116 protein-coding genes, 2 tRNA genes and 2 pseudogenes (1 of these 120 cut by a window edge) are annotated in these 113,122 nt (G+C 60.2%); 62 read left to right on the top strand and 58 right to left on the bottom strand.

All coding sequences use genetic code 11. The features are described from left to right. A protein-coding gene (locus SA339_02045; protein ID MDW5561979.1) for an NADH-quinone oxidoreductase subunit N crosses the window boundary here: on the top strand, window positions 1-458 show its final stretch. Its footprint begins 1,009 nt before the window's first position; 458 of the gene's 1,467 nt are visible here — the last part of the coding sequence; the start codon falls outside the window, past its left edge; its stop codon occupies window positions 456-458. Between the two features lie 4 nt (window positions 459-462). Here SA339_02045 and SA339_02040 read toward each other — a convergent pair whose 3' ends face one another. Further along, on the bottom strand, window positions 463-891 hold the full coding sequence (locus tag SA339_02040; protein ID MDW5561978.1) for a CBS domain-containing protein: 429 nt from the start codon (window positions 889-891) through the stop codon (window positions 463-465). Window positions 892-1,054: 163 nt separating this feature from the next. Between SA339_02040 and SA339_02035 the strand changes: the two genes are divergently transcribed. Next, window positions 1,055-2,026 carry a polyprenyl synthetase family protein gene (locus SA339_02035; GenBank protein ID MDW5561977.1) on the top strand — a complete coding sequence of 324 codons (972 nt, stop codon included), beginning with the start codon at window positions 1,055-1,057 and terminating at the stop codon, window positions 2,024-2,026. Beyond that, a complete protein-coding gene (locus tag SA339_02030; GenBank protein ID MDW5561976.1) occupies window positions 2,026-3,111 on the top strand; it encodes an NAD(P)/FAD-dependent oxidoreductase in 1,086 nt (361 codons plus the stop codon). The genes SA339_02035 and SA339_02030 overlap by 1 nt, the downstream gene beginning before the upstream one ends. Here SA339_02030 and SA339_02025 read toward each other — a convergent pair. Continuing rightward, window positions 3,100-3,564, bottom strand: a complete 465-nt coding sequence (locus SA339_02025) for a nucleic acid-binding protein (GenBank protein MDW5561975.1) — start codon at window positions 3,562-3,564, stop codon at window positions 3,100-3,102. The genes SA339_02030 and SA339_02025 overlap by 12 nt on opposite strands. A gap of 70 nt (window positions 3,565-3,634) precedes the next feature. On the opposite strand from SA339_02025, the gene SA339_02020 reads away from it, so the two are divergent. After that, on the top strand, window positions 3,635-3,886 hold the full coding sequence (locus SA339_02020) for a hypothetical protein (protein MDW5561974.1): 252 nt from the start codon (window positions 3,635-3,637) through the stop codon (window positions 3,884-3,886). Here SA339_02020 and SA339_02015 read toward each other — a convergent pair. The 5 genes from SA339_02015 to SA339_01995 form a co-directional block, all read right to left on the bottom strand. Next, a complete protein-coding gene (locus SA339_02015; protein ID MDW5561973.1) occupies window positions 3,858-4,505 on the bottom strand; it encodes a tRNA 4-thiouridine(8) synthase ThiI in 648 nt (215 codons plus the stop codon). The genes SA339_02020 and SA339_02015 overlap by 29 nt on opposite strands. 41 nt (window positions 4,506-4,546) lie before the next feature. Beyond that, window positions 4,547-4,723, bottom strand: coding sequence for a hypothetical protein (locus SA339_02010; GenBank protein MDW5561972.1), 177 nt, complete (start codon window positions 4,721-4,723; stop codon window positions 4,547-4,549). Window positions 4,724-4,927: 204 nt separating this feature from the next. Beyond that, complete coding sequence (locus SA339_02005; protein ID MDW5561971.1) at window positions 4,928-5,395, bottom strand: hypothetical protein; 468 nt, start codon at window positions 5,393-5,395, stop codon at window positions 4,928-4,930. A 110-nt stretch (window positions 5,396-5,505) separates the two neighbouring features. Beyond that, window positions 5,506-6,813 carry a PocR ligand-binding domain-containing protein gene (locus SA339_02000; GenBank protein MDW5561970.1) on the bottom strand — a complete coding sequence of 436 codons (1,308 nt, stop codon included), beginning with the start codon at window positions 6,811-6,813 and terminating at the stop codon, window positions 5,506-5,508. A 154-nt stretch (window positions 6,814-6,967) separates the two neighbouring features. Further along, window positions 6,968-9,565, bottom strand: coding sequence for a CHASE4 domain-containing protein (locus SA339_01995; protein MDW5561969.1), 2,598 nt, complete (start codon window positions 9,563-9,565; stop codon window positions 6,968-6,970). 358 nt (window positions 9,566-9,923) lie between these two features. Between SA339_01995 and SA339_01990 the strand changes: the two genes are divergently transcribed. Next, window positions 9,924-10,088, top strand: a complete 165-nt coding sequence (locus SA339_01990) for a hypothetical protein (GenBank protein MDW5561968.1) — start codon at window positions 9,924-9,926, stop codon at window positions 10,086-10,088. A 208-nt stretch (window positions 10,089-10,296) separates the two neighbouring features. Here SA339_01990 and SA339_01985 read toward each other — a convergent pair whose 3' ends face one another. The 3 genes from SA339_01985 to SA339_01975 are packed head-to-tail and all read right to left on the bottom strand — an operon-like array spanning window position 10,297 to window position 12,099. Beyond that, the gene (locus SA339_01985) at window positions 10,297-10,854 is read right to left on the bottom strand and encodes an exosome complex RNA-binding protein Csl4 (protein ID MDW5561967.1); all 558 of its coding nucleotides are present in this window, start codon (window positions 10,852-10,854) and stop codon (window positions 10,297-10,299) included. Beyond that, window positions 10,851-11,462: an METTL5 family protein gene (locus tag SA339_01980; GenBank protein ID MDW5561966.1), complete on the bottom strand. Its 612-nt coding sequence runs from the start codon at window positions 11,460-11,462 to the stop codon at window positions 10,851-10,853. Before SA339_01980 ends, SA339_01985 begins: the two co-directional genes overlap by 4 nt. Before the next feature lie 4 nt (window positions 11,463-11,466). Then, a complete protein-coding gene (locus SA339_01975) occupies window positions 11,467-12,099 on the bottom strand; it encodes a helix-turn-helix domain-containing protein (GenBank protein MDW5561965.1) in 633 nt (210 codons plus the stop codon). A gap of 480 nt (window positions 12,100-12,579) precedes the next feature. On the opposite strand from SA339_01975, the gene SA339_01970 reads away from it, so the two are divergent. The 3 genes from SA339_01970 to SA339_01960 are packed head-to-tail and all read left to right on the top strand — an operon-like array spanning window position 12,580 to window position 16,179. After that, window positions 12,580-13,800 carry a hypothetical protein gene (locus SA339_01970; GenBank protein MDW5561964.1) on the top strand — a complete coding sequence of 407 codons (1,221 nt, stop codon included), beginning with the start codon at window positions 12,580-12,582 and terminating at the stop codon, window positions 13,798-13,800. Then, on the top strand, window positions 13,800-15,353 hold the full coding sequence (locus SA339_01965) for a glutamate synthase-related protein (protein ID MDW5561963.1): 1,554 nt from the start codon (window positions 13,800-13,802) through the stop codon (window positions 15,351-15,353). The genes SA339_01970 and SA339_01965 overlap by 1 nt, the downstream gene beginning before the upstream one ends. Before the next feature lie 4 nt (window positions 15,354-15,357). Further along, on the top strand, window positions 15,358-16,179 hold the full coding sequence (locus SA339_01960; GenBank protein MDW5561962.1) for a hypothetical protein: 822 nt from the start codon (window positions 15,358-15,360) through the stop codon (window positions 16,177-16,179). On the opposite strand, the gene SA339_01955 is transcribed toward SA339_01960, so the two are convergent. The 5 genes from SA339_01955 to SA339_01935 all read right to left on the bottom strand — a co-directional run bounded on the left by SA339_01955 (window position 16,176) and on the right by SA339_01935 (window position 20,086). Next, a complete protein-coding gene (locus SA339_01955) occupies window positions 16,176-16,619 on the bottom strand; it encodes an Lrp/AsnC family transcriptional regulator (protein ID MDW5561961.1) in 444 nt (147 codons plus the stop codon). The two genes, SA339_01960 and SA339_01955, sit on opposite strands and share 4 nt — an antisense overlap. A gap of 176 nt (window positions 16,620-16,795) precedes the next feature. Continuing rightward, the gene (locus SA339_01950; protein MDW5561960.1) at window positions 16,796-17,866 is read right to left on the bottom strand and encodes a GTP-binding protein; all 1,071 of its coding nucleotides are present in this window, start codon (window positions 17,864-17,866) and stop codon (window positions 16,796-16,798) included. Between the two features lie 36 nt (window positions 17,867-17,902). Next, window positions 17,903-18,535 (bottom strand): hypothetical protein, encoded by a 633-nt coding sequence (locus SA339_01945; GenBank protein MDW5561959.1) that lies wholly within the window; start codon window positions 18,533-18,535, stop codon window positions 17,903-17,905. Window positions 18,536-18,595: 60 nt separating this feature from the next. Next, entirely contained in the window at window positions 18,596-19,669 is a 1,074-nt protein-coding gene (locus tag SA339_01940; GenBank protein MDW5561958.1) for a GTP-binding protein, read from the bottom strand. Between the two features lie 108 nt (window positions 19,670-19,777). After that, window positions 19,778-20,086: a hypothetical protein gene (locus SA339_01935; GenBank protein ID MDW5561957.1), complete on the bottom strand. Its 309-nt coding sequence runs from the start codon at window positions 20,084-20,086 to the stop codon at window positions 19,778-19,780. A gap of 204 nt (window positions 20,087-20,290) precedes the next feature. Between SA339_01935 and SA339_01930 the strand changes: the two genes are divergently transcribed. Further along, on the top strand, window positions 20,291-21,211 hold the full coding sequence (locus SA339_01930; GenBank protein ID MDW5561956.1) for an ABC transporter ATP-binding protein: 921 nt from the start codon (window positions 20,291-20,293) through the stop codon (window positions 21,209-21,211). Beyond that, window positions 21,208-21,948 (top strand): ABC transporter permease, encoded by a 741-nt coding sequence (locus SA339_01925; GenBank protein ID MDW5561955.1) that lies wholly within the window; start codon window positions 21,208-21,210, stop codon window positions 21,946-21,948. Before SA339_01930 ends, SA339_01925 begins: the two co-directional genes overlap by 4 nt. A gap of 15 nt (window positions 21,949-21,963) precedes the next feature. Here the strand turns inward: SA339_01925 and SA339_01920 are convergent, their stop codons facing one another. Continuing rightward, window positions 21,964-22,761, bottom strand: coding sequence for a 2-amino-3,7-dideoxy-D-threo-hept-6-ulosonate synthase (locus SA339_01920; protein ID MDW5561954.1), 798 nt, complete (start codon window positions 22,759-22,761; stop codon window positions 21,964-21,966). 586 nt (window positions 22,762-23,347) lie between these two features. On the opposite strand from SA339_01920, the pseudogene SA339_01915 reads away from it, so the two are divergent. Beyond that, window positions 23,348-23,620, top strand: a pseudogene (locus tag SA339_01915) (LLM class flavin-dependent oxidoreductase). A 46-nt stretch (window positions 23,621-23,666) separates the two neighbouring features. Continuing rightward, entirely contained in the window at window positions 23,667-24,413 is a 747-nt protein-coding gene (locus tag SA339_01910; protein MDW5561953.1) for a hypothetical protein, read from the top strand. A gap of 110 nt (window positions 24,414-24,523) precedes the next feature. Here SA339_01910 and SA339_01905 read toward each other — a convergent pair whose 3' ends face one another. From SA339_01905 to SA339_01895, 3 genes are read right to left on the bottom strand one after another with little or no spacing between them, the layout of a single operon-like run. Next, window positions 24,524-25,297 carry a cyclase family protein gene (locus SA339_01905; GenBank protein MDW5561952.1) on the bottom strand — a complete coding sequence of 258 codons (774 nt, stop codon included), beginning with the start codon at window positions 25,295-25,297 and terminating at the stop codon, window positions 24,524-24,526. 49 nt (window positions 25,298-25,346) lie between these two features. Beyond that, on the bottom strand, window positions 25,347-26,804 hold the full coding sequence (locus SA339_01900; protein MDW5561951.1) for a VWA domain-containing protein: 1,458 nt from the start codon (window positions 26,802-26,804) through the stop codon (window positions 25,347-25,349). 8 nt (window positions 26,805-26,812) lie between these two features. Then, window positions 26,813-28,231: an AAA family ATPase gene (locus tag SA339_01895; protein MDW5561950.1), complete on the bottom strand. Its 1,419-nt coding sequence runs from the start codon at window positions 28,229-28,231 to the stop codon at window positions 26,813-26,815. A 231-nt stretch (window positions 28,232-28,462) separates the two neighbouring features. Between SA339_01895 and SA339_01890 the strand changes: the two genes are divergently transcribed. Both SA339_01890 and SA339_01885 read left to right on the top strand, forming a co-directional pair. Next, a complete protein-coding gene (locus tag SA339_01890; protein MDW5561949.1) occupies window positions 28,463-29,020 on the top strand; it encodes a TATA-box-binding protein in 558 nt (185 codons plus the stop codon). Between the two features lie 162 nt (window positions 29,021-29,182). After that, complete coding sequence (locus SA339_01885) at window positions 29,183-29,311, top strand: hypothetical protein (protein ID MDW5561948.1); 129 nt, start codon at window positions 29,183-29,185, stop codon at window positions 29,309-29,311. 144 nt (window positions 29,312-29,455) lie between these two features. On the opposite strand, the gene SA339_01880 is transcribed toward SA339_01885, so the two are convergent. Further along, on the bottom strand, window positions 29,456-29,629 hold the full coding sequence (locus SA339_01880; protein MDW5561947.1) for a hypothetical protein: 174 nt from the start codon (window positions 29,627-29,629) through the stop codon (window positions 29,456-29,458). A 165-nt stretch (window positions 29,630-29,794) separates the two neighbouring features. On the opposite strand from SA339_01880, the gene SA339_01875 reads away from it, so the two are divergent. Next, entirely contained in the window at window positions 29,795-30,010 is a 216-nt protein-coding gene (locus tag SA339_01875) for a hypothetical protein (protein MDW5561946.1), read from the top strand. A 163-nt stretch (window positions 30,011-30,173) separates the two neighbouring features. Here the strand turns inward: SA339_01875 and SA339_01870 are convergent, their stop codons facing one another. Continuing rightward, complete coding sequence (locus tag SA339_01870; protein ID MDW5561945.1) at window positions 30,174-31,310, bottom strand: hypothetical protein; 1,137 nt, start codon at window positions 31,308-31,310, stop codon at window positions 30,174-30,176. Between the two features lie 347 nt (window positions 31,311-31,657). On the opposite strand from SA339_01870, the gene SA339_01865 reads away from it, so the two are divergent. After that, complete coding sequence (locus SA339_01865; protein MDW5561944.1) at window positions 31,658-32,650, top strand: Ldh family oxidoreductase; 993 nt, start codon at window positions 31,658-31,660, stop codon at window positions 32,648-32,650. A 729-nt stretch (window positions 32,651-33,379) separates the two neighbouring features. Then, window positions 33,380-34,222, top strand: a complete 843-nt coding sequence (locus tag SA339_01860; GenBank protein MDW5561943.1) for a class I SAM-dependent methyltransferase — start codon at window positions 33,380-33,382, stop codon at window positions 34,220-34,222. A 211-nt stretch (window positions 34,223-34,433) separates the two neighbouring features. Here the strand turns inward: SA339_01860 and SA339_01855 are convergent. Further along, window positions 34,434-34,506, bottom strand: a tRNA-Val gene (locus SA339_01855). Window positions 34,507-34,683: 177 nt separating this feature from the next. After that, the gene (locus SA339_01850) at window positions 34,684-35,016 is read right to left on the bottom strand and encodes a hypothetical protein (protein ID MDW5561942.1); all 333 of its coding nucleotides are present in this window, start codon (window positions 35,014-35,016) and stop codon (window positions 34,684-34,686) included. Window positions 35,017-35,346: 330 nt separating this feature from the next. Between SA339_01850 and SA339_01845 the strand changes: the two genes are divergently transcribed. Both SA339_01845 and SA339_01840 read left to right on the top strand, forming a co-directional pair. After that, a complete protein-coding gene (locus tag SA339_01845; protein ID MDW5561941.1) occupies window positions 35,347-37,203 on the top strand; it encodes a KamA family radical SAM protein in 1,857 nt (618 codons plus the stop codon). 101 nt (window positions 37,204-37,304) lie between these two features. Continuing rightward, window positions 37,305-37,772 carry an Hsp20/alpha crystallin family protein gene (locus SA339_01840; GenBank protein ID MDW5561940.1) on the top strand — a complete coding sequence of 156 codons (468 nt, stop codon included), beginning with the start codon at window positions 37,305-37,307 and terminating at the stop codon, window positions 37,770-37,772. Between the two features lie 94 nt (window positions 37,773-37,866). Here the strand turns inward: SA339_01840 and SA339_01835 are convergent. The 4 genes and pseudogenes from SA339_01835 to SA339_01820 all read right to left on the bottom strand — a co-directional run bounded on the left by SA339_01835 (window position 37,867) and on the right by SA339_01820 (window position 41,640). Then, window positions 37,867-38,583, bottom strand: a pseudogene (locus tag SA339_01835) (RAD55 family ATPase). 66 nt (window positions 38,584-38,649) lie between these two features. Further along, complete coding sequence (locus tag SA339_01830) at window positions 38,650-40,104, bottom strand: ATPase domain-containing protein (GenBank protein MDW5561939.1); 1,455 nt, start codon at window positions 40,102-40,104, stop codon at window positions 38,650-38,652. A 10-nt stretch (window positions 40,105-40,114) separates the two neighbouring features. Further along, a complete protein-coding gene (locus tag SA339_01825; GenBank protein MDW5561938.1) occupies window positions 40,115-40,828 on the bottom strand; it encodes an ATPase domain-containing protein in 714 nt (237 codons plus the stop codon). A gap of 110 nt (window positions 40,829-40,938) precedes the next feature. Further along, the gene (locus SA339_01820) at window positions 40,939-41,640 is read right to left on the bottom strand and encodes an anaerobic ribonucleoside-triphosphate reductase activating protein (GenBank protein ID MDW5561937.1); all 702 of its coding nucleotides are present in this window, start codon (window positions 41,638-41,640) and stop codon (window positions 40,939-40,941) included. Window positions 41,641-41,757: 117 nt separating this feature from the next. Here SA339_01820 and SA339_01815 point away from each other — a divergent pair, with 117 nt between their 5' ends. Genes SA339_01815 through SA339_01805 form a run of 3 tightly spaced genes read left to right on the top strand, consistent with a single transcriptional unit; the run spans window position 41,758 to window position 43,751 of the window. Further along, window positions 41,758-42,177, top strand: coding sequence for a hydrogenase iron-sulfur subunit (locus SA339_01815; GenBank protein ID MDW5561936.1), 420 nt, complete (start codon window positions 41,758-41,760; stop codon window positions 42,175-42,177). Further along, window positions 42,174-43,292, top strand: coding sequence for a (Fe-S)-binding protein (locus tag SA339_01810; GenBank protein MDW5561935.1), 1,119 nt, complete (start codon window positions 42,174-42,176; stop codon window positions 43,290-43,292). The genes SA339_01815 and SA339_01810 overlap by 4 nt, the downstream gene beginning before the upstream one ends. Window positions 43,293-43,322: 30 nt before the next feature. Then, on the top strand, window positions 43,323-43,751 hold the full coding sequence (locus tag SA339_01805; protein ID MDW5561934.1) for a DUF488 family protein: 429 nt from the start codon (window positions 43,323-43,325) through the stop codon (window positions 43,749-43,751). Here SA339_01805 and SA339_01800 read toward each other — a convergent pair whose 3' ends face one another. Then, window positions 43,752-43,928, bottom strand: coding sequence for a hypothetical protein (locus SA339_01800; protein MDW5561933.1), 177 nt, complete (start codon window positions 43,926-43,928; stop codon window positions 43,752-43,754). 101 nt (window positions 43,929-44,029) lie between these two features. Between SA339_01800 and SA339_01795 the strand changes: the two genes are divergently transcribed. Together SA339_01795 and SA339_01790 are read left to right on the top strand one after the other, a co-directional pair. Further along, complete coding sequence (locus SA339_01795) at window positions 44,030-44,512, top strand: 4Fe-4S dicluster domain-containing protein (protein MDW5561932.1); 483 nt, start codon at window positions 44,030-44,032, stop codon at window positions 44,510-44,512. Further along, on the top strand, window positions 44,505-45,329 hold the full coding sequence (locus SA339_01790; GenBank protein MDW5561931.1) for a CoB--CoM heterodisulfide reductase iron-sulfur subunit B family protein: 825 nt from the start codon (window positions 44,505-44,507) through the stop codon (window positions 45,327-45,329). The genes SA339_01795 and SA339_01790 overlap by 8 nt, the downstream gene beginning before the upstream one ends. Here the strand turns inward: SA339_01790 and nadC are convergent. From nadC to SA339_01775, 3 genes are read right to left on the bottom strand one after another with little or no spacing between them, the layout of a single operon-like run. Beyond that, window positions 45,319-46,143 carry a carboxylating nicotinate-nucleotide diphosphorylase gene (nadC, locus tag SA339_01785; protein ID MDW5561930.1) on the bottom strand — a complete coding sequence of 275 codons (825 nt, stop codon included), beginning with the start codon at window positions 46,141-46,143 and terminating at the stop codon, window positions 45,319-45,321. The genes SA339_01790 and nadC overlap by 11 nt on opposite strands. Before the next feature lie 39 nt (window positions 46,144-46,182). After that, window positions 46,183-47,433: an MBL fold metallo-hydrolase gene (locus SA339_01780; GenBank protein ID MDW5561929.1), complete on the bottom strand. Its 1,251-nt coding sequence runs from the start codon at window positions 47,431-47,433 to the stop codon at window positions 46,183-46,185. A 15-nt stretch (window positions 47,434-47,448) separates the two neighbouring features. Then, window positions 47,449-47,895, bottom strand: coding sequence for a secondary thiamine-phosphate synthase enzyme YjbQ (locus SA339_01775; protein ID MDW5561928.1), 447 nt, complete (start codon window positions 47,893-47,895; stop codon window positions 47,449-47,451). 163 nt (window positions 47,896-48,058) lie between these two features. Here SA339_01775 and SA339_01770 point away from each other — a divergent pair, with 163 nt between their 5' ends. From SA339_01770 to SA339_01730, 9 genes are all read left to right on the top strand, one after another. After that, the gene (locus tag SA339_01770) at window positions 48,059-48,418 is read left to right on the top strand and encodes a hypothetical protein (GenBank protein MDW5561927.1); all 360 of its coding nucleotides are present in this window, start codon (window positions 48,059-48,061) and stop codon (window positions 48,416-48,418) included. A 98-nt stretch (window positions 48,419-48,516) separates the two neighbouring features. Continuing rightward, entirely contained in the window at window positions 48,517-49,434 is a 918-nt protein-coding gene (locus SA339_01765; protein MDW5561926.1) for a hypothetical protein, read from the top strand. A gap of 78 nt (window positions 49,435-49,512) precedes the next feature. Then, window positions 49,513-49,851, top strand: coding sequence for a transcription factor S (locus tag SA339_01760; protein MDW5561925.1), 339 nt, complete (start codon window positions 49,513-49,515; stop codon window positions 49,849-49,851). An 81-nt stretch (window positions 49,852-49,932) separates the two neighbouring features. Then, window positions 49,933-50,670, top strand: a complete 738-nt coding sequence (gene pcn / locus SA339_01755) for a proliferating cell nuclear antigen (pcna) (GenBank protein MDW5561924.1) — start codon at window positions 49,933-49,935, stop codon at window positions 50,668-50,670. A gap of 156 nt (window positions 50,671-50,826) precedes the next feature. Continuing rightward, window positions 50,827-51,663 (top strand): transketolase, encoded by an 837-nt coding sequence (locus tag SA339_01750; GenBank protein ID MDW5561923.1) that lies wholly within the window; start codon window positions 50,827-50,829, stop codon window positions 51,661-51,663. Further along, on the top strand, window positions 51,660-52,607 hold the full coding sequence (locus SA339_01745; GenBank protein ID MDW5561922.1) for a transketolase family protein: 948 nt from the start codon (window positions 51,660-51,662) through the stop codon (window positions 52,605-52,607). The genes SA339_01750 and SA339_01745 overlap by 4 nt, the downstream gene beginning before the upstream one ends. Next, the gene (gene fsa, locus SA339_01740; protein ID MDW5561921.1) at window positions 52,604-53,251 is read left to right on the top strand and encodes a fructose-6-phosphate aldolase; all 648 of its coding nucleotides are present in this window, start codon (window positions 52,604-52,606) and stop codon (window positions 53,249-53,251) included. The genes SA339_01745 and fsa overlap by 4 nt, the downstream gene beginning before the upstream one ends. A 66-nt stretch (window positions 53,252-53,317) precedes the next feature. Then, window positions 53,318-54,493 carry an NAD(P)/FAD-dependent oxidoreductase gene (locus SA339_01735; protein MDW5561920.1) on the top strand — a complete coding sequence of 392 codons (1,176 nt, stop codon included), beginning with the start codon at window positions 53,318-53,320 and terminating at the stop codon, window positions 54,491-54,493. Between the two features lie 26 nt (window positions 54,494-54,519). Then, entirely contained in the window at window positions 54,520-55,542 is a 1,023-nt protein-coding gene (locus tag SA339_01730; protein ID MDW5561919.1) for a class I SAM-dependent methyltransferase family protein, read from the top strand. Here the strand turns inward: SA339_01730 and SA339_01725 are convergent. Beyond that, window positions 55,539-57,065, bottom strand: coding sequence for a hypothetical protein (locus tag SA339_01725; GenBank protein ID MDW5561918.1), 1,527 nt, complete (start codon window positions 57,063-57,065; stop codon window positions 55,539-55,541). The genes SA339_01730 and SA339_01725 overlap by 4 nt on opposite strands. Before the next feature lie 49 nt (window positions 57,066-57,114). Here SA339_01725 and SA339_01720 point away from each other — a divergent pair, with 49 nt between their 5' ends. Continuing rightward, on the top strand, window positions 57,115-57,939 hold the full coding sequence (locus tag SA339_01720; GenBank protein ID MDW5561917.1) for a DUF835 domain-containing protein: 825 nt from the start codon (window positions 57,115-57,117) through the stop codon (window positions 57,937-57,939). Window positions 57,940-57,945: 6 nt separating this feature from the next. Here the strand turns inward: SA339_01720 and albA are convergent, their stop codons facing one another. From albA to SA339_01705, 3 genes are read right to left on the bottom strand one after another with little or no spacing between them, the layout of a single operon-like run. Beyond that, the gene (gene albA, locus SA339_01715) at window positions 57,946-58,215 is read right to left on the bottom strand and encodes a DNA-binding protein Alba (GenBank protein MDW5561916.1); all 270 of its coding nucleotides are present in this window, start codon (window positions 58,213-58,215) and stop codon (window positions 57,946-57,948) included. Between the two features lie 24 nt (window positions 58,216-58,239). Beyond that, the gene (locus tag SA339_01710; GenBank protein ID MDW5561915.1) at window positions 58,240-58,875 is read right to left on the bottom strand and encodes a helix-turn-helix domain-containing protein; all 636 of its coding nucleotides are present in this window, start codon (window positions 58,873-58,875) and stop codon (window positions 58,240-58,242) included. A gap of 27 nt (window positions 58,876-58,902) precedes the next feature. Next, on the bottom strand, window positions 58,903-60,153 hold the full coding sequence (locus SA339_01705) for a Glu/Leu/Phe/Val dehydrogenase (GenBank protein ID MDW5561914.1): 1,251 nt from the start codon (window positions 60,151-60,153) through the stop codon (window positions 58,903-58,905). Between the two features lie 96 nt (window positions 60,154-60,249). Between SA339_01705 and polX the strand changes: the two genes are divergently transcribed. Genes polX through SA339_01685 form a run of 4 tightly spaced genes read left to right on the top strand, consistent with a single transcriptional unit; the run spans window position 60,250 to window position 65,752 of the window. Continuing rightward, the gene (gene polX / locus SA339_01700) at window positions 60,250-61,968 is read left to right on the top strand and encodes a DNA polymerase/3'-5' exonuclease PolX (protein MDW5561913.1); all 1,719 of its coding nucleotides are present in this window, start codon (window positions 60,250-60,252) and stop codon (window positions 61,966-61,968) included. Between the two features lie 42 nt (window positions 61,969-62,010). Continuing rightward, entirely contained in the window at window positions 62,011-62,943 is a 933-nt protein-coding gene (locus SA339_01695; protein MDW5561912.1) for a ribose 1,5-bisphosphate isomerase, read from the top strand. A gap of 2 nt (window positions 62,944-62,945) precedes the next feature. After that, on the top strand, window positions 62,946-64,184 hold the full coding sequence (locus SA339_01690; protein ID MDW5561911.1) for a RuBisCO large subunit C-terminal-like domain-containing protein: 1,239 nt from the start codon (window positions 62,946-62,948) through the stop codon (window positions 64,182-64,184). Then, entirely contained in the window at window positions 64,175-65,752 is a 1,578-nt protein-coding gene (locus tag SA339_01685) for an AMP phosphorylase (GenBank protein ID MDW5561910.1), read from the top strand. Before SA339_01690 ends, SA339_01685 begins: the two co-directional genes overlap by 10 nt. Here SA339_01685 and SA339_01680 read toward each other — a convergent pair. The 6 genes from SA339_01680 to thsB form a co-directional block, all read right to left on the bottom strand. Next, the gene (locus SA339_01680) at window positions 65,703-66,449 is read right to left on the bottom strand and encodes a hypothetical protein (GenBank protein ID MDW5561909.1); all 747 of its coding nucleotides are present in this window, start codon (window positions 66,447-66,449) and stop codon (window positions 65,703-65,705) included. The genes SA339_01685 and SA339_01680 overlap by 50 nt on opposite strands. Before the next feature lie 27 nt (window positions 66,450-66,476). Next, window positions 66,477-67,715: an MFS transporter gene (locus SA339_01675; protein ID MDW5561908.1), complete on the bottom strand. Its 1,239-nt coding sequence runs from the start codon at window positions 67,713-67,715 to the stop codon at window positions 66,477-66,479. A gap of 50 nt (window positions 67,716-67,765) precedes the next feature. Then, window positions 67,766-68,884 carry a molecular chaperone DnaJ gene (gene dnaJ / locus SA339_01670; GenBank protein MDW5561907.1) on the bottom strand — a complete coding sequence of 373 codons (1,119 nt, stop codon included), beginning with the start codon at window positions 68,882-68,884 and terminating at the stop codon, window positions 67,766-67,768. Between the two features lie 12 nt (window positions 68,885-68,896). Beyond that, window positions 68,897-70,771: a molecular chaperone DnaK gene (dnaK, locus tag SA339_01665; protein MDW5561906.1), complete on the bottom strand. Its 1,875-nt coding sequence runs from the start codon at window positions 70,769-70,771 to the stop codon at window positions 68,897-68,899. Then, window positions 70,764-71,306, bottom strand: coding sequence for a nucleotide exchange factor GrpE (locus SA339_01660; protein MDW5561905.1), 543 nt, complete (start codon window positions 71,304-71,306; stop codon window positions 70,764-70,766). Before SA339_01660 ends, dnaK begins: the two co-directional genes overlap by 8 nt. Before the next feature lie 84 nt (window positions 71,307-71,390). Continuing rightward, window positions 71,391-73,025 carry a thermosome subunit beta gene (gene thsB / locus SA339_01655; GenBank protein MDW5561904.1) on the bottom strand — a complete coding sequence of 545 codons (1,635 nt, stop codon included), beginning with the start codon at window positions 73,023-73,025 and terminating at the stop codon, window positions 71,391-71,393. Window positions 73,026-73,399: 374 nt separating this feature from the next. Here thsB and SA339_01650 point away from each other — a divergent pair, with 374 nt between their 5' ends. Then, on the top strand, window positions 73,400-75,157 hold the full coding sequence (locus tag SA339_01650) for a cation:proton antiporter (protein MDW5561903.1): 1,758 nt from the start codon (window positions 73,400-73,402) through the stop codon (window positions 75,155-75,157). Between the two features lie 65 nt (window positions 75,158-75,222). After that, window positions 75,223-75,690, top strand: coding sequence for a DUF2240 family protein (locus tag SA339_01645; GenBank protein ID MDW5561902.1), 468 nt, complete (start codon window positions 75,223-75,225; stop codon window positions 75,688-75,690). Between the two features lie 3 nt (window positions 75,691-75,693). On the opposite strand, the gene SA339_01640 is transcribed toward SA339_01645, so the two are convergent. Next, window positions 75,694-76,200, bottom strand: a complete 507-nt coding sequence (locus tag SA339_01640) for a multiprotein bridging factor aMBF1 (GenBank protein ID MDW5561901.1) — start codon at window positions 76,198-76,200, stop codon at window positions 75,694-75,696. Window positions 76,201-76,540: 340 nt separating this feature from the next. On the opposite strand from SA339_01640, the gene SA339_01635 reads away from it, so the two are divergent. Next, entirely contained in the window at window positions 76,541-77,749 is a 1,209-nt protein-coding gene (locus SA339_01635) for a proteasome-activating nucleotidase (GenBank protein MDW5561900.1), read from the top strand. Between the two features lie 116 nt (window positions 77,750-77,865). Next, the gene (locus tag SA339_01630; protein ID MDW5561899.1) at window positions 77,866-78,201 is read left to right on the top strand and encodes a helix-turn-helix domain-containing protein; all 336 of its coding nucleotides are present in this window, start codon (window positions 77,866-77,868) and stop codon (window positions 78,199-78,201) included. Here the strand turns inward: SA339_01630 and SA339_01625 are convergent. After that, window positions 78,193-79,065 (bottom strand): ATP/GTP-binding protein, encoded by an 873-nt coding sequence (locus tag SA339_01625; GenBank protein ID MDW5561898.1) that lies wholly within the window; start codon window positions 79,063-79,065, stop codon window positions 78,193-78,195. The genes SA339_01630 and SA339_01625 overlap by 9 nt on opposite strands. 221 nt (window positions 79,066-79,286) lie before the next feature. Between SA339_01625 and SA339_01620 the strand changes: the two genes are divergently transcribed. After that, on the top strand, window positions 79,287-80,540 hold the full coding sequence (locus SA339_01620) for a hypothetical protein (GenBank protein ID MDW5561897.1): 1,254 nt from the start codon (window positions 79,287-79,289) through the stop codon (window positions 80,538-80,540). Window positions 80,541-80,580: 40 nt separating this feature from the next. Here SA339_01620 and SA339_01615 read toward each other — a convergent pair. Next, window positions 80,581-80,654 (bottom strand) — tRNA-Lys (locus tag SA339_01615). Window positions 80,655-80,781: 127 nt separating this feature from the next. On the opposite strand from SA339_01615, the gene SA339_01610 reads away from it, so the two are divergent. Next, window positions 80,782-81,291 (top strand): CBS domain-containing protein, encoded by a 510-nt coding sequence (locus SA339_01610; protein ID MDW5561896.1) that lies wholly within the window; start codon window positions 80,782-80,784, stop codon window positions 81,289-81,291. A 20-nt stretch (window positions 81,292-81,311) separates the two neighbouring features. Continuing rightward, window positions 81,312-82,097, top strand: a complete 786-nt coding sequence (locus SA339_01605) for an MBL fold metallo-hydrolase (protein ID MDW5561895.1) — start codon at window positions 81,312-81,314, stop codon at window positions 82,095-82,097. Here SA339_01605 and SA339_01600 read toward each other — a convergent pair whose 3' ends face one another. After that, on the bottom strand, window positions 82,098-82,874 hold the full coding sequence (locus SA339_01600) for a hypothetical protein (protein ID MDW5561894.1): 777 nt from the start codon (window positions 82,872-82,874) through the stop codon (window positions 82,098-82,100). Between the two features lie 132 nt (window positions 82,875-83,006). Here SA339_01600 and SA339_01595 point away from each other — a divergent pair, with 132 nt between their 5' ends. Both SA339_01595 and SA339_01590 read left to right on the top strand, forming a co-directional pair. Further along, complete coding sequence (locus tag SA339_01595) at window positions 83,007-83,300, top strand: DUF167 domain-containing protein (GenBank protein MDW5561893.1); 294 nt, start codon at window positions 83,007-83,009, stop codon at window positions 83,298-83,300. Then, window positions 83,297-83,704, top strand: a complete 408-nt coding sequence (locus SA339_01590; GenBank protein MDW5561892.1) for a Toprim subdomain protein — start codon at window positions 83,297-83,299, stop codon at window positions 83,702-83,704. Before SA339_01595 ends, SA339_01590 begins: the two co-directional genes overlap by 4 nt. Window positions 83,705-83,709: 5 nt before the next feature. Here the strand turns inward: SA339_01590 and SA339_01585 are convergent, their stop codons facing one another. Further along, window positions 83,710-85,269 carry a fibronectin type III domain-containing protein gene (locus SA339_01585; protein MDW5561891.1) on the bottom strand — a complete coding sequence of 520 codons (1,560 nt, stop codon included), beginning with the start codon at window positions 85,267-85,269 and terminating at the stop codon, window positions 83,710-83,712. 223 nt (window positions 85,270-85,492) lie between these two features. Between SA339_01585 and SA339_01580 the strand changes: the two genes are divergently transcribed. The 6 genes from SA339_01580 to SA339_01555 all read left to right on the top strand — a co-directional run bounded on the left by SA339_01580 (window position 85,493) and on the right by SA339_01555 (window position 91,693). Continuing rightward, the gene (locus tag SA339_01580; GenBank protein MDW5561890.1) at window positions 85,493-85,921 is read left to right on the top strand and encodes a VOC family protein; all 429 of its coding nucleotides are present in this window, start codon (window positions 85,493-85,495) and stop codon (window positions 85,919-85,921) included. A gap of 90 nt (window positions 85,922-86,011) precedes the next feature. Further along, complete coding sequence (gene gcvPA / locus SA339_01575) at window positions 86,012-87,334, top strand: aminomethyl-transferring glycine dehydrogenase subunit GcvPA (GenBank protein ID MDW5561889.1); 1,323 nt, start codon at window positions 86,012-86,014, stop codon at window positions 87,332-87,334. Further along, window positions 87,331-88,860: an aminomethyl-transferring glycine dehydrogenase subunit GcvPB gene (gene gcvPB / locus SA339_01570; protein MDW5561888.1), complete on the top strand. Its 1,530-nt coding sequence runs from the start codon at window positions 87,331-87,333 to the stop codon at window positions 88,858-88,860. The genes gcvPA and gcvPB overlap by 4 nt, the downstream gene beginning before the upstream one ends. A gap of 8 nt (window positions 88,861-88,868) precedes the next feature. Then, window positions 88,869-89,534: a dTMP kinase gene (tmk, locus tag SA339_01565; protein ID MDW5561887.1), complete on the top strand. Its 666-nt coding sequence runs from the start codon at window positions 88,869-88,871 to the stop codon at window positions 89,532-89,534. Window positions 89,535-89,630: 96 nt separating this feature from the next. Further along, window positions 89,631-90,827: a bifunctional phosphopantothenoylcysteine decarboxylase/phosphopantothenate--cysteine ligase CoaBC gene (gene coaBC, locus SA339_01560; protein MDW5561886.1), complete on the top strand. Its 1,197-nt coding sequence runs from the start codon at window positions 89,631-89,633 to the stop codon at window positions 90,825-90,827. After that, window positions 90,824-91,693 carry a pantoate kinase gene (locus SA339_01555; GenBank protein MDW5561885.1) on the top strand — a complete coding sequence of 290 codons (870 nt, stop codon included), beginning with the start codon at window positions 90,824-90,826 and terminating at the stop codon, window positions 91,691-91,693. Before coaBC ends, SA339_01555 begins: the two co-directional genes overlap by 4 nt. Here the strand turns inward: SA339_01555 and SA339_01550 are convergent, their stop codons facing one another. From SA339_01550 to SA339_01535, 4 genes are all read right to left on the bottom strand, one after another. Further along, window positions 91,694-91,987 carry a DUF357 domain-containing protein gene (locus SA339_01550; GenBank protein MDW5561884.1) on the bottom strand — a complete coding sequence of 98 codons (294 nt, stop codon included), beginning with the start codon at window positions 91,985-91,987 and terminating at the stop codon, window positions 91,694-91,696. It abuts the gene before it with no gap. Between the two features lie 2 nt (window positions 91,988-91,989). After that, entirely contained in the window at window positions 91,990-93,603 is a 1,614-nt protein-coding gene (locus SA339_01545; GenBank protein ID MDW5561883.1) for an ATP-binding protein, read from the bottom strand. A 120-nt stretch (window positions 93,604-93,723) separates the two neighbouring features. Beyond that, window positions 93,724-93,927, bottom strand: a complete 204-nt coding sequence (locus SA339_01540; GenBank protein ID MDW5561882.1) for a hypothetical protein — start codon at window positions 93,925-93,927, stop codon at window positions 93,724-93,726. Between the two features lie 160 nt (window positions 93,928-94,087). Further along, entirely contained in the window at window positions 94,088-94,243 is a 156-nt protein-coding gene (locus tag SA339_01535) for a hypothetical protein (protein MDW5561881.1), read from the bottom strand. A gap of 99 nt (window positions 94,244-94,342) precedes the next feature. Here SA339_01535 and SA339_01530 point away from each other — a divergent pair, with 99 nt between their 5' ends. After that, a complete protein-coding gene (locus SA339_01530; protein ID MDW5561880.1) occupies window positions 94,343-95,254 on the top strand; it encodes a ribose-phosphate diphosphokinase in 912 nt (303 codons plus the stop codon). 71 nt (window positions 95,255-95,325) lie between these two features. Further along, on the top strand, window positions 95,326-96,729 hold the full coding sequence (gene proS, locus SA339_01525; GenBank protein ID MDW5561879.1) for a proline--tRNA ligase: 1,404 nt from the start codon (window positions 95,326-95,328) through the stop codon (window positions 96,727-96,729). A 2-nt stretch (window positions 96,730-96,731) separates the two neighbouring features. Here proS and SA339_01520 read toward each other — a convergent pair whose 3' ends face one another. The 4 genes from SA339_01520 to SA339_01505 form a co-directional block, all read right to left on the bottom strand. After that, complete coding sequence (locus SA339_01520; GenBank protein ID MDW5561878.1) at window positions 96,732-97,202, bottom strand: ribonuclease III domain-containing protein; 471 nt, start codon at window positions 97,200-97,202, stop codon at window positions 96,732-96,734. Between the two features lie 47 nt (window positions 97,203-97,249). Then, window positions 97,250-97,456 (bottom strand): hypothetical protein, encoded by a 207-nt coding sequence (locus SA339_01515; protein MDW5561877.1) that lies wholly within the window; start codon window positions 97,454-97,456, stop codon window positions 97,250-97,252. 436 nt (window positions 97,457-97,892) lie between these two features. Next, window positions 97,893-99,755: a glycoside hydrolase family 15 protein gene (locus SA339_01510; GenBank protein MDW5561876.1), complete on the bottom strand. Its 1,863-nt coding sequence runs from the start codon at window positions 99,753-99,755 to the stop codon at window positions 97,893-97,895. Between the two features lie 42 nt (window positions 99,756-99,797). Then, window positions 99,798-101,231: a sugar porter family MFS transporter gene (locus tag SA339_01505; GenBank protein MDW5561875.1), complete on the bottom strand. Its 1,434-nt coding sequence runs from the start codon at window positions 101,229-101,231 to the stop codon at window positions 99,798-99,800. Window positions 101,232-101,595: 364 nt separating this feature from the next. Here SA339_01505 and SA339_01500 point away from each other — a divergent pair, with 364 nt between their 5' ends. From SA339_01500 to purQ, 5 genes are all read left to right on the top strand, one after another. After that, window positions 101,596-102,435 (top strand): tRNA (adenine-N1)-methyltransferase, encoded by an 840-nt coding sequence (locus SA339_01500; GenBank protein MDW5561874.1) that lies wholly within the window; start codon window positions 101,596-101,598, stop codon window positions 102,433-102,435. A gap of 44 nt (window positions 102,436-102,479) precedes the next feature. Further along, complete coding sequence (locus SA339_01495; protein MDW5561873.1) at window positions 102,480-103,130, top strand: MarC family protein; 651 nt, start codon at window positions 102,480-102,482, stop codon at window positions 103,128-103,130. A gap of 114 nt (window positions 103,131-103,244) precedes the next feature. Beyond that, window positions 103,245-103,481 (top strand): phosphoribosylformylglycinamidine synthase subunit PurS, encoded by a 237-nt coding sequence (gene purS, locus SA339_01490; protein MDW5561872.1) that lies wholly within the window; start codon window positions 103,245-103,247, stop codon window positions 103,479-103,481. Window positions 103,482-103,489: 8 nt separating this feature from the next. Next, window positions 103,490-105,814, top strand: coding sequence for a phosphoribosylformylglycinamidine synthase subunit PurL (gene purL, locus SA339_01485; GenBank protein ID MDW5561871.1), 2,325 nt, complete (start codon window positions 103,490-103,492; stop codon window positions 105,812-105,814). Between the two features lie 4 nt (window positions 105,815-105,818). After that, window positions 105,819-106,655, top strand: coding sequence for a phosphoribosylformylglycinamidine synthase subunit PurQ (gene purQ / locus SA339_01480; GenBank protein ID MDW5561870.1), 837 nt, complete (start codon window positions 105,819-105,821; stop codon window positions 106,653-106,655). Here the strand turns inward: purQ and SA339_01475 are convergent, their stop codons facing one another. After that, window positions 106,656-107,315, bottom strand: a complete 660-nt coding sequence (locus SA339_01475) for a DUF120 domain-containing protein (protein ID MDW5561869.1) — start codon at window positions 107,313-107,315, stop codon at window positions 106,656-106,658. Window positions 107,316-107,435: 120 nt separating this feature from the next. Here SA339_01475 and SA339_01470 point away from each other — a divergent pair, with 120 nt between their 5' ends. Beyond that, window positions 107,436-108,254: a DUF2099 family protein gene (locus SA339_01470; GenBank protein MDW5561868.1), complete on the top strand. Its 819-nt coding sequence runs from the start codon at window positions 107,436-107,438 to the stop codon at window positions 108,252-108,254. Here SA339_01470 and SA339_01465 read toward each other — a convergent pair. From SA339_01465 to SA339_01455, 3 genes are read right to left on the bottom strand one after another with little or no spacing between them, the layout of a single operon-like run. Beyond that, window positions 108,251-108,607, bottom strand: a complete 357-nt coding sequence (locus tag SA339_01465) for a twitching motility protein PilT (protein ID MDW5561867.1) — start codon at window positions 108,605-108,607, stop codon at window positions 108,251-108,253. The two genes, SA339_01470 and SA339_01465, sit on opposite strands and share 4 nt — an antisense overlap. 6 nt (window positions 108,608-108,613) lie before the next feature. Further along, window positions 108,614-109,837, bottom strand: a complete 1,224-nt coding sequence (locus SA339_01460) for a translation initiation factor IF-2 subunit gamma (GenBank protein MDW5561866.1) — start codon at window positions 109,835-109,837, stop codon at window positions 108,614-108,616. Continuing rightward, window positions 109,834-110,229 (bottom strand): 30S ribosomal protein S6e, encoded by a 396-nt coding sequence (locus tag SA339_01455; GenBank protein ID MDW5561865.1) that lies wholly within the window; start codon window positions 110,227-110,229, stop codon window positions 109,834-109,836. The genes SA339_01460 and SA339_01455 overlap by 4 nt, the downstream gene beginning before the upstream one ends. Before the next feature lie 631 nt (window positions 110,230-110,860). On the opposite strand from SA339_01455, the gene SA339_01450 reads away from it, so the two are divergent. Then, complete coding sequence (locus SA339_01450; protein MDW5561864.1) at window positions 110,861-111,472, top strand: cobalamin-dependent protein; 612 nt, start codon at window positions 110,861-110,863, stop codon at window positions 111,470-111,472. Window positions 111,473-113,122 lie beyond the last annotated feature (1,650 nt).

Here is a 113,122-nt window from a genome sequence, read left to right as displayed (position 1 = left end):
AGGGCGGGGCGTTCATGATTGTGGCCGCGCTGTCCTATGTGGCACTGGGCGAGAACATCTCGGACTACAAGGGACTGGCCCGCCGGGCTCCGCTCATCGCGCTGTCCATGGCCATCTTCCTCTTCGCCCTGGCCGGCATACCGCCGCTGTCCGGGTTCTGGTCCAAGGTCATACTGTTCTCCTCTGCCATCGACGCCGCACAGGTCGCCGGTCAGCAGTGGATGATGTGGCTGGCCGTGGCCGGTATCCTGAACAGCGCCCTGTCCCTGTACTATTACGTACGCGTGATCAAGTACATGTTCGTGGACGAAGGCGTCAGCACGGAGAAGCTGAAGATCCCAATGTCGATGAGCGTCGCGATCGCCATCTGCGTCATCGCCACCATCGCCATTGGCCTGTGGCCCAACCCGGTCATCGATATCTGCAGCCAGGCCGCTAGGACCCTGTTCCCGATCTGAGGGCTCAAACCTCTTTCTTCCAACCTTTTAGCGCGTCGAGGACGGAGATCGTCCCGACCACTTCGTCTTTTTCATTTACCACTACTATCTGATTCGCGGCCCAGGAATCCATGACTCGGAGGGCATTGGTCACGCTGTCATCCCGCCGGATCTGCACGCAAGGTTGGTTCCCGGTAAGGATGCAGGCGGTGACGAAATCTCGCACCAGGGCCCTCTTCAGGTCCACCCCCCTTACCACCAGCCGTGCGATGTCGGTGTCCCCGATGAGGCCCGCCAGCCGACCGTCGTCCATCACCAGCACGCTGCCGCTGTCCCGCTCGATCATGGCCTCCAGGGCATCGTTCAGCGTGCCCTCGTAGGGCACCGTGGCAGGATCGGGCCTCATGAGATCCATGACCCGCGCCTCAGTGACGTGCTCGGTATTCTCCATCATGCAGTTGAGTTCGGAACGCTGCGGTCATAAAGGTTGCCGCATGGCCGTTGGGGGCGTGACCGGAGGCCGGAGGCCGATTTTTATTCACTTCGGTGGAACCATTCCCGACAGGGGCTGAAGGGCCCGATAAGCGTTAAGTAATCCCTCAGTATTATCACGCCCCATGGTAGCAAGCTGGGACGCTTCTGTAGCTGAGGAACTCCGCCTGGTGGAAGCGGAGATCAGGAACAGCGTCCAATCCCGACAGCCCCTTTTGACCGAGATAGCGATGCATGTGATCAACTCGGGGGGCAAGCGGATGAGGCCGGGAATCGCCCTTCTTTCGTTCTACTGCGTGGGCGGAAAGGAACGACAGAAGATCATCCAGCTCGCCGCCGCCTTCGAACTCATCCATTCGGCCACCCTAGTGCATGACGACATCAACGATGGCGCCGACACCCGCCGGGGGAATATCGCCGCATACCGTAAGTACGGCCTGCAGAGGGCGCTGATCACCGGCGACTTTCTGTTCGTGCAGGGCTTCCGCCTGGGCGGGGCCATGGAGACCCAGGAGGTCGTGGAGATCGTCGCCGAGTCCTGCTCGGCCATGGCCGAGAGCGAGATCCTGCAGATCGAAGTCGAGCACCGCACGGAGACCCCCCTGGAGACCTACATGAGCATCATCGGGGGCAAGACCGCCCGCCCCATCGAGGCCAGCGCCAGAGTCGGCGCCTACATCGGCGAGGGATCGTCCAGCCAGATCGAGGCCCTGGGGCGCTACGGCCTCAATATCGGCTATGCCTTCCAGATCGTCGACGACATCCTGGACATCATTGGTAAGCCCAACGCCCTAGGCAAGCCACTGGGCATGGATGTACTGGACAGCAAGGCCAACCTCCCCCTGATGATAGCCATGCAGGGCCATTATCCGGGCTCGGACCGCATCGCCGAGGTATTCAAGAAGGATCACAAGACCGAAGAGGAGATCGATGAGGTTCTGGCCCTTGTGCGGGCAACCGATGCCCTGGACAGGGCCAGGGACCATGCCATCAGGCTCAGGGACGCCGCCCTCGACGCGCTCAAGGACCTGCCGCCCTCGACATACCGTGACTCGCTGGTCGCCCTCGCCGGGACGGTCCTGGAGCGGACCTACTGATGAATACCGACTTCGACGTAGTCATCGTCGGCTCCGGACCTGCCGGATCGAGCACCGCCGAGCATGCCGCCCTGGGCGGAGCACGGGTGCTGGTTCTCGAACGCAAAAAGGTCGTGGGGGAGCCGGTGGCATGCGGTGAGTTCATGCCTATGGTGGAGGAGATCAAGGACTCCTTCCCCCGGGCAGAGGACCTCGACCCGGTATTCGACATCCCCCAGGAGTACATCTCTCGGGAGATGGACCTGTTCCGCATCGTGTCCCCCACCGGGCACTTCTTCGATGTGCCCTTCCGAGGATACACCACCGATCGGGACCGCTTCGACAAGTACCTGGCATCTAAGGCGGTGAAGGCCGGGGCAGTCATCAAGACTGCCAGCCAGGTCACCTCGGTCAAGGAGGGCGAGGTCAGCACCAGAGACGAGACATACCGCGCCCGGGTGGTGGTCGGTGCCGACGGCCCGATCTCCAAGGTGGCCATGGGCCTGGGGCTCCCGAGGAACGCCGACCTGTATCCGGCGGTGACCTCTCAGGCAATCGGGGACTTCGAGCCGGTCATGGAGATGCATTTCGGCGGCCTTGCCCCCGGCGCCTACGCCTGGGTGCTTCCAAAGAAGCACGGCGCGAACGTGGGGGTGGGCGTGGCTCCGCGGTTCTCCGGCGGCCGGGTGGGCGATTATTTCCAGGAGTTCCTGGAGCAGAGGCATCTAGAGGTCAAAGGGCGGCCTTTCGGCAAGTACGTGCCGTCCAACGGGCCGCTCAGACAGACCTGCACCGCGTCCGGCCTCCTGGTCGGGGACGCCGCCGGCCATGTGATGGCGGTAAACGGTGGAGGCATCCCCATCGCCATGATATGTGGCCGCATCGCCGGCCGGAGCATCGCCGATCATCTGCGCGACGGCACGCCCCTCACACGGTACGAGGAGAGCTGGAAGCGGCAGGTGTACAAGCCCCTGCGCACCGCAGTGCACACCAAGATGCTGGCGTCCCTGTTCTTCGGCGGCCCTCGCCGTCTCGAGTTCTCCATGCGCTTCCTCGGGGAGCGGCGGATGGGCAACATCCTCCGCTGCCGGCCTTCATTTCCGTGATCGGGAGGAGCGCAGCGGGCTTCCGCAGATGGGGCAGTCGGGATGGTTCTCATCCCACTCTCTGCGACAACCGGTGCATCGGTACTTCCAGTGCACCACTTCCTTTATTTCTTTCATCCCCACGCCACGGAACCTGATGCCCATGACTCGGGCCAGGTTCTGTATCGAGTAGTCGTCGGTCAGCAGCTCGGCCTTCAAGTCCATGGCGAGGGCGAGGACCTCGAGATCGGTGGGCGACAACCTGGCGTCGTCCCCGGTGCGCACTGCTGCCTTGCGGACCGCCTCCGCCGCCTGGGGAGATGGCGACGTGACCCTCAGCATATCCTCCCAGAACGTCAATCGAGGGTCCTTGTACTTTCTCAATTCGGCGATGACCCCAGGAGTCACGTACGCCTCGCCAGGGGGGATATCCTGCATCGAGAACAACGCCGATGTGTCAAGGACAAATCTCACGAAAAGGGCATCACAGGTCAATGGGAAATAACTTCGCAACCGCTAAATATCAAGCCCTTAATGCTCACCCATGCAGAGCATATCGGTCGATCAGGAGGTTGTTGATTTTATCCAGAAGAACAAGCGGGACTATCGGGTCTCCACCTCTTGCTCAGGACCAGTCATCGTGCCCATCTCGGTCAAGGCGCCGAAGGAGACGGACCTCAAGGTGAAGGTCGGCAACAACATCCTCTACATCTCGAGGGTACAGGCACGATACATCAACCGGGTCACCCCTGATATGCTGGACCAGTCTAGGTTGGAGAGCTGCTCGGTCTTCTGACCACGAACGCTTCGTCCGCCGCGTGCAGGGCGATCCTCTCGATATCCAGCCGCTTCTCCTGCGCCACCATCAGCTCGGGCGTGGCCATGGTGGCCGGGCGGTGGGGGACGATGGTGCACGGGGAGCCCTTCTGGATCGAGATCTCGTAGGTCCCTATGCGCTTGGCAATGGCCTCGATCTCCAGCTTGTCCAGCCCGATGAGGGGACGGACCACCGGGAACTCCAGTCCGGACTGCTCCGAGACTATGTTGTACAGGGTCTGCGACGCCACCTGGCCCAGCGATTCGCCGGTCACCACCGCATCGGCTCCCAGGCGACGGGCCAGGTTCCTCGCAGTCTTGAGCATTGTGCGCTTGCACAGCACGCACTGCAGATTGTGCTGACAGCGTTCATGGATGAGCAGTTGGTTGACACCGTGGGGAGCGACATAAAGATCGATGGGTTTGCCCATCGCCTCCTCCAAACGGGACGCCAGGCTCAGAGCCTTGTTGACGGCCGAGCAGTCGGCATACGGGCGATTGTCCATATGCAGGAGGGCGATGTCCGCGCCGTTGCGTTCCATCACATATGCTGCCACTGGGGAGTCGATGCCCCCCGACAGCAGACATACTGCCTTCATCTTCCGTCACCCCTGGTCATGAGAAATGCACTCGGAGCTGCTTAGTTATTGATCCGGGGGATATCCTGGACGAAAGTGGGGTACTCGATCTCGTCATCGTCGCCTTCGTCGGCCTCGACGACCAAAGAGAACAATACGTTGAGGACCTCCTTCATCTGCTTCATCTCGTTCCGAAGCTCGTTGATCTCGCGTATGAGGTCCTCATTGCTCTTGGTCATGGTCCAACCCCGGTTTTTGCCTAAGCACAACGTGCGATATAAGGATATTCCAAGAAGGTAACGCTGGCGAAGGGTTGAGGGTAGCAAGCGGGGCGCGTGGGGTCGTCGTCTGCTTCTGACGAGCAAGTGATCCCGTGATCCCATGGCCTTTATCGAAGCTACGAACATCAGGACATTACCGGCCACTATCAGGGAACGAGGGGTTCACTGCCATTCATCAAAACGAATGCCCAATCCCAGGTATAGTTCGTGCTTGAGATCCATAGCCAACTGCTTTGCCTCGTTCATTATTGCCTCCTCATCCTCCGCATCCGGATGTGCCGAGACAATTTTTGTCATGCCGATCAGGTAATCCCTGACATAATCGTTGATGATGGTACAGACCTCCCTGTTCCTGTTGGTATTCGAATATTCTTCGAAAAAACACTCTTCAATCATATTGTACGCGTCAGGGAAGGCGTCCACTACGTCCCGGAAAGCGCCGAGCTCCTTCTTCATCCAAAACTCATCGGAGAGTGCATTGTCAAGTGTCTGAATCATCAGGCTGTACATCTTATCGATGTTCGGCCCTTTCTCGGCCAATTTTCCCTTGTTGATCTTCACTGCGATATCCACATATACTGGATTTATGAAATCGGACGCTTCAATCTTTGACAGATGCAGATTGGTCATTTTTATCCTAATTTGAAAATACAATAGTGTTCTATTTGAACTTGCACTCCTGAGGAGCAAATCTGATTATTCAGATAGATAGCGCTTGGGAAATGCAGTTGATCTGGATCTTATGATCCGACGGGATTGAACCTGAACATGCCTTTCGGCACCCTCATCTCGAATCTGGCTCCTTTGCCAGGTATCCCATTCTCCCGTAGAGAAATGCCAGTGATCGCCAGTATCTCTTTGGAGAGGAAGAGGCCAAGGCCTGTGCCTTTTCCATAACCCCGCTCGAATATACGTTCCTTCTCAGCATAAGGTACTCCTTCTCCATCATCCTCATAGGTGATGAGGAGATCGCCATTGTCACCATCAGCACAACAAAACCGGGCTGAGACGGGTTTCCCTCCATACTTGACGCTGTTCTCAAGGAGATTGTAGAACACCTTGCCCAGCATCGGGTCGGCGAAGAGTTCCAGATTGCGACCTCTCTCGCAAACTTCGATATTTTTGACATCGAGCAACTTGTTATCTCCTGCTACCAGCTCACTTACATTTTGCCAGCTTGGTGCTACGGTCCCTAGGTTTTGATAGTCTTTGGTGAAGTTTATCTGGGCCCAGATATTGTTGGCCGCCTTCTCTATCTTGTCCATTCGGGCCAGGGTCGCATTGTCCGTAACGCGGTTCTTGGTGAGGTCCAGATTGCCTTTGAGCACGATCAATTGGTTGTTTATGTCGTGCCTGGTGATGTTGCCGAGTAAATTCAGCTTCTCATTCGCGCGCCTATAGGCCTCTTCGAACCTCCTCCGTTCTGCGTTCTCTTTCATCAGGCTGAGCTTGTTCAGATAAAGCATAGAGATGAGGGCCGATAGGTTCGCACAAAAACGGGTCGCTGCCTCGACCTTTGCCCTGTTCCACCGGGGAACGGCCCCCAGAGCTGCCAGATAATCCTCCTTTCTATAGCCGAACCTTTCCGCTTGCTCGACGAAAAGACTGATGTCAGGGTCTTCGTCGTCGAAGAAAAATTGTCCTATGAAGATATTTCCAATGTGCTGTCCATCGATGAAAAGTGGCGTGACCACGTGTCGCATCAGGTTCTTGCACCTATAACAGTAATTTTCTCCCTCCTCCAGGTATAAGGTGGGACGGGTTTCGCTCTCGATGCAATTTTCCCGTGACCGAGGATCCTTCCTATGGAATTGGGTACAGATCTTGTGGCATCCTGCCTGAACTATGATCCGACCATCCATCCGTATTATGGCGATACCCATATTCGTGAGCTCATAGAAATCATCGACGACCTTCTGGAGCTTATCCACTTCCACAACGTCCCTGAACTCGAAGTAAGAGCTTAAACAATTATTCTGATCCCGGGCGTCTGTAGGTTGAGGCTCAACATCGATGATAAGACCTTTCGAGCCACTTGTCATCGCCATAGGGGTGAGCAGTCCTCTTTTAAATATATTAAATATTCTTTATAGAAATTTCTTCTGATATGATCGCGTCTCCGCTCAGCCCAAGGCTGGGCATGGGCAGCCATCGAAAATGTCCCTTCCCCCACCCCCTTGTCCACTTTTTTCGCCGCTCAGTTCAGATGGCGCTTTGTTCTGCACCATCTTCACCGGCTTGACGATACTGGCACGCCTTCTGCACTTCATTCGCCAGGTCGTTCATTTGAAATGGTTTGGGCAATACACCGACGAACCCGTAAGCCTTGTAGTTCGCCATGATGGGATCTTCAGAATACCCCGAGGATACGACCGCTTTGGCCTTGGGATCGATCTCCAAGAGCCTCTTGACCGCCTCCTTCCCTCCCATGCCCTGAGGTATCGTGAGGTCCATGATGACCAGGTCATATTTCCTTCCCTCATCCATCGATTTACGATACTGCTGCAGTGCTTCGTTACCGTCCCGAGCCATTCCTACTTCATAGCCCAGTTCGTGAAGGATGTCGCTGGTCACGTCCAGTATTGCGTCCTGATCGTCCATGATCAATACTCTGGCGCCATTCTGGCTGTGGATGCTCTTTGGTACCGGCAACCTTTCGGGGGCCTTGGCCGGAATGGTACCAGATGCTGGCAGATAAACATGGAAGGCCGTTCCCTTACCCACGGTCGATTCGACCACAATGGCTCCCCCATGCCTCTTGATGGTGGCAAAGACAACATACAGACCCATGCCCGCACCGGTCTTCTTGGTGGTGAAGTATGGTTCGAAGATCTTCGGAAGCACGTCGATTGGAATGCCCGGCCCCGAATCCTTGACCGTAATCGATACGTACTTTCCGGGAGACAAAGAATTGATGCCCGAGTGATCAAGAATAAAATTGGTGGCCGATACCTCCACGCTTCCGCCATCGGGCATGGCATCCTTGGCATTGATGAAGAGGTTGAAGAATACCCGACTTATCTGGCCCGGATCAGCATTTATTGACGATAGATCGTCGGGGAAGTGAAACTCATATTTCACCTTGGTCCCCTGAAATGAGAAATGAGCACAGGTCCGCAGTATCTCTTGGACGTTGACCGGTTGCTTTATCGGCTCTCCGCCCCTGGACAATGATAGGAGTTCCTGAGCGATCTCCCTGGCTCTGAGAGCGGCGATCTCCGTATCCTCCAGGCGGTCGCAGGCACGCGACACGGAACCCAGTTGCTCCTTCAATAAGGATATGTTGCCCATGATCCCTGTCAGCAGATTGTTAAAATCGTGAGCTATGCCTCCGGCCAATTTTCCTACCGATTCGAGCTTCTCCATGCGATCCTTGGCCGCTTCCACCTGATTCCGCTCGGTGACATCCCACCCGGTTATGCAGTAGACCTTTTTTCCCTTATATTCGATGTAGCTTCCATAGAGCTCGACATCGATGGTATTGCCGTTCTGATGCTGGAGGGACAGTTCCGCCCCGACCACGGAACCGTTCTCATTGATGCATTGTAAAATTGCCGCCATTTTTGACCTGTTGGCAGGATTTATCAGATCGAGCGTCAGCTTCGGTATATCCTCCTTGTTGTAACCGAACAGCTTGAAGAAAGCGTTGTTCGCTTCGATCAATGAGTTGGTCTCCGGATCGATGATTATTATCGCCCCAACCGACTGCTCCATCACTGACTTGTATCGCCCTTCGCTTTCCATCAGGTCCTTGGTCCTCTTTTCTATGGACCGGAGCATACCGTTGATCTCTTCTGAGAGGGAGTGGATCTCGTCATCACCTTGGACCGATATGCTTTGAGTAGAGGAGTTGCCGTTCCCGATCCGTCTGACGTCGTCTCCCAACCCGATTATCCTGGATACGACCGCCTTGTTCATGGAAATCAGGGCGATGACCACGACCACGAAACCAAAGGCGATGGTTGCCTCAGATGCCATCGTTAACGCGCTCATCCCTTGAGCGTATGCATCCCTCGGGAGTTCGGCCGATATCAGTATTCCTGTTTGGCCATGGACGTCGTTCATACTGCCGTAACAGAGCGCTATGCTGGAATTGACGTCCGCTATATACACGGACGATGACCTCATGAGGTGATCTCGGGCTGCCGCTTGCTCGGTGGTTCCGATCGAGCCGTTGATGCTGATTATAGATACCGGTGCTCCACTGGCCGAAGAAATCTTACCAAGCATCGCCGCATCGATTCTATTGCCGAAAATGATCGAACCCATGACAGGCCCAGTGGCATCAGAATTCACGATAGCGCATGATGAGATCAAATAAGGGCCGGATGGGAGATTGATTATTCCCGTGATCTTCCTCGAGATAGTATGGTCCTGAAGGACCCCGTCGTTCATCAGGAACGTAAGATCGCCAGAAGGGAACTGATCCTGGGTCCTATTATTCGTATCGTAATGAATATGTAAGACATCCGTGCCTGTTTCATTGATTATTAGGACGATGGTATGATTGATGGTCGCTAGCCCAGCGGCGTTGAAGTTGGCATCGATGTAACCCTGGTTGGGGTCCTGGACGAAGGCATACGTATCGTTCCAGGCAGCCCAGTTGAAGCAATCCACGCCCAACGAGTTCACTTCGCTGACCATCGCCGTATTCACCCGATTCAGCAGATTGCTGGCCTCTCTAGTTTCGGTCTTGCGGACATCCTCGCCGATGAAATAGTTCAAGGCCACTACATCGAGCAGGATCATCACGATGACCGATATGACGATGACAGCAATGGTCTTCTGCAATAGTTTCATGTCAAACCTACCGCGGTGCAATGTCGGGTGAAGTCTCTGGGAACGATCCCTAACGCTTTATCGGTATGTTCGTAGGGATGACCGTTTGCGAGAGCCATCTAGTTGGCTAGAAGAATGAAACCATACAATCAAGATATAAAATAATTGTCAGTATATATTTTCATTGATAATATTGCAACGGCAATCCAATCGGACAAGTGGACTGGTGGCCATGCAAGCAACTTGGGCGTCCGTTAAAACGAGACTGCCGGTGGCAATCGTGTGAATTTCTATGGAACCTACAATAATATCTATAGTAATTTATATTCAATAATCTATATACATTTTAGAAGACGCGACCATGGGGAGGTCCCATAGTATGAGATCAAAGAGCGAAGCGGACATGATCAAGCGACTGATGTTGGAAGCCTTCGAGCGTGGCCAGAGGGCCAGGCTCACAGCGGACCCCGTACCTATCTTCGAGGACTGGTACGAAGCGCGGTGCAAGGCCCTCCCGCCCGAGCTCAGAAGGGAGAGCATCTAATTGGTGTGACTGGACTGCGCCATACAGGATAGGCAACGAAGTAACGCTGGCCGTCCACAGAGCTGATCGGGCCCTAAGGGCGCCTACTTCCATTCTTCTTATACCATGCACCCGCCGTCGCCGGGACGTTCCCTTGGCGACAATGCTTTCTGACCGACCAAGAAGTAGAGAATTTTGACACGCCGGATCTCCGCCGGCGTACGGTCGTTCAGAAGTTGATATCGCCGTAATCGTCGGCGACCTTACGAGTCTCGGTGCGCTCGCAGGGCTCGCAGCGCATGTTCTTGCCCTGCCTGGTCATCGGCTGCCGGCACTTACGGCACAGCGCCTTGACCACTCCGAAGTGGGCCTCCTGAGTAGACAGCTGGACCGATGGCCTGATCTGGATGACCTTAGCCCGTACCAGATCGCCCGGACGGTACTCCTTCCCCACGTCTTGGACGTACTCAGACGAGAGCTTGGACACATGGATCGTCGCCGATGTCTCGCCGGTGATCTCCCGTTCCTTGCCTTCCGCGGCGAAGATATCGCAGATGGCCATGCTCGCCCTTACATCGGTGATGCGGCAGAACACGCTGTCCCCGTTCTTCAGGGTGACCAGGGGGTTCTTGGGCGATACCTTGGCCACCTTCTCTTCCTGGTCCAGATCCAATTCTCCGGCCAGGCTTGACAGGATCTTTCCATCCTGCTCATAAGTGCCCTCCGCGGGCATGTATTCCTCGGCAACAGCGACCTCGTCGCCGGGTAAGACCATCTTCCTGCTCATTTTGTCACATCCAATGAACTGATGCACAACAGTGCAACCTCTATCTCTTTTTTCCTCTTATCGTGGAACTCAAACATGTGAGGTATCTCGAATTTATAGCTTTTCTGGAAGAAGACCTCACAGCCCATGGCCGATATCATCTTGAGAAGGAACTCAACCGTCCTGGCGTTGTGAAGCGAGTAGACGCGGGGGGCGATGCGTACCGCTGCCTCGAGGAACGGACGATCGGCGTTGCGCCTCTGGGCCCCGAAGGGGGGATTCATTATCACCGTGTCCGCACTCAATGCCACCTCGCCCACATCCGCTAGGAGCATATCGACCTCCACGCCGGCCTGGGCCATGTTCATCCGGGCGTCGGCCACTGCAGCGGGATCGACCTCCACGCCGGTCACCGTTGACGCGCCCAGGAGTGCCGCCCCGATGGACAGTATGCCGCCTCCGCATCCTAGATCCACCACCCTCCGGCCGTCGATGTCACCGAAGGAGAATGCGGTGAATAGCATGTCCGCAGCCACCGCCGCCGGGGTGGAATACTGTTCCAGCTGGACCTTGGGATTGGTATGCGGGGAAACCATCTGAAGCTTTCGCTCCAGTTCGTTCTTCTTCATGATGTCAGTGCAGCCCCAGATCAAGGAAGTCTGCGCTGGTAAGGATGCCCACGATGGTCCCCCGCCGGGTGATGAGGACCGCCTCCTCCCTTTGCAGGTGGAGGGATGCCAGTTCGATGGGCGTGTCCTCAGAAAGTATGGGGAACGGGGCCTCCATGATCGCCTCCACTCGGGTCTGCATGACCTCGTCGTAGGACATCCGCTGGTTCCTGGTCTGCTCGATGGTATAGTCCCTGATGCGATCGTCGGTGACCCCTCCCACGATGCGGTCTCCGACCATAACCGGCAACTGGGTGAAGCGGCCTTTCATCATCTTGTCCACCGCTTCGGCCAGAGAGGCATCGGGGGAGATCGACACAACCCCACGGGTGGCAAGATCGCCCACGGTAAACCGGGCACCCATGTTCTTCCCCTCCAGCGCCCGCTTCTTCAGTATGCCCTCGAAGGCGTTGAAGATCTTGCGAACATTGTCGTAGGAGGGGTCGATGCTGCCTTTCTCGATCTTGGCGATCAGCGACTGGGATACCCCGGCCAGGGACGCCAGTTCCCTCTGGGAGAGATCGAGGCGCTTCCTCATCTGCCGGATCTCTTCCAGATCGGGGAGCTGGGGGATGAGGGTTAAACTGAGGGACGACATGGCACTAACATCCTGCGAGCGATGCTATGCTTATGACGTATATAGATTCTTATATTACAAATTTTTGCGGCCAAAATAATTATATATAAATAATCAATTTTAATACTGGCCAGTAAATACCGATTAATAGATACATTCTACAATGACTCAACATGGAACGAAGAGGGGTTCCGCTATGGAATTATCAGGCGGTCCGTTCCTCCCTCGCCATTTTAGGTGCACTTTGATCGCCCCGAAGCACCGAGGCAGATATGCTTCCGATATAACTCACCGTTATGGCGTAATAGATAAATATCTATTTTGACTAGGCATGAATAGATGTAACCTAAAAATTTGGTTACAAAAATATACGAACCGCGTAAATTTTAAGTCGCATTAGAATCTCTTAACCAACAACGGTTAAAAAGCCGTGCAAGTTGTCGCAAAATATTGGGCGTATCGATCGGGGTGCGCTAGCAAACGGGCAAAGGAGTGGAAGGAATGAGGTCCCAGGAACAGGGCAGAGGCGGCGGCAGGAACGATCTGCCATCACTACCGAGCTACGGGGCGGCGCGGCCGCCCGGTCTCGAATACATAATGGGTGGCTGCGGCATCGCCGGAACCATCGACGTGAGCGGGGGCAAGATGTCCGGGGAGGTCATCTCCAGGATGCTGACCACAATGAGGGAGAGGGAGAACGGATTGGGGTCTGGGTACTCTGCCTACGGGCTGTTCCCCGAGGACCTCAAGGATCTCTACTGCCTGCAGTTCTTCTTCGATGATGAGAACGCCATGTGCTGCGTCGAGGAATACCTTAAGGACCGGGGCGACATCGTCAAGGACGAGAGAGTTCCTACCCGGAAGGTCCCCTCCATGAGGCCTCCGTACCCCATCGTGTGGAGATATTTCTTCCAACCCGATCCGCTGTCCAGTAGCTACTTGATCAAAGGCCAGGGCCCTGACGAGTGCGTCGTTGACGTCGTCATGGGCATCAACAACGGCATACCCAACGCCATGTGCGTTTCCAGCGGCAAGGACATGGCGGTGTTCAAGGGCAATGGTTACTCCTATGAGGTGGCCGAGTTCTACGAGCTCGGTCGCTACTCGGCCCAGATGTGGCTCTCCCACTCGAGGTTTCCCACCAACACTCCCGGGTGGTGGGCCGGCGCGCACCCTATCAGCCTACTGGACTGGTCCGTCTGCCATAACGGTGAGATCACCTCATATGGGGTGAACAAGAAGCTGGTGGAGATGCATGGCTACAAGTGCTCGCTCCTGACCGACACCGAGGTCGTCACCTACCTGTGGGACCTCCTGGTGCGCCGGCACAACCTGCCCCCGCAGGTGGCAGCGTTCGCCCTGGCCCCCCGCTACCATGACGAGATTGAGCGCATGGATCCTAAGAGCAGGGCCCTGGCGGAGCAGCTGCGGATCACCTACAAGGAAGCGTTCCTCAATGGCCCCTTCTCCATCCTGGTCGGTAGGGGACAACCAGACATCACCATGATCGCCATGGCCGACCGCAAGAAGCTGCGCCCGCTGTTGTTCGGCCGCAGCGCCGACAACAAGCGCCTGTTCGCCGCCTCGGAGGAATGCGCTGTGCGCATCGTCGAGGAGGATGCGGAGACCTGGGTCGGTGACCCTGGGAGCCCGATGATTGCCTCCGTGGGTAAAGGCCTGATACGGAACGGCACCGAGGCCCCGTTCAAGGGGGTGCTGTGATGAACGCGCCCGCGCACGCTTCCCTGGACGACAAGGAGAGGGTCTTCGACCGCATCATCCCGGACAAGTTCCGACCGATCATCGACCGCAACGCCTGCCTGAACTGCAAGCGATGTGTCAAGGAGTGCAGCTTCGGGGCTCTGGAATGGAAGGACGACCGGGTGGTCTACAAGGGCGGTTGCGTGGCCTGCCAGCGTTGCTCGGCCATGTGCCCGGCCCGATGCATCGAGATCGCCACCGTGCCGTCCGGGCTTCCACCCCACGCCAGCTACACCGAGCGGGTCCGCCAGGGCATAAACGCCCAGGCGTCCTCGGGTGGGGTCCTGTTGTGCTCCTGCGGCACAGACATGCCCTATGGCATGATCTTCGACGACCTCATTCTGGATGCGGCCCAGGTCACCAATCCGTCCATCGATCCTCTCAGGGAGCAGGTGGAGACCCGTACCTACGTCGGCCGGCGGTCCTCGAGAGTCATGCTCTCCGGCGATGGGTACGTGACGGAGAGCGACGGTTCGGGGCCGGTGGTGGCCATGGACATGCCCATCATGTTCGGCCACATCTCCCTGGGTGCGGTCAGCTACAACTGCCAGCGATCACTGTTCCAAGCGGCCAAGGACCTCAACATACTGGCCGGCTCGGGGGAGGGGGGCCTGCACGCGGACTTCCTCCAGTTCGCCGACCATATTAATGGCGAGGTGGCGTCAGGCCGCTTCGGCGTGACCCCGGAATACCTGAGACGCACCGCGGCGGTGGAGATCAAGGTCGGGCAGGGCGCCAAGCCAGGCCACGGGGGGCACCTGCCGGGAGAGAAGGTCAGCGACCTCATCTCGCAGACCAGGATGATCCCTCTGGGGACCGATGCGCTGTCTCCCTACCCTCATCATGATATCTACTCGATCGAGGACCTTCAGCAGCTGATCGCCGCGCTCAAGGAGAGCGTGGAGTACCGCGTTCCGGTGGGGGTCAAGATCGCCGCCGTGCATAACGTGGCGGCGATCGCCTCGGGCGTGGTGCGGGCGGGCGCCGACTTCATCACCATCGACGGGTTCCGTGGCGGCACTGGCTCCACGCCTAGGGTTATCAGGGACCACGCCGGTCTGCCCATCGAGGTCGCCACCGCGGTCGTCGACAAACGGCTCAACGAGGAGGGGCTGAGGAACCGCGTTACCGTCTGCGCCGGCGGGTCCATCCGCAGCGCCGCGGACATGATAAAGGTCATCGCCCTGGGGGCGGACGTGGCCATGGTGTGCACCTCCGCCCTCATCGCCATGGGGTGCCAGGTCTGCCAGTCCTGCCACCGCGGGCTGTGCGCCTGGGGCATCGCCACCCAGAGACCGGAACTCACCTCCCGCCTGGACCCCGAGATCGGGGCAAGGCGGGTCACCCGTCTGTTCCACGCCTGGAACGAGGAACTGAAGGAGGTCATGGGAGCCATGGGCATCGACGCCGTCGAATCGCTGGTCGGTAACCGCGACCGGCTGAGGTACTTCGGGCCGAACCAAAAGATCGCCGAGGTCATGGGCGTGAAGCACGTCGGCGAGGGGTGGGGGTGAGCACATGGATGGCACGATACTTACCAAGACCGTCGTGCTCGACGGGGTGAAGGAGACGACCATCGACGTGTCCGGTCGGGACCAATGGGGCAGGCCCATCGACCAGCGGGAGCTGAACATCGAGGTCCGCAAGGCCATCGGCGAGGGCGCTGACCGCATCATCCTGGAAGGGGTCATGGGGCAGCGGTACATCGCCTCGGCGGCGACGAACCGATGCCTATATATCGGCATCAAGGGCACCCCAGGCAACGACCTGGGGGCGTTCATGGACGGTCCCACTCTAGAGGTGTTCGGAAATGCTCAGGACATGACCGGCAATACCATGTCCTCGGGCCGCATCGTGATCCACGGCAACGCTTGGGACGTCACCGGCCTGGCGGCCCGCGGCGGCCGCATTCTGGTCAAGGGGAGTTCCGGCTACCGCGTGGGCATCCACATGAAGGCCTTCGGCTCGTCCAAGCCATCGGTGGTCATAGGCGGGAGCACCGGCGATTACCTCGGCGAGTACATGGCCGGCGGCACGGTGCTCGTGCTCGGCCACGGCGTCCCCGAGGCCGAGTCTCCGGTCGGCACCTTCATCGGCGCCGGCATGCACGGCGGCGTGATCTATGTTCACGGCCGGGTCGACGAGCACCAGCTGGGGACAGGGGCCAAACTGTGCCCCTTGGAAGCGGAGGATCGCGAGGCGATCGAGGAACTGCTGTCCGATTTCGAGCGTTCCTTCGGGATGACCGAGGAGCGGGACTGGGAGAGATACTCCAAGATCATGCCCATGTCATCCCGACCGTTCCGGGGCCGGTTCGATCCCACCATGGTTTGGCCCTAGACGCCGGGGAACCGCATCACCGACTCGAGGACGATGCGGACCTCCACGTCCTTCAACCCCAGGGGCATGATGGACGTGGCAATGGTATTGTCAAGGGTGTGATTGTCCGGCGCGTGCAGCCGGACCATGACCCTCTTCCCGCCGCTTACCAGCAGGACCTCCATGACTCCGTCGACCTCATGGAGCTTGCGGAGGTCCTTCACCGACACCCCGTCCCCTACATTGGCCAACACGATGGCGTCCGACCGCATGCCCATGAGCTCGTTGTTCACGATGGCGGCGTAGCCTAGGACCACCTTGTAGTCCTCCATCCGCCTGATCCGGTCGCGCACCGTCGACGGCGACCTGCGAAGCTTGGAGGCTATCTCGCGGTAGGTCATCTTGCCATCCATCATCAGCAGCTTCAGGATGCGATGGTTCATATCGTCTACAGCGACCATTGCTTGCCTCATTCGTTTCATTGAACAGCCAGCGATTTATACCTTTTGACCCAGCCGTCGATTTTTGGTGAAAACTACGCCCCGGCGTCACCGGAACGCGAGAAAAGCACCAACAATGTGCGCCGGGGTCAACGACTTCCCCAGGCCCCTTGCACCAGTAAAAGATAGATGCCGGCCTAGAGGCCGGATATGAACATCGGTGTTTCGGGTCGGGGAGAGTAGCAGGACTCGGTCGTGTCGCCCACCGTCAGGGCGAACTTCGTGGGCAGGGTCTCCACCGCGCCCCGCATCACCTCGCCCAGACGCTTGGGGGTCGCCATGACCCGGGCGTTGACGACCAGCCTCGCTTCCTCTGCCAGGTAGCGGGAGCCCCGCACTCCGTCAGTCTGGACTGAATCGGCCACCAGGGACATCTTCGCTCCCACCCGGGGGGAAGTGATCATTACCTTGACGTGGGCGAGATCTTCCGCCGGGAACGAATCCGCCGCTGCCCGCAGCACCGAGGTCGCCAGGTCGTAGAGGTCAACGCGCTCCGAGGGCACCACCCTGCTGGTGGAAGAGTACCACGACATGGCGGACTTCTCCGCCGCGAACCGCTTGTGGTCCTCGCTCATTCGCACCTTGGCGCTCCGCTCCGCCGAGAGCACCAGGGATGCGATGTCCTGCATCCCCTGACCGGTCCGGGCAGAGTAGGGCATCACTTTGGCGTCGGGGGCCAGAGCCTTCACCGCCTCCATGGCTCGCTCCACCCCCTGATCATCTAAGCGGTCGGCCTTGGATAGTAGGACGACCTCGGCCTCCCTCACCTGGTGCGCGGGTATCAGGCGCTTCGAGCTCTCCATCCCGGCCGCCCGGGTGGCATCGACGACGACGAGGAACGGCGCGACGTCGAACTCCTCAGGGTACTGCGCTCGCAGGGGCTCTACCACCGAGGACAGGATGTTGGTGGAGGTGCCGATGGGTTCGGCAAGGATGACGTCCGGCCTGCTGGTTTGGACCATGGAGCGAGCGTTCTTCACGAACTCGGGGAAGGTCGAACAGAAGCAGCCGCCCATGACCTCCCGGACGTCGAAGCCGGCCTCAGAGGCGTACTGGGTGTCTACAAGTATGTGCCCCTGGTCGTTGGTGATAATGGCCACGTCCTTCCCGTGCCTCTCCTTCAAATAGCGAGCAAGGCCGACCAGGAGGGTGGTCTTCCCCGCCCCCAGGTAGCCGCCGATCACAGCGAAACGCGTCCTCGTGGTCATCCCTTCGGCCATGGCATTGTTGGATAAATGGCTTTTCTAGCTTTGATCGCTCAGGCCATCGATGCATATGGCTCGCCGCAGGAACGGGCAGCTGTCGCAGGGAATGCTGACGGTGCAAGCCTTCCGGCTGGCCACCCCTTTCAGCGCGCACAGTATGGCCATGTCCACCGGCCGTATGGTGCCCTCCCGACCGTTGGCCGCCAAGGTGGCCCTTTCCTCCGCCGAGGGCTCCGAGCTATAGCAGCATCCGTTTCGGACGAATTCCAAGCAGCGCTCCATCTCCTTAGGCGAGCACCCGTCGCATCTTGTGCCAACCTTGGCCAGCGGCCCGAAGAGGTTGGCCAGGGGATCGACCACGAAGATCCTTCCGTCCCTGCCGATAGTAATGTGAATGGTTCCAGGGGCCGCCGGGGCCAAGTATTCCTGCCTGGTGCCCCGCACCTTCTTCTCATCCACCACCGTCCAGAAGTCGCGTAGCTGGTGGCTGAGCTGATACACCAGCTGATGGTAGCCTATGTTCACCCGATCGGCCAGCTCCTGTTTGGTCACCGGATGGTCCAGCGCCATTACGTACAGGTTTCGGAGGATGGAACGCCGCATGTCGTGGTTCACGATAGAGGTGTAGACCTCCGGGTCGATGTATGCGATCTCGATCTTGCACCCGGCCATAATATTTGAATGAACACTCAAATATTTGAAAAGTTTTACTGGCCGCTCCCGGCCGTAAGATCAATCGGTCATGCGGTGGGTAGGATTGGGGCGGGACGGGGAGAAGCAGGTATCCTCGAAGCCCTCTACCTCCACCCGGGGGGCGTCTAGGGCGATCCGCACCGCTTCCCGTATGACCTCGGCGAGCTTGTCCGGCGAGGATACCACACGAGCGTTGAGGTTCAGCACCGTCGCTCCCTCACCGTACCGGGACCCCTTGACCCCGTCGACGTTGACGTTGCCGTTCACCAGGTTCATCTTCAGGGCGTTCTTCTCCGACCGGAGGATGAGCTTGACGTGCGCCAGGTCAGCATCCCCGTACTGCGAGGAAATGTAGCCGATGAGCTTGAGAGCGACGTCGTAGGAATCGGTCCTGGCTGGCAGGGTGAAGCGGAAGGTGCCGTTGTACCACCCCAGCTCCGCCTCTGCCGCCGCATAGCGGTCGTAATCGATGTCCACTGGCGAATGCTGCGACCTCCTGCCCGAGCGCACAGTCTCCAGGATGGCCTTTACCCCATCACCGCTGACCGCTGAATAATCGATGATCTCGGCCGAGGGATTGTAGTTCCTCAGCACCTCCCGCAATGCCGCCAGGTCCTTCTGCTCCACGGTATCGACCTTGGAAAGGACCACAACCTCGGCCTCCTCGATCTGGTGCTTGCGCAGGTAACCGTTCAGCGTCTCGGGGTCGGGGACCGCCTCCTTGAGCGATCCGGCATCCACCAGGACCATCAGCGGAGCGACCTCGAACTCGTCGCCATAAATCGACCGCAAGGGGGCCATCACCGTCGCCTGGAGGTCGGTGCAGCTGCCCACCGGCTCGGCGATGATGAAGTCTGGCTTATGGTCGGCGACCAGGCCGCGGGCGGACATGATCAGGTCGTTGAACTTGCAGCAAAAGCATCCCCGAAGCACCTCGGCCACGTTGAACCCCATGTCCCTCGAGTACTGGGTGTCCACCAGGGTCTCCCCCTGGTCGTTGGTGATGAGACCGACCGCGCTGCCGGACTTGGCTAGCTCGGTGGCGAGCTTGATCATAAGGGTGGTCTTCCCCGATCCGAGGAACCCTCCCAGGATAGCGATCCTTGTGGTCATGATTTCCACTTAACGCCCGTCAACGATGGGCGCTGATAAAACTTTTGCTCCCCAGCAACGAAAGTGAAGAAAAAGGGCGGCGGGGGCATCGCCGCCGGAACGAACAGCTCATTTCTTTATCATGTTCAAGGTCGTCTGGTGATCGAACACCGGGAACACCCGGCCGCTGCAGAAGGCCATGGGGCCCGACGCCACGGGGTCCATCATCATCCCCATGAGGTTGTCCATGCTGGGAGTGTCGTAGAGCACGTACACGCTATGATCGGCATGGTCGTCCCAGGACCCCAGGAACTTCACTCCGAACTTTGAGGCTATGCTCTCGATGTTCTCGTACCATTGCACGGTTATCTCCCGGAACTTATCGTGGTAGGCGGGGCAAAGATCGGCCGGGTGCCTTGTCACCTGCATCACTAGCATCCTTTTTCCTCCGGGAGAATATACTTAATCTAACGGTATAATAATCATGCGTAGAGGGTGAAAGAAAATCTCCTACGCCTATCTCGATGAAAAGGATAGGGCGAGAAGGACGGCCACCGGCGTCGATCCTCCTGGGCCGCTTGCGGCATCCTGAGAAAAATACCGGAAAGACCATCTACTCCCAGGTTCGGATGGAGGGGGGCGATGGTCAACGAGATCTCCTGCCAAGATTTAGCCAAGGTCTATGACAACGGAAAGGAAGCGCTCTCCGCGGTCAGCTTCACCATTCCGACCACGGGCATCTTCGCTCTCATCGGGCGGAACGGGGCGGGAAAGACCACGCTGACAAGGATCCTGTCAACCCTTCTGGAGCCCAGCACCGGGCGGGCGACCATCGACGGGCTGGACGTGATGGACGATGCGGCCGAGCTGAGGAACCGCATGGCGGTGGTTCCACAGGAGGGGAGGACCATCCCCTGGATGTCCCCGGTGCAGATGATCACCTCCTATCTGCTTTGGCGGGGGATGGGGTACCGGGAGGCGAAGAGCAAGGCCCGGGAAGCCGTGGCTTTGGTGGGCATTCAGGAGCACGCCGACCGTCTGAACCGCATGCTGTCCGGAGGGATGAAGCGGAAGACCCTTGTGGCCATGGTCATCGCCTCGGGTGCGGACCTCATATTCCTGGACGAGCCGAGCACCGGCCTGGACCCCATTTCCCGCAAGGAGCTGTGGGACCTGTTGATGGAGATAAGCAAGGACCGCTTCCTGTTCATGACCACCCACTATCTGGAGGAGGCCGAGGCCATCGCCGGCCGCATCGGGATCCTGGACAGCGGCCGGCTTTTGGCCTTGGGAACGATGGACGAGCTGAGAACGGGGATCGGGCACCAGTATGTGCTCCGGTTCCCGACCGGCATCGAGCTCCCCCCGTTCGAGGGCCGGGTGATGGTGGGCAGGGATGGGTTCTCTCAGGTCATGACCACCGAGGAGGGTTCCCATACTCTGTCCAAAGCCCTCATCTCCAGGGGGGTACGGTTTTCCCTGAACCCGGTCTCGCTGGAGGACATCTTCTATCAGGCGGTAGGAAGAAAGTTGGACGGCGAGAACGGGGAGGGAGGGGAATGAGCAAGCTCTCCAGCCAGCTCCTGGCCTCGATCCTGGTGAACGCTATCTACGAGATGAGAAACTATCCTGTGATCTTGATCAACACCCTCATCTCGCCGCTCTCCTTCCTCATCCTCATCTTCTTTGTGAGCCGCGGCGAGCTGCTGGGAGTGGCCATCCTGGGAGGCATGATCATGACCATGTTCCAGAGCGGAATGTTCCTGCAGGCCGACCTCTCCCACCTCAAGAACGACTTCCGGCTGCAGGAGATGGTGGTAGCGTCCCCCACCGGCGCCGGGTCGTACGTGGCGGGGATGGCGCTCTCCGAGCTTATCTATAGCTCCCCCGCCCTCGTCATCCTGATCGCGCTCTTCGCCCTGTTCGTCCCGGTGACCGCGATACAGGCCCTAGCCATCGCCGTGGTCATGCTGCTCATGTTCCTCACCTCGGTGTCCTTGGGCTTCGCCCTGGCCACGGTGTCTTCGGACATTGTGCAGAGCTTCGGGTTTTCACGGCTCATCACCACCCTGTTCTCCACCCTGGCCCCGGTGTACTACCCGCTGAACCTCATCCCCCAACCTTTCCAGTGGCTCGCCTACCTCTCGCCCACGACCTACACCGCCCGCCTTGTGCAGGCCCTGGCCGGCTTCGTGGTCGTGCCTTTGGGAACCATGGTCCTGGACGCGGCAGTGGTCCTCTCCCTGACCCTCGTGTTCCTGTACATCGGCATCCGCAAGTCGAGGTGGAGGGAGAGGTGATCGCCTACCCGACGTTCACTTGATGAGCCGCATCGCCTCCTCCACCGTGGCGTCCTCGTGGACGACCGAGGAGATTGCTTTCAGCATGCCCACCATGTCGTTCGCCTGGAACACGTTACGGCCGATGGCCACTCCCGCTCCCCCCGCCTCGATGGAGTCGCGTACCATCTCCAGGATGTGCTCGGTGGTGTCCATCCGAGGGCCTCCGGCGACAACTACCGGCACGGGGCACCCCCGCACGACCTCCCGGAAGGTCTCCACGCTACCAGTATAGCTCGTCTTCACGATGTCCGCCCCCAGCTCCGCCGCCGCCCGGGCCGCGATCTTCACGTACTCGGCGGACCTCTCTGCGGCGATCTTCCGGCCCCGGGGATACATCATGGCCACCAAGGGCATCCCCCACTCCCGGCACTTCATGGATGTTGTGCCCAGCGCCCTCAGCATCTCACCCTCGGTCTCCGCCCCGACGTTGATGTGAACCGAGACACCGTCGGCGCCCATCTTGATCGCTTCCTCCACCGTGGTCACCAGCACCTTGTCGTTGGGGTCCGGGGACAGGGAGGTAGAGGCCGACAGGTGCATGATCAGCCCGATGTCCTTGCCGTGCCGCCGATGACCATGGAGAGCCAGTCCCAGATGGCCCAGGACGGCATTGGCGCCCCCCTCGGCGGCCTTGTTGACCGTATCGCCCATGCTCTCCAGCCCGCTTATGGGGCCCAGGCTCATCCCGTGGTCCATCGGGACGATGACCGTCCTGCCGGTATCCCTGTTGATAATCCTTTCCAAACGCACTGCCTTTCCAGTATAGCTCATGCCATTTCACCTCGTGGTACATGGTGGAACGATCAGGCCTGCCGCGTGCTCACGCGCAGGCCGTCAAAAAACAAAGCTGAAGCTGCGGAAGCGGATCGATGAACAGACTGAAGCGCTTCGGCGGCCCATTTGTTCCAACCTACGTCGGGATAAGCATGTCGCCTATTTGAAAATGGTCTCGCCCCATCGCAGCGACCTCAGAAAGGGTTAGATAGCCGTGGAACCGAAGCTAATGCGAAGGGGCGAGAGTTTGAGCAAGTTGATCGTCACCGTCTTGTGCATCGCCGGAGAGATCGCCTCGGTGGCCGCCGGTTTCATCATCTACATGATGTACGCCTGACATGAGCGCCTTACCAGGCCAGTAGGCTCCCACGGAATGATGGTTTTGGCATCGGACCGTTCTCGACCGCGAGCGGATGCCGTTCCTGATCGCGTTATGGCTCGAAGGCAATGGCGCGTTCCTGCGGCCAAAGGCGCTGTTGAACGACCGGGCGACAAAACAGGGATTAATATCTCCTGTACGAAGGGACACCGGTCCGACATGACCTCAGCCATCTATGAATGATCGTCGGACCGAGGAACATCAATGATCGTCGGCTACCACGCTTCCCATGAACAGTTCCCGCCGAGCCGTCTGCTCGAATTGGTCAGAAAGGCGGAGGCGGCAGGTTTCAACGGTGCTTTGTCCTCCGACCATTTTCATCCTTGGAGCCGCGAGCAGGGCCACAGTGGGTTCGTGTGGTCTTGGCTGGGGGCGGCAATCCAGGTCACCCGCATTCCGTTCGGGGTGATTACCGCGCCGGTGCAGAGGTACAACCCGGCCATAGTGGCGCAGGCCGCGGCCACCCTTGCCGAGATGTTTCCCCGCAGGTTCTGGATGGCGGTCGGGAGCGGGCATAATATGGATGACCTCGGCGATCGCCACAGGGAAACTCCTCTTCACTCCGAGGATCGCTTCGCTGTACGATTACGCCGTCCTGTGGATCCTGGTGCTAGCCATCGCCCTGGTGATCACTGCAGGCCTTCTGTTCTCCGCACCGGCCACTCTTGTTCAGGGCCTCTACTCCAGCGTTGAGGGGCTGGACCTGAGCGAGATCCTGCCATGGATCGGGTTCATGATGTCCGGAGCGGCCGGACTTATCTGGTTCTCGTACTGGCTATCGGCGCGCGGGTTCGGGGCGGCTCTGGGTGAGCATGAAGGGAGGGAAGGTACTCCTAATGGAATGACGGCAGACAAGTATGCACCCCTGAACGAGCATGAGGTGTCGGAAGCAAAGAGATGGATTAGGTTAATGACCACATCCACCGTCGTTTCCTCGGCCCTTATCCTGGTCCTCCTCATCTCCCTCCTGGTGTTGGGGACCGAGCTGCTACGGCCGGAAGGTCTGGTGCCAGAGGGTGATGCGGTCACCGATGTGCTGAGCCGACTGCTCGGTGCAGTGTGGGGGCCGGTGGGCACATGGACGATGATCGTGGCGGCGTTCATCGCCTTCTGGAGCCCGGTCATCACCAACTTGGACGGATGGAGCCGAATGTTCACCGAGAGCCTCGGCCTCCTGTTAAAACAGCTCGCCCCACGATCGACCCCGGTCCGGCCCAGGACGTGCGGTTCATCCTCCTTTTCGGGCTCATGGGGATCGTGCCTGCAGTAGCCATCATCATCAGGCCAGAACCGGTTGAGTTCCTGATCCTGGCCGGCTCCATTGAGGCGATCCAGATTCCCTTCGTATCGATTACCGCCCTGTACCTGAACGTCCCCAGACTACCGCCCTGGGTCAGGCCGTCCAGGGCGACTATTGCCGCCATGGTCGTCGCCATCTCGTTCTTTGTCTTTTTTGCCTCCTTCTAACTGTACGACCTGCTCTTCTGACCAAGGATCAGGAAGGATGGCAAGCACGACCGCCGGAGTGCCATCGAGCCGGTCGTGCAGCACGGGGACGACGATGAGCCTGAACGACGTTCGAGCGAGGCCGTTGTATGAAAGGTCCATATCCTCCAGGATGAGAATCGGCCGATCCCTGCAGAGAAGAGCCCTGTGCACCTCGGCTCCTTCATCGACATGATCGGGGTGAGCGAGAGATACGCAGTCGATGCCCAGTATCCTCAGGCGGGGGAACCACTCTACCAGATGGCGGGTCAGAGGGGATGTGAGAAACGGGTGGTCCGCACTGTATGCCTGAGCATCTGCACGGCGCCGATGAGTGCCGGTCCGGATGAGGACGCCGTCCACCTGATGAGAGGCGGGCATGTGAGGGAGATGCCCCTCAGTCAGCGCCATAGTGCCTTCGGCCGGCACATCGAGGCACAGGACTGTGGCGTATTCGTTGATCGGCCCGATCGCCTCTTGGACTGTCAACCCTAGCGGACAGAAATGTCTGGGAGCATCGATGTGGGTGCCCGAATGGGCGTTGAAGCGGACCACGGTGGACACCGGCGTGGGACGCTCAGGACCATCATCTGTGCCTAGTTCCACCGGCGCTGTTCCGGGGAACAGCGGGGTCCGTCCGGTGATGGGATACGAAAGCAGCACGATCATAGCAAATCCGACCTGACGCCGGATTATTGATAGTCTCCTTCCAGGAGCGTCAGCCCCGGGCCACCAATTTTATGATGCTGGACGGGCTGCCCTCGACGTCCCAGGTACCAGTGGGGAGCGTCCATATCTTATCGGATACTTTCTCCAGGCCCCCCGCGTTCACGTTGTTCACTATGAGGGTGAAGATCCTGGAGCTGGTCCGCTTCTTGAAGTCGTTCCACTCCCGGACCAGCCCTTCGTCGGATACTTTGGACTCGCCGTCGGTGAAGAACAGCACGTCCGCGCCGTTCCACTTATCCCCCTTGACCGCTTCCAGCCCGAGGCGCAGCGCGGAATTGAAGTCGGTGTAACCTTCGAAACTGAGGCACATGGTGTCCAGGAGGCTCTTGGCCACCTTCATCTTGTCCGCCAGGTTGATCTCCAGCTTCCAGTCGGAGGCGGCGAAGAGGATGACCTTGATGTCTCTTCCCTCCCGCTCCATGCGCTTTGCCAGCATGAGGATGAAAGCTTTGGCGATCAGCTCCGGCTGCCCGCCCATGGAGCCTGAGGCGTCGATGAGGGCGATGATCGGCCCCTTCTTCCGCTTCTCCGGCGCGTCGTTCCAGTTGAGCCCCCGGAGTTCGTAGGTCAGCAGGTTCCCTTCCAGCAGCTGGGAGAAGAATAGGACTCTGAGGATGGGGACCTTGAGCTTGAGGAGCTCGACCGGGAGAACGTGACGGAGGTCGCTGGATAGCCCGAGATCGTACGCCTCCGAAGGGGCGAAGCTCTTGGCGCGGTCCTGGTGTGCCCCATACTCCACGTCCAACTTCCCCATGAGGTCGATCACCTGCTGGATGTCCCTGCTCCGCTTTAGTAGCGCGTTCATCCGATCGATGTTGCGCATGTACTCGAGGAATACCTCCTCGATGAAGGTCTCGTCGTCGCCGGAGGGGAGCATCTGCTTCATCATGGCCAGCATCTCCATGTAATGCTGCATTTCCTCCACCACTCCGGCCAGGCGGGCGTGGAGGGCCTGGACCAGGACGTCGCGAGCCTCTCCCCGCTCATCGGCGGCATCGAACTCCTCCACCGCCCTGGCCAAGTTATCGACGCTTACCGATGCCCCTCTCTGCCAGGCGACCTGAGTGAGGGCGATGAGACCGTTGAGGCTCTGTTCCGCCGGAGTCCCCGCCGGCAGGGGGGTGGTGCGATCCAGGATGTCCAGCACGGCGCCGATGGCGTGGCGCAGGGAGAGGGCGGCGATTATGTCGCTCCTCGCGGCCATGTCCCTGAGCCGACCCCATTCCTCGGTGGGCCTCAGCGCCCTGAGGATGACGTGGAAGGAACCGTAACGACCGGCGTGCCGGCGGACGTCGACTACCTCGCGGGTGCCTAGTAGCTCCTGGGCCAGAATGGCCGCGATCTCCTCCCGCTTCTTCCGGGGGAGGCGTCTGGGCCTTCCGGTCACCAGCCTGACCGAATCATCGTTGACCGCCTTGCGCCAGCGCACCCCGCCTGCTTCGGTCATGCGATCCCTCAGGGTTCCACCACGTCCTCTGAGAGGACGATCCTCCGGGTGTCGACGAGCAGCCTCTTCATCTCGCTCATTGCCATCGTTTTTGTGTCATACTGGGCGAGGATGTCCTCACGGTCCTTCGGGGTGAGCCAGATGTTGCTGCCCAAACGCTCCAAAAGCGCGGCCCGCTCCCTCCCGAGATCACCCTCCAGGTTCCCGAGCTCCTCCTCGAAGTCTTCCACCTCGCCGAGGTACAGCTCCCGGTCCTTGACGGTTAGACTGAGCTTGACCGTCTCCCCCCGGGAGTCGAACAGCTCCACTAGGTTGGGCAGGAGGCGCGGCGAGACGCGGTGCTTCCGCACCTGATAAAGACCATCCACGCCCGGCAGGGTGTAAGCATGGTCTGGATGTATGGACACATGGTCGACCAGTTCCTTCCAGGCAGTGAACACCTTCTCGCATGATGTGCAGGTCGCCTCCAGCGGGAGAACGAAATCCTTGGCCAGCACCGCCGAGGCATGAAGGTCCCGGAGGTCCTTCTGCTCCCGCTCGATGTTGATGCCCCCGGCCACCGCCATCTCCAGCAGCCGCTTCCTCAGGGTAACGCGCTCCTCAGGGCGGTTCCACAGCATGTGCTGCAGGATGGGCAGGAAGGTCTTGTCCACATGCTCCCGCCCGATGGCGTGGGCGGCCACCTTCATGACCCATACCATCTTCTTCCACCGCCGATCAGACACGCTGACCCCGGTGGAACGGAACTCTTTCCTCAGGGTCACCAGTGAATCGAGGACGTCGTTGTCGATGGGCACGCTGCCCGCTTCCCTCTGGATCTCCCAGATCTCGTCGAGCGCCAGCCGCACCGAGGGAGCGAAGTCCTCGGCGTGGCCCATGATCAATTCGACAAAGTTGGTCTCGTCCTGCACGTACCCGATGTAGTAGCGGAACAGGAAGCGGTCGTAGAGCGCTTCCAAGGACTCGTTCTCCTCCGGCAGCTCGTTGGACGCCCCGAACACCGAGATCAGGGGAACTTCGAGGATCTCCGAGCCGTTATGGTACCGGCGCTCGTTGAGGATGGTGAGCAGTGAGTTAAGGATCGAAGAGTTAGCCTTGAATATCTCATCCAGGAACGACACGTTGGCCGACGGCAGATAACCACCGATCTTGCGGCTGAAGATGTCTGCCTGGAGGGAGGCCAGGGACAAGGGACCGAATATCTCGTCCGGAGTGGTGAACCTGGTTAGCAGATAGTAGAAGAAGTTACCCCCCCTGATGCACCCGCACATCTCCCTGGCAAGCATGCTCTTCGCCGTGCCTGGGGGCCCGATGAACAACACGTGCTCCCCGGAGATCATGGCCAGGAGGGAACCGGCGATCTCATCGTCGCGCTCCTTGAAATTGCGGTTGAGCTCCTCGCTGAGGATCTGGATCTTCGAGGTCATCTACTCCCATTCAGCATGCTTCGTAATAAGCTTACTCCATGAACGAATGGAAGTGCTGAAGACATTGGCTGCTGGGATTTCAGGGACGGCGGCGGCCTCGCTCCCGCAGAATAACTATTGCCTCGGAATTGAAGCTATCCCTCCATGGAGAAAAGTGCTCTCTGGGACTAAAAGTACGTAACAGCGAGGCATTCCCGACTTATATAAGGAAATACCTACCCGCCACGGGGCATAGATATAACGAACTACGAGATACAGAACATTGTGGCGTCGGCGAGCCTAGGCTGTGAACTCGACCTCAGCAAGCTTGTCCAGTCCATGCCAGGATCCGAGTACAACCCCGAGTCGTTCCCCGGATTAGTCTTCCGTTTGAAGCAGCCCAAGACCGCTACCCTGCTGTTCCGCAGCGGCAAGCTGGTGTGCACCGGGGCAAAGACGCTCAAGCATGTCCAGATCGCTGTGGACAAGGTCACCGAGAGCGTGAGGGGTGCAGGCGTCAAGGTCGAGAAATCGCCGACCGTGGAGGTACAGAACATCGTGGCCTCGTCCAACCTGGAGAGTCCCATCAATCTCGCCTCGGTGGTCATCACCCTCGGCCTGGAACGGGTGGAGTACGAGCCGGAGGTGTTCCCCGGCCTCGTGTACCGCATGGACGATCCCAAGGTGGTCATCCTGCTGTTCGGCTCCGGCAGGCTGGTGTGCACCGGGGCGAGAAGACCGGAGGATGTGGGGGTCGCCGTGGAGAAGCTCGCCGAGGAGCTGCGGCAGGCTGAGCTCTTGGCACTGTAGGCCCCGCGCCGGCCGGCGGCCGTGCCGGATTGATTTCGCCGAGCGACTGCGAGACTATTTGCACAACCATTAGTCCCGCGGTAGCCCGAAACACCATAGGTCGATGTAGCGCCGCTCGAACATCTGAGCTGGCGCAGCGTCCCCTCATGCTGGAAGCCGATCTTGAGCAGGAAACCTATGGATGCCTGGTTCGTGGCCAGGGAATCGGCCTCGATCTGGTGCAGTCCGAGTTCCCCCTCGAAGTCCAGGATGGCCAACAGGGTCTCGGTCATGAGTCCTCTGCGCCACTGAACGGAGTGGAACTCGTAGCCCGGCTCAGCGCAGGTGTGACCGCCATTGAAGTTACATAGGCGGGATGCAGATCGGTCCGCCGGCCTCCCTGAGCCTCTTGCCCAGAAGATGACCGGGCTCTCCGCTGATCTTCGATGTTCCGGCTCACCCACTCCCTGGTGCGCTCCACGGTGGGTAGGGCCCATGCACGTAGCAGCTGGTTACCTGGGGGTCCGACTTGAAGGTGAACACGGCGTCGGCGTCCCGTGCCTCCAGGGGTCGAAGGCGCACCCAATTCGTCAATAGGGCCGCCGGGCCGTTCCCCGCATGCATGGCCATCAGAACCGATGGGGCATCATGCACGGATAAGCACGTTCCTTGCCGTACAATTCAGGTATGGGCGCGATCCGTCGCCCGATCTGTCATTTGATCAGTATGCGATCTGTCGATTCTCCGTAAATGTAAATATCTCAATCGCCGATTCATGGTCTTGGGAGTGAGAAGTTGTCCGATTACGCCGAGGTTTCCAACGAAGTCGACGGCAGGCCTGTGCCCATTGAGGAGATCGTAGACGCCTCGGAGGGGACGGAGAGCGAGGATGAGGAGGAGAGGACGAGCCTATGGCTGCTTGTTGGGCTGACCGTTCTCGCGATATTGCTGATATGGATCTTGCTGGGCGTGTGGCGGTACTTCCAGGTCCTAGGCCACGGGGCATTCTAATCCATTCTTGTCCTGCCGAAAGGGGCCAGAGGGCATCCCGCCGATATGAGGGCTCGAAGGCGCGATGGCTCGCAGGAACGTGACAATCTCTTCCTGAAGGCTGGAGTTGACCTTCGACCCATAAGCTCGGCCAAGACCGGATCTGGCCAAGACCATGCCGCGATCACGTAATCAGGTCGAGGGGGATCTCCTCGTCCAAGGCATCGGCGACATCCTTCTCCAGTATGGCGGAGAAGTCCACGATAATGGGGTAGGTGGGAAGTATGCCAAAGATGTCCTTGTAAGCGATCCTGTATATCCGCGATACCTCGAACCTTCTACGGAGAGCGCGGAACGAGGCCCTCCCTTCCTCGTCCATGGGTCTTCCTTCGAGGCGGTCGAGGCCGCTCCATATTTCAGATCGGAGGAAGCTCAGCTTAGTGTGGATGAATAGGCTGGTGATCCTTGCGCTGTCGAAGCCCTGAAGATAACGTATGATGATGAAATGGGAGGCGAAGATGACGACCAGTCCGAGGACGGTCAGGACGATGCTGGCGTCCAAGGAATTGACCACGGTGTCGAGGGACTTCTTGGGAAGGAAGATGGCGCTGACAAGGAAGACCGCGAATATGGCCGCCAGGACAAGGACGATGAACACCCCCTTGAAGTAGGACACCCAGCGCAACTGGGCGTTCCTGCTCCTTCTCACCCTGCCCACGGTCCTCAGGAAGTCCTTGGAGTACGGCCGATAATGGATGATGACCTGATAATAACCCATTATGGCGATTATCTGAAGTATCACCACCGTTGCAGAGAAGAGGTCCAACGTCCCCCGGACCAGGCCCAGGATGACGAAGATGAGGCTGACCGCCAGTATCAAATCGATTCCCCTGGCCAGGGTCTGAGTGCCGATAAAGAAGGAGTTCCAGAAGGCGATGGCCACGGCCTTCTTCCCTCGCACGATCACGCCCTTGAACTCCCTCCTCCGATTCGTCCGCGTTCCCGATATCCAGCTCATCCTCTTCTCTCCCGGGGACCTGATCCTTCTTGTCGTGGGGAAGAGAAGCACAATGAAGTAGTACATGTAGACGAAGAAGCTGGCCACTATCCAGTAGAGGCCATAGTTGGGAATGGTGAACAAGAAGATGAGATTGAGGATGAGCACGGCTATGAGCAACGGTATAAGACGATGGGCCCGTTGGGAGTGTCTTCCGATTAACGATAGGTTCCTCTCTTCCCTCCCTATCTCGTTCTGGACCTCCTGCCTCAGGGCTTCTATCTCATCAAAGGAGACGTGGTCCCTCTCGGTTGGCTCCTCCATACCGCACCATGGCCGGCCTCACTTGTCCACCATCCGGCCCTTACCTGCCGTCCTTGCCGACGCAATAGTGTTTGGAGCTCTCAGTATTTTACTGGTTTGAATAAAGATCGTCCGCGCCGCCATGAATGGCGGTTAGAATGAAAGGTCGGGCCGCCATGATCGCTGGTGCTTGCAGCGCTCCTCCTTCGTGAAGCTACGACTGCAACTTCCGCTGCCATGCGGTGTTTTATCCTTTCAGCGGTAGGTCGCTGCCCGCAAAATATGTAACGCAATGATGCAATAACCATGGTACTGAACCTGCCGACTGGCACTAGGCTTTTACGCCGATCGAATCCAGAGGAAGACCCATGAAAATATCCATCAATGAGCTCAAGGACCTGACCACGAAAGCCATTGCCAGCTTCGGCTACGATGAAGAGGAGACCGTGGCGATCCGCGAAATACTCCTGTATGCTCAACTGCGCGGCAACAATCAGGGAGTGGTGAAACTGATCGGCAAGGGGATTCCCAGGGATCCTGCTGCCAGAGAGATCGTCATCGAAAAGGAAACACCCCTCTCGGCGCGCATCAACGGCAACCGCAACCATGCCATGGTCGTGGTGCGCAAGGCCATGGAGATCGTCGCGGCGAAGGCCGAGACCAGCGGATTCGGGATCGCGGGGACCTTCAATACCAACACCTCCTCCGGCGCCATTGGCTATGTCGCCTCTGAACTGGCTCGGAGAGGGTTTGTAAGTTTCGTGTTCAGCAGGTCGCCGGAACGGGTGGCCATGCACGGCTCCTATGAACCGGTCTTCGGCACCAATCCGCTGGCAATCGGCATCCCGACCGGGAATGACCCAATCGTGCTGGACATGTCCACGGCGGCGACCTCCTACTTCGGACTAGTAGAGGCGGTCACTGCGGGGAGGGACATCCCCGGAGACATAGCCTACGACGCCAGCGGCCAGCCGACCACAAGCCCGGCAGAAGCGATCAAGGGAGCGATCCGTTCCTTCGACCGGGGGTACAAAGGCTCGGGCTTGGCCATGATCGGCGAGATCCTGGCCGGTCCGCTGGTGGGGGCGGCGTTCTGCGGCCTGGGGGACAGCAAGGGTAACTGGGGACATCTGATCTACGCCATCGATCCGGACCTCCTCGGCGATCGCGATGAATTTCTGGCCAATGTAAAGCAGGTCATGGGCAGGGTCAGATCGACCAGGCGTCTGCCGGGAGTGGACGAGATCATGGTGCCCGGGGAGCGCGGTTCCCGCACCGCTCGGGAATGCCTGGAGAGAGGGGAGATCGAAATTGAGGACAACCTGCTCGCGGAACTGCGCAAGGTTGCCGAGAGGGCATAATCGCCTGTCACTCAGGGACGGCCTCAGGCGCCGCCGGTTCAGACGCAAGACCGTATTCACGACGGCGGGATCACGAGGCTGGTCTCGAACTTTACCAGTCATGGCGTGAACAGCTACACATTCGGCAGGAAGTAAGGTGATCTCCAGGTGTAACTCCAGCCAATCAACAGACATCTCGTCTTGGACGATGGCGTTTTAATAGGGCAGGTTCCACAATCGAGGAGCCATGTTTCCAGATGATCATCGGACGGCACCATTGTCGCTCACGAACTACCCCTGAATTCGCCATGTCGATCATGCATACAAACGCATGTTTCTTGACGAGTCAGCTATAAAAGCGAAAAACGATTGAATTGGATTTCAATAATATTTGTCTAGATCAGAATAAGAGTGAGCTCAGCCGGGACCACTCATGACTTGAACCAGAAAAATTAATAAGAAATTTCAATGCACTCCATTAAACGCCGAGCTAGCTAACTAAACCTGATCGTTCCTTTTTCTAACTCGCATGATTCCATTTGCATTTTCATTCAGGCTCATGGACACTAAGGCTTTATGGGCCAGAATGATATTCTAGGAATGTTGAGCGCATAGTTTGTTCGATACATCGTCTAAGATTGGACTGGACCCTTTAGTGCCAGCAATCGTCGATCAGTACGACGGAGCCGTGAATATTAAGGGACCTCAAACTGCTTTGTTTTGGCCAATAACCTGAGGGTGAGAATTACTATGCGCATCAAAGAAATCATAGAAGCAACAATAATGCCGGATCTATACGAAAAGGGCACCGCCAGCATGTGGGAGGATGAATATATATCAGAGCGTCTCCTCGAGATGCACCTAAATCCCGATATCGATGTTGCCAGCAGAAAAAAGACGACGATCGAGGGAACTGTACGGTGGATCGAAGCCCGCCTTGATTGGAAAAATAAACGAATACTTGACCTGGGATGCGGCCCCGGGCTATATTGTGAACTTTTAGCGGCGGCAGGTCACCAGGTGACCGGAATGGACTATTCGAAGCGGTCCATTGAGCATGCACGACAAGAGGCCGCTCGGAAAGGTTTGGACATCAAGTATGTTCATCAGAACTATCTCGACCTTGATCTTGAGGAAGTGTTCGACGTCGTAATGATGATATATTGCGACTTTGACGTGGTGACTCCTGAAGAGCGATCGTTGCTCTTGAACAATGTTCACCGTGCTCTCAAACCGGGAGGCCAGTTCATATTTGATACCCTGAACATGAGAACGCCTTCCTTAATGAACGGTCAAGGAAGGAGCTGGGAGGTTGCCCAAGGTGGGTTCTGGAGGAACGAACCGTATCTTGCTCTGACAGAAACACATCATTACGGTGGGATGAGCGTGATTCTACAACAACACATCATATTGTCGGAATCCCGGCCGCCTGCCATTTATCGGTTCTGGAATCATTACTATGGCCCGGCAACTCTCACTCCAATATTGAATGCAGAAGGCTTCCCCACGGTGAAATACTATGGCGGCATATTGCCCGATGATGCGAAGGGAACGAGCGAGATGGTCACGTTCGTGGTTGCTCAAAAAGAGTAAGTTGCATGTCATATGCCGCCGCTAGCAACCTATCGGTGGGCGGCCACTTTTCTTTTTTCTAAGATCTCTGTGCATCGATGGTTGGGACCGAACAATCATGGACCCAGTTATTTTTCTATGGAAGGCAAACAAAATAGTATAAACGTAGCCAGACGATCGACATGATATTCAATGATTGTCCTCTTTTCAATAAATGGATGAAGAAGAAGAGTGGGCTCAGCCGGATTCGAACCGGCGGTCTCCTCCGTGTGAGGGAGACGTCATAACCGCTAGACCATGAGCCCGTAGCGCTGAACCCGCTGACCATATATGAATTTTTGGGGAGGTCGGCCGCTGGTGGGGCCTTAGTGGCGATGCCATAGTCATTTTCGATAGGCCGCCTGGATCGTTGTTGGCCTGTGTTCGATCGACCCGATCGGAAGTAGCAATTTCTTACGTAATTGCTGGGGGACTTTTTAACGCTAAGGAAGTATCCTGACCGGGCCGATCCCGCTGAGTCTGACGCGGGTCGAGCTCATCCTGCTCAATGTGACCTGCCCCGAGAAAGAGGGATCCCTGGACTTGGCCCGATCCCTCTGTTCGACGACCAAATGGTTAACGCTGGAAGCTTTATCGAACAGCTTGGACAGGGCGCTTAGCGCCGCCATGTCGATCCTGCTCAGCAGAACACGCCACGACCTGATATCCTTGTCCGAGGCAATCGCAAGTTGAACATCACCGATCATCCCTGAAAGGTCATGCTCTGCAATCTTGATACCCGGCCGACTGTAAGCATAACTGTCGATGATCTTCATCGGACCAGTACGGGTATACCGCAATATATATCCAACTTAAAAAAAATCAAAGTGAATAGTCTTTTCCCGTCAGCCCTGAGGCCCTTCAGCGCCGTGAGCAGACCGGTGAAGGCCAGGATCACATGCGTCGGTACTAAAACCAAGGTACGGCATCGCTTCCGTGGTGGTGCCGTCACGTCCGCGGATGTCCCCTTCGAACGATATCCTTATTTGTATCATAACACACTTTGATAATGTAGAGTGAAGTTGGTAATAGTATGAATGGCATCTTCTAGTTGACCCGAGAGGCCATTCTTTTATGCATCGCCCGGAGGGTCAATGAGGGATCAAATGAACGAAGAACATTTAGCGATAGATAACCAGAACCAGGAGAGGGACGAGGACATGCGTAGGGACCGAAGGGGCGTTTCAGTCTTCGAGTCCATCCATGCCGACCACCTGAGAAAGCTAAACCCGGAGCTGTTCGAGCTGTTGGCCTCGGACGACGATATCGAGGATGTAAGGATCAATATCTTCAACCTAACTTCACGCCTGGAGTTCTCATATCACTCCCTCTATTGGCAGATCGACGCTCTGGAGAGGGTCAACGCACTGTATTGCATTCAGGTGCTGCGGAACCTTATCTCCCCACGGAACGAGAAGTTAAGCGGATGCAGCACTCTGACAGATATGGTCCGCATCGCGCGCAGCGGTGAGATCGGGGACGAGGACCGGGCGCTGTTCGTCGATTTCTACCATATCGTCAAGGGGGCGATGGGCATGTCGGGTCTCACCAGCAGGGAAGGGCCCGATCTTTCCAATACCTTCGGACGAGAAGCGGCCAGGAAGCGCTCCGACTTCCTGGACGTCATGTCCGAGCGCTGCAATGAATGGATCTCCAAGTACCCCACCGGGCTGGACCCCGAGGTTGTGGCCCGCCGCAAGGTGAACCGGGAGCGCATCATGGACGCCCTGGGTGCCAGCGAAGAGGATTGGAACGACCATCACTGGCAGCTTCGACATGTGCGCAGAAAGGCGGAGGACCTGGACGGCCTGATCGAGCTGACCGATGACGAGCACGAGGCCATCGAACAGGCGACGGGGAACCGCGTGCCCTTCGGCATTACTCCATACTATCTCTCGCTGATGGACTTCGAGGCCCACCGCAAGAACGACCATGCCATCCGGGCGCAGGTCATACCGCCCCTGAGCTACGTAAAGGGTATCCTCGACACGAGGACCAGGGGCTCCCTGGACTTCATGCGGGAGGGCGACACCTCGCCCGTCGACCTGGTGACCCGCCGCTATCCCATGATCGCCATCCTGAAACCGTACAACAGTTGCGCCCAGATCTGCGTGTACTGCCAACGTAACTGGGAAATCGACGATGTGATGAGCCCCGGCGCTCTGGCCCCCGAGCAGAAGATCAGGGAGGCTCTGCAGTGGTTTGAGGACCACCCCATGGTCACCGAGATCCTAATCACCGGGGGGGATCCCCTACTCATCTCCGACAACAACCTCCGCCGCCTGCTGACGAATGTGGCAGGGATCGAGCATATCAAGAGGGTGAGGTTCGGGACCCGCCTACCTGTGGTGCTGCCCATGCGCTTCACCGACGAGATCATCAAGATGTTGGGGGAGTTCAACGACCCGGCCAAGCGGGAGCTGTGCCTGGTAACCCACTTCGAGCATCCATACGAGGTCACCCCGGAGACGATGGAGTGCATACGCCGGGTACGTCGGGATGGACTCTCGGTCTACAACCAGCAGGTTTTCACCATGGAGAACAGCCGACGGTTCGAGACGGTGGCGCTGCGCCTCCTCCTCAAGCAGATCGGCGTAGATCCCTACTACACTTTCAACACCAAGGGCAAGGAGGAGACGGAGTGGTACCGGGTGCCCATCGCCCGTATCCTGCAGGAGCGGAAGGAGGAGTCCAGGATGATCCCCGGGCTTGCTAGGACCGATGTACCGGTGTTCAACATTCCCGCCTTGGGGAAGAACAACCTGACCAACTGGCAGAACCACGATCTCATCATGATCTCGCCCCGAGGGGAACGGGTGTATGAGTTCCACCCCTGGGAGAAGAACATCGTGGCCGCACCTACCTATGTGTACCGGGACGTGCCCATCCTAAGGTACCTGGAGCGGCTGCGGGAGAGATCGGAGGACCCCATGAACTATGCCAGCATCTGGTACTACTTCTAGGTCTGCCGACCTCAAACCCCTTCCCACAATTATTATATAGAGACAAGAACACATTTGCTAATTGTAAACCTCTGGTTGTATAGATGATAGGGAGGCTCAAGATGTCGATACGGAAGAGAGTTGGGTACCTGGTCCCCATGGGATATTGGGGCGCCAACAGCATGATGAGGGAGATGGAACGGATGGCCGACGACCTCCGGGCAGGGTTCAGCGAGATCATGCCGAACGGGGGGTCCAGTGATCGCGTCGCGACGGTGGATATCCTCGACGAGGGCGACCGGTACGTCATCGAGGCCGAGCTCCCCGGGGTGAAGAAGGAGGAAGTGCGCGTCGATGTCGGAGAGGACAGCATAGCCATCGAGGCCAAGCGGGAGGCCGTGCTGGAGGAGAAGAAGGAAGGCTATGTGTGCAAAGAGAGGGAACGCATGACCTTCTACCGTGAACTGCCCATTCCCGAGGATGGGGACGGCTCCAAGGCCGTCGCCAAGTTGGAGAACGGCCTCCTGACCATCACCATGCCCAAGAGGGAGAAGGTGGCAGAGGTCAAGAGAAGGCTGGACATAGAGTGAGGAATGTGCGCCTAGCGGCGCCGGCCTCGTTCTTTTTTCTCACTGTGCCGCCACCGTGCGCGGTACCGCTCACTGTCAGTCAGAGCGGCGTCCATCACTCAGTGATGACCTGGGTGGCCCGGAACTTGCCCTCAGCAAAGAGGAGCGAGAAGTAGCCGGTTTTATGGTTGGTGCTCCTCAGCTTGATGCATCGGATACGCCTCTGGATGTCGGTCTCGCCGATCTCCTGCAGCTTCAGGGATATTACGCCGTCGGCGAGGTACCCCTCATCGAACCGGTTCTCGAACATGTTGTCCGGGGTGGTCTCGGATATGAGGAAGGATGTCACGTTGAGGTTCCTCAGCCACTCGAACAGGTAGAACAGCTCGGACCGGCGGCTATCCTCCATCTGGGCGGCCATCTCCAGGACATCCAGGGAGTCGACGACAAGGATGTCGTAATTGAAGCTCTGCTTGAGGTTGTCCGCATACATCTTGAACACCTGCAGCCAGGTGCCCTTGGCGCTGAGCTGGGTGAGGTTCTTACGTATGAGGCCGAGATCGAGGATCTGGATGTACTCATCGGCGCGCGGGTCATCCATGCCCAGGGATATCATCTGCTGCAACAGGTTCTCCCGGGATTGCTCCAGGGTCATGTACACCGACTTGATGCCCTTCTCCAGAGCGTTGTAGTAGAGGATGCTGTAGGCGACCGAGGACTTCATGGTACCCGGGGTGCCAGTGAGGAGGACCACCTGATTCTTGGGGATCCCTCCCTGAAGATTCTCGTCGAAATTCTGGATATAAGTCCTCAAGCGCTCGATCTGCAAGGTTTTAGCCTCCGCTGGCTAAATTATGGTTAATATATTTAATGTCTCGTTGGTAAATGCTCGTTGCCCTCACTCTGAGCAGTACCTGTTCATCGGAACACTGAGGATGAACGCCCCTCCAGCGTGCATCATGTTGTAGTACCGGGGATCCATGTTGGTGCCTCTCATCTTCACGCACCGCAACCACCTCTGAACATGGCTGTCGGGGGTCTCCTTGAGGGACAGTTCCAGAGCGCCGTCGGCGACATAAAGCTCCATGCGGCCATCACGCTCCAGCTTGCTCATGGGAGTCTCCGAGATAACGAAGGTGGTCAATCCGAGCGCGCGGAAGTGGTCGAAGAGGTCCTGGATGTCCGACCGGGCCAGCTCGTTCTCCGATAGGGCGGCGAACGACTCTAGGGAATCGAGGACCAGCAACCTTATCCCATGGGCGGTCACCGCGTCCTCAATGTACTGGTCGATGAGATTGCGCCAGTCGCCGATCTGCCCCTCCATGCTGCGCCGGAGGTCGACGAGGTCCACCACCATCAGGTTTTCCAGCGACTCCTCCCGCTTCATGTCCAGGCGGGCCATCTGCCTTAGGAGGGAGGCACTGTCCTGCTCTAGGGAGAGGAACATGCCCTTCATCGGCCCATTGGTCGCGGCGTTGTGCAGGATATTGAAGGCCAGCGAAGTCTTCATGCTGCCGGGGGGCCCGTTGATCAGCACCACGCTGCCCTGGGGCACACCGCCTGCCAGGATCTGGTCGAGCTTCTCCACGTAGGTGCGGACCAGGGTGTCCTCGATCCCCTCTGGCATCCCCGCCCCTATCTGGGAGCTCATCTCTGACCGGATATCAGATAGCACCTGGGATATATCGACGGGGACCACGGGATCCATTTCCCGGTTGAGATGCGATCTTGCCACCTTGAGCTCGGCCTCCAGCTGCTGGATGCGGGTGAGCTGGTCGGCCATCTCCCGCTCGACCTCCCGGCGGATGCGCTCCCGCTCCTCCCCCAGCACCGTGCAGAGCTCAGTCTGGGCTGTCTGCAGCACCTCCTTGTCGTCGGAAGATATGATCGCGGGAGAGTCGTTCTTGATGTCCTGGGTGACGGTCAGTATGTCCTCCAGGAGGATAGCCTTGGCGTCGAGCTCCTGCTCCCTCTGGGCGATCCGCTCCCTGGCCTCCTTGAGGGCCATCCGCTCCTTCTCCATCTCCCGGGCGGTAGATTCCAGCTCCCTGGATTCTGCCTCCAGGGCCGCCATGGTCTCCTTGACCTCCTTCTCCCTGTCCTTCAGCTCCTTCTCCCGTCCATTGTAGGTCTCGAGGATGGGGCGGACCGCCGGCCCGACCTTGGGGATCTCCTTATTCTTGGACGTGCGAAGGTCCCGTATACCGGGGCCCGGCGTCTTGCCCATGGAGAGGGCGTTAAGCCTGGCGCCTCCGCTGCTCTCCCCCTTCACGGGCTCGCCGCAGCGCCAGCACTGGGTGTCGTTATGACCGATGCCCGCGCCGCACCTCGCACATTCCAATATCCGTGGCATTACCATCTCCTCATTCGCTGATGGCCTTGGTCACCTGGAACTTCCCGCCGGAGAAGATCAGGGAGAAGTACGACGGGTCGTGGTTGGTCTCCCTCATCTTGACGCAGCGGATCCTCCTCTGGGTCTCGACCTCTCGAATGACCTGCATCTTGAGCGTGATTATCCCGTCGGCGAGGTATCCCTCATCATAGGAGCCGTCGAACAGCCGGTCGGGGGAAGCCTCGGAAATGAGAATGGTCGTGGCGTTGAGATCGCGCAGCCACTCGAACAGGTAGAAGAGGTCGGTGCGCCGGTTGGTCATAGAAGATATGGTCTCCAATACTCCCAGTGAATCTATCGCTAGCACGCTGAAGTTCAAATCAGTCTTGAGCGATGTCAGATAGCCCTTGAACACCTGCATCCAGGACTCCGCACCGGTGGTGTTCTTGAGGTTCTTGCGTATGATCCCCAGGTCCAGAATGTGCATGTTCTGTTTCACGTCTTCAGTGCGCATCCCCATCTTCTCCATCTGCTTCAGCAGGGAGGTGCGGGACTGCTCCAGAGTGACGTACACGCAGGTGGTGTTGTTCTCCTTCGCTTGATTGAAAAGAGTATAGTAGGTCAACGAGGACTTCATGGTGCCCGGGGTGCCGGCCATCAGAATAATGTGTCCCTGGGGGATCCCTCCCTCCAGTGCTCGGTCGAAGCCATCCACGTAGGTTCTCAGTCGCGGGGTTTGGTCCAAGATGCTATCCTCCGAACAGTGGTACTATCAGGCTAAAAACATAAAAGCCGGGTGGATAAAGCTTCTCGGCCCGGTACTGTTCTTGATAACGGTCCTGATCGGGGTCCTCTTTAGACATCTCCCCGGAGGACCACCTTGCGCACGTACTGCCTGGCGCACTCCGCCATGCTCAGCATGGCGCCCCGGGGGTAGGGTTTGACCGCCGTCAGGTTGGGGTCCAAGGTGTTCCCCGGACGGAACTGCTGGATAGCATACTTGTTAGCTCCTCCGATGTACGCCGCGATCCTCTCCACGTCTTCGGGTGAGAGCAGGATGGGCACCACGGTGGTACGGAACTCATGATCGACCCCCGAGGTGCGGATTACTTCGATCGAGCGCTTGATCCGATCCACTGGAATTGATACTCCGGCGAGGTCCTTGTACTTCTCGTCCAGTGGGGCCTTGAGGTCCATAGCCACGTAGTCCACCAGACCGGCATGAAGGATATCCTCCAGCATGTCGGGGTTCGTGCCGTTGGTGTCCAGCTTGATCTTGGTGCCCAGCGATCTCAGCCTCGCCAGGAGGTTCGGCAGGTCGGCATGGATGGTCGGTTCTCCCCCGGTGACCACGATCCCGTCCAGGAACTCGGAGTTGGCGCGCACGTACTCCTCTACCTCGCTGAACGGCACCTCCTCCATGGAGTCGGGGGAGAGGACGACTTCCTGGTTATGGCAGAACGGACAGCGGAAGTTGCAGCCCGGCAGGTAGACGACGGCCACCACATGGCCGTCCCAGTCGAGAAGGGAGGTCTTGATGAAACCGATGATCCTCATCGCATCGCACTGACGCCCTGGAGCATCTTAACCTTTACCCCGGACACCTTGAAAACCCCCGTAGCACTTCTCTCTTCCCAGGAGAGGATTTTAAGCCCTAGAGCCGTTCGGAGGACCGTGCGAACCGGAACCGACTGGCGGCCGAAGGTGGTGGCGTTCTGTTGCAACTGGTGTGCCTACGCCGGGGCAGACCTGGCCGGCGTCACCAGGAGGCAATACTCTCCCGATGTCCGCATCGTTCGGGTGATGTGCTCCAGCCGGGTGGACGCGGGCCTCATCCTGGAGTGTTTCGACCGGGGAGCCGACGGCGTGATGGTGCTGGGATGCCACCCGGGGGACTGTCATTATATCTCCGGTAACGTCCGAGAGGAGCTGAGGGTCCAGGACGCCTGGGAACTGCTCGACCTGTTGGGTATCGGGCGGGAGCGCCTTATCCTCCGGTGGATCTCGGCGGCCGAGGGAGAACTGTTCGGCCGCACCATCGACGATTTCTGCGCCCTCCTCAGGGACCTGGGGCCGCTGGAGGGAAGGCGATGAACGACCTCCTGCGACAGCATCACGCCGAGGAGTGCGTGGGGTGCGGCCGGTGCACCTACGCCTGCGTGGCCGCCCAGCGGCACGAGACCTTCTCCCCCCGCCGGGTGGTGGAGGATGCGCTGGCCGGAAAGGAAACGGCAGGGGCCGGAGGGCTGTGGGCCTGCACCGCCTGCGGGGGGTGCACGATGGTCTGCAACGCCGGGGTGGAATTCCCCTCGCTGGTCCGGGACCTCCGGAAGCGGTCGAGGATTGCATCCGTGCCTACCGCAGCCCACCACGGCATCCTCAACCGGGCGGCCAGGCTCACCGCGTCCGGCCTTCGACCCCGGTCGGCGGGGTGGGTGACCCCGGACCTGGAGATCGATCCCCGCTCCGACGTTCTGCTCTTCGTCGGTTGCACCCCTTACATCGACGCGACCCTGAGATACATCCGCGATGACCTCCTGGAGATCCCCCGGTCAGCGGTCCGCCTGCTCAACGCCATGGGCATCCGGCCGCGGGTGTTGACCTCGGAACGGTGCTGCGGCCACGATGCCTACTGGGCCGGAGACGACGAGCTGTTCGAGAAGTTGGCCAGGGCCAATCTGGAGGAGATGAAAGCCATGGGCATCAGGAGGATCGTGGCGTTCTGCCCGGAGTGCCTCTCGGCATGGAGATACCTGTACCCCCGGGCACTGGGAGAAACAGGGATCGAGGCTCGCAGCGTCATCGAGCTGGTCGCCGAGGCGGTACGGAACGGTGAGATAAGGCTACGCCCGGGGGGCGAGGTCCTGACCTACCAGGACCCCTGCCGCATGAGCAAAGGGGCCGGGCTCGTGGAGGAGCCCCGGGAGATTATCAGGGCAGTCGGTGGGCTGGTGGACATGCCGCGGTCGGGAGCGATGAGCGCGTGCTGTGGCACGGCCGGGTGGTTGAACTGCGACCACACTGCCAAGAGGGTGCAGGTGGAGCGACTGGAGGAGGCAGGGTCTACCGGGGCCGACATGTTGCTGACCGCCTGCCCAAAGTGTCTGGTCCACCTGTCGTGCGCCGACCGACACCACGGGGCGGAGCTGCCCCGCCGGGTAAGGATCGAGGATCTGCACGTACGGGCGGCCAACGCTCTGGTACGTTGATTATAAACCAGGCGCTCCAAACGGTCATCGATGACGCTGAAGCTGTGGACCGTCAGCTACGACGGGCGGTCGGCCGGGGAGATCGTTGGGAAGCTGCGGGACAACGGGATCGAGAGGGTCGTCCATATCGGGACGGTCGCCCGGGACCTTGAAGGTAGTTCGCTCGAGGGAAGGTTGTCCGAGGAGCTGAGGGCGGCGGGAATCGATTTCCAGCATGTCGAAGGCGTGGGCGAGCCTCCGGAATTTAGGGGTATCGCCGCCGATCGGGGCAGGGAGGAGCTGACCGCGGCCTTCAATGACTACCTGAGCCGGCGATCGTACGAGATGGACCGGCTTCGCCAGCTGGCGGAAGAGAGGCCGACCGCCATCCTGTGCTTCCTGCCGGGAGAGCAAGCGTGCGAGGGGTCCGTCATCATCCAGCTCCTGCAGCGCGAGGGCACACCGATCAAGAACCTATGATCACTTGCTCTGCTTGCGGGCCTCAGCCTCGCGCTTGGCCTTGATGTGCCCGGCCGGGCCTCCCCTTTCCTGCATGGCCTGCTCCACACACTCCTCCCGGTCGCATATGAAGGTGGCGAACTGGTAGTTCTTGGCTGGACGGCCGCAGATCTGACATTTCTCCTTCTCGATGTCCATGAATGGCGGACCGCGCTGCCGGGTATTAAGACCAGCGAAGTTCGGGGGTCCGCTAACGGGAGAAAGAAAACAGTATATCCGTGGGAGCGATAGCATCCGGCGTGAGGAGGACCGCTGCCGATCCGGAGATAGGGGACTGGCTGGAGCGCACCGCGCCCCTGGCGCTGCAATGCCAGCAGTGCGGCGAGTGCGCCGCAGTGTGCCCGAGCCAGCGGCATGGAGGCATCCGCCCCGCAGAGCTGATGGCCAGGGTGGCCGCCGGAGCAGGATGGCCGAACGAAGACAGCTTATGGTTGTGCGCTCGGTGCATGAGTTGCTCGGAGCGATGCCCGTCAGGGGCCGATCCTGGCGAGGTCATCGCCCTCCTCCGCGAGAGAGCAGCTGGTAGAGGACAGCTGCCCGCCTACCTGCGGGAGGAGGCTCAGCGGTTCTTCAAGACTGGGCTGTCCTTTCCCCGAACGGGCATGACCAGAAAGCTGAGGAAGGAGCTTGGTCTGCCCGTGGGAGAGATCAGCGAGAAAGCGCTGACCGAATGCTCGGAGATCGTGCGCCGAACCGGCCTGGGGAGGTTCGTCCGTGAGTGACGCGTTCTACCTTTTCTCCGGTTGCCTCATTCCCACCCGCCTCCCATTCCTGGAGGCATCCTCTCGCTTCGTCCTAGATCGGCTGGGCGTAGCATACGAGGACCTTCCCGACGCCGCCTGCTGCGTCGAACCCATCGGCCTGCGGACAATGGCCAGAGATACCTGGCTGGTCTCCGCTGCACGTATGCTGGCGATCGCTGAGGAGGGGGACCGAGACATCATCACTCTGTGCAACGGCTGCTACATGTCGCTGCGGGAGGCGGCCCACTCATTAGAGGACCGGATCGTGAGGAGACGGGTGAACGCGATCCTCGGCGCCATCGGAAGGGAGTACCGCGGCAAGACCGCGGTGCACCATCTGCCCGGGCTGCTCAGCGAGCGGGAGGAGGCGGTCCGGGCGGCGGTGGTAAGGCCCATCGCCCTGCCCCTGGTTTCCCACCCCGGTTGCCACATGCTCCGCCCCAGCGGAGTCTTGGGCCTCGATGCCTCGTTCCGCCCGGAGGTCGTGGATCGCATAGCCTCGTGGGCAGGGGCCACTACGGTGAGGGCGGAGGAGTGGCCGAGCTGCTGCGGAGGCGGGTTGTCAGGCATCCATGAGGAGCTATCCGCCAAGCTGCTGGACGGACCAGCGCGGTCGCACCTGACATCGGGGGGGAGGGCGATCCTGACCCCATGCCCGTTCTGCTTCGTGCAGTTCGACATCAAGCAGAAGGGCGGGCTTCCGGTGCTCTACCTGGCCGAGCTCATGGCCCTGGCCATGGGGGCCGCTCCCGAGCGGATCGGCCTGCAGCACCACCGCAACAAGCTCAGTCTCTGACGGCGGTGACGTCCAGCGACAGGTCCGCCGCGCGGACGGAATGGGTCAGCCAACCAAGCGATATGACGTCCACCGCCGCGGCGTAGTCGGGAGCGGTCTGCGGGGTGATCCCTCCAGATGCTTCCACCACAATGCGCCGATCGATCCTCTTGATCGCCTGGCTGCAGATCAGGGCGTCCCCCGGCGACATGTTGTCCAGAAGAATTATGTCCGCACCGGCCCGGGCGGCCTCCTCTGCCCCGTCCAGTGAGGTAACCTCGACCTCCACCTTGCGGGTGAAGGAGACCTTCCTGCCGGCGGTGACCGCGGCGGTGATGCCGCCGACCACCACCAGGTGGTTGTCCTTGATGAGGACTGCGTCGTCCAGGCCGAATCGGTGGGGGTCCCCGCCCCCCAGCACGACCGCCCTCTTCTCGTACCGACGGAAGCCGGGGGTCGTCTTCCTTGTCGCGGCGATGATTATTCCGGGATTCCTAGCCCGGCAGGCGGTGAGGACGTCATTGGTGGTGGTGGCGATGCCCGACATCCTCATCAGCAGGTTGAGAGCTACCCGCTCACCGGCGAGGATCGAGCACAGTCCACCTTCCACCGCCAGAACCGCGGTACCTGCCGACACCCGCTCGCCGTCCCGCACCAGGGGGGTGACGAGCAGCCCCAGTAGGGTGAATGCTTCCCCCGCCTCCTCCAGCCCGGCGATCACGCATTCCTGCCGGGTGACGATCCTGGCCGAGCCCCTACGGTCGCCGATCAGCGCCTGAGAGGTTATGTCGCCCTGGCCGATGTCCTCGCGGAGGAAGTCCTCGATGCCGCTCATGGCCCCGGAATCCCGGCCCGGCCTAATGAACCTTTACGCTCAGAGCTCGACCTCTTCGTCTGCCTTGGGCAGGAGGACCTTGATGCCGTCGCGCCTGACCTCTTCAGCCAGGGGCTCGCGGTCGTCGGAGTGCATGATGATTACCTTCTCCGGCTTGCACGCGCGGATGAAGTTAAGCAGCTCCGACTGGTCAGCGTGGGCGCTGAGGTCGTACTTCTTGACCTCGCACTTGATCTTGACGGGGTGGGGGATCTCCTCTTTGGTGGCCTGGACATTGATCACGCCCGAGTCCATCAGCAGACGGCCGTTCGAACCCTCCACCTGGAAGCCGCTGAGCAGCACTGCGCTCTTGGGGTCGTTCTTTACGTCGTCCAAGTAGTTGAGGACCGGCCCACCGTCAAGCATGCCGCCGGTGGTGACGATAACCTGCGCCTCCCTCCGCGCCTTCTGGCGGTCAAGGGGCGTCCGGACCTCGTTGAACTTGCGCTTGGCGGCCTTGAGCGCCTTCTCGTTGCGGATGTACTCCGGACGGTCAAGGTACAGCCTGCTGATGGTCTTTCCCATACCGTCGACCCACATGTTGTATTTCAGGTCCTTGAGTATGAGCATGACCTCCTGCGTCCGGCCGACGGCGAAGCACGGAAGGATGGCCTTCCCGCCCCGCTCCACGACCTCCTTGACCTTCTCTATTAGATCGTGCTCGGTCTTCAGCCGATCGGGGTGCAGTCGACCGGAGTATGTGCCCTCGATGATGAGGTTGTCGCACTTCACCGGATGGGCCCCCCACACCAGACGCATGTTCAGGGTGTGCATGTCCCCGGTGAATACGGTGGTCTGCTCCCCCTTCAGCTCATACATGGCGGCCCCCGGCAGATGGCCAGCGGGGTGCAGCGAGACCTCGAACCCGCCGACGTCCATGACCTCTCCATAGGTCATCGGGGTGAAGTTGCGCATCATTGCCTTTATGTCCGACTCGTCATATGGTTTGGGGTACCCTTCAATGCCGGCGATCTTCAGGGAGTCGCGCACCAGAAGCTCGGCAACGTCCACGGTGGTGGGTGTGGCCACGACCTCGGTGTCGTACTTGCCGCACAGCCAGGGCATCATCCCGCAATGGTCCAGGTGGCTGTGGGTCAGGAACGCCATGTCCACGGGGGGCGCGGCCAACGGGTAGGTTGGTGGCTTGGATGCGGTCATGCCGTACTCGAAGAGGAGGGTGGCGCCCTTATTCTGCACGAGCATACCCATGCGGCCAACGACGTCTGCCCCTCCCAGGAACTTTATCTTCATTTTCTTACCTCCTTGTCATTCTCCGATGATCTGTATGATGACTCTTCTCTCCCTGCCCCGATTGTCCAGCTCCATGAGCACGACCTGCTGCCAGGTCCCCAGCTCGGGAGCGCCGTCGTGGAAAGGGACGGTCAGTGAAGTGCCCAGGAAGGCGGAACGGATGTGAGAGTGACCGTTGCCATCGCCCCATCGTCGGTGATGCTCATAGTCGATCTCCTTGGGGAACAGGCGCTGTAGCCCGTCTCTCATGTCGGCCCGAAGGCCGTCCTCGTTCTCTATGGTGAACAGGGCGGCGGTGGAGTGGCTGATGAACACACAGGCCAGACCGTCCATGAACCCGCATGCCCGCACCGCGGACCTGAGGTCCTCGGTGAGGTCGATGATGTCACCTTCCGCTGAGGTCCTCACACCGAGGACCTTCCTAAAGCTACCCATGGCTCTCTCTTTATCAGGGCTAGCCATGGGAGAGTATATTAATTTGATGCTTGTGAATAATCCCTGCCCCGGGGGTCCCCGGAACGGACCCAGACACCACGCTGGCCATCTCTGTCAGGTAGGGGAGTTCGGGTGATATGCAACGAAACAAGGAAAGGTATTTTAATAACCGAGAATTGTGAGTTTTTTCGTGCCTGAGACAATCGACATGAACCCGATCGCCCATAAGTTGCATGAGGACGACAGAGTATGGCTGTCCTCGGCCTTCCGGGTCAAGCTCATCAAGGAGGGCATAGAGAAGGCCGGAAGCATCAACCAGCTGGGAAGAGAGCTGGGCTATCGTTCCCGGGTCCACCCCGGGTGGAGCATCCGCCAGATCCTGATAGGAAAGCAACCGTTCCCCCTCGAGCGCCTGAAGGCGTTCGCCGAGTTCCTCGAATACCCCTTGGAGGACATCATGCGCCACCGCACCCAGCACGGAGCGGTGACCTTTGACAACACCAAGCGGGCGCTCGATGCCTGCGGCATGCCATATTTCATCCCTCGGTGAGGGAGATTTCAATTTTTTCTAATATATCGCGGTAGTGATTTATAGTCTCACGGAGATGACCACCTTCGTCGGACAACCGTCCGACTTCAGGGATGGGAGTGCTCTTAAGAAAAGGGTCCAAGATCAGGGACGAGACTACCAGCTCGCTCGTTCATAGTGGCGTCTATCATCTTGCCGACACCTATGACGACGAGGAGGCCAAGCAGTTCGAGGGCCCCATCGCATATAGCTTCTGGAGCGCGGTCAAGTATACCTTCACCCTCTCCCTCATTCTATGGTGGCTGCCTATCTTCGGGCAGATGATCGCCGGGTATGTCGGCGGTCGCCGGGCGGGAGCGCCGCTGAAAGGCATGATGGCGGCCCTGGTGCCGGTCGTGTTCATCTTCACCGTCACCACCCTGGTGCGCATGGGCATCATCCCCACGGTCATCTTCGGGGTCGACCTCACCCCCGAGGCGGTGGTCGCGGTGATCACCGCCCATGTCCCGGTCATCGAGCCCTATGTGGCGTTCGTCAACATGTACCTGACCTCATTCTTCACCTCCCTGCACTCGACCGCCAGCCTGGGGCTCGACAGCTATGTGACCACAGTGGCATTCGCCTACATCGGCGGGGTGCTCTCCCAGCAGACCCACCGTGAGATGATGCTGCTGGCCAAGATGAGCAGGGGGAACCAGACCACGGTGGTCCTCGAGGGCAACACCTTCACTGCCGCGCAGAACGATCCTTTCGCCCGCCGGAAGGGGCGAAGCTTCGAGGACCTAGAGGTGCTCGACGCCGAGCACGGCAACATCGACGACGCGCCCAGGACCATGCGCTCGGCTCGGAAGGCCATCCTCGAAGAGGAGGACCCATTGACCCTTCCTCCCAAGGAGCGCAAGGCCCTGCGGGAAAGGGCGCAAAGCATGGCCAAGGAGCAGAGGGGAGTGGAGCGGAAGATCGCCAGGATAGCGGTCGAGGAGGAGCGGCCTATGCGTCGCCCCACCGCAGAGAAGAAGGACTGGGAGTTCATCTGAGAACCTTTCGATCGTCCCCGGATCCGGCCCAGAACCCTTTTATACGAGCATAATTTTTCGACATGAAGGCGAGTCATTATGTTCTGTCCTAAGTGTGGCGGCCTGCTAAGAGCCAAGGAAGGTAGCAGGACCGAGTTCGTTTGCCCCAGCCCAAAGTGCGGGTTCGAACAGAAAGCCAAGGACCTCTCCAAGGAAGGAGCGGCCACCCGGGTCAAGATCGAGAGGAACAAGAGCGAGGTCGAGGACTGCCCGGTCGTCGATTCTATCGAAGGCGTCATGCCCAGGACCGCGGTGCCTTGCCCCAAGTGCGGGCACAATGAGGCCTATTGGTACCTGAGGCAGACCAGGAAGTCGGACGAACCGGAGACCACCTTCCTCACCTGTTGCAAGTGCGGTCACAAGTGGCGCAAGTATTGACCCAGCTCGCTCCTAAGCAAGGTTTATCATGGTCCACATGTTTACCTTCAAAACTATTAGGAGCTCATTTGGAGGAAATTCATGTTTCACGCCAAGATCAAGTCCGAGACCCTCAAGGGCGTCGTTGACGTGGTCTCGACCCTCGTGGATGAGGCTAAGTTCAACATAGATGCCGACGGGATGGAACTGAAAGCGGTCGACCCGGCCCACGTGGCCATGGTCGACCTGAAGGTCCAGAAATCGGCGTTCGAGGAGTTCTCGGCTGACGAGACCGAGCTAGGCATCGACCTGGACAAGATAAAGGAGGTCCTTCGCCTGTCCCGGGCAGGTGACATCATCGAGATGGAGCAGGACGAGAGCAAGAACCGATTAGTGCTCAACGTCGGCAACATCACCAGACGAATGAACCTCGTTGATACCGCGGGCATGAACGATCCCAAGGTACCGAACCTCAATCTCCCGGCCAAGATCACGGTCACCTCCGACGAGTTGCAGAAGGGCATCCGGGCCGCTGAATCGGTCTCCGACCACATCGCGCTTAACGCTTCGCCCGATGGCTTTGAGATGTACTCCGAGGGCGACACCGATTCGGTGAGCCTCAAGCTGCCCAAGGATCTCCTGATCTCTCTGGACGTTTCAGAGAAGGTCAAGAGCCTGTTCCCACTGGACTATTTCTCCAACATGGTCCGCTCCATACCAGCCGGTTCCGTCGTCACCATCAACTTGGGGAGCGACTTCCCAGTCAAGCTGGAGTTCGAGATCGCAGACAAGCAGGGCAGCGTCGATTACCTCCTAGCTCCGAGGATCGAGAGCGACTGAACGCCCTCGTAAACCCCTTATGAATATTCCTTTTCTCCTATTCTAATTAACCTTGGAATCAAGGTCGATGATAAGTCTGGCATCAGCCTCAAAAATAATAAAAACTTATTTAGCATGGCCCCATTATTGACCATCTCCTCCCCCGAGGTGCCTAAATTGACTTTGTACGATGACCAAACCATACAGATGCTGGAATCCAAGGCCAACTTGCTCCGGCGACATATCATCAAGATGACCTTTGCCGCACAGTCCGGTCATCCTGGCGGCTCGCTTTCCTATGCCGATATCGTTTCCGCCCTGTTCTTCAAGGTGATGCGTCACCGGCCCTCCGATCCCAACTGGGAGGACCGCGACAAGTTCGTTCTGTCCAAGGGACACGCCGCCCCGGTATACTACGCGGCGCTGGCCGAGTCCGGGTACTTCCCGGTGGACGACTTGCTCACCTTGCGCAAGCTGGGCTCGCACCTGCAGGGACACCCCTGCCGGAAAAAGACCCCCGGAGTAGAGATCTCCACGGGATCTCTGGGGCAGGGGTTGAGCGTGGCCAACGGGATGGCCTTAGCCGCCAAGCTCGACCGTCGCCTGACGCGCATCTTCTGCCTCATGGGTGACGGGGAGCTGCAGGAGGGACAGAATTGGGAGGCGGCCATGCTTGCGTCCCACTATAAGCTCGACAACATCACCGCTTTCGTGGACCGCAACAAGATGCAGATCGACGGCCCCACCGAGCAGATCATGTCCCTGGAGCCGCTGGGAGACAAGTGGAGAGCCTTTGGTTGGAACGTCGTCGAGATCAACGGGCACGACATGAGGCAGATCCTTGACGCCTGCGAGGCGGCCGCCCATGTCACCGGCAAGCCGACGATGATCATCGCTCACACCATCAAGGGCAAGGGAGTATCGTTCATGGAGGGTGCCATTGCCTTCCACGGCAAGGCCCCCAACGCCGACGAGTATCGCATCGCTCTCAAGGAGCTGGGGGAGAGCATATGAAGTGGGTATACACCAGCCAGCGCAAGGAGTACGCCAACGCCTTGGTGGAGATCGGGATGGCCCGCACCGACGTGGTCGTCCTGGACGCCGACCTGTCCTCCTCCACCCGCACCGTGGAGTTCGCCAAGAAGTTCCCCGAGCGGTTCTTCAACGTGGGGATCGCAGAGCAGAACCTGATGGGCACCGCGGCCGGTCTCGCCGTGTCCGGAAAAACGGTCTTCGCCTCCACCTTCGCGGTGTTCGCCACCGGGAGGTGCTGGGATCAGATCCGGCAATCGATCGCCTACCCCAACATCAACGTCAAGATCGTCGCCACCCATGCCGGCATCACCGTCGGTGGGGACGGGGCGTCGCACCAGGCCTTGGAAGACATCGGCCTGATGAGCATCCTGCCCAACATGTGCGTCCTGGTGCCGGCCGACGGAATCGAAGCATACAAGGCGGTCAAGGCCGCGGCAGAGCATGCTGGCCCCTGCTATGTACGGCTGGGCCGGGCGGATGTGCCCATGGTCACGACCATGGACTCCCCCTTCACCATCGGTAAGGCCACCGTCCTATTGGAGGGCACCGACGTCTCCCTGGTGGGCTGCGGGCAGATGGTCGCGGTTTGCATGGACGCGGCGGAGGAGCTGAAGAAGAGGGGCATCGCGGCCGAGGTGGTCAACATGTCCACGGTCAAGCCTCTGGACGAGGCGACCCTGCTGCGCTCGGTGCGCAAGACAGGATGCGTCGTCACCGCCGAGGAGCACTCCATCAAGTCTGGGCTGGGATCCGCGGTCGCGTCCGCGCTCTCGGAGAACTACCCCGTGCCCCTGAAAAGGGTGGGGACCCCTGACTGCTTCGGTGAGTCGGGGGAGAGCAACGTATTGATGAGCCGCTACGGGCTCACCGCTGAACATATCATCGCCTCGGCCGAAGAGGTAATCAAGAGGAAGAGAAAATGAAGATCTTCATCGATACCGCGAACCTGGAAAAGATACGAGAGGTCAACAGCTGGGGGATACTGGACGGAGTAACCACCAACCCCAGCCTGGTAGCCAAAGAGAACACCAACTTTGAGGCCCTGGTCCATGAGATATGCCAGATTGTGGACGGGCCCATAAGTGCCGAGGTCATGGGCGTGAAGGCGGGAGACATGGTCGAGGAGGCCCGTAAACTGGCCAAGATCCATCCCAACGTCATCATCAAGGTACCTATGACCGAAGAGGGGCTGAAGGCCACCAAGGCCCTGGCCTCCGAGGACATAAAGGTCAACATGACCCTTGTCTTCTCCGCAGCCCAGGCCCTCCTGGCGGCCAAGGCCGGAGCGCGATACGTCTCGCCGTTCGTCGGCCGCCTGGACGACGTGGGGCAGGACGGCATGAAGCTCATCGCCGAGATCATGAATATCCTCGACAACTACGACTTCGACACCGAGGTCATCGTCGCCTCGATCCGCGACCCCATACATGTGGTGGAGGCGGCTCGACTGGGAGCGCATGTCGCCACCATCCCCTACGATGTCCTGAAGAAGATGTTCAACCACCCTCTCACTGACATCGGAATCAAGAGATTCCAGGATGACTGGGCAAAGGTTCCCAAGAAGTAGGAACCAAACCCCCTTTTTTGTTTCTCTCAAAGAGGATTTTTATAAGTTACCAGCGTTGGGAGTGACGTGGACGCCGAGGTCGTGATCATCGGAGGGGGCCCTGTGGGTAGCTCCTTCGCCGCACAGACCGCCACCTTCACCACGGTGGTGGTGGAAGAACACGCCGAGATAGGCTCGCCGGTGCAGTGCACCGGACTGGTGCACCCCCGGGTCGTGGAGATGGCGGAAGCCCAGGACACGATCATCAACGAGATCACCGGTTTCCGCCTGGTGCCTCCGGGGGGCAAGACCCTTGAGGTTCGGACCAGGGAGACCAAGGCGGTGGTCATCGATCGTGGCCTGTTCGATCGTCGATGCAGCGAAAAGGCGGTGTTGGAGGGTGCGGACATCCTCACTGGCCAAGAGTTCGTCGGCTTCGAGCGGGAGGGCAAGAAGTTGGCGGTGAAGGTGCAGGGCCCCGGAGGCCCGCAGACCATCAACGCCGACCTACTGGTGGGGGCCGACGGCTACAAGTCCCGGGTCAGCAAGCTGGCCGGGATCGGCCCGGCCAAGGAACACGTAAGGGGCATACAGGTCGACCTGGAGATGCACCTGGAGGACCAGACGATGGTCGATGTGCACATCGGTCAGAAGGTCGCCCCTGGCTTCTTCGCTTGGGTCCTGCCTTGCGGGGACTTTACCCGCATCGGCTTGGGAGTCTCGGAGGGCAACGATACTCCCAGCGCCTATCTCACCTCCCTGCTCAAGAAGCTGGGACTAGAGGAGAAGAAGCGCCTCCGCACCATGTCCGGGGTCATCCCCATCGGCCCGCCGAAAAAGACCTGTGCCGACAATATCCTTATCGTGGGCGACGCCGCGGCTCAGACCAAGCCACTGTCGGGCGGAGGCATATACACCGGCTTGAGGTCGGCTAAGTGGGGGGCCATGACCGCGGTGGACGCCCTGCGGGACGGAGACCTGGGGGCGAAGCGCCTCTCGGAGTATGACACCAAGTGGCGGGCGGACATTGGTAAGGAGGTGGATCGCGGGTTGCTCATCCGCAAGGTGTTCGTCAACCTCACCGACCGCAAGATGGACGACGTGTGCCGGATGCTGGACCGCCCGGACGCGAAGGAAGTGCTGGCGGGCGGGGACATCGACTACCCATCCAAGATCGCCTCTCCGCTCCTGAAGGCCGTCCCCTCGCTGGTCAAGTTCTCCCCGCAGCTCATCGGTTCCTTGATTCGGCGGGAGCAAAGGTGAAATAGCGGGGGCCGGCTCCGAGGATCGTGCTCCTCGCCAAGGTCCCCCGGGAACGAGCCGAGCAGGTCCGCAAGCAGCTATTCAAGCGGAAGCTGGGGGCCAAGGACCGACGCATCCTCAGGCTCGATGATCATATCCTCATACCCCTGCGGGCTTCACCCCCGCCGAGCCTGGCGGAGGAGTTGGGGATCGAGCTGACGGAGGGCGAGACCATGGTGAAGTCATGCTACCGCCCCCCGTTCGACCTGGTGCTGGAGGAGGCGGAGGTCCCCGAGGCCGTCAAGAGATCGCTTCCCCACCGCTGGGAGATGCTCGGCGATGTTCTGATCCTCCGTTTGCCGGACGACATCGCCGCCCACTACGGGGAGGTGGCCAGGGCCTACGCCGCGATCTTGGGGGCGAGGACCGTGCTGAGGGAGCGAAGCCATATCGACGGCGTCTTCCGCACCCCGGACATGCAGCTTCTTTTGGGCGATGACCCCGAGACCGTACACCTGGAGAACGGTATTCAGTACAAGCTCGACGCCTCCCGCCTGATGTTCTCCTCCGGCAACATCGATGAGAAGATGCGCATGGCCTCGCTGGACTGCCGCGGGGAAACAGTGGTGGATATGTTCGCCGGGATCGGCTATTTCACGCTGCCGCTGGCCCTGCACGCACAGGCTACCAAGGTCATCGCTTGCGAGATCAATCCCCTGGCCTTCGGCTACTTGCGGCAGAACATCACGCTGAACGGACTGGAAGGCCGGGTCGAGCCGGTGCTGGGCGACAACCGCGAACTTCCCGGCGAGGGAATCGCGGAACGGGTGGTGATGGGTTATGTGCGCACCACCGCCGAGCACCTCGGGACCGCCTTCCGTCTGGTCAGGAAGGGCGGTATCATCCATTACCAGGATACCTTTCCCCTGGAGATCTTCCCGTCAAGGGCGCTGGACAACCTGGGCGCGGCGGCCGGGGACCGGGGGTTCGAGGTCATCCTGACCCGCGAGGTGAAATCCTACTCCCCGGGGGTCTCTCACATGGTCCTCGACGTGAGGGTGCTCGACTAGATCTCGATATTCTCGATGGAACCCGACGCCTCCAGCAGGAGTTTCAGGCCTTCGGCGTAGCCGTCCCCCTGGCTCTCCAGCAGGCGCTGGGCGAAGGGGGCGAGGTAGGTGCCGAAGTCCATCTCCTCCCGGGTGAACTGCCATGCCTTGGCCTGGCCCTCTCCCAGGGCGGTGATGAAGGCAAACGATACCGAACGCAGCCGGTGGTCGCCGCCCTTGCCCTTCTCAATCTGCCTCATCGCCGCCTCCTTCCCTTCGGTCTTGGCCGTCCTCGCGATGCCGTCGGCATAGCTGCCCACCGGCCCCAGCTTCCTGAAGGCGGGCAGGGCGCTCTCGATCCCTCGATAGGCCTCCATGCGTCCCGCCTCGATCACCATCTGGGACGGGGTCAGTTCCGAGCGCTCCGCCACCACCCGCTTCACGATGTCCGGCGAGGCTACCGCGGCGAGCAGGGCGTCGCGGTGCTCCGGCCACAGATCGGAGATTAGATTGGCGGCCTGGTCGGTCCGCGACAGCACGCACATCTTCCCCGAGGAGAGGAGCGTGGATATCGCTTTCTTCTCCACCTCCGATCCCCTCAGGGCTGCGAGGAACCGCTCCTTGTCCCGCCCGTAGCACGTCCCGCCGATCATGTACACCTCGTCCTGCCGCTCCCGTACCGCGGCGGCCCGGGAACGGAAGTGCTCGTCGAGGAGTCCAGCATCGTTCAGCTCAGCCTTCAGGTATCGGCCCACCAGGTCCTTGGGGAGACGGTATGCCTCCTTCACCCGGCATCCCGGGCACTCGCTGTCGCAGCGGAGGTCGCTGATGATCTCCACCTCGAAGTCGTCGGTGGGATCCTCCGCGGCGATGCGGCCGGCGAGAAGGTGCACGGTGTTGGCATCGCCGGAGCAGGAGGGGCACACGTGGATCTCCGTCCCGGCGCCCTTCCACCGGACCCTGATCCCCCGCCCCTCCTTCACGTGCGGGCAGTCGCCGTTGTCGTCCAGGTCGTAGGGCAGGAGGGAGATGGCCTCGTCCACATACTCCTCCGGGGGACTCGGTCCGTCGGGGGAGCAGATGGCACACCTCTCCGTCGAGTAAATGTGCAGCCCTCGCTTGCGGGCGGTGTCCCACAGCGCCAGGAGGCGCAGTTCTGGGTGGTCGTAGTGCTGCACTCCGATGAGCTTGTCCCGCTCCACCTTTCCCCGCACGGCGTACGACACCTCGCCCAGGGGGGTCTTGGTGGCAGCGAGGTAGGGCACCTTGCCGGCCTCGTGCAATGAGATGGTCGCGGCGTATGCCCGTACCAGCTGGTCGCCCCAGTTCATGGCGTGGTCCAGCTTCCGGGGATCGGACCGATTCTGGGACACCTTCTCCATCTTGGCCACCGCTTTCCGGAGATCGCACCGCCGGCACTCCTTGGTGCATTGGGGCATGAGCAGCTGGGGCTTCCCGGCGAGCAGCCGGGACTTCTCCAGGAGGTCTTTCTCCAGCGTCTTCGGGGTGGCCTTGGCCCCCCGGAACCTAGCGCGGCGTCCCATGGTCCTCCCCTACGCCGCCGGCGTTCTTAAGGCTTGGGGACGTCGCCGCGTGCGCGTTCCGGTCCTCAAGATGGCTCGCTCCCTGGCCGGCGACCTCTTCACCGAAGGATATCGTCGGAATAAGATATTTATCCGCGAAGCCGCTATCGTCGGACGGGATGCATTGTCGACGCGGGAGGAATTTTACCGAGGTTACGTCAAGGGCTTCGAGGAAGGCCTCAATAAAGCCTGGGACGAGCTTATAGGCTTGACCACCAAAGGCTTCAGCCCCCGCGAGATCCAGGTCATGGCCAAGAGCAAGCGCCAGTCCATCAATGAGTCGGTCCGGGACGTCAAGACCGAGATCCGGGCGGAGACGGGGATCGACCTGCTGTCGAAGGCCCCCGCGAGGGGCCCTCGGGTCGAGGTGGAGAGGGGCAACACTTACCTCATCGAGAGCATGTACGCCACCAAGGCCCTGACCGTGGTCAACGAGCTGACCGCCGATGGGACCCAGGCGCTGTGCATCCTGAGGAGCTTCCCGGGCAATTACCAGGGAGGCCTCAACGATACCGTGACCGCCTACTGGCTGACGAAACACGAGAGCTCCCAGTACGGCCCGTACACCGTCATATCTCCCACCGATATGCCTCGCCTGATCTCCGAGACCCGGAACTTCATGAGGGCGGAGGAGGGCAGGGTGGTCCTGGTCGAAGGCGTCGAGTACCTCATCATGCAGAGCGCCGACCGAGAGGTCAGCGTGCTCAAGTTCATCTCCCTGATGTCCGATCTGGCTATCACCCTGAGGGGTGTGCTTCTCTTATCGGTCTACCCGCCGGCCCTGGACGAGAAGGTCATTAACAACCTGAAGTGCCTGGCCAGCGGGACACTGTGATACTGGTCAGAGGGTCAGAATAATCTCGATGGACGACACGTTGGTAGCGCCGTCCTCGCTCTCCACCCGTTCCGTGCCGATCCTGACCTCCTTAACCGCCGCCTCCCGGACGAAGCGGTGACGTACGATCTCCGCGACATCCACCGCCCGGCTGATGGCCTTGCCCCGAGCCTTAATGATAACCTCGTCGGATCCGCTGCGGAACTGGGTCACCACGGCCGTTACGTAGTCCATCGCTCCCTTTTTGCCGATGTAGATTATGTTGTCCTCGGGCATGCCATCGACCTTGGTGCAACGGGATCAGTACTGACGGTGCTCGCTGAAGTAGCGCATCATTATGCGCCTCTGCCCCTTGCGCAGGATCTCCGATAGTGTGGAGGTCGAGACGTCGAACATAGTGGCGAGCTCCTTCAGCCCGATGCGTCGGGGGAAGTCGAAGTAACCGCGCTCGAAGGCCATGCGGGTGACCTGCTCCTGCCTCTTGGTCAGCTCGTCGGAGTCAGTGAGCTCGGTGATCTTGACCAACTTGGGCTGGGCATGGATCTTGGTGAGGTTGTCGATCAGTTCCTGCAGCACCTTCTTCTGAGTCACCAGCATCGTCCACTTCAGGCGGCCCTCCTTGGTCGTGGTCGAACCGGTGAGGAAGCATTCCGAGCCCGCCAACAGCCGGCAGGCCACGCATTGATTGGTGGAGAAGGCAGCCAGCGCCCGGCCTTTATCGATAGCGCTGATATCCACATTGAAGATGTTGGGGTTGTTCCTGACCTGTTCGATGACCTTGGGAAGGTCCTCCTCGTTCTCCACATCGATCTGGACAAGGTCCCTGACCCCTTCCTTCATGTCCTTCGTATCGATGACCCGAATAACCGAGGGGTACATCTCGACCACGTCGGTGATCCAGTTGTCTGGCATTGCCAGTGACACGACCGCTTCCATCATTGCTATCGCGGACCATTATGCGTTCTAAGGATAAATCCCCCGCATCTCGATAGCGTTCACCACCTCGCGAACCGCCAATAGGTAGGCCCCGGTCCGCATGTCCACCTTTCTCTCCGCAGAGTGGGAGTGCACCCGATTGAACGCCGAGGTCATGATGCGGTTGAGCCGCTCGTTGACCTCCGTCACCGACCAGAATAGGAACTGGAGGTCCTGCACCCACTCGAAGTAGGACGCCGTCACCCCGCCGGCGTTGGCCAGGACGTCAGGGATGAGCATGGTGCCCCTCTCGAACAGGATCTGGTCGGCGGCGGGCAGGGTCGGGCCGTTGGCCCCCTCGGCCACTATGGAGGCCTTGATGCGGTCGGCGTTGTCCTTGTCGATCGCGCCCTCCAAGGCGGCCGGCACCAGCACCGTACAGTCCAGCTCCAGGAGTTCACGGTTGGAGATGTCGGCGGCCCCGGGGAACCCCTTGACCGATCCGGTGGCCTTCTTGTGCGCCTCCACCTTGCGTATGTCCAGCCCGGCAGGGTCGTGGATGCCTCCGGAGGAGTCGGAGACCGCCGTGACCTTTAATCCGAGCTCATCCCGCAGCAGCCGGGCGGCATTGCTTCCCACGTTGCCGAAGCCTTGCACCACCACCGTAGTCTGGGACGGTTCCAGCTTGCGGGCGTGCATGGCTTCCCGGACACAGTACATGAGTCCCCGGGAGGTGGCCTCGTCCCGCCCTTGCGAACCGCCCAAGGGGATGGGCTTGCCGGTGACGCTGGCCGGTGATACCCGGCCGACTTTTGCGGAGTAGGTGTCCATGATCCAGGCCATGGTCTGGGCGTCGGTGTACACGTCGGGGGCGGGGATGTCCACGTATGGGCCGATGATTGGTTCAATCTCGGTGGCGAACCGCCGCGTCAGCCTCTCCAGCTCACCCTTGCTCATCTCCTTGGGGTTGCATACTACACCTCCCTTGGCCCCGCCGAAGGGAATGCCCACTGTCGCGCACTTCCAGGTCATCCACATGGACAGAGCGCGCACCTCGTCCATCGACACGTTGGGATGGTATCGGATGCCTCCCTTGCATGGCCCCCGGGCGTTGGAGTGCTGGACTCGGTAGCCGGTGAACATACGGAACGAGCCGTCGTCCATCCTCACCGGGAAGTTCACCGACAGCTCCCGCTTGGGCTTGGTCAGGAAATCGATGATTCCTCTGTTGAGCCCCAAGCTCTCGCCCACATTCCTCACCTGGCTCACTGCCACCTCGTACGGATTCCTGGTTTCCATGTCCGATGCCTCCGGCGATCTGCGCTACGGTCGAGTATAGATAACTTCGATTAACATCCGTTCATATATATTTCGACCCGAGCACAAGTGATTTACATGGTGAATAACGCCGAGATCGCCGCCATGCTCTACCAGCTAGCCGAGCTCATGGACCTGAAGGGGGACGTGTTCAAGCGCAACGCCTACCGCCGGGCGGCCCAGAGCGTCGAGGCCCTTGATGAGGATGTGAGCAGATATCTCGCCCGAGAGGAGCTGGAGAGCATTCCCGGAGTGGGGAAGGCTATCGCCCAGAAGATAAGGGAGATGGTGGAGACCGGCGGCCTGAGAAAGTTGGACGAACTCCGGGCGGAGTACCCTCCGGGCGTCGTGGAGCTGATGAAGGTGCCCGATATCGGCCCGCGGACCGCGGTCACACTGTACCGGGAGTTGGGAATCAGGGACCTGGACGGCCTCCGGGAGGCGGCCGAGCGGCACCGCATTCGCTCGCTGAAGGGGTTCGGGGAGAGAACGGAAGAGAATATCCTCAAGGGCCTTGCGCTGGTGCAGGGGCAGGGAGGGAGGATGCTACTGGGAAGGGCCCTACCCATCGCCGAATCCTTCGCCCGACACCTCCAGGCGAAAGGGTTCGAGGAGGTGAGCGTGGCCGGGTCCCTGCGCCGGTGGAGGGAGACGATCGGCGACATCGACCTGCTGGTGGGAAGCGACGAGCCCCTGCGGGCCATGGACGCCTTCACCGCTTACCCCTCGGTAGCCGCGGTCGTGTCCAAGGGGCCGACGCGTTCCACCGTCCGGCTGGCCGACGGCACCCAGGTCGACCTTCGGGTGGTGCCCCGATCGAGTTACGGGGCGGCACTGCAATACTTTACAGGGTCCAAGGAGCACAACGTGGTGATGCGGCGCCTGGCCATCCAGCGTGGCCTCCGACTCAACGAGTACGGGCTGTTCAGCCGGGAAGGCGAGGAGATGGTGGCCGGCCGGGACGAAGCTTCAATCTATGGCGCGCTGGACCTGGAGTGGGTGCCGCCAGAGCTCCGCGAGGACCGGGGGGAGATCGAGGAGGCGGCCGCCCACCGCCTGCCGCCGCTGGTTCGGGAAGAGGATATCTTGGGCGACTTTCACGTTCACACTGTCATGAGCGACGGGAGGGCGACCATGCGGGAGGTCGCCATGGCGGCCCGGGAGAAGGGCTATGAGTACATTGGGGTCACCGACCACTCGCGGTCGCTGTACATCGCTCATGGAGTGCCCATCGATGACCTCCTGGCCTCAGTGGACGAGGCCCACCAGCTAACCGAGGAGCTGGGCATAGAGGTCCTGCGGGGGGCGGAGGTGGACATCCTGGACGACGGGACCTACGACTACCCAGAGGACGTGCTGGCCCAGCTGGACTACGTGATCGGCTCGGTGCACTCCGGATTCAAGATGACCCGGGAACGAATGACCGAGCGCATCCTGACCGCGCTATCCTGCCGTGAGCTGAACATCCTCGGACACCCCTCCGGCAGGCTCATCGGGAAACGGGACGGGTACCAGGTGGACATGGACCAGGTTATAGAGGAAGCGGCCCGCAGGGGAGTCATGCTGGAGGTCAACGGGTCCATCGAGCGCCTGGACCTCAACGACCTCAACTGCCGCAAGGCCAGGGAGCTGGGGGCGATGGTCGCGCTGAACACCGACTCCCACTCACTGGGCCAGCTCGATAGCATGCGCTATGCCGTGCACACCGCCCGCCGGGGCTGGCTGGGAAAGGAGATGGTACTCAACGCCCTGCCCCTGGAGAAGGTGAGAGCCATCTTCGACGGACGGAGCACCTAAAATATATCTCATGCGACCTGTTTAGCTGGTCCAAGTGATCGCATGGATCTCATCGAGGTCGCCGATTCCATAAAGAGCATGGAGATCAGGGGCGCCGGGCTGATCGCCAGGAGCGCCGCGGAAGCGCTGAGGCAGCAAGCCCTGGACTACCAAGGGGACGACCTGGAAGAGCTGCGCCGACGGCTGGACGAGGGACGAGGGGCCCTCGTCGCCTCCCGACCCACCGCCATATCCCTGTGGAACGCGGTGCAGGCGACCCTACGAGGTACCGCCAGGGCAACGAGCGCGCCGGAGCTGCGGTCCCTCGTGGTGGCCAACGCCGACGCCTTCGTGGCAAGATCCAGCAAGGCAGTGGACGTGATCGGCAGGATCGGCTCCAAGCGGCTGAGGAGCGGAATGACTGTGCTTACCCACTGCAACAGCAAGGCCGCGCTGGGAGTTATCAAGGCCGCGCACGCCGAGGGAAAGGATATCCAAGCCTATGCAACTGAGTCCCGGCCGTGGCGGCAGGGGCTGCTGACGGTCAAGGACCTCTCCGAGGCCGGGGTGCCTACCACCCTTATCATCGACAGTGCGGTCCGCTGGATCATGAAGGAGGTAGACGTCGTGCTCGTCGGGGCAGATACCATCTGCTCTAACGGCGCGCTGATCAACAAGATCGGCACCTCCCAGGTGGCCCTGGCGGCCAGCGAGGCGAGGGTACCGTTCATCGTGTGCGCCGAGACCTACAAGTTCTCCCCCAAGACCGTCCACGGCGAGCTGGTGGAGATCGAGGAGAGGGACGCCAGCGAGGTCGTCGACCCCCGCCTGATACCTTCCGGGGTCAGGGTCCGCAATCCGGTGTTCGACGCCACCCCCGCAGAGTACATAGACTCCATCGTCACCGAGGTGGGCTTGATCTCACCGTATGCCGCTTACGAGGTAATAGTTAAGGAGCTGGGACAGGAATCGATCTTCGAGGCCAACGAGGAATGAGCATGGAGTATTCTGAGAAGTACCTGCATCTCGGGGAGTCCGTCGACCCCGACGCCTATGTCATCTGCAAATACAAGATCGTCACCGACCTGGACATCAAGCTGGCGGCCGCGGCGATCGCCACCGAGCAGTCTACCGGCACGTGGACGGGAGTCTCGACCCTCAACGATGAGATCTTCGAGCGATATCATGGACGGGTGACGGACATCACCGGAAACGTAGCCACCATCGCCTATCCCGAGGACGATTTCAGCCTCGACATCGGCGGGGTGCCACAGATCCTGAGCGTCATCGCCGGGAACCTGTTCGGCCTGGAGGCGCTGAAGGGCGTCCGCCTGGAGGACGTGCAGTTCCCCAAGAGCATGCTGCGCGAGTTCAAGGGGCCCAAGTACGGCATCCCCGGGATGCGGGAGCGCCTCAGGAGGCCCGACAAGCCCTTGGTCGGCACCATCGTCAAGCCCAAGATCGGCCTCCCGCCCAAGGGCATGGCCGACTACATCTACGAGGCGGGGATGGGCGGCCTGACCAACGGGAAGGACGATGAGACCCTCTCCAACCAGAGGTTCTGCCCCCTCGAGGACCGGGTCGTGGCCATCGCCGAGGCCATTGATCGGGTGAAGCAGGAGACGGGGCACATCATGATGCACGCCATCAACATCTCGACCAACGGCGAAAGGATCGTCGAGGTCGGGGAGCGAGCCCAGGAGCTGGGGGCCTCGGAGCTCATGGTCGACGTCATCACCTGCGGGTTCGCCGCGGTGCAGGCCCTGGCGGAGGACCCGTCGATCAAGCTGCCCATTCATGTCCACCGCACCATGCACGGCGCGATCACCAGGAACAAGGACCTTGGGGTGTCGATGCAGGTGTTCTCCAAGCTGGTTCGCATGTGCGGCGGCGATGCGCTCCATGTCGGCACCTTCGGAGTGGGCAAAATGAAGGGGAGCCCGGAGGAAGACCTCAAGAATCAGCGGGCGTGCGTTGGCGACGAGCTTCCGTACAAACCGGTGATGCCCGTGGCCTCCGGCGGCATGCACCCGGCGCTCATTGAGCCGCTGGTCAAGATCACAGGGACCAATGTACAGATCCAGGCTGGCGGTGGGGTCGCCGGCCACCCCGGCGGAGTGCGGGGGGGCGCCCGGGCCATGGTCCAGGCCGTGGACGCTGCCTACGAGGGCGTTCCCTTCGTGGAGTACGCCAAGACGCACTCCGAGCTTCGGGAAGCGATGACCAAGTGGGGATAGACATGCAGCTGAAGGCCAAGTACATCGACATGGAGTCGGCGGAGTACACCGCCGTGCTGAACCGCGAGGACGCACTGGAGATCGGCGTTAGGGAGATGGACAGGGTGCGGGTCAAGCACGAACGCATGTCCATCGTGGCCGTGGTGCAGACCACCGTGACCGTTGTGAAAAAGGGAGAGGTCGGCATCCTGGGCAGGGGATACACCGACCTGGGCCCAGAACCGGACGAGCTGATCGAGGTGGTGGCGACCTCCAAGCCGGAATCGGTCGAGTTCATCAAGAGGAAGATGAGCGGGAAGGAGCTCACCACCGAGGAGATCCGGACGATCATCAACGACATTGCCGCCCACAACCTGAGCAACATCGAGCTGACCGCCTACGTCACATCGCTGAACATCAATGGGATGAACCTGAGGGAGACGGCGGATCTCACCCAGGCGATGGTGGAGACCGGGGAGACGATCAGGTTCGACCGCTCCCCGGTGTTCGACTTCCACTCCATCGGCGGCTGTCCCGGGAACAAGATCACCTTGCTCGTCGTGCCCATCGTAGCCGCGGCTGGGCTGCTCATCCCCAAGACCTCGTCGCGGGCCATCAGCTCCGCGGCGGGAACCTCGGACATCGTGGAGGTGTTCGCCGGAGTGGACTTCAACGCCAACAAGCTGCGCAGCATCGCCGAGACCACCGGCGGAGCGCTGGCCTGGGGCGGGTCGGTCAACCTGGCCCCGGCCGATGACCTCATCATCCGCGTCGAGTACCCCTTGGGCATCGATCCCCACGCTCAGCTCCTCGCGTCGGTCATGAGCAAGAAGAAGGCAGTGGGCGCGGAATTTCTGGTCATCGATATCCCCGTTGGCGCGGGCACCAAGGTGCCGACCATGGAGATGGGGCAAGCCTACGCCAAGGACTTCGTGGACCTCGGCGAGCGGCTGGGCATCCACGTCGAGTGCGCTATCACCTACGGCGAGCAGCCGGTGGGCCGGGCCATCGGACCGGCGCTGGAGGCCCGGGAGGCGATCCGCATCCTGGAGGGCGAACTGCACCCCAGCAGCGTCATCGAGAAAGCCTGCGGAATGGCCGGGATGCTGCTGGAGATGGGCGGGATCAAGAGGGGCGAGGCCAGGGCACGGGAGATCCTGATGTCCGGAAAGGCGCTCGAGAAGTTCCGGGAGATCGTGGCTGCCCAGGGAGGGGACCCCAACCTCAAGTCGACCGACATCAAGGTCGGGGAGCATACCTACGACATCACCGCCAAGATGTGCGGCTATGTCAATGGGATAAGGAACAAGGAGCTTGTTGCCCTGGCCCGAGCGGCGGGAGCGCCCAAGGATAAGGGGGCGGGGGTGCTGTTGCACAAGAAGCGCGGCAACCGGGTGGACGAAGGCGAGGCCGTGCTGACCATCTACGCCGACAGCCGAGCTAAGCTGGACCAGGCCATCGAACTGTCCCGCAAGTTCAACCCGGTGACCATCGAGGGTATGATCCTGCAGAAGCTGCCGTACATCTCACGCACGACAGTCATAGAGAGGACTTTCTGCCCTGGGCCCTCAACGCCTCAGGCAGACTGAGCTCGCCCTTAGCTACCGATTCGGCCAGGTCCGAAGATATCGTAACCCGCCCCCCGCTCTCGATGCGGCTCAGGCGCTGGATGTCCCTCACCTCGCCCGGGGTCGGCTTGACCTCGGGCGGGAACGGCATACGGTACCCGCTCCCCAGGGCAATGGAGACGGCGGCATCGGCGTCCGGTTCCTCGGTGCGCCGGGTGGTGCTGGTCTCGTCCACCACCTCCACGTCGTCCACGGAGTTCCATATCGAGCGGATGATACGGTTGCGGTTGGTGCGGTCGCCATGGCCCACGCGGGCGATGAGACGCTCGTGCCTGAAGCATCGGCGGTAGCGGTCGATCTCGTCGGCGACCCGCTCCGGCGAACCCACCGTCTGCGCCACCAGCACCCGGCCGTCACCGATGATAGCGAGCCCGGGCCGGCTGCCCGGGTCGATCCCGGCCACCAGGGTGCGGAAGCTCTCCCTTCCCTTGAGCTGTGACCTCGCCATGTCCAGGGCTAGGTCAGGGCGATCGCTGGCTATGACTTTTTTAAAGCGCACCAGAGGCCGCTCCTCATGGGTGGTGATGACCACACCGACAGTGTCGGGGATATCGTCATCGAAGTCCAGGGCGACGAACGCCTCCCGGTGCTCTCTCATGAGCTGGACCAGCTCATAAAAGAACCGGAAGTTCTTGGTCATGACACCAATGACCTTCATCTGATGGACAGATTGAGAGGGGACGGCTTAACCCTTTGCTCCTGTTGCTCTGGATGCTCGATGTGAGGACGTGGAGAGCCTTCCCAGGTATAGATAGCCGAGCACACTGAGCAATGCGATCAGCGATACTGCGCCCCACAGCGCCAAGGGGGCGGTGTGCAGGGCGTCGTACAGCACCCCGCCCACTGCCGGACCTACCGACCAACCGAACGACGAGAATATTCCAAAGGCACCCATGTACCGCCCCCTCTCATTCTCCGGGCTCAGCGTGGCCACCAGGGCATTGCTCGACGGCGAGATGACGTTTTCCCCCAGGGTGGTGATGATCATTGAGGCCACCAGCAGCCAGATCCCGCCGGGGAGGCCGATGATCGCGTATCCGGCGGCGTACAGAAGAGCGCCAAGGGCGAGGACGTTGGGCATCTTGTACCGCGAGACCAGGCGGGCCATGGGGAACTGTAGAGCGACGACCATTATCCCGCTGAGGGCATACAGGTACCCGATCTGGACCTCGGTGATGCCGGCGTCCTCCACCGCGAATACCGAGAAGGTCGACGACATCTGCCCCATCACGATGCCCAGCGGCAGCGTGGCGATGCAGAACACGAAGAACAGGCGGTGGCGCATGATGGCCGCCAGGTCCCGGGGGTGGAACCGCACATGCGGTCCCTCGGATCGCGCTGGGTCAGCGACCTTGAGGAAGATGACCACGCCCACGCCGAGGCAGGTGACCGCCGCCACCGCGAATAGGTAGGAGAACGGCAGGAGCACTATCATGGTCCCTGAGATGAGCGGCCCCAGGGTCCAGCCGATGTTCTGCCCTATCCGGAGCAGGTTATAGGCCTCCATCCTCTGGCCCGGCACCACCAGGTCGGCGACCATGGCGTTGCTGGCGGGATCGAACATGGCACCCAATAGGGACGAGACCAACAACAGTCCGGAAATGAGCCAGATGTCCTTAGATATGGCCATGACGGCGAACAGGAAGATGAAGACCACGCCCCGGAGGACCATGGAGGCCCACATCACCGATCGACGCCCAAGACGGTCGGCCACCTCGCCGCCGATGATCTGGCCGGAAGCCCCGGCGACAGCCATGAACAGGTAGATCGCTCCGACCTGTCCCATGGGGATGCCCAGATCGCTGTTGAGGTGGATGGCCAGGAAAGGCATCACTATTGAGTACCCGGTCGCTGAGATGATGCGGCCGACGGCAAGGATCCAGATCCGCCGGTCCAGTCCCCTCAGAGAGCTAGGGCTCCTCATCATCCTCGCCTGGGGAGCGGCAAGGAGCTACTTCATCCTTATCCGAACGTTCATTTCTTCTTTTTGAACTTGGCAAACATGCCTCGGTTCTCGCTCTCAATCTCGGCGAAGCGCTTGAGGATGTCCTTCTGCTCCTGGTTGAGCTTCTCCGGCACCTTGACCTTCACCCGGACATAGAGGTCGCCGAAGGAATTGGTGCGCAGGATGGGCATCCCCGAGCCCCGCAGCCGGAACACCGTTTCCGATTGGGTCCCCGCCGGAAGGGTCACCTTGGCCTTCTTGTCCAGGGTAGGGATCTCGAGCTCCGATCCCAGGGCCGCCTGGGCGAAGGTGACCGGGAACTCCACGATGAGGTCCGGTCCCTCCCGGTGATACTGGGGGTGCTCCTTGACGTGGATTATGACGTACAGGTCGCCGTTGGGCTCCCCCGGACCGCCGATCTCCCCGGCCCCGGAGATGCGGAGACGGGACCCTGTTTCAACCCCCCTGGGTATGTCCAGATCGATATGCGAGGCCCGCTGGACCTTGCCCCTTCCGTTGCAGTCGGGGCAGGCATCGGCCGAGGACCGTCCGGTTCCTCGGCAGTGCCGGCAGGGGCCGACCTGAACGAACTGACCGAAGCCACCCCTCTGGACCACGCGCACCTGTCCGGTGCCGTGGCACTCCGGGCAGGGGACGACCTTGCCGTCCTTGGACCCGGTCCCGGAGCACCGCGGACAGGAGTCGAACTTGGGGACGGTAATACGCTTCTTTGCTCCCCGAAAGGCCTCGTCCAGGGTGATCTCGAGGTCCATGGCCGCATCTCGGCCGCCCGACCGCTGCTGCCTCCCGAACAGGATGTCGAATATGTTGCCGAAGCCGCCCGAGTCCCCGAAAATGTCCCGCAGGTCACCCACATGTGAGAAGTCGTTCCAGTTGAAGGAGCCGTCCTGGAACTGCGAGTTGACGCCAGCATGGCCATACTGGTCGTACAGCTTGCGCTTCTTCTCGTCGGCGAGGACCTCGTAGGCCTCCGAGACCTCCTTGAACTTCTCCTCGGCGACCTTGCGGTCCTCCTTGGTGACGTCCGGGTGATATTGCATGGCCAGCTTTCGGTAGGCCTTCTTGATCTCCTCCACCGAGGCTCCCTTGGGGACCCCCAGCACCTCGTAGTAATCGCGCTCGGACATGGGTTAGCGATCCTAGTCCACGATGTGATAGTCGGCGTCGGTGAAGTCGCCCTTTTCGCCCTTGTCCTTCTTGTCGTCGGAGGGAGGGGCCTGCTGGGGTTGCTCCGCACCCTGTGCGCCGGCCGCCTGCTGGGCCGCGGCGGCCTCCTGGTAGATGCGAGTGGAGACGGCGGACATCTCCTTCATCAGGATGTCCATCTTGGCCTTGAGATTCTCGGGGTCGTCGGCCTTCATCGCCTCCCGCAGCTCGTCGGAGGCCTTCTTGACCTTCTCCCGCTCCTCGGCGGTGATCTTGTCCCCCAGCTCCACCAGGGATTTGTCCGTGGTGTACAGCAGGGTGTCGGCCTGGTTGAGGGTCTCCACCTTCTCCTTACGCTTCTTGTCCTCCTCGGAGAACTCCTCGGCCTGATGGACCATTTTGGTGATCTCATCCTTGGACAGCTTGTTGGAGGCGGTGATGGTGATCTTCTGCTCCTTCCCGGTGCCGAGATCCTTCGCGGATACGCTGATAATGCCGTTGGCATCGATGTCGTAGGTGACCTCGATCTGCGGGATGCCCCGCGGTGCGGGGGGGATGCCGGACAACTGGAACTTGCCCAGCGAGACGTTGTCAGCGGCCATCTCCCGCTCCCCCTGCACGATATGGATCTCCACGCTGGACTGGTAGTCGGCGGCGGTGGAGAACACCTGCGACTTACGCGTCGGGATCGTCGTGTTCCTCTCGATAAGCTTGGTAGCGATGCCTCCCAGCGTCTCCACGCTGAGGGACAGTGGGGTGACGTCGAGCAGGAGGATATCCTTGACCTCTCCGGCGAGGACCGCGCCCTGGATGGCCGCGCCCATGGAGACACATTCCATGGGATCGATACCGCGCTGGATCTTCCGGCCGACCATCGCCTCAACGAACCTCTGGACGATGGGCATGCGGGTCGGACCTCCGACCAGGATGATGTTGTCAACCTGCTCGGGGGTGAGCTTGGCGTCGCGGAGGGCGTTGCTGACCGGTACCCGGCACCGCTCCACGATGGGGTTGACCAATTCCTCCAGCTTCGCCCTGGTTATGTTCATGGTGAGATGCTTGGGCCCGCTCTGGTCGGCGGTAATGAAGGGCAGGTTGATCTCGGTGGACATGGTGGAGGACAGTTCGATCTTGGCCTTCTCGCTGGCCTCGCGGACTCTCCACATGGCCATCTTGTCCTTGGTCAGGTCGATGCCGCTCTCGTTCTTGAACTGCGCAGCGACATAGTTGATGAGGGCCTGGTCCATGTCCGTGCCTCCCAGCTGGGTGTCCCCGGAGGTGGAGATGACCTCGAACACGCCCTCGGAGAATTCCATGATGGTGACATCCAGCGTCCCGCCTCCGAGGTCGAAGACCATGATCTTCTGGGCGCTCTTGCTGTTGTCCAAGCCATAGGCCAGCGCGGCCGCGGTGGGCTCGTTGATGATCCTCACGACCTCCAGCCCGGCGATCGCGCCGGCGTCCTTGGTCGCCTGTCTCTGGTTGTCGTTGAAGTAGGCGGGAACGGTGATAACGGCCTTGCTAACCGTTTCCCCGAGGAATGCCTCGGCGTCCCGCTTTATCTTCTGGAGAATGAACGCGGAGATCTGCTGGGGAGTATAATCCTTCCCGTGAACGTGGAACTTGAAGTCGGTTCCCATCTTGCGCTTGGCCGCGGCGATGGTCCCCTCGGGATTGGTGACCGCCTGCCGGCGGGCAGGTTCACCGACCAGCAGCTCCCCTTCCTTCGTGAACGCAACATACGAAGGAAAGGCCTTCCCTCCGATGCTGGTCCCTTCCGCACTGGGAATGATGGTGGGCCTGCCGCCCTCCATGACCGCTGCCGCAGAGTTGCTGGTACCTAGGTCTATACCGATGATCTTAGCCATTGTTTTCACCTGTGTTCTTAGCTACCTTGACCTTGGAGCACCTCAGCACCTTGTCGCCGAGGTAGTAACCTTTCTGGAAGACTTCCAGGATCGTGCCGTCCTCTCCCTCGCCCACGGCGAGCGCCTCGTGGACGGTGGGATTGAACCTGCCATCGGAGGGGATCTCCCTCAGCCCATAGTCCCTGAGGAGGGCGGCCATATTGTCGCGTATCTTGGTGATTCCTGCCCGCAACTCCTCCTCGGAGCACTTCGCGGCCAGGGCGCGCTCGAAGTCGTCGAACACCAGCAGGAGCTCGCCCAACAGTCGATGGTTGGCAATCTTCACGAGTTCCTCGCGCTCCCTCTGGGTCCTGCGCTTATAGTTCTCAAAGTCGGCCTGGGCTCGCTTGGCGATGCCCAGATACTCGGCGGCGAGGGCCGCCTGCCGGTCCTTTTCCTTGCTCTCGGCCTGGAGCTGCTCGCGCAGGGACGCGAGCTCCTCCTCGGGACCTGCCGCCCCGCTGCCGTTCTGCTCAGACCCTTCTGCCTTCTCCATTTCTGCACCGTCTTACGGATCGTGAGTGTGTGGTGATTAGAAATATTAAGGGGTTTAGAACGGGGCCTAAGGCCCCGGGAGGTTTCAGTCCTCGTCCCCGCCCATGTCGGGGGCTCCGCCGGGACCGCCCATTCCGGGGCCCATGCCCCTGGCGGCGATGACATCGTCGATCCTCAGGATGAGGACCGCGGCGTCGGTGGCGGAGTTGATGGCCTGGCGGTCGACCCGGATGGGTTCGATGACCTTCTGGTCCATCATGTCGACGATCTTGCCAGTGTAGACGTTCAGACCGGCGTGGGTCTTGCCGTCCTTGTGGGCCTTCCTCATGTTGATGAGGATGTCGATGGGGTCCAGACCGGCGTTCTCGGCGAGCGCGGTGGGGACGACCTCAAGGGCGCTGGCGTAGGCGTCGATGGCGATCTGCTCACGGCCGCCCACGGACGCGGCATACTCCCGCAGCCTCATGGCCAGCTCTACGGCGGTGCTTCCTCCGCCGGTGACGATCTTTCCGTCCTCGATAGCGACCGCGACCACGCTCATGGCGTCGTCCAGGGAGCGCTCGACCTCGTCAATGACGTGCTCGGTGCCGCCTCTCAGCAGCAGGGACACGGCCTTGGGGTTCTTGCAGCCGGTGACGAAGGTCATCTCGTCCTCTCCGAGCTGGCGGACCTCGATAAGGGCGGCGGAGCCCAGTTCCTCGGCGGACAGCTCTTCGATCTTGGTGACCACGGTGGCGCCGGTGGCCTTGGCCAGCTTCTCCATGTCAGACTTCTTGACCCGCCTAACAGCGAAGATCTTCTCCTTGGCCAGGAAGTGCTGGGCGAGGTCATCGATACCCTTCTGACAGAACACGACGTTGGCCCCGGAGGCCTTGACGGTGGCGACCATCTTGCGCAGCATGTTCTCTTCCTCGTCGAGGAAGGCCTGCATCTGGGTGGGGTCGGTGATCTCGATCTTGGCGTCGATCTCGGTCTTCTGGACCTCTACCGCCGCATCGAGCAGGGCGATCTTGGCCTTCTCGATCTTCTTGGGCATGGCAGGGTGCACAGGCTCCTTGTCGACGATGATGCCCTGGATGAACTGGGTGTCGTCAATGGACCCGCCGGTCTTCTTTACCAGCTGGATATTGTCCATGTCCACGAACCACTTCTTGCCGGTCTGCTCGGCGACCGCGGTGACGGCCTTGACCGAGAAGTCGGCCAGGGACTCGCGGGAAGCGTTGACCGACTTGGAGATCATCGAGGTTTCGGCGATGAGCTTCAGGGTCTTCTTGTCCTTGACATCGACGTCCATGGCCAGCTCGTCAAGAATTTCCTGGGCCTTGGTGGCGGCAAGCCTGTAGCCGCCAGCGATGATGGTCGGGTGAATGTTGGAGTCGATCAGGTCGACGGCCTTCTTGAGCAACTCGCCGGACAAGATAACGGCGCTGGTGGTCCCGTCCCCGGCCTCATCGTCCTGGGTCTTGGCAACCTCCACGAGCATCTTGGCCGCGGGGTGGTCTACATCGATCTCCTTAAGGATGGTCACACCATCGTTGGTGATGACGACATCCCCCATGCTGTCCACGAGCATCTTGTCCATCCCACGGGGACCAAGGGTGCTCCGGACGGCATCGGCGATGGCCCGAGCGGCCATGATGTTGTTGTACTGAGCGTCCTTGCCCCGGTCTCTCTTGGTACCCTCTTTGAGGATGAGTATAGGCGTGTTTCCCATTCCCATGATTTTACCTCCAATAATCTTTCACTCACGAAGCTATGTTCTAGCTAAGCCTGCGTTGAATGTTTGTTCTTCTATATAAAAATACCGTGTCCTGGGCATCCTAACGGCATTCCACAGGGCGAAATCACAGGGCATCTGGATAATGCCGGGGGGGCTTCGCCTCGAAGACATCTTGCCCTCCCCCGTCCCCGTCGGGCCCTGCTACCAGGCGGTGAGGCTGCCCCGGAAACTTATTTTTAATTGACCAATGTTATAGAGGTCCGGGATGCACTGGACCGGGACTGGGAGTGAGCACCTAGCCCCGCGTGTCGCTGGTCGGAGCGTGGCGTCGAGCGCTGGCTCCCGACCCGTTCGGTCGCGTCGGGCGATGGACGATGGAAGAGAGCACGTTGATGTTCGAGATCGGGGCGATGCTGATCATAGCCTTCATAGGCGCCCTGCTAGCCTCCAAGGCCAAGCAGAGCGCCATCCTGGGCTACATCGCCGCAGGCATCGTCATCGGCCCCTACCTGACCTTCCAGATCGGTGGCTTCACTTACTCCGGCCTGGTCCAGGACATCGGTCTCATCGAAACCATGGCCCAGCTGGGGTTGTATCTACTGATCTTCTTCGTGGGCATGGAGTTCTCCGCTGAGAAGATCCGCCGGGTCAAGGGGCCGGCGGTGGTCCTGTCCCTCATCGACGTGGGGGTCAACCTGTTCACCGGCATCCTGTTAGCGACCGCCATGGGATGGCCGCTCATCGACTCAATCTTCCTGGCCTCGGTGCTGGCCATGAGCTGTTCGGCGGTGGCCATGAAGACCCTAATGGAGCTGGGCCGTCTGGAGCGGCCGGAGACAGAGTTCATGCTGGGCATGATCATCATGGAGGAGTTCATCTCCATGCTCTTCCTGACCATCGTCGGAGGGCTGGTTATACATACCGACTCCAACTTCAGCCTGGAACGGATGGTCTTCGGCCTGGTGGTGTTCTTCACCTTCTCCGCCGTCATGATCGCTGTCGTCATCCCCCGGACCATCGCCCGCCTCCAGATGATGAAAAGCGATGAGCTTTTCGTGCTGTTCATGCTGGGGGCGATCTGCCTGTCGGCCGCCTTTGCCGAGCTGTGCGGGGTGCCCGCGCTGATCGGGGCCTTCTTCATAGGCATGTCCTTCGCCGAGACCAAGGTAATGAAGCGGTCGGAGAAGATCATCACCCCACTGAGGGATGCTTTCGTGGCCATGTTCTTCGTGTCCTTCGGCATGCTCATCGACCCTTCGCTGTTCGGCTCGGTTATCACCATTATCGTGATCTCGGTCGTCATCATCATCATCGACGAGATCCTCATCATGTCCGCGGTCGCCTACATCGTTGGGTTCGGCCGCCGAGCGGCGACTTCGGTGGGGGCGTCGTTCAGCGCTAGAGGGGGCGAGTCGATCATGTACGCCAGCGTGGGGAGCCACGCCGCAGGAGCGACCAAAGGGGCGGAGCTGTATCCCATCGCCGGAGCGGTCACCTTCCTCATGAGCGTCCTGTGCCCGCTGTTCATCCGCAAGAGCTTTGACCTCGCGGACGGGGTCGCCAAGAGGGCCCCCCGTTCCCTCGTCTACGGAGGAGCGGTCCTGTCCCGTACTCTCAATAAGGTCGTCATGCCCGGCAGCAAGCTGTTCGTCCTCTCCCGCCCCCTGCTGGCCTCGTTCATCGTGTTCCTCTGTTCAGTGTTGATGATCATCTCGGTGCGGGGGCCTCCTCTGATCTTCGCCTATCTCGTGGCGATCGCCTCGTGCGCCGTGGTTTGGGTCCTGCTGGGCAGGGATCTCCGTGGGGTTGTGGAAAAGGTGGACTATCACAACCTGGGAACTATGCCAGGCAAGGAGAGGGCGATAAGCCAGTATGTGGCTGCGGTGGTCGTCCTCGCGCTGCTGATGGTGGTGCACGTCGCCCTGCTGTTCGCCTTGTACTGGCCGTCGGTCATGGTGCTGGCGGTGGCCTACCTGCTATGGATGTTCCACCTTATGACCCAGTCCTACCGTCGGACCTGCGACACGGTGGCCTATGATGAGATCAGGGCGAGGAACTCCCAGCCCCCCGTGCCCCTGGAGATCGAGAAACCGGCCTTCAACCACCGGGAGCGGTGGAGGGAGCTTCAATAGCTTCCGGGGAAAAAGTGGAAATAGACCGAGAGGTTCTTGGACCCCGGACATATTACGGTATTAGGATGGGCGAGCTGGAGACCTGCTTGGGAGTGCTCTTCAAACGGAAGGGCAAGAACGTGATGACCGAGACGGAGTTCATGCTGACCGTCTCCTTCGACTACCGGTGGTTCACTCCCAAGGAGGCCCAGACCCTTCTTGATATATCTGTAAAGAGGGGGCTTCTGGTCCGCACCGAGGAGTACCTGCGGCCGAACTTCGACATCAAGGACGTCGAGGCCTCGCTATCCTTCCGGCCCAGCAAGGACGTCCTCAGTGGGGACAAGGAGGAGGTTTCCCTTTTCGCCCAGCTCATCCAGGTCATCTCCGACCGGGGGAAATTAAAAAAGAGGGATGCGGTGGCCCGCGTCAACCGGACCCAGGAGCGTCTGGGAGTCGACGTGGAGGTCGCCGCAGTGTTGGTGGCCAAGGACCTGGGGGCCGACGTGGAGCCGTTCCTCGAGCCGGTCCGCCAGGAGATCCTTGCCCGCTGATGCTCACTTCTTCTTGATCATGTCCCCCAGGGTCAGCACCTTACCCTGGGACCGGCCGCCCTCGGACTTGACCATCGCCACCTTCTCCGTCAGCTTGATACCCAGTTCGTGCTCGAGCTTCTTGAGCAGCGCGTCGTTCGGCCTCATCGAACCGTTCTCCAGCTTGGCGATGACGCTGGACCGCTCGTTAAGCTTAGCGGCGAGGTCCTCCTGCTTCCAGTCCCTGGCCATCCTCGCCTCACGTATGAGCTGGGGGTACTCAGGAATGAGGTCGGTGGTCTCCTCGTCGGCGTAGATCGAGCGGGTCTTCATCCGGCGCTCGCGGGCCTGCAGCCTTTCGGCCACCACAGTGCGCGACGGGGCGGCGGCGGTACGCTTCCTGGCTCCGCCTCCCTTACCCTCGCTGCTCTCCCCGAACCGAGAGCACTCCTTGCACACCTTCAGAGTGGTGCCCTCCACCGATATCGTCTTGGTGAACTCAGATTCCTTACCACACATCTCGCACAACATGGCAGTTCGCCTCACTATCAGTGACCACCGATTTACCACTTTTGATGAGGTGACCGAACAGGGGCGGGAAATAGGAGGTAGCGACGGCCTACTCTCCGGGCCATCACCAGCATTATCAGCAGAGGTAATGTTAACGCCCTTTAAGCTCACGCCTTCTTTTTCTTGGAATGCAAGGAATAACAATATTAATTAGAGGCCGCACTATATATTCTTCGAGCGGCAGAGGTACGAATCCCTGCTTGGGTTGGGCGGTTTGACCAGCTTGTCTGGCCGTTGCGTATGGCAGGCGAAACAGTCATATAGCTCAGCACTTAATGTAAGCGATAGCCGAGGTGGAAAGATGAAGGAACCCCAGCTGGAAGAGCTAGTTGCCGAGATGCGGGACAAGATCGAGGTCCTTGAGAGACGCAACGGCGAGCTCTTGGAAGAGATACGCAGGGTCGAAGGGGAAAAGCGGTACGTTGAGAGCGAGCTCTTCCGCCTTCAAAAGGAACTAAAGAGGATGCGGGCGGAGATGGAGCGGTTGAAGTCCCCGCCCCTGATCATCGGATCCATCAAGGACGTCCTTGCCGACGGCCGAGTCATCGTAAAGAGCTCCACAGGCCCTGATTTCATCGTGTCCACCTCCGAGTACGTTCCGATGGAAGATCTCCTGGTGGGGGCGAGGGTGGCTCTGAACAAGCAGACCCTGGCTGTGATGGGCGTTCTGCCGCCATCCCTGGACCCCATTGTGGTGGGGGCGGAGATAATCGACAAGCCGGAGATCGCCTACGACCAGATCGGGGGCCTGGAGGAGCAGATCCTGGAGGTCCGCGAGGCGGTGGAGGATCCCCTGCTGAGGCCAGAGCTCTACAAGAAGGTGGGCATCGAACCGCCCAAGGGCGTGCTGCTGGTCGGTCCGCCAGGTACGGGCAAGACCCTGCTGGCCAAGGCTGTCGCCCACCAGACCAATGCCACATTCATACGCTTCGTCGGATCGGAACTAGTCCAGAAGTATATCGGGGAGGGCGCCCGGCTGGTCCGCGAGCTGTTCGAGCTGGCCAAGGAAAAGGCCCCCAGCATTGTGTTCATCGATGAGCTGGACTCCATAGGCGCCAAGCGTCTAGAGGTCGCCACCTCGGGGGACCGGGAGGTCCAGAGGACCCTCATGCAGCTCCTCTCGGAGCTGGATGGATTCAATCCCATCGGCGAGGTCAAGATCATCGGAGCCACCAACCGTCCGGACATCCTGGACGAGGCGCTGCTGCGGCCGGGACGCTTCGACCGTATCATCGAGGTGCCGGTGCCCGGCTACGAGGGCAGGCTGGAGATCTTCAAGATCCACACCAAGCGCATGGCCATCGACGAGGGCATCACCCTCACCGAACTCGCTCTGAAGGCCGAGGGGGCCACCGGGGCGGATATAAAGGCCATCTGCACCGAAGCAGGCATGTTCGCCATCCGCGATAACCGGGATCATGTCAGCATGTCCGACTTCGAGAGGGCGATCATCAAGGTGCTGGACAACGAGACCACGAAGATCGTTGAGTCCGGCGTCATGTTCGCCTGAAACCCCTTCGAACTATCTTCCCATCCTATTTTTATTTTCAATTCTATAATGCAATAATCAATCCTTGAGACTCATGACTAACCTGTTATATAATCATCCGAGGGTCTAAAGATCAAATGAACTACCGAACGGCCCAGAGGATCTTTGTGGACGAGCGTTCGACCAAGATCATGATGGCCGCCCTTTACCGTCCCCGGACGGCCCTGGAGATCTGGCGTATCACCGGTATCCCCGTAGCTAAGCTGTTCTCCCGCCTCAAGGTCCTAGAGAGGAAGGGGCTCGTCAAGCGGGTGGCCGTCACCTACGCCATCGATGGACGGGAGATGCCCCTCTTCCAGTCCATGCTCCACGACGCATTCCTGTTCACGGAGCGCGGCAAGCTCAAGATCACCTTCAAGTTGGAGAGCTGCGGGCAGAAGGACTACACCGTCGACACCGGGACCCTACTCTGAAGAGGGCCTCGATCCGATGTCCTCGCCCCCCTCGAAGTACTGCTGGACGGCATTGTATATATCCTCCAGGCCGGTGCCTTCCATGGCCGAGACCGGGGTCAGCTCCTTGTACATGCCCACGCTCTCCATAGCCTTCAGGTACTCTATGCTTATCACCGCCTGAGAGCTCATGTCCGGGCCGGTCAGGGCGTTGTACAGGGAGTAGGCGTCGCGCGACCATCCGAGCACTTCCTCCAGCTCCTCTTCCTTGAGCAGGTCGGACTTGGAGAGGACGTTGAGGAGAGGAAGGGAGAAACGGAACTGGGTGATCCCTGCAAGCATGAGGTCGGACACGAAGCCGTTGGACGTCTTGGCGAGGGTTGGGTCGGAGAGGAAGACGAGGAAGCTATCCTCTCGGCCCAGCTCGTCGATGAGAGCGCCGGAGGACTGCCGGAAGGTGAAGAGCTCCATCTGTCCTGGAATGTCGATGAGACAGTAATCGGTCTCCATCTTCTTGACCACCGGCACCCACTCCTTGGCGTTGATGGCCATGAGGTCGGAGGCCACGATCTGCGCCCCATTGGGGCCGAGAGAGTAGTCCCGCATGATCTCATCCAGGTGTACCCAGTCCCGGATGTCGACGTCCGCCTGATAGGGGATGAAGTCCGCACCGGGGTCGAGGTTGACCACGATGCTGTCGATGCCGTTGCTATCCAGCCAATCCTGGAAGGCCTGTACCAGCGAGCTCTTGCCGCTGCCGGCGGTGCCGATGAAGTAGACGTAATGCATGGGCGTCCCTGTCTGAACGATGGAGAGGGCATGGTGGGCATAAAGGTTCCGCGCAATCGCGTCCCGGACCGGGGAGACCATGACCTGAGAAGACAAGCCGGGCGGCCCCGAGGGTACGCAGGTTCGCCCCTCGACAAGAATACGGACAATCATATGATCTGACTATTCCTTGAGATGACGGTTCAGACGCTCGGATCTTCTTCGTCCTGCGATCGTTGCCTCTATCCATTCTTGGCTTTTTCATCTCCCCCGCCTCCTCCGAGGGGTTCACAGGGCGACCGCAAACACTAACTCGCACGTGCTCCGAAGACGTGACCATGAGGTACCCTCCCGGATGGGATGATGCCAGGCGGTTCCCCCTGCAGGACGCTCTCCGCGGCCGCCGGGCCCGGAGGTTCGCCCCGGGCGTGGAGATATCGGACGGTCCCTTGAGGCATCGGTCCTCGTCCCCGCCCGTTCCCTTGGACCGGGTGGAGGAGGCCGTGGTACTCCAGGCGGTCTCCGGCGTCACCGGCCACAATTACATGATCCCCTTCAATCCGAAGATATCCCCTCACCTGCCCAACTATTCAGGGTCGGCATGGGGGAGGACCTTTCCCTCGTCCGCCGGTTTCCACACCAGCGAGGTGTTCTTCACCGATGACGGGGGCACCTACCATCTTCCATCCCGGGACGGGCCGGGGGAACGTGATCCCGAAGATCCGGAGTGGCCTCTCGGGATGGCGGTCAAGCTGAGCGATGGGCGCCTCGATCTGCCTCCCCGGGAACCACACATCGAGGCCCATAACCACTGGTGCGTCAATAGGCCCGGGAGCGTGCTCGTGATCCCGGTCGCAGATCTAGCACAACACCTACTGTTAGCCCTTTGTTTCCTGGTCCAGAACGGCGTTGGAGTGTACGACGACATCCACCACTCGCCCGTTCCCGGGCTGGAGGGTTTCGCCGACCTCGTCGACCTGGAGAACCTCTACCCCCTGTCCTTCCTCGAGGTGCAGACGGTGACCGAAGCCTCGGTGGAGATGGGGACGGCATGCTACGCCGGAATGCTGCAACTTCAGGCCATGGGGCTGGGGGGCTGGATGTTCGACGGGATCGACCCTTTCAGCGTCCTGGGGGCGAGCGGGGACCCCGCGGTCCGCGGCCTGGGATTCAGATACGACGCCGATCCCCGATGGGCGGTCCCCAATCCCACCGGGCTGCTTGGGCACTTCGAGGGCTTCTGCCCTCCCTACCACCGGGACATGAGGGGGGCGGTGAGGGCGGTGGTGGACAGAAAGTTTGGGGGCGGAGGGCCGTTCCATCCTGACACTCCAGGACCGTGGCTGGACACCCCGGAGGTTAGAGGTGCGGCCGAGGCGCACTCCCCCGAGTTCCAGGAGTGCGTGGCGACGATGGCCCAGTACGTACTGGACTGCTTCGGCAAGTTCCCGGGAACAGTGCCCACGATGTGGACCCAGATGTACCTGCAGGCCCATCATCTCGACCTCGAGTTCTATGATCTCAAGTTCCGGCCGGGCGCGTACCTGAGCACGCACGCCGAGCACATGGCCAGATGGCACCCGGACCCATGAAGGAGATAGACATGACAAAAGTGGATAGGAAAAGGGGAGGCGGGCCCGGAGGGATTCGAACCCTCGGCCCATCGGTTAAGAGCCGATTGCTCTACCTAGCTGAGCTACGGGCCCCCCGTGTGTGGCGTGAAATATGGTCGTCGTACATAAGCTTTTCTGAAGGTATGGGCCCCTATTCTCCGGATGGAGCATCGTCGGCCCATTTTTCTGCCGCCTTAGAAGCCTTTGAGGGGGCGCCGACATGACTCAAGTGAAGGAGATCATGACCCCTGCAGTGGTCAAGCTAGACAGGGACACCACGCTCTGTGACGCCACCGTCCTGATGTCCCTGAGGAAGGTTTCCGGAGCCCCGGTGGTGGACAAGGACGATCGGCTCGTTGGCATGCTCAGTGAATCGGACGTCCTGGAATTCGCCGCCAGCAAGGAGGGGGTGGGGTTGGACGTGGAGCAGCTGTCAGTTGCCTCCCTGCCCTACGACCGCTTGGTGCGGGACGAAATCCTGTGCAGTCGATACAAGAGCGTGGGGGAGGCCAAGGTCGGCGACGTCATGAACACCGAGGTCGTGACCATCGCCGGAGACGAGGACATCGAGAAGGCCATGGAGATCATGGTAAGAATGGGATTTAACCGCCTCCCGGTGCACGAGGACGGGAAGCTCATCGGGATCATCGCCCGGCAGGACATACTAGTGGCGCTTTGCCGGGACGTCTCGGGACGTCGTTCGCCATCCTGCCCGCCCACCGGACGCTAGTTATTTTTACCTCCCGATGATTGACATTTCCGGGATGCGTACTGGGCACGATAGAGGTCCATGTTCTGGCCAGCGGCAGTGACGGTAACTGCACGGTGGTGGCGGCCGAGGATACCCTCATACTGCTGGATGCCGGCATATCGGGAAGGCGGATAGCCAAGCTCATGGAGGCGGTAGGCCTCGACCCTCGTTCGCTGGACGCTATCCTGCTCACGCACGAGCACTCGGACCACACCCACGGGGCGGGAGTGCTCTCCCGCCGGTTCGACGTGCCCATATGCTGCAACAGCAACACCCTCGTCTGCTCCAACCTGGGGGCGGTGCACTCCACCATGCCCATCAAGACGATGGAGTGGTTCGACCTGGGATGCCTGTCGGTGCATCCGTTGCCGATCCTGCACAACGCTGCCGAGCCCAATGCCTTCCACCTTCGCTTCGAGGATCGAGAGATGCTGCTTGCGACCGATCTGGGTAAGATTACTCCGGAGGTGTTCGCGGCGCTCAAGGATGCGGACCTGGCCATCATCGAGGCCAACCACGACGTGCAGATGTTGATCAACGGTCCCTACCCGCCCAAGCTGAAGAATGAGATCCGTTCAGACCGCGGCCACCTCTCCAACGTCGACTGCGCCCGGGCGCTGTGGGCGACCCACAACGAGGAACGCAAGGTCTTCCTGGCGCACATCAGCAAGAACAACAACACTCCGTTGCTCGCTCGGAGGACGGTAGCCCGGACTCTGGGATGCGAGGAGGATAGGATCGATTGCCTCCTGACTCCTGATGACCACCGCTCGCTGTCGGTGTGATCAGCGGCCCAGCACCTGGATCCCAACGGCCTTCTTGCGGATGATGAGCGCCTTGGCGATGGCCTGAGGCAGGGAGACGAGATCCTCCTTCTGCAGGCGGTAGGTGCGGCCAGGCCCGGCGAACGCGGGGATGTCTTCGACGATGCGCAGCACCATCTGGTCGGGCATGGGGGCCGGCAACTCCACCGCCGGCGCCGCGACCTCACTAGACACCGGTACCTCCGGGACGGGGGCGGCGACGGGAGGTGCGATCTCCACCTCAGGGAGGGGTGAAGGCATGATCACCGTGGTGGCGGCCATCTCCTCCTCGCGCAGGGCCTCCACGACCATTTCCGGCGCGGCCATGGGCTCGAGGGTGGGCTCATCGGCCTCCTCGATCCTCGGTCGGTTGCCATCAAGCACGACCGAACGGCAGTCTTTGAGCAGAGAGTACACTTTATCGTACACTTCCTGCTCCTCGATGGTCAGCCTGGTCGTCTCCAGCTTGGCCCCCTGAGCCGCCCTCAGAGCCATGTCCATGAGCTTCCCGAAGCGGAACTCGAAGATCTGGGCCGACTTCTCCTGGAACTTCATCAGCTGGTTGCTCGCCAGCTTGGCCTTGGTGGAGAACTGGTCGACAGCGAACTCCCGTTCGCTCTCCCGCTTGAGGTTGTCCAGGCACTCCCGCATCGCAGGATAGAAGTCCCTGCGCACCTCGGAGATGGTCTTGTTGCGCTGCTCCCGTCGGTAGACCTCGGTAAGGTCCTCGAATGTAAACACTTCGGCGGGAGGGGACATCAGCTAGGTTCATTCAGTCGACCGTATTTGAGCGTATGCGGTTCGGTCCAATTTCTCATTCCATGGAGCGCTACAGTCCTCGGAGCGGACCGCGGGCGAAACCTTTTCACCGTCCACCGGCCATCCCGTCACGTGGATGTCTCTAAGGTCCTTCGGTCGGTGAAGGGAGGGGTAGAGCTGGACATCATGGTAACCCCCAACGCCAAGAAGGCCCAGGTAGGAGAGGTCGACATCTGGAGGAAGCGGCTGGTGGTAAAAGTGACGGCGCTGCCCACCGAGGGCCGGGCCAACGAGGCGGTGGTGGACCTGCTGTCGGCCCTCTTTGGCACGAGGGTGGAGATCATCAGAGGACACACCGACCGCCACAAGACCGTTCTGATCCCTCTGCCCGTCGACGAGGTCAGGTCCCGGCTGGAGGGAGCATGAGGGATCCCAAGGAGATGTTAGAGGAGCTGGAAGCTCTCCTCCTCCAGCTCAAGGAGCGACCCGAGGGGGCCGTCATCCTGGTCGAGGGAAGGAAGGACCGGCAGGCCCTGGCCTGCCTGGGGATCGGGGGCGAGATCGTCCAGGTGCAGGACGCCAGGGGCATCTTCGGGGTGGCCGAGGAGCTAGCCTGGAACGGGCGGGAGGCGATCGTCCTCACCGACTGGGACCGCAAGGGAGGGCAGCTGGCGGAGCTGTTGCGCAACGCCCTCAAGGCTAATGGGGTGCGCTATGATGATTCCATAAGGGCCCGCCTGTCCCTACTGTGCAAGAAGGAGATCAAGGACATCGAGTCCCTGCCCTCCTTCATGGCGTACCTGGTGCAAACCTCCGGCGCACCCCGGTGACGGCGCTAGCAGGGGAGGATCTCGGCGGTGAATCCGTCAAGATCAGAGGGGAACTGCCCCACCTTCCAGCCGACACCGGTGGTCTCGCAGTAGAAGTAGTCCGTTCCTCCGTACTCATAGTAGGTTCCGGAGAAGCTGCCGACGATGCCCACAGCCATGTGGCCGGAGACTCCGGGCCGGGTGTACTCTAGCATGACCGCGTCGACGCCGATGACCGTGCACTGCATCAGAGACGCGTACAGCGCGGACTTGTCCTCGCAGTCCCCTCCGTGGTCCACCAGCGTTTCCACCGGATACCGGGGGTACTCCACCCGCCCGGTGGTCGCTTGGTCTTCGGTGTATGGGACCCCCTGCACGAACGCCAGGAAGAACTGGGCGAGGTCTCCGCCATACCCCTTGGTCACGGCCATGCTCTTCAGCTGATTGGCCACGGCGATGACTGTGGGGTCGGCATCCATGACGTACGATGCATAATCATAGGTGCGGGTCAGGCTCCTCAGGTAGTAGTAATCATGCCCGGAGGCCGAACCGTTGAGGGTCCAGGTCTTTCCGCCATAGCTCCAGGAATAGGAGAACGAGATGCTGTCCGCCGGAACGAGGAAACTCACGGAGGCGCTCCAGCTACTGACGATCGCCCCATTAACCGCCTGCACCCGCCAGTAGTAGGTCGTACCGTTCTGCAGCACCATGGGAACAAGATACCATTTCCCGCTGACCGAGACGTCGAACACCGTGCTAGCGAACGAGGCCGAGGTGCTCACCTGGACCCGGTAGCCGCTGGCGCTCTCCACCGCGGACCAGGTGAGATTGACCTGGCTCCCGTCAACGGTGGCCCCGGAGACAGGCGTGAGGGGCAGGGGAGCAGCTAGGAAGTCGTTGTGACTGAACTGCCGAACAGCGCTCCAGTGACTAAAGGCCTCGTCGTGGTAGGCGGCCACCCGCCAGCTGTACACCGCCTCATCTTCCATAGTGAAGGTCGGGGAGTACGAGGTGCCGGTCAGGCGGACGTCCACCACGAGATCGGAGAACTCAGTGTCCTTGGCGATCTCCACGCGATAGCCCAGGGCCTCGGTCACGCCGCTCCAACGCAGCGTGGGAAGGCTGTTGACAAGCACGCTGCCATCCGACGGCGACAGTAAGGTGGGCTGGACGAGCGTCGTCCTTATCGTGAACATCGAGGCTTCACTGAGCGGACCGTACCTTCCGTCCTCCACCGCCTGCACCGTCCATAGGTAGCTGCCACTCTCCAGCAAGCCGCCGAGGTCGTAGTTGTTGGTGGTGGAGGTCAGGTTCACCCCGCCTATCGAGCCACCGGGGACGGTGATGAGAACGACGTAGCTGTCGGCGTTGGCGTCCGGGGTCCATTCCAGGGTGATGTTCTTTGTGTACAGAACCACGCTGGATGAGGGAGAGATGGCATTCAGTTTAGGTATGTCTGAAGTTTTACTATCGCCCTCTGTGTTGCTGCCCATGAGGCCGGAGGGCAGGAGCGACGGGAACACCAGGAACACCGCCAGGACAATGGCCACCGCGGCGACAGTCCCCCCTATCAACGCCCCCCTCATGCGCGCCGCCTCCCGACCGGCATAAGTGTATAGGCACCGCTACCTCTCAACATCTCCACTCTCCGGCGGCGCGAAACGGTCGCATATCTTTAGCATTATGTCTCGACGTCCGATTATCGAGAATAACGACCAACGGCAGGAAGATGGGCGGCCAGATCGTGGCGCCGACCCGCTGCCCAGCCGAGGTGAAGGTACATCTTCCGGTACGGCCTTGACTGCTCCCATGGGGCCAAGGATCGTAAGCGTGTTGACCCTGGGGGTATCCGACCTCAAGAGGTCGTCGGGTTTCTATGAGGGGCTGGGGTTCAAGAGATCGGCGAAGAGTGACAGCGATATTGTATGGTTCATCACCGGGGGCACGGTCCTCGCACTCTATCCCTGGAAGGCCCTGGCCGACGATGCCGCCATTCCGCCGGAGGGGTCGGGCTTCCGCGGGGTGACGATGGCCATCAACCTGTGTAGCGAGGATGAGGTCGATCAATTCATCGACCGGGTCGACGAGCTGGGCGGTCGGATCGTTAAGCGACCACAGAAGGTCTTCTGGGGCGGCTACTCATCGTACTTCCAGGATGCTGATGGCCACTTGTGGGAGGTCGCCTTCAACCCGTTCACGCCGGTGGATGCCAGCGGCAGGCTGGACATTGACGTGTGAAATGGTTGGCGGAGGGCCCGCCTGTGATCTGTCCGCAAAGGACGACCTCAATCATATATAGCCAGCAAACAATCTCATCACCTGAGCACCATGGCCGTCGACGAGAGGATGCTTAAGGCGCTGGGCGTTCAGAGCGTGGACGAACTCTTCTCGGACATCCCGCCCTCGGTCCGCACCGGGGGGGTTCCCCTCCCCGATGGCATGTCCGAGATGGAGGTCGTGAGGACGGTAAGGTCGATGTTGGAACGCAACGTCACCGCCGTGGACCATCCCTGCTTCCTGGGAGGTGGCATCTACCGCCGCTTCATCCCCGCCGCGGTCACCGCCATGGTCTCCCGCTCGGAGTTCCAGACCGCTTACACTCCGTATCAAGCGGAGATCAGCCAGGGCATGCTGCAGGCCTTGTTCGAGTACCAGAGCTACATCGCCGAGCTGACCGGCATGGAAGCGGTGAACTCCTCGAACTACGATGCCTCCACCGCCCTGGGCGAGGCGGCAGTCATGTGCGGACGTATCAACGAACGGAGCAAGTTCCTGGTCCCCGAGGCGCTCAGCGCGGGGAAGCGGGGGGTCCTTCAGAACTACATGAAAGGGTCTGGCATGCAGATAGTGGAGTACGGGTTCGACCCTCTCACCGGGGAGATGGACCTCGAGGACCTGCGCTCCAAGGTCGACGGCGAGGTATCTGGCATCTATGTCGAGGTCCCGAACTTCCTGGGAGTCATCGACCGTCAGGCTACCGAGGTGAAAAAGGATTTTCCCAATGTCCTGCTGGTGGTGGGGGCGGACCCCATATCTCTGGGCATACTGAAGGCGCCGGGGGACTACGGCGCGGACATCGTTATCGGCGAGGGGCAGTCGCTGGGCTCCCCGATGAACTTCGGCGGTCCCCTGCTCGGCCTGTTCGGGTGCCGGCAGGAGCACATACGCAAGATGCCAGGCCGAGTGATCGGAATGACCCGCGACCTCGCCGGTCGCCGGGCGTTCGCCATGACCCTGCAGACCCGGGAGCAGCACATCCGGCGGGAGAGGGCCACGTCCAACATCTGCACCAACGAGGCGCTGATGGCAGTCGCCGCCGCGGTGTACCTGGGCGTCGTCGGGCGGTCTGGACTGAGAGCGCTGGCCATGATCAACATGGAGAGGGCCCGGGCGACCATGGACGCTCTCTGCCAGCTCAAGGGGTTCGAGTGCCCGGCACTAAAGTCCTACCACTTCAACGAGTTCGTGGTCCGCCCGCCGATCAAGCCGGAGAAACTGGCCCGGGTGCTCATGCGCAAGGGCATTATCGGCGGCCTACCGCTGGCTCGGCACGTACCAAGCTTGGGCGATTGCATGCTCTTCGCCGCCACCGAGATGACCACTGACGAGGATATCGTAACATTGGTCTCGGCCCTGGAGGGAGTGCTATGACTTATCGCCAAGCAACCTTCGACGTGCGCCTCATCCAGGAGATGAGCGGCGTCGGTGGTCTCGACCTGCCGCCGCCCAAGCGGGAGATCGAGGTTCCCCCCAACCTGCTGAGGACCGAACTGGACATCCCTGACCTGCCGGAGAACGAGGTCGTCCGCCACTACACCGATCTGTCCCAGATGAACTTCGGGGTGGACAACGGTCTCTATCCCCTGGGCAGCTGTACCATGAAGTACAACCCCAAGTACGCCGACCTCCTGGCCGCGCTACCCTCGGTGGGGGAGGTCCACCCCCTCGAGGACGAGGAAGGGGTGCAGGGATCGCTGCGCCTGCTCTACGAGCTGGAGCGGGCGCTGTGCGCCGTTTCAGGGATGGATGCCATGAGCCTGCAGCCGGCAGCGGGAGCCCAGGGTGAGTTCACCGGAATGCTGATCACCCGCGCTCTCCACGACGCCAACGGCGAGGACCGCGGAGAGGTCGTCGTCCCGGACAGCGCCCACGGGACCAATCCGGCCTCGGCGGCGATGGCGGGCTTCGACGTCGTGGTAGTGCCCACCTCGCCCAGCGGATGCGTGGACGTGGAGGCGCTCAAGAGCGTGGTGTCCGACCGCACCGCAGCCTTCATGATCACCAACCCCAACACCTTGGGCATCTTCGAGGAGGACATCGTGCGCATCGTGCGCATCGTCCACGGGGCCGGCGCGCTGATGTACTACGACGGTGCGAACCTCAATGCGGTGATGGGTCACACGAGCCCGGGGGCCATGGACTTCGACATCGTGCACCTCAACCTCCACAAGACCTTTGCCACCCCACATGGGGGCGGCGGCCCGGGGGCCGGGCCGGTGGGCGTCAGGAAAGAGCTGGAGCCGTACCTGCCGGTGCCCCGGATCGTCCGCGAGGAGGACAGATACCTGTTGGACTGGGATCGGCCGCTGAGCATCGGCAAGGTGAGGTCGTTCTACGGCAACTTCGCGGTCCTGGTCCGCGCCTACGCCTACATCCTCAGGATGGGCGGGAACGGGCTCCGGGAAGCGTCGGACCGGGCGGTTCTGAACTCCAACTACCTGCACACCAAGCTCACCCCGACCTATCACATGCCGTTCAAGCCGCTGCGCAAGCACGAGTTCGTTCTTTCGGCCAAGAAGCTCAAGGAGGAGCGCGGCGTCCGCGCGCTGGACGTCGCCAAGCGCCTGCTGGACCACGGGATGATGTCCCCCACGGTGTACTTCCCGTCGCTGGTCGAGGAGGCGCTTATGATCGAGCCCACGGAGACGGAGACGAAGGAGACCCTGGACCGGTTCGCCGAGGCCATGCTGAGCATAGCCAAGGAGGACCCCCAGGTCGTGAGGGAGGCCCCGCACAATACCTCGGCCCGCCGTATCGACGAGGTCTACGCGGCCAAGGAGCTGGTGCTCAGCTACCTCGGCCTTAAACGGAAGCTCAGCGGAAGCCTGGACGGGCTGAGGGCGAATTCCGCGGGACGCAAATGCGAGTCCTGCTCGCTGATTTTGGAGAACAAGTGAGGGTGGACATGGACGAGACGAGGACCCCGATGATATCGCGAACTATGGCACTGAGCTGCAGCATGACGGTGACTGGACAGACCGGCCGGCTCTACGTCTTCGAAGGCATCGACGGCTCCGGCAAGAGCACAGTGTCCAAGCTGTTCGCCGAGCGCCTGGCAAGGACGGGAAGGGCAGTGGAGTGGACCGCCGAGCCGACCTCCGGTTGGATCGGCCAGCAGGTGAGGAGGGCGAACAAGGAGGCCCATAGCGATTTCGCCGAGACTTTGTTGTACATCGCCGACCGCGCCGAGCACAGCGCCCAGATCCGGGCTTGGCTAGAGGACGGCCGGGACGTGGTGTGCGACCGCTACGAGGGCAGCACCCTAGCCTACCAGTCGGTGACCCTCCGCCCCCATCTGGGACCCAAGGCCCTGGAGTGGCTGAGGACGGTCAACGCCCCCTTTGTCCTCCATCCCGACGCTACCTTCCTATTGCGCATCGACCCGGAGAGCGCCATGCAGCGGGTGTCCACGCGGGGGGAGACGGAGAAGTTCGAGAAGATCGATTTCCTTCGCAAGGTGTCGTCCATGTATGACCGGCTGGCGGTGGAGGACCTCTCGTACATAATCATCGACGCCTCCAAGGGCCTGGAAGAGGTCGTGGACACCGTTTGGGCCCTCCAGCCTCGATGATCGAGGGGTGCTCGGCTAATGGGCGATCCGGCATGAGGCGCCCCTATCCCCGGTGCGGGCACTAATTATTTATCATTCACCACTGGTTGCGCCATCATGCATCCTTCAGAGGCCATCCGGTGCACCAAGGGACGGGAGCTCGAGGGCCGGCGCATCGTCCTGGGGATTACCGGGAGCATCGCTGCGGTGGAGTCGTTCGAGCTGGTCCGGGAGCTCATGCGGCATGGGGCTGAGGTCACCGTGGTCATGTCCCCCGAGGGGGCCAAGCTGGTCACGCCGTGGGCCATGGAGTTCGCCAGCGGTCGGCCGGTGATCACCGAGCTGACCGGCAAGGTCGAACACGTGAGCCTGTTCGGCGACTACCCAGGCAAGGCAGACATGCTACTGGTCGCGCCGTGCACCGCCAACACCATCTCCAAGATGGCCCTGGGGATCGACGATACTCCGGTAACGACCATGGCCACGGTGGCCATCGGTTCTAGGGCCCCGGTCCTGGTGGCTCCGGCCATGCACCTGGCGATGTACGAGCACCCCGCGGTCAAGGAGAACGTCAAGCGGCTGGAGGACATGGGCGTGGGGTTCGTGGGCCCAGTGGTCAGGGACAAGAAGGCAAGGGTGGCGACCATCGACGAGATTGTGGAACGGGTGCTCGCCGACCTCGGTCCCAATGATCTAAGGGGCAAGAGGGTGCTGGTGATCGGCGGCTCGACCGAGGAGCCCATCGACCAGGTGAGGATTATCTCCAACACCGGCACCGGGGAGAGCGCCGTGCAGATCGCCCTGGCCGCGTCCCGGCGAGGCGCCTCCGTGGAGTTGTGGGCCGGGCGGATGAGCGTCCCGGTACCGGCGACCGTGGCGCGGCGCACCTTCCGCACGGTACAGGAAATCCTGGACATGGTCGATGAGGTCGACCACGACGCGGTCATCGTTCCCGCCTCTCTGTCCGACTACGCTCCCCCCGCCAAGGAGGGTAAGATCTCCTCGGGCAAGAAGGAATTAAAGATCACCATGCGCCCGCTCCCCAAGGTCCTCCCGACGCTGCGTCCCCGGACCAAGGTCTTGGTGGGCTTCAAGGCCGAGATCGACGTGACCCCCGATGAGCTGATGCGCCGAGCGAGGGCACGGCTGGAGGATCATGGACTGGACCTCATCGTGGCCAACGACCTGCGGGACGTGAGGTCGGGAAGGACCAAGGCGGTGCTCGTAACACGCAGCGAGGAGATCCCGTTCGAAGGTTCCAAGGCACAGCTGGCCGATCGCATCCTGGACGTCGTGGCCAAGGTCCTTCGATGAAGGCGACGGCGTTTTGCCCGGGGCACATCACCGGCTTCTTCCAGCCGTGCGAGCATGAGGAGCCCCTTCTCACCGGGTCCCGAGGGGCGGGCCTATGCGTCAACCGCGGGGTCACCACCTCGGTGACCTCAAGGCCGGGGACGGGGAGGATAGAGATCTCGATCGACGGCAGACGCCAGGACGCCGAGGTCACCCGCAGCGCAGCGGCCCTGCTCCTGGGGGACGAGCTGCTGGACATCACTGTCGATTCCTTCCTTGACCTTCCGGGGGGTGCTGGCTTCGGAATGAGCGCGGCGGGGGCGCTGTCCACCACCTTCGCCCTGGCTGAGATCCTAGAGCGGCCGCCTGAGGATGCCTTCGCCGCCGCCCATCTGGCGGAGCTGAAACACCGCACCGGTCTGGGCGACGTCGCCGCCCTGACCCGCGGGGGGATGACTTTCCGGCGGCGGGAGGGCCTTCCGCCCTATGGCCAGGTGGACCGTCTTGATTTTACCGGGGAGATCGTGGCGGCGGTGGTCGGGGATAACATGCGCACCGCCGACGTGCTCAACGAAGCGGCGAGAAGAGGTGAGATCGTCGAGGCGGGGAGGGCGTGCAGCCGTGAGCTGAGCATGGACCCCACGGCGCAATCGTTCTTCCGCCTGAGCCGGGAGTTCACCGACCGTTGCGGACTGGCCGGAGCCGGAGTCCGGGAGGCCCTGGATGCCGTGAAGGGCCTGGGCCAGGCATCGATGATAATGCTCGGCAACTCGGTGTTCGCCTGCGGGGATCTGGACGCGATCCAGGAGCGATGGGCATTCTTCGGTCCCACCTTCCGGCTATCCATCGACTATATCGGTCCCCGGGTCCTCGTCCACCAGGTTTGATCACTCGTAGAGGGTAAACAGCTTGTCGTCCTCCCCCACGTCGAAGAGGCCGATACGGGCGCCGCAGTCCAGCCAACCATGGGCGTAGTTCACGCTGGCGAAAGCGTTGATGAAGTCGCCGATCGATCGGAAGTGCAGCGCATCGTTGTAGTAAGACGTCGCCATCGTCAAGAAGTCCTCAGCCAACCGCCTACCGAAGGAGCGGGGTGGGGCGGCGATCTTGAGCTTATCCAGCGCCCGTTTGGTGGTATCTAGGTACTTGTCCAGTTTTTCACTGGATATTGTGTCTTGCATGCTCAATCATCCTTGGTCGGAATTATTTCCACGCTCTCCCCACCGTGGCGGCTCTCCCTCGGGCGCACCTCGACGAACAGCGGCATCTGGATGTTGCCACCGACACATAGCGCTACACCTATGGGCAGGCGCTGTATCTCGTCGGCCATGCCTGCGGTGAGGCCTTCCACGGAAGCGGTGATGGCCTTGAGGTCGTTAGGATTGGTGACCTTGAGTATCATCTGGGTATTGCATTGGCTGAGGACGTTCTTATCGATCTTGGCCGCCCTCTGGCTGATAATGGTCAGACCGAGACCGAACTTTCGGCCCTCGGCGGCGATGGTGCGGAAGATCTTGGACGAGGCCGCCAGGCCTTGCTGCGGGCAATAGTTGTGCGCCTCCTCGACCACCAGCATCATCGGCGGCACCTTGCCGAGCTTACGCAGCTCGAACAGGGCGGTGCAGATGCGATTGACGATGAGCTCAGCGATCTCCGGCTCGGTGCCCTTGAGATTGATTATGGTCATTTTCCCTTTCACGACAAGCTCGTCGATGCGCGTCCCCGAAGGTGCGAAGATCTTGCAGTCCTCAAGGAACTGAAGCTCGTTGATGAGGGCAGCGTTGTTACCCTCCTCATCGCTCTCCAGGACCTTGATTATATCTCGGAGGGTATACTCCTTCTTAACGCTCTTGATAGCGTCGATCGCCTTCCTCAGAGCGGTGAGGTAGGCCTTTCCGTTCTTGATGCTCGTCAGGGAGAGCAGGTCATGGGCCTCTATGTTGGCCAGGGTGAACCGCAACGGCTTCGCCTTCTTGTTGACGTCGGTGTCGCTGGCGAACTCGATGATATGCTCCTCGAACCCCCGCTCAGTCACCTTGAAGTCCCGGTGGCCCTTGCCCACATGCCCGACCTCCCGCATGGCCCCGTACTCGCCGTGGGGATCTAGCACCATGACCGTGACATCGTGCTTCATCAGCTCCTCTATGAGATCGCCGCACAGGAACGATTTGCCTCCACCGGTCTTGGCCAGGATGCTCACATGCTTCTGGACCATGGAGTTGATGTCCATCTCCACTCTGATGTCGTGCCCGAACAGCAATCCGATGTACGCGCCGGTGGGGGTGTTCTCCTTGAGCCCGATGACCTTCCTGATGAGATCGTCGGTCGCCTTGAACACCGGCTGGCCGGCCTTGAACGGAGTGCGGGGCACCTGCAGCAACCCCCGCTCGTCGCGATAGCCTATGACCGTGATCTGTGCCGCCACCCTCTCGTGGATCATGATCTCCTCGCCCAAGGATATCATCTTGGCCCGATCGAGGGAAAGGTCGGTCTTGCGCTGCATGTCCATGACCTGCCCCAGCACCCATCCGGCCTGCTCGTGCTGGGCCATCACATATTCCATCTTCTCCAGGTTGGCGATGACGCTGACGTTATAGGCCGCCGTGCCCACGTCCCCGTAGATAATTCCCACCGCGTCCCTGCCCTCCCCGAAGGATGGGAGCGCGGAGGTCGCGTTCACCGCCACGGGGGCCGTGACCTCCGGCGCAGGCGCTGGCGACGGCATGGACGGTACTATGATAGGGGCCTCGCTGCGCTGAACGTCCGAAGAGGGCGGTGCCTCCGCCTCAGTATCCATATGCATCCCGTCGATGTATTGAAAGTAGCGAATAAATAGGTTTTCAATAGAGAATCCCGGGCCGCAGGCCATTTTCAGTCACCGGTCCGGGTCCGGAGAGCATCCAACTCGGTGAGTGTCTCACCTTATCCCGCGAGCGCTGGAACCCGCAGCATAGCGGGCCTCGGCGCAGGCGCGCGATCCCCTTTTAACGTGCGCTTCCTTGCACTCCTTGTGCAGGTTACAGAAAGAGCATCTCTGCAACACATTAGGGGCGCCCTTCCAGACCTTGCCCCTGTGCTCGACCTCCATTGGCGGTTCCACTTTCTGTTCATCCGCTGCCATCTTCCACCTTGAGGGAAAAAGTCCCCTTCGTGTAGATACTGTCTTCCATCTGAGTCTCATTGACAGATACTGACCTCCATTCAGGATTCGCCTATGTCCGTCATCCCTCGCTCCCCTCTTGGGGGCGAAGACCACCTCTTGCTCACTGGACGTGCTTATCTCAGGACCCTGATATCAGGTACAATGAGAAGTGCACAGTAGGCATCCTCTCGATCGTCTGCTCCGCCGCTCGCGGAGAGTTGTGCGCGGTGGCGGACAGCGATAGATCTGTGTACCGCGCGCTCGAGGCAGATAACATATCGGCCATCTTGACCATCTATATCTCCAGTGCTCCGATCACGTTCAACCATGCCTTCCAGGTGATCTCGATGGATGTTGAACTGATTTGAAGCGCATTTATTCTGGCCATCTTCTCATGGTCGCGGAGTGGATTCCCCGTTCGCAAAAGGTTAAAGCGGTCATGCTTATGCCCCTGGTAATGATAGTCATCGGTGGCTCCTCTTCCAAGATGCTGGCCCAGGACCTGGCCACGGAACTGGGGTGCAAGTACATGCAGGCCCACACCTCCCGTTTCCCCGATGGGGAATGTTACGTCCGCATCGAGGCGGAGGACCTCGACGACGAGGTGGTCGTCGTACAGAGCTCCCACCCCGACAGCAATCTGGTCGAGCTGTTGTTGCTCCAGGACGCTGCGGTGGGGCTGGGCGCCAGGCAGGTCACCACCGTGGTCCCCTACTTCGGCTACGCTCGTCAGGATGAGCGTTTCAAGAAGGGGGAGGCCCTCAGCGCCAAGGTCATGGTCCGGCTGATGGAGCTGACCTCTAAGAAGTTTGTCAGCGTGGACATCCATAAGCCCATCGTCCTCGACTGGTTCTGCGGCGACGCCTACGACGTGCACGCCGCCCCCTGCATTGGGGAGTTCTTCAAAGGCCACGGGGTCGATCTGGTGCTTGCGCCGGATGAGGGAGCATTGCAGAGGGCGAGCGAGGTCGCGCGGGTCATCGGCGCGGAGTGGGATCACCTGGAGAAGACCAGGCTGTCCGGCGAGGTGGTGCGCATGGCACCCAAGAACGTCGACGCCAAGGACAAGAACGCCCTCATCGTCGACGACATCATCTCCACCGGCGGGACGATTGAGGCGGCCGCCAACCAGCTTAAGATCCTCGGCGCGAAGAGTGTTACCGCGGTGTGCACCCACGGACTGTTCGCCAAGGGCGCGCTGGACCGCCTGCGTAAGTGCTGCAATGCGGTGTACTCGACCAACACCATCGAGAACGAGGTGTCGGTCATCTCCGTCGCGCCGCAGATCGCCAAGGCGCTGCGGTGATGCCACCAGACGCCGCGTCGAACCTTTTTAATGTGGAACCTTATTCCGTGCAGCTAGGTCAGGTGTGAGTGATGAAGAAGGAAGACAACTTCAGCGAATGGTACAACGACCTGGTGGAACAGGCTGGTCTCACTGACAAGCGCTATCCCATCAAGGGCATGAACGTATGGCCGGCATACGGTTGGAAGATCATGCAGTACATCGATACGTTCATCCGCCAGGAACTCGACGCCACCAGCCACGATGAGGTGTGCTTCCCCCTGCTTATCCCCAAGACAGAGTTTCAGAAGGAGAAGGACCACATCAAGGGCTTCGATGCCGAGGTGTACTGGGTCACCCACGCTGGGCTGAACGAGCTGGACATACCCCTGTTGCTCCGCCCGACGTCGGAGACGGCGATGTACCCTATGTTCGCCATCTGGGTGCGTTCTCATGGCGACCTTCCCCTCAAGATCTACCAGATCGTCAACACCTTCAGATATGAGACCAAGCAGACCCGGGCGTTCATTCGGGTGCGGGAGATCCACTTCTTCGAGTCGCACACCTGCCACGTCGATGAGGCCGATGCCCAGCGTCAGGTTGAGGAGGATTTCGTCATCCTCGAGAACCTCATGCAGAATCTATGCCTGCCATACATGCTGCTCCGCCGGACGGAGTGGGACAAGTTCCCTGGCGCATACTACACGGTGGGCATCGACACCGCCATGATGCGGGGCCGAAGCCTGCAACTGGGGTCCATTCATCACTACCGGGAGAACTTCTCCCGGCCGTTCGATATCAAGTACGAGGATGTCGACGGCAGCACCAAGTACGTCCATCAGACGACCTACGGCATGTCCGAGCGGCTGCTCGGCTCGGTCGTGGGCGTCCACGGTGACGACAAGGGCCTCGTGCTCCCGCCGGCCATCGCTCCCTTCCAGGTGGTCATCGTGCCCATCCTGGCCAAGGGCAACGTGCAGGATGTCAGCGATAAGGCCAAGGCACTGCGCGACGAGCTGAAGGCCGCCGGCGTCCGGGTGGTGCTGGACGACAGCGACGAGCGTCCGGGAGCCAAGTTCTTCAAGTGGGAGCTCAAGGGCGTCCCCCTGCGCTTGGAGCTTGGGGCAAGGGATATCGAGAAGGGCGTGGTCGCCTACGCCAGGCGTGACGATGGGAAGAAGGGAAGCTTCGGTCGCGCAGATGTCGCCACGGAGGTGCGCTCCCTGCTCGACCAGATCGCCAAGGACATGCGCTCGAAGGCCCAGAAGTTCCTGGACGACTCCATCATCAACGTCGATTCGCTCGACTTCAAGGAGGTTCCGGAGAAGTGGCTGCGCTTCGGTTGGTGCGGCGAGCAGGAGTGCGGCCGGAAGATCGAGGAGCGCACCGAGCTGAAGATCCTCGGCTCACCATATATCAAAGAGGAGTATCACGGCAAGTGTTTGGGCTGCAGTAAGGAGACCGATACGGTAGTCTACGCGGCACGGGCGATGTGAGCTCACTCTCCGTAATCCCTGTCGAAGAACCCGAGCATCTCCAGCAACCGCTTGGCGGGGGCCAGCCCTCCGTCCAGGTAGATGGCGCCGACCAGCGCTTCCAGCGCCTCACACGGGATGGCGCTGTGCTCCAGATCGTTACGCTCCCCGCTGGTCATGACCAGCAGCTGGACGATCGGGCCGGCCAGCTCGTTCAGGCTGCCTCCGTTGACCATCCTGCTCCGCATGAGCGTGATCTGGCCGGCATCCTCCATGAGCTTCTCCCTGATCAAGTGCTCGGTGGCCAGCAGATCGATGACAACGTCGCCGAGGTTGGCCAGGACCGCGTGGCGGACCTTAGGTTTGAAATCCTTGTGCTCGTTGGGATAGCCGCTGCTCACCAGCGCGCTCGTCAGCAGCTCAAGCTCGTTGAAGCGGTAGTTGAAGGACTTCTCGAAGGCCAGGGCCTTGGCCATCACTTCCTGATCGTCCATAATTATCAGGGCCCGTAATGGGCGCCCCTCTAGTTATCGGTTCCCGCTCACTGTTTATGCTTCAGAAGGAGCAGCCCCAGGCCACCGAAGAGCAACAGGACGACGACGATGGCGTACACGGGAATGAAGCGTGGCTCGAAGAAGTTCCAGCTCCCGTAAGCGATCCCCCACCCGACGTACATCACCAGACCTCCGAGTATAAGGAGGATGGATAGAACCTTCTGGGCTTTCTCAGGAAAGGCGACCTCTGCCATTGTTGCGGCCAACGGTTTAACTCTATAAAATGGTTTCCAGCTCGGATTACACTGGCGAGGGTTCGGGGGACCAGACCGAGCGTGCAAAGGCGCTCCTTTGATATTGAGAGAGGCTTCTGAAGTTCGAAGCAATGGCCTCCCGACCCTTGCTAGAGGTCTTGCCGGGCTTCCTCTACGACGAGCCTCATGTCGCCATATCCCCTCCTTTATGAGCGTCTTGGTCCTCATCGTCCTGTTGACTTCTCCTTTGATCGGAATGCAAGAGCTATCGGACCCTCGAGGATGGCGGACCCCCTGAAACCTGAGTACCAGTCGGCACAGGAGCCACTCCGACCGAGCCCTACCTCCTCGGAGCAGTGGAGTATGGCCCCTCTTTCGACCTCGTCCCGGCGAGACGATCCATCTCGCCCAAGATCATCTTTGTTCTCTCCACCGCCTAATGGGATCGAGAGTTGTGCCTCTTTGCAGAAAGATGGTGCGGTACCTTTTCGACGATGTTGCCCATCCCTCCGTACTTGGCCAGGGCCACGGCCCCTCCGATGACTCCCAGTTGGGAAAAGGCCTGAGGGAAGTTGCCGATGTGCTCCCCCGTTTTCGAGTCCAGCTCCTCCGCGAAGAGCCCGAGGGAGCTGGCCTTGGCCAAGATCCCTTCGTATATTTCTCGGGCCTCTTCGATCCTTCCGGCCCTGGTCAGTGCCTCCACGAGCCAAAAGGTGCAAAGAACGAACGACGATTCGCTACCCTTTAGCCCGTCATCGAACTTCGATGTATCGTACCGATAGCACATTCCGTCCTTGACCAGGTGCCGAAGGGTGGCGTCTATCGTCCCGATCATCCTCGGGTCCTCGCCGTCCACGATCCCGATGAACGAGAGCAGTAGGTTGGAGGCGTCTAGAACGTCATCCTCGTATGACTGCTTGAACGCTCCCAGATCCTCGCTCCATCCTTTCGTAAGGACCTCGTTCCCGCACTCGTCCATCTCCCTTCGCCACCTTTCGATATCGCCGTCCAGCTCCCACTTCCCTGCGGATTCCACCGCTGCCTGCAGGGCGGCCCATAGCATCGCCTTCCCGTAGACGAAATGCTTGACCCCGCCACGGCTCTCCCATAGCCCTGCATCCGGCTCCCTCCAGTTATCCGCAATCCAGTCGGCCAAACTCCGCGTATAGTACCAGCCTGGAACGATGTTGTACTTGCCTGACTCTGATGCCAGACGTTGGGTCAGCGCCAGCTCCCCGAAGACATCGAGCTGGACCTGGTCGACGGCGCCGTTACCGATCCTCACCGGCCGGGAGTCACGATAGCCCCGAAGATGTCCCAGCTCCATCTCTTCCGTGGACCCGCCGGGCGTGATCGGATACAGTATTTTGATGTTCTTGCCGGAACTGGAGATGACGTTCTGCATCCATCGGTGCGCAGGTATCACATGAGACCCCCATCCATATCCGACGGACAGGAGCGAGTATAGAGAGTAAGAGGAGTCCCGAAGCCATGAATAGCGGTAGTCCCAGTTCCTCTCCCCGCCCATCTCCTCGGGCAAAGAGGTGGTGGGCGCGGCGACCAGAGCGCCGGTGGGAGAATAGAAGAGAAGAGCCAAAGTCAGCACGCTCCTGACCACCATGTTGCGATATGGTCCCTGGTAAAAGCAATTTTGGCTCGCGACCTCCCAGAAATGGGATGTTGTGCGGAGAGCTTCGTCCGGGGAGCCTCGTTCAGGTTGAGGCTCGCCCCGTATCTGCAAGGTGAAGGGGATGCTCTCACCTCCCTTCAGGTCAAGATCATAGGTCAGCATCCCATCTTCGTTATCCGCCTTCCAGCTGCCAGGCCCCGTAAGGCGAAAGATATCAAAGTCCGCATTTCTCCTATCCACTCGGAACCGAGGCATCTTGGTGGCGTACTCTAGCCTGGGGGCGCATTCGTTCCTGAACCGAACCGTCCCGGTGAGTCCCTTCAGTATGCGGATATATCGCCCGGGGACCGAGAAATGCATTGCGCTAAGCCCGGTATCGATCTCCCCAAAGTCCATCATGACCGCCTTTCCATCCGCCGTTATGAAGGTGGTCTCCAGGACATTGGTGTCTTCGATATATCTATGGGAGCTCTCGAACTGCCCTATCGGCGAGATGCTCCAGAAACCTCCTTTCTCAGGGTCGAGCATCCTCGCGAAGACAGAGGGAGAATCGAATCTCGGCATGCATAGCCAGTCGATGGAACCTTTACTGTTGATGAGGGCAGCGGAGTACCTATTCCCGATCAGACCGTAATCTGCTATCGGCTCATATCCTGTGCGATCACTCACTTCCTTCCCTCGACCGTTGGACCCTGACCATGCAATTGCGCCTCACTTGCCTCCTTCGATCCGCTTAGGATGGAGCGCCTCCTTGGGAACATGGTGTTCGTGAGCCTCTATCTTCTTCTCTATCTCCTCTAAAGACAGACCTTTGGTCTCGGGGACCAACTTCCATATGAACACGAAGGCCAGTATGCCTATGATCGCGTATAGCAGGAAGACGCCCCCGGTAGTCAGGAGGTCGATCAGGCCCAGGAAGGTCAATGAGATGACGAAGTTTGCCATCCAGTTCGCCACCGTAGCCAGGCTCATAGCCTGTCCCCTCGCCCTTAATGGATAAATCTCTGAGATGAGGAGCCAGAACACCGGGCCCAGGCCTATCGCGAAGGAAGCGACATAGAGCATCAGCAGGGCGACGGTTATCGTCCCTACATCTCCGCCCCCGGATATCATTTGGAAAGAGATGCCCAGTCCCAGAAGCGCGATGACCATCCCTGTAAGGCTGATGAGCAGCAGCGGCCTTCGCCCTATGCGATCGACCAGAAAGATGGATACGACCGTCAATGCCACGTTCGTGACCCCCACCCATATGCTCGCGGAAATAGACGCGCTGGCTCCCTGGAAACCAGCAAGCTGGAAGATGGTCGGCGCATAGTAGATGACGGTATTGATGCCTGTCGCTTGCTGCAAAATGGCGAGGCCGACGCCGATCATGGTCGCCAGCCTCAACTTATCGGTGAATAGGTCCTTGATCTTAGCCCCTCTTTCCTTCCTGACCGCCGCCTCCATCTCGTTGATGGTGTCGGTTATCTCCGAGTCGGGGTCCTGGGGACTATGAAAGCGCTTGATGACCTTAACGGCATCATCGTGCCGGCTCTTGAGAACAAGCCAGCGTGGGCTGTTCGGCATAACGAAGATGCCTACGAGGAGGACGGCTGCCGGGACCATTCCCACCAGGAACATTGCCTGCCAATCGGAGGAGGATGCAAAAAAGAGGGAAACGAAGTACGCCAGTAGGATGCCCACAGTTACCATGAGCTGGTTGAGGGAGACCATCGATCCCCGGATACCCTTTGGCGAGACCTCCGATATGTACATCGGACAGATGAACGAGGCGATGCCGATGGCCGCCCCGATGAACAGCCTCCCCACCAGGAACGGGTCGAGACCCTGGGACGCCACCACAATGATGGTTCCCAGGAGAAACATGAGGGATGCGAGGATGATGGACCTCCGGCGCCCCAGGTGATCGGCCATGTAGCCGCCGGAAGCGGCGCCAATGATCGCGCCAACCAGGACTATGGACACGGCCACCGATTCCTGTGATGAGGACAGATCAAAATCTTTGACGATGAAGAGGATTGCCCCGGAGATCACCCCGGTATCATAGCCAAACAGGATCCCGCCAACGGCGGCGACCGCGGCGGCCACGAACACGATCATCGGGTATCTCGAGCGTGGCTCTTTCCTCCCTTTCGAGTCCATATTGACCCACCTCGCTGCTTAGAGTTGCTCCTTGACCGCGCTTTGAATTTGAAGCTATGTCCGTACTAGCGGCGGCCGATGGATCGAATCCCACTGATATCACAACATTCGCTCGCATGACCAGTCATGCAGCCTCGATATAGGAGGACTATCGAGATATTTACAGAGGGTTAGGAACAGGCGGTGACAGCTAGGTCGTTGAGCGAGGGTTGACCGCCCGGGTCGATGCAGAGGATTTGACTTTCCTACGCCGTAGGGTAGGAACGATGCCCGTCGGCCATGCCTTAGTAGCAATAGTGCCACTGGGTCTGTATGCTCAGGCCTCGAGCATACGATGAAAACGGTGTTTGATCCCGCTCGAATGATGCAAGCAAAGCGACCGGCCTTTGACGGCGGCGCCGACGGCAAACCTTTAGCCCACTTCCATCATTGCAGCGTCATGCTCTCGGAGGGCGACCTCGTATACCTGCTCGACAACAGTGACCGCCGCTACTGGCTTCAGCTTCAGAAGGACATGGTCAGGGTCCAAGGCCTGGGGGTCGTGGACGGCAACAAGATCGTCGGCCAGGAGGACGGTTCGCTGGTGAGACTGGCGGGCAAGGACTTCCGGGCGTTTCGGGCAACGGTGGTCCAGTTGATGGAATCGCTGGAGCGCGGACCGCAGATCATCACCCCTAAGGACGCCGCTACCATCGTCTTCCAGCTTGGCCTGAGGGCCGGGGAGACTGTCCTGGAGGCCGGAGTAGGGTCCGCCGGCCTTACCATGGCCTTGCTCAATGCCGTGATGCCTTCCGGCAGGGTCATCTCGGTAGAGGTGCGCGACGACTTCGCGCAGCGGGCCAGGAGGAACGTGGAGCGGGCAGGGCTGGCGCCATACTGGGAGCTCCGGGTGGGGGACGTCAAGACCGTCGAGCTGGACGCGACCGTGGACGCCGTGGCCCTGGACATGCCGGACCCCTGGCTAGCATTGGACAACGTCGACCGCTTCCTCCGTCCCGGTGGCCGCTTCGCCGGGTTCGTTCCCAACACCAACCAGGTCGAGGGGGTGGTCAACGGCCTCCGCGACCGCGGGTATCTTGAGGTCCGGGCATTCGAAAACATCCAGCGGTCGATCGAGGTCCATCCCGGAGGGGTGCGCCCGTCGTACGAGAACCTCGCCCACACCGGGTACCTGGTCTTCGGGCGGAGACCGGCTAGGTCGTGAAATGGCCGCAAGGGATTAAATATCCTCAGGCCGCTCGGCCGCTCGTGGACCTGGAGTTCGCGGTGTCGGCCTTTGCCACGGTGTTCGCCATCGTCAACCCCGTGGGCAACATCCCGTTCTTTTTTGCCGTGACCGAAGGATACACTCCCGAGGACAAGAAGAGGGTGGCGGCGAAGACCTGCATCGTGACGGCGGCCGTTCTGTTCACCTTCGCTCTGTTCGGGCAATGGATCTTCAGCATCTACGGCATAACTATACCGTCGTTCCGAATCGCCGGCGGCATCCTGCTGTTCAGCATAGCCTTCTCCATGTTGCAGGGCCAGAAGTCCAAGACCAAGATCACCGAGGAGGAGCGGGAGGAGGCCATGCAGAAGGACTCGGTGGGGATCGTGCCCCTAGGCATCCCGATGTTCGCCGGCCCCGGTGCCATTACCACGGTCATGATCCTGGTTTCCGATGCCACCATCACGGCGGATGCGGTGGTGCGTCTGGCGGCCATCGCCGGGGCAGTTATCCTCACGGTCATCATCTCCTACGAGACGCTGGTGCACTCGGAGCGCATCTTCAACCTCATGGGCAAATCCGGGGCGATGGCCTTCTCCCGCATCATGGGCCTGCTGCTTGCAGCGGTGGCCATCAATTTCGTTCTGCGGGGCATCGCCCAGGCCATACCGATGTATGGCATCCTGCCGTGAGTTCACCGATCCTGTCGCCCTGGGGAACTGAAACGGCCTCACGTAATAGCTTGCTGGGCCCGCCGGATAAACTGTTAAGTATGCGAGGTCATTTCAGAAGCGGTGCTGACCGTGGTGAAGGCCGAGATCCGCATTGGGCTTAAGCACGGGGTCGCCGACCCCGAGGGCGAGAACACCAGGAAGGCCTTGGAACTTCTTGGCTTCAAGGGTGTGGAGAGCGTCAAGACGATCAAGGTCTTCGAGATGGAGCTGAAGATGGGCGCCGACGAGGCCCGTGCGGCCTGCGACGAGATGTGCCGCAAGCTCTTGGCCAATCCCGTCATTCAGACGTACAGCATCGAACTGAAGTGAGGGAGAGCATGTCCACAGAGCTCACCCGGAAGCGGCCGGTGCCCTTCCCCCTGTACGATGTCGACCTGTTCTCCGCGTCCCCCGACCAGCTGAAGGAGATGTCCAAGACCATGGGACTTAACCTCAGTCTGGAGGAGCTGGAGGCGGTCAAGACCTACTTCTCGAAGGAGAAGCGCCTACCCACTGATGTTGAGCTGCAGTCCATTGCCCAGGCGTGGAGCGAGCACTGCTGCTACAAGTCCTCCAAGTGCTTCCTCCGGGAGCATATCTTCGGCCTCAAGCATCCTGATGTCCTGTCCAAGGGCGATGCCGGTGTGATGTCCTTCGACGACGAGCATGCGTACGCGCTGAGGATCGAGAGCCACAACCATCCTTCGGCCATCGAACCCTATGGCGGAGCGGCAACTGGTATCGGCGGCATCGTACGCGATGTCCTGGCCATGGGCGCGCAGCCCATCGCTCTGGTGGACCCGCTGTTCTTCGGTCCCCTGGAGCTCAGGGAGGTGCCTGCTGGGGTGAAGCTTCCAAAGTACCTCGTGGGCGGGGTGGTCTCCGGCATTCGGGACTACGGAAACCGCATCGGCATCCCCACCATCGCCGGCGGAGTGTTCTTCGATCCGTCCTACACCGGCAACTGCCTTGTGAACGTTGGCTGCATCGGCTTCCTGCGCAAGGACCGGCTGCTCAATAATGCTGTCCGCGGTACCGGGGACGTTCTTATCCTGGTGGGCGGACGCACGGGCAGGGACGGCATCCATGGAGTGACCTTCGCCTCCGCCGAGCTCAGCTCCAGGTCGGAGGACGAGTCGCGGGGGGCAGTGCAGCTCGGCGATCCCATCACGAAGGAGCCGACCATTCACGCCTGCCTCGAGGTCAACGAGAAAGGCCTGGTCAGCGGCATCAAGGACCTCGGGGGCGGCGGACTGTCCTGCGTGGTCGGAGAGATCACCCTGGCCGGCGGGTGCGGGGCCGTCGTCCAGCTGGATAAGGTGCCGTTAAAGGAGGCGGGGCTGGCGCCCTGGGAGATCTGGGTATCGGAGTCGCAGGAGCGCATGATGCTCGCCGCCCCGGAGGCCAACGTCCCCAGAATCCTGGAGATCTTCGATCTTTGGGACGTGCCGGCCACGGTCATCGGCAAGGTGGCGAAGGAGAAGCGGGTCAAGCTGCTGTTCGAGGGCGAGCAGGTCTTCGACCTGGACTTGGAGTTCCTGACCAAGGGGCCGGAGTACTGCCGGCCGACCGCGACCTCGGGCGGGGCCAGGGAGGAGCATCGCGCCCCCCAGCTGCCGGACGGATGGAACTCGGTGGTCCTTTCGACGCTGGCAGACCCCAATATCGCCTGCAAGGACTGGATGATCTCGCAGTACGATCACGAGGTGCGGGCGTCCACGGTCATAAAGCCGTTGCAGGGCAAGCCGGGCCACCGCGGACCTGCCGATGCCACCGTCCTCAAGCCCCTGCCAGACTCGTACCGTGGTCTGGCCATAGCCGTCGGGGTCAACCCCTGGTTCACTTCCCTAGATCCATTCAACGGTGGACGCAACTCGGTGGACGAGGCCTGCCGTAACATCGTGGCGGTAGGGGGGCGACCGCATGCCCTCACCGATTGCCTCAACTTCGGCAACCCCGAGAAGCCGGAGCGCCTCTTCGAGTTCAAGGAGGCGGTCAGGGGCATCGGGGAGATGGCCACGGACCTGCACCTGGCGGTGCCCTCCGGCAACGTCTCATTCTATAACGAGACCGCCAACGGACCCACATTGCCAACGCCCACCGTTCTGGGGGTCGGTATCGTGGAGGATATCCGCAAGTGCGTGACCACCGATTTCAAGAACGAGCGCAACCCCGTCTACATCGTCGGCGAGACCAGAGAGGAAATGGGGGCCTCGGCACTCTACCGCCGGTACAGTGGGCGAGGGGGGCAGGTACCAGCGGTCGACAGCGCGGCGCTGTCCGCCCGCTCCGAAATGCTCCTCGGCGCCATGGCCAAGAGTCTGGTCCGCAGCTGCCATGACTGCTCCGACGGCGGCCTGGTCGTCACTCTGGCCGAAATGTGCTTAGGCGGCGATCTAGGCTTCGAAGGGGACCTCTCGGCCATGGATGACCTGCCCGCCGAGGTCAAGCTGTTCTCGGAGACCAGTTCCCGCTTCGTGGTGGAGGTCGATGACCAGAGACGCGGGGAGTTCGAGTCCTTGGCCGGGGAGCTGGCTACTCCGATCGGCATGGTCGGCAGGGGACGGATGACCATCCGCGACGGTCGCCGCTCGATCGTGGACGTCAAGGTCCCGGCTATGCGGAAGGCGTGGTCCGAACCCCTTTGGAGACTGCTGGGGTGATATGATGAAGGTCGACGAGATCAAGGTCTGCGTCCTCCGGATAGAGGGGACGAACTGCGAGCAGGAGGCGTACGAGGCCTTCAAGACCCTGGGGGCTTCGCCCGAGAAGGTGCACCTGAAGCAGCTCATCGGCCGGAGCCCGGCGGAGCTGCGGAGGGAACTGGATGACTACCACATCCTCATGTTTCCGGGCGGCTTCTCCGCCGGGGACTACGTGAGAGCCGGAGCGATTTTCGCTGCCCGCATCAAGAGCCACTTGGCCGCGGACCTGGAGAACTTCATTTCCTCCGGCCGGCCGGTGCTGGGCGTCTGCAACGGGTTCCAGATCCTGGTGGAGCTTGGCGTCCTGCCTTCCTTCGACGAGGTCATGAGCGAGGAACCGCAGGCTGCTCTATACACCAACGTCTCCGGCCGCTTCGAGTGCCGTCCCAGCTACCTGAAGCACGAGAACCACGGTCGGTGCGCGTTCACATCTCTATTGCCCCGCGGAGAGGTTGTCATGTTCCCGTGCGCCCATGCCGAGGGCAACCTCAGGTTCCCCGCGGATCAGGAACAGGAGTTCGTTCAGCGCCTCGAGGACAACGACCAGGTGGTGTTCCGGTACGTCAACCCGGAAGGCGATTATGACGAGTACCCATGGTGCCCCAACGGCGCCGTGAGCAACCTGGCCGGCATATGCAACCCCGAAGGCAACGTCCTGGGCCTCATGCCCCACCCCGAGCGGGCGATGTTCCGGTACCAGCACCCTGATTGGACCCGCACCGCCGGGAAGCCGGACGACCGCGGCGACGGGCAGGTCATATTCCGCTCCGTGCTCGATCACGTGAGCAAGAGGTACTGATCACTCCACCCTGATCCGTATCTCCACCGTGTCCCCGTCGAACAGCCCCAGCGTTCGCCGCAGGTTATACTTGCACAGGACCTCCATGATGTCGCTGTAGTGCGAGCGGGATGGCAGGATGACAGCGCACTCGATATTCTGGATGGTGGCGGGGAAGCATCGCACTTCACCGAACGTTCTGCCGTTGCGTTGGAAGCCGTTGATCACCACGCCCTCGCTCTTGCGCAGGACGTCCAGCTTGCCGACGTCGGCGGCGCTCATCTTGAGGTTGAGCGTTCCTTCGAAAGGAATGAAGTTCAACTTCTCCTTGAACTGCTCCTGGTACCCTGGCTGGTTGACGTAGTACTGTCCCTCGCCCATGCCCGTGGTCACCGTCCCACGGATGAGCAGGTGGTCCCGCTGCTCGAAGATCTTCTGGTATTCCGAATACTCGGCCCTCAGCGCGTCGAGGCCTTTCTTGGTGATGCGGATGCGCTGCTTCCTGGCCCCCAGGTCCCTCTGGATGTATCCTTCCTCCAGCAGTTCCAATATGCGCTTGGAAGCCGATTGCTGGCTAATATGCAGCCGGTCCCCCAGCTCTCGGGAGGAGATGGCAATGTGATCGTTGATCCCGCCCAGGAGGGCGATCTGCTTCAGGGCAATGGCGAACTTCTCGTTCATGCGTTCCACACCATGTGTGAAAACTGGTAGCTACCAGTTTTCGACATACGTTCCATTCCGACCAGCCTATTTATACTTTAATATCGTCGCTGACCATAACCAAGGGGCGAAGGTAACATCATGGACAGGCACGTCATCGAGGCACTGGGCAGGACCAGGGTAGTGATAAGGGACGGCAAGGTCGTGGAGGTCGGAGTACCGGAGGTCGAGTACTGCCCCCTTTTCGCCAAGGTCCGCAATATCCAGGTCATAAGCCCGGAGGCGGTGAGGGAGAACATCGAGTTCCGCATCCGGGACTTCGGGATGTGCACTCCGCATCGCAAGTTGCGCATGAAAGACTACCTGTCCTTCGGCGTGTCCGAGCTCCTGGGCATGGCCGTATCCCAGGGAATGCTGGACGCCGCGGTCATCGTGTGCGAGGGCGCCGGTACGGTCGTGGTTTCCGACCCTGAACTCATCCAGGGCATTGGCGGGAGGGTCTCGGGCCTGATCGAAACGACCCCCATCCCCGAGGTCATCGAGGCCATCGGCCGGGACATGGTGCTGGATCCAAAGAGCGCGAAGATCGATCAGTTTGCCGGTACCATGCTGGCGTTCGTCAAGGGTTTCAAGCGGGTGGGGGTTAGCGTGGCCACCGCCTCTGATGCCCGGCGCATCCGGGAGGAGTTCGGACAGCGGGTGGCGATCTTCGCGGTGCACACCTCCGGCCGCACCGCCGAGGAGGCGGACTCGTTCTTCGATGTCTGCGACATAGTCACGGCCTGTGCGTCCAGCACGGTAAGGGCACGGGCAACGGAAAGGGCGCTGTTCCAGGTCGGCAACAAGGTCCCGGTCTACGCCGCCTCGCTATGGGGCGAGACGTTGCTGAAGACCAGGCTAGAGCTGACCAAGCATTCTAATGTGACCTCACCCGAGGACCCCCCAAGGCCGCTGATCTAGGCGTCATCGAGGGCAAGGTGGCTGCCTCCCCTCATCAAAATCACTTTAATCCTCTTTTGGCGGAGCTTGGCGATAAGGGCGCGATCATTGGTGACCACGTACGCGCCCAGCCGTTCCGCGAGCTCTATGACCGCCCGGTCTCCGGAGGCCTCGGTGTCCTCAATCGTGTACCTGGACAGCAAACGTAATGCCGCCGAGGCATGCTTGCTGGATGATCTTTTAAGCTCGCCCACGATCGGTCCGGGGACGAAGACCTGACATTCGCCCAGCAGCGAACGGAGCTGGGCGTCGATGTTGATCGAACGCTCGAACGGTAAAAGAAGGGCGTTGGTGTCCAGTACCACGCGGGGCATGGACACCTACTGGATGATACCGTACCCGATGAGACGCCACTTGCCGGATATGCGCCTGGATATAGCGACGCGCTGTTCCTTGAGCGCACACACCGGGATCTTGAGCGCTACCTCGGACTGATTACCCCTTGCGCTGGTGACCACTCCAACAGTGGTAGCGGTGCCGATGCTGAGCATCAGGGGCTCGTTGGTCTTGATGTTGTCGACGATAAGATCCTCGGCGGCACCGACCACTCTCTCCAGCAGATGGGTGGTCATTACGAACTTGTGCAGCACCGGAGGCAGCGTGCCCGGCTTACCTACCACCCGGCCAGTGAGGCCGTCCGATTTGGTCAGCGCAGGGTCCAGTTTGGTCCCGATGGCGATCAAGCCTCCGGGGCGGGCCTCTTCCAGGGTGGTGTTGCCGGTATGCAGCGACTGCACCGTGGTGGTGATCTTTTCCCAGCTCGTCTTTCCGCTAACCTCGACCTTACGGCCGGGAAGCACCTCGATCTCATCCCCGACGCGCAGAGTACCCTGGGTCAGGGAACCGCCCAGCACCCCGCCCTTGAGCGAGTCGGGGCTGGAGCCAGGAGTGTTGATGTCGAAAGACCTCGCCACGTACATCATGGGCGGGTTATCCCTGTCCGCCGGCGGGGTCGGGATGTACTTCTCGATGGTCTCGATGAGCTTATCGATGTTGACGTCGTGATGCGCGGACACCGGAATGATGGGGGCGTTCTCGGCGATGGTCCCCTTGACGAAGCGTTTGATCTCGCGGTAGTTCTCCAAAGCCTCTTCCTTGGTCACGATGTCGATCTTGTTCTGCACGATGATGATCCTGTCCACGCCGATGATGGATAAGGCCATGAGGTGCTCCTTGGTCTGCGGCTGGGGGCAGTGCTCGTTAGCCGCCACCAGCAGGAGGGCGCCCTGCATCATCGCTGCTCCGGAGAGCATTGTGGCCATCAGCGTCTCGTGTCCAGGGGCATCCACGAAGGAGATGGCCCTCAGGAACTCGGCTTGCTCGTCACACTCCGGGCAGAAGTCTTTGGTCGTGTACTTGTTGCACTTGGGGCAACGATAGAACGCGGTGTCAGCATAGCCCAGTCGAATGGAGATGCCTCTCTTGATCTCCTCGGAGTGCCGGTCGGTCCACTCCTCGCTCAACGCCCTGGTAAGGGTCGTCTTGCCGTGGTCGACGTGACCGATCATTCCGATGTTGACCTCGGGCTGCTGGCTGACCTTCATTTCTTCTCCTCTTTCTTAGGAAGGAGATCCTCCACGGACTTGGAGCCAGCGGCGGAGATGGTCATATTTATCTGGGTGGTGTCAGGAGACACGGTGTTCCCACGGACCAGCTTGCGGCGTCTCAATCCCTGCTCCTTGGAGGTGAAGCCGATGCTCTTGGAAAGAAGGATGTTTTTGCGCCTGACGCCAGGGAGGTCGGCACGCATGGGCACGCCGTCCTTGTCGCTTCCACCAGCGATGGTCAGCTTGTATCCTGGGAGGCTCACGAAGATGCCGTCCACGACATCCCCGATCTTCTTGCCGATAAGGGAGTTAGCGTGATGCCCGGCGACCGCGACCTGGTACGACTTTCCGGTCTTTACATCATTGATGACAGCTTTGAACTCTACCATCTAAACACCTTTTTAGGTAAACGGCTTAATGTAGCTTAGAATAAATAACTATTGGCGCCTCGGTGGGCTCTGATTAATCGTTTTGTTTCTTCCCAGAAGGCGCCTGACTAGCGACCAAACCTCGTTCCCATTTTTATCAATTATTTAGATTGCCTTGGACGTCGTGCTCATCCCGTTTCCACTCGCCGGCCTCGTGTCCGGTTCTTTACAGAGACGACCGTTTTGTTCTGCATATCGATCCCACGGTGTAACGAGACATATGGCTAGACAACGCACATTGTCGCCTAGGCACCCCGAAACCACCACTCTAGAGGCCAACTCGGTTGGCTTTTCGGATAGGACCCCTGGTCAATGGCCCCTACCGGGCATATATCTCTATTCTATCAACATCCCGATGCCTAAGCCAGGAGAGATCTAGATTCCGATCTGCCCAATGGATACCTTCCCATTTGAAGCTGCAGCGCAAGTCACAAGCTCGACTTTTTGCGCTAAGCACACCCCGCCGGTAGAAGCGGTAAACTATTATGTGTTAATAGCATTGTCCTATACGGCGTTAACTCACCATCGTATCTAAAAAGTGGATTGCTAGAGGGGAATAAATATGGGCAGTCGATCACAGATATTGGCGGGTTTGGAAACTGCGATCGTGGTTGGAAGACGGAGGGAATCAACACTATATGCACAAGATGCGATCAGGGAGGGCATAAAACCGATCGATGCCATCGACAATAGCTGCATCAAAGGAATGATGACAGTCGGTGAGAATTACTCGACCCATCAGATATTCTTGCCACAAATGCTGCGTTCCGCGGACTCAATGTATTCTGCATTGGATGTTCTACTGCCGCATGTCTATGGAGAGTACGTCTCAAAGAAGATCAATATAGTGATCGGCGTGGTAGAAGGAGACGTCCATGACCTGGGGAAAAATATTGTTAAGACCATGCTTGTTGCTTCTGGATACAATGTATTCGATATAGGCCGCGATCAGCCGCCTGAGAATTTTGTCAATGCTGTGATAAAATATCAGGCCCAGATGGTGGCGATGAGCACTCTGACAACGCAGACGATCGATCAAATGCAGAGGACCATAGATGCGCTGACAGAAGCGGGCCTCAGGGCAGGAGTGAAAATCATAATCGGCGGTTCGCCCACATCTCCAGAGTTCGCAGACGAGATCGGCGCCGAACTCCATGCCCTAAATGCCCAGGAAGCAGTGGAGAAAGTAAAGGCCATTGTGTAACAATCTTGACGGGAATGTTTAGGTGGGAGCGCCACTCGCGTGTTGCATCATGCAAGGTTGTAAACTTTTTCATAATACATTTTTAACTGGTGCTTGCATTTTTTTTACCCACGGTTCGATGGCTGCCGCATCGTAACTTATCGGTGCAGATCGATCTTGCTACACTGGAGCGGAGCCTCTTAAAACCATCAGAGGACGTCGTTCGGCAGTCCTGCGCCCCGAACGGCAATCTAGGCGGCGGTTGCTACATTTCGGCAATAGTTTTATTAACACCCCTAAAAAATTGCCGTTAGGTCTCTCTGCCGGCAATGCCACAACAAGGACGCTCATCCTTGCTGCCCATAGATTCCCTCAAATCCAAATTGCTGGCAGGGAGGCCCTAACCATCTGGATATGAAAATCCTGATCAAAGCTTTACTACTCGATGTGCTTTGATGTTCCGGCCCATCAATTGAATACGCGCTCTTGGGTAAAACTAACCATCATGCTCGATATGCCTCAAAACATCCGGAGATGGGCTTTGTCAGATTCTCAATCGTCAAAAAGGCGAAGAGTATTTAAGGGAGGGCGAGAGTAGAGGGATTGCATCTGAAAGCCTTGTGTCCCGGTTGCGGGGCTGCCTGAACGGCAAACGGGGCTTTCGAGGTGTTAGCCGCTGTTTTATCTCATGACTCCTCTCTCATTTTGCGGCGATCGTGTGTGACCTTTCTCCTCTGGGATGAGTACTGTCCGATCTTATGGAGCGAAGCGCTCGTCTAACTCCAGGTGGCCGAAATGAACGCCGATATGTACTTTCCTTATTCTATTTGGGCAATGCCAATAAACATGTAGGCCCCCTAATATGAACGAGGTGAAGAATGAAGAACATATCAGCGCCGTTCTGTCCGTTCATGACTATGACTTGCGCAGGACTGGACTGTGCATGGTTTGACAGCGATAACTGCCATTGCGCATACCAAACCATAGCGCTTAGCCAGCACGGATTGACGGAACACTCGACCATTGATTAAGAAAGTCCCTTCCCGAATCGGCCCACATCATTTTTGAACACGTCATTAAGGTGTCGGGGTGTTGTTGCTGAAATATGCCTGATGAAAGATGTCCTCCACCGCACCCAGTAAGGTCTGAGGATCACCGGCAGCAAGGACGGAATGCCTGTCCTGGTCCGGCCGGTCGAGGGACGAGCCCCAATCATCTAGCGAACTAGTGATGCCATGGTTCGGATACCAAATGACAGCACTTCCTCTACTGTCCAGAACATGCTCTACAAAAAACAAGAAGCCAACCTATTAGGGCCGCCTTAGGAATGGGTTCGATGGGCCGGGAAGTCCGGTAGTTCGTAGGCTCAGGCAGCACAATCGGTTCCTTCCATCCCGGCCCCAGTGTCTCTTTTTATTTGTTCCTTGTTGCGGCAAACGGCTCAATTGGTCATTGGAGATAAGGAAGTAAAAGTACAGTCACGATCAGCAATAATTCTGTCAATGCACGTAAGAACCTGTTCGCCGTTCGATCCCCTAGACGCTCGACGGCACGGAAATATTTCTATGGCTGGGAGTAAGAACAGATCGATGAATAACCTTTAGGATCTGCGAGTTTATCAAGGAATTACTGGACGCTGTTCTACGACATTGATGACGCGCAGGAGTAGAG

The organism is Methanomassiliicoccus sp. (assembly GCA_033485155.1).
Taxonomy (GTDB): Archaea; Thermoplasmatota; Thermoplasmata; order Methanomassiliicoccales; family Methanomassiliicoccaceae; genus UBA6.
This window is presented reverse-complemented; position numbering and strand designations above follow the sequence as displayed.

Bases quoted from the DNA above. Each gene is read 5' to 3' on its own strand.
- SA339_01545 (MDW5561883.1), bottom strand. From the start codon at position 93,603: ATGGATACTGAGGCGGAGGCACCGCCCTCTTCGGACGTTCAGCGCAGC.
- SA339_02030 (MDW5561976.1), top strand. From the start codon at position 2,026: ATGAATACCGACTTCGACGTAGTCATCGTCGGCTCCGGACCTGCCGGA.
- SA339_01935 (MDW5561957.1), bottom strand. From the start codon at position 20,086: ATGCTAGTGATGCAGGTGACAAGGCACCCGGCCGATCTTTGCCCCGCC.
- SA339_02035 (MDW5561977.1), top strand. From the start codon at position 1,055: ATGGTAGCAAGCTGGGACGCTTCTGTAGCTGAGGAACTCCGCCTGGTG.
- SA339_01690 (MDW5561911.1), top strand. From the start codon at position 62,946: ATGGAGTATTCTGAGAAGTACCTGCATCTCGGGGAGTCCGTCGACCCC.
- SA339_01955 (MDW5561961.1), bottom strand. From the start codon at position 16,619: ATGGTCGCTGTAGACGATATGAACCATCGCATCCTGAAGCTGCTGATG.
- dnaK (MDW5561906.1), bottom strand. From the start codon at position 70,771: ATGGCTAAGATCATCGGTATAGACCTAGGTACCAGCAACTCTGCGGCA.
- SA339_01620 (MDW5561897.1), top strand. From the start codon at position 79,287: ATGAGGTACCCTCCCGGATGGGATGATGCCAGGCGGTTCCCCCTGCAG.
- SA339_01925 (MDW5561955.1), top strand. From the start codon at position 21,208: ATGAGCAAGCTCTCCAGCCAGCTCCTGGCCTCGATCCTGGTGAACGCT.
- SA339_01505 (MDW5561875.1), bottom strand. From the start codon at position 101,231: ATGGACTCGAAAGGGAGGAAAGAGCCACGCTCGAGATACCCGATGATC.
- SA339_01840 (MDW5561940.1), top strand. From the start codon at position 37,305: ATGTCGATACGGAAGAGAGTTGGGTACCTGGTCCCCATGGGATATTGG.
- SA339_02000 (MDW5561970.1), bottom strand. From the start codon at position 6,813: ATGGCGATGACAAGTGGCTCGAAAGGTCTTATCATCGATGTTGAGCCT.
- SA339_01600 (MDW5561894.1), bottom strand. From the start codon at position 82,874: ATGTCCCCTCCCGCCGAAGTGTTTACATTCGAGGACCTTACCGAGGTC.
- SA339_01695 (MDW5561912.1), top strand. From the start codon at position 62,011: ATGGATCTCATCGAGGTCGCCGATTCCATAAAGAGCATGGAGATCAGG.
- SA339_01470 (MDW5561868.1), top strand. From the start codon at position 107,436: ATGGACAGGCACGTCATCGAGGCACTGGGCAGGACCAGGGTAGTGATA.
- SA339_01895 (MDW5561950.1), bottom strand. From the start codon at position 28,231: ATGACCTCGAAGATCCAGATCCTCAGCGAGGAGCTCAACCGCAATTTC.
- fsa (MDW5561921.1), top strand. From the start codon at position 52,604: ATGAAGATCTTCATCGATACCGCGAACCTGGAAAAGATACGAGAGGTC.
- SA339_01975 (MDW5561965.1), bottom strand. From the start codon at position 12,099: ATGTCGTCCCTCAGTTTAACCCTCATCCCCCAGCTCCCCGATCTGGAA.
- SA339_01640 (MDW5561901.1), bottom strand. From the start codon at position 76,200: ATGTTGTGCGAGATGTGTGGTAAGGAATCTGAGTTCACCAAGACGATA.
- SA339_01635 (MDW5561900.1), top strand. From the start codon at position 76,541: ATGAAGGAACCCCAGCTGGAAGAGCTAGTTGCCGAGATGCGGGACAAG.
- SA339_01580 (MDW5561890.1), top strand. From the start codon at position 85,493: ATGGGGCCAAGGATCGTAAGCGTGTTGACCCTGGGGGTATCCGACCTC.
- SA339_01985 (MDW5561967.1), bottom strand. From the start codon at position 10,854: ATGAGCAGGAAGATGGTCTTACCCGGCGACGAGGTCGCTGTTGCCGAG.
- purQ (MDW5561870.1), top strand. From the start codon at position 105,819: ATGAAGGTCGACGAGATCAAGGTCTGCGTCCTCCGGATAGAGGGGACG.
- SA339_01645 (MDW5561902.1), top strand. From the start codon at position 75,223: ATGGGCGAGCTGGAGACCTGCTTGGGAGTGCTCTTCAAACGGAAGGGC.
- SA339_01960 (MDW5561962.1), top strand. From the start codon at position 15,358: ATGGATGGCACGATACTTACCAAGACCGTCGTGCTCGACGGGGTGAAG.
- SA339_01590 (MDW5561892.1), top strand. From the start codon at position 83,297: ATGAGGGATCCCAAGGAGATGTTAGAGGAGCTGGAAGCTCTCCTCCTC.
- SA339_01710 (MDW5561915.1), bottom strand. From the start codon at position 58,875: ATGGAAGCGGTCGTGTCACTGGCAATGCCAGACAACTGGATCACCGAC.
- SA339_01970 (MDW5561964.1), top strand. From the start codon at position 12,580: ATGAGGTCCCAGGAACAGGGCAGAGGCGGCGGCAGGAACGATCTGCCA.
- SA339_01820 (MDW5561937.1), bottom strand. From the start codon at position 41,640: ATGAGGATCATCGGTTTCATCAAGACCTCCCTTCTCGACTGGGACGGC.
- SA339_01705 (MDW5561914.1), bottom strand. From the start codon at position 60,153: ATGGAAACCAGGAATCCGTACGAGGTGGCAGTGAGCCAGGTGAGGAAT.
- SA339_01460 (MDW5561866.1), bottom strand. From the start codon at position 109,837: ATGAAGGTCAGCCAGCAGCCCGAGGTCAACATCGGAATGATCGGTCAC.
- SA339_01930 (MDW5561956.1), top strand. From the start codon at position 20,291: ATGGTCAACGAGATCTCCTGCCAAGATTTAGCCAAGGTCTATGACAAC.
- SA339_01530 (MDW5561880.1), top strand. From the start codon at position 94,343: ATGGTCGCGGAGTGGATTCCCCGTTCGCAAAAGGTTAAAGCGGTCATG.
- SA339_01990 (MDW5561968.1), top strand. From the start codon at position 9,924: ATGAGATCAAAGAGCGAAGCGGACATGATCAAGCGACTGATGTTGGAA.
- thsB (MDW5561904.1), bottom strand. From the start codon at position 73,025: ATGGGAATGGGAAACACGCCTATACTCATCCTCAAAGAGGGTACCAAG.
- SA339_01940 (MDW5561958.1), bottom strand. From the start codon at position 19,669: ATGACCACAAGGATCGCTATCCTGGGAGGGTTCCTCGGATCGGGGAAG.
- SA339_01865 (MDW5561944.1), top strand. From the start codon at position 31,658: ATGAAAATATCCATCAATGAGCTCAAGGACCTGACCACGAAAGCCATT.
- SA339_01725 (MDW5561918.1), bottom strand. From the start codon at position 57,065: ATGGGACGCCGCGCTAGGTTCCGGGGGGCCAAGGCCACCCCGAAGACG.
- SA339_01830 (MDW5561939.1), bottom strand. From the start codon at position 40,104: ATGCCACGGATATTGGAATGTGCGAGGTGCGGCGCGGGCATCGGTCAT.
- tmk (MDW5561887.1), top strand. From the start codon at position 88,869: ATGGACGAGACGAGGACCCCGATGATATCGCGAACTATGGCACTGAGC.
- SA339_01995 (MDW5561969.1), bottom strand. From the start codon at position 9,565: ATGAAACTATTGCAGAAGACCATTGCTGTCATCGTCATATCGGTCATC.
- SA339_01980 (MDW5561966.1), bottom strand. From the start codon at position 11,462: ATGAAGAAGAACGAACTGGAGCGAAAGCTTCAGATGGTTTCCCCGCAT.
- SA339_01515 (MDW5561877.1), bottom strand. From the start codon at position 97,456: ATGGCAGAGGTCGCCTTTCCTGAGAAAGCCCAGAAGGTTCTATCCATC.
- SA339_01870 (MDW5561945.1), bottom strand. From the start codon at position 31,310: ATGGAGGAGCCAACCGAGAGGGACCACGTCTCCTTTGATGAGATAGAA.
- SA339_02020 (MDW5561974.1), top strand. From the start codon at position 3,635: ATGCAGAGCATATCGGTCGATCAGGAGGTTGTTGATTTTATCCAGAAG.
- SA339_01905 (MDW5561952.1), bottom strand. From the start codon at position 25,297: ATGATCGTGCTGCTTTCGTATCCCATCACCGGACGGACCCCGCTGTTC.
- SA339_01920 (MDW5561954.1), bottom strand. From the start codon at position 22,761: ATGAGCTATACTGGAAAGGCAGTGCGTTTGGAAAGGATTATCAACAGG.
- SA339_01845 (MDW5561941.1), top strand. From the start codon at position 35,347: ATGAACGAAGAACATTTAGCGATAGATAACCAGAACCAGGAGAGGGAC.
- SA339_01465 (MDW5561867.1), bottom strand. From the start codon at position 108,607: ATGCCCCGCGTGGTACTGGACACCAACGCCCTTCTTTTACCGTTCGAG.
- nadC (MDW5561930.1), bottom strand. From the start codon at position 46,143: ATGAGCGGCATCGAGGACTTCCTCCGCGAGGACATCGGCCAGGGCGAC.
- SA339_01805 (MDW5561934.1), top strand. From the start codon at position 43,323: ATGACGCTGAAGCTGTGGACCGTCAGCTACGACGGGCGGTCGGCCGGG.
- gcvPB (MDW5561888.1), top strand. From the start codon at position 87,331: ATGACTTATCGCCAAGCAACCTTCGACGTGCGCCTCATCCAGGAGATG.
- SA339_01910 (MDW5561953.1), top strand. From the start codon at position 23,667: ATGACCTCGGCGATCGCCACAGGGAAACTCCTCTTCACTCCGAGGATC.
- SA339_01945 (MDW5561959.1), bottom strand. From the start codon at position 18,535: ATGGCCGGGTGCAAGATCGAGATCGCATACATCGACCCGGAGGTCTAC.
- SA339_01650 (MDW5561903.1), top strand. From the start codon at position 73,400: ATGGAAGAGAGCACGTTGATGTTCGAGATCGGGGCGATGCTGATCATA.
- SA339_02010 (MDW5561972.1), bottom strand. From the start codon at position 4,723: ATGACCAAGAGCAATGAGGACCTCATACGCGAGATCAACGAGCTTCGG.
- albA (MDW5561916.1), bottom strand. From the start codon at position 58,215: ATGCCCGAGGACAACATAATCTACATCGGCAAAAAGGGAGCGATGGAC.
- SA339_02040 (MDW5561978.1), bottom strand. From the start codon at position 891: ATGATGGAGAATACCGAGCACGTCACTGAGGCGCGGGTCATGGATCTC.
- pcn (MDW5561924.1), top strand. From the start codon at position 49,933: ATGTTTCACGCCAAGATCAAGTCCGAGACCCTCAAGGGCGTCGTTGAC.
- SA339_01850 (MDW5561942.1), bottom strand. From the start codon at position 35,016: ATGAAGATCATCGACAGTTATGCTTACAGTCGGCCGGGTATCAAGATT.
- SA339_01745 (MDW5561922.1), top strand. From the start codon at position 51,660: ATGAAGTGGGTATACACCAGCCAGCGCAAGGAGTACGCCAACGCCTTG.
- gcvPA (MDW5561889.1), top strand. From the start codon at position 86,012: ATGGCCGTCGACGAGAGGATGCTTAAGGCGCTGGGCGTTCAGAGCGTG.
- SA339_01810 (MDW5561935.1), top strand. From the start codon at position 42,174: ATGAACGACCTCCTGCGACAGCATCACGCCGAGGAGTGCGTGGGGTGC.
- SA339_01950 (MDW5561960.1), bottom strand. From the start codon at position 17,866: ATGACCACGAGGACGCGTTTCGCTGTGATCGGCGGCTACCTGGGGGCG.
- polX (MDW5561913.1), top strand. From the start codon at position 60,250: ATGGTGAATAACGCCGAGATCGCCGCCATGCTCTACCAGCTAGCCGAG.
- SA339_01630 (MDW5561899.1), top strand. From the start codon at position 77,866: ATGAACTACCGAACGGCCCAGAGGATCTTTGTGGACGAGCGTTCGACC.
- SA339_01680 (MDW5561909.1), bottom strand. From the start codon at position 66,449: ATGAAGGTCATTGGTGTCATGACCAAGAACTTCCGGTTCTTTTATGAG.
- SA339_01965 (MDW5561963.1), top strand. From the start codon at position 13,800: ATGAACGCGCCCGCGCACGCTTCCCTGGACGACAAGGAGAGGGTCTTC.
- SA339_01550 (MDW5561884.1), bottom strand. From the start codon at position 91,987: ATGCAAGACACAATATCCAGTGAAAAACTGGACAAGTACCTAGATACC.
- SA339_01660 (MDW5561905.1), bottom strand. From the start codon at position 71,306: ATGGAGAAGGCAGAAGGGTCTGAGCAGAACGGCAGCGGGGCGGCAGGT.
- SA339_01555 (MDW5561885.1), top strand. From the start codon at position 90,824: ATGAAGGCGACGGCGTTTTGCCCGGGGCACATCACCGGCTTCTTCCAG.
- SA339_01455 (MDW5561865.1), bottom strand. From the start codon at position 110,229: ATGGTAGAGTTCAAAGCTGTCATCAATGATGTAAAGACCGGAAAGTCG.
- SA339_01540 (MDW5561882.1), bottom strand. From the start codon at position 93,927: ATGGCAGCGGATGAACAGAAAGTGGAACCGCCAATGGAGGTCGAGCAC.
- purL (MDW5561871.1), top strand. From the start codon at position 103,490: ATGTCCACAGAGCTCACCCGGAAGCGGCCGGTGCCCTTCCCCCTGTAC.
- SA339_01760 (MDW5561925.1), top strand. From the start codon at position 49,513: ATGTTCTGTCCTAAGTGTGGCGGCCTGCTAAGAGCCAAGGAAGGTAGC.
- proS (MDW5561879.1), top strand. From the start codon at position 95,326: ATGAAGAAGGAAGACAACTTCAGCGAATGGTACAACGACCTGGTGGAA.
- SA339_01535 (MDW5561881.1), bottom strand. From the start codon at position 94,243: ATGGTCAAGATGGCCGATATGTTATCTGCCTCGAGCGCGCGGTACACA.
- dnaJ (MDW5561907.1), bottom strand. From the start codon at position 68,884: ATGTCCGAGCGCGATTACTACGAGGTGCTGGGGGTCCCCAAGGGAGCC.
- SA339_01860 (MDW5561943.1), top strand. From the start codon at position 33,380: ATGCGCATCAAAGAAATCATAGAAGCAACAATAATGCCGGATCTATAC.
- SA339_01675 (MDW5561908.1), bottom strand. From the start codon at position 67,715: ATGAGGAGCCCTAGCTCTCTGAGGGGACTGGACCGGCGGATCTGGATC.
- SA339_01585 (MDW5561891.1), bottom strand. From the start codon at position 85,269: ATGAGGGGGGCGTTGATAGGGGGGACTGTCGCCGCGGTGGCCATTGTC.
- SA339_01610 (MDW5561896.1), top strand. From the start codon at position 80,782: ATGACTCAAGTGAAGGAGATCATGACCCCTGCAGTGGTCAAGCTAGAC.
- SA339_01900 (MDW5561951.1), bottom strand. From the start codon at position 26,804: ATGACCGAAGCAGGCGGGGTGCGCTGGCGCAAGGCGGTCAACGATGAT.
- SA339_01880 (MDW5561947.1), bottom strand. From the start codon at position 29,629: ATGGCCATGCATGCGGGGAACGGCCCGGCGGCCCTATTGACGAATTGG.
- SA339_02005 (MDW5561971.1), bottom strand. From the start codon at position 5,395: ATGACCAATCTGCATCTGTCAAAGATTGAAGCGTCCGATTTCATAAAT.
- SA339_01780 (MDW5561929.1), bottom strand. From the start codon at position 47,433: ATGAAGATAAAGTTCCTGGGAGGGGCAGACGTCGTTGGCCGCATGGGT.
- SA339_01800 (MDW5561933.1), bottom strand. From the start codon at position 43,928: ATGGACATCGAGAAGGAGAAATGTCAGATCTGCGGCCGTCCAGCCAAG.
- SA339_01520 (MDW5561878.1), bottom strand. From the start codon at position 97,202: ATGGACGATCAGGAAGTGATGGCCAAGGCCCTGGCCTTCGAGAAGTCC.
- coaBC (MDW5561886.1), top strand. From the start codon at position 89,631: ATGCATCCTTCAGAGGCCATCCGGTGCACCAAGGGACGGGAGCTCGAG.
- SA339_02015 (MDW5561973.1), bottom strand. From the start codon at position 4,505: ATGAAGGCAGTATGTCTGCTGTCGGGGGGCATCGACTCCCCAGTGGCA.
- SA339_01475 (MDW5561869.1), bottom strand. From the start codon at position 107,315: ATGAACGAGAAGTTCGCCATTGCCCTGAAGCAGATCGCCCTCCTGGGC.
- SA339_01500 (MDW5561874.1), top strand. From the start codon at position 101,596: ATGCAAGCAAAGCGACCGGCCTTTGACGGCGGCGCCGACGGCAAACCT.
- SA339_01775 (MDW5561928.1), bottom strand. From the start codon at position 47,895: ATGGCTAGCCCTGATAAAGAGAGAGCCATGGGTAGCTTTAGGAAGGTC.